This is a genomic window from Tenacibaculum ovolyticum DSM 18103 (assembly GCF_000430545.1).
GTDB classification, from domain to species: Bacteria; Bacteroidota; Bacteroidia; order Flavobacteriales; family Flavobacteriaceae; genus Polaribacter; species Polaribacter ovolyticus.
This window is the reverse complement of sequence record NZ_AUMF01000015.1, coordinates 1-115,343: the sequence shown is the minus strand read 5'-3', so window position 1 is coordinate 115,343 and position 115,343 is coordinate 1. Positions and strand designations below refer to the sequence as shown.

General features: G+C 28.4%; 104 protein-coding genes (1 of these 104 running past the window's edge). 52 read left to right on the top strand and 52 right to left on the bottom strand.

The window, feature by feature from the left end; genetic code table 11:
* Positions 1–441, bottom strand: the 5' end (the start) of a protein-coding gene (locus H518_RS0105670) for an HU domain-containing protein (protein ID WP_240472496.1). It extends 498 nt beyond the left edge of the window; the window shows 441 of its 939 coding nt (coding positions 1–441); its start codon is at positions 439–441; the stop codon falls past the left edge of the window.
* 56 nt (positions 442–497) lie between these two features.
* Here H518_RS0105670 and dprA point away from each other — a divergent pair, with 56 nt between their 5' ends.
* Entirely contained in the window at positions 498–1,601 is a 1,104-nt protein-coding gene (gene dprA / locus H518_RS0105665) for a DNA-processing protein DprA (protein ID WP_028888167.1), read from the top strand.
* Here the strand turns inward: dprA and H518_RS0105660 are convergent.
* Positions 1,598–2,590, bottom strand: a complete 993-nt coding sequence (locus tag H518_RS0105660) for a hypothetical protein (RefSeq protein WP_028888166.1) — start codon at positions 2,588–2,590, stop codon at positions 1,598–1,600. The two genes, dprA and H518_RS0105660, sit on opposite strands and share 4 nt — an antisense overlap.
* A 76-nt stretch (positions 2,591–2,666) precedes the next feature.
* Here H518_RS0105660 and H518_RS0105655 point away from each other — a divergent pair, with 76 nt between their 5' ends.
* The gene (locus H518_RS0105655) at positions 2,667–3,755 is read left to right on the top strand and encodes a hypothetical protein (protein WP_028888165.1); all 1,089 of its coding nucleotides are present in this window, start codon (positions 2,667–2,669) and stop codon (positions 3,753–3,755) included.
* On the opposite strand, the gene H518_RS0105650 is transcribed toward H518_RS0105655, so the two are convergent.
* The 9 genes from H518_RS0105650 to H518_RS20420 form a co-directional block, all read right to left on the bottom strand.
* A complete protein-coding gene (locus H518_RS0105650) occupies positions 3,752–4,612 on the bottom strand; it encodes a DMT family transporter (protein WP_028888164.1) in 861 nt (286 codons plus the stop codon). The two genes, H518_RS0105655 and H518_RS0105650, sit on opposite strands and share 4 nt — an antisense overlap.
* A gap of 3 nt (positions 4,613–4,615) precedes the next feature.
* Positions 4,616–5,152, bottom strand: a complete 537-nt coding sequence (locus H518_RS0105645) for a metal-dependent hydrolase (RefSeq protein ID WP_028888163.1) — start codon at positions 5,150–5,152, stop codon at positions 4,616–4,618.
* Between the two features lie 296 nt (positions 5,153–5,448).
* Complete coding sequence (locus H518_RS0105640; protein WP_155995168.1) at positions 5,449–5,922, bottom strand: hypothetical protein; 474 nt, start codon at positions 5,920–5,922, stop codon at positions 5,449–5,451.
* Positions 5,923–6,078: 156 nt separating this feature from the next.
* Positions 6,079–9,414, bottom strand: coding sequence for a transcription-repair coupling factor (gene mfd / locus H518_RS0105635; protein ID WP_028888161.1), 3,336 nt, complete (start codon positions 9,412–9,414; stop codon positions 6,079–6,081).
* Between the two features lie 154 nt (positions 9,415–9,568).
* Positions 9,569–10,057 carry a DinB family protein gene (locus tag H518_RS0105630; RefSeq protein WP_028888160.1) on the bottom strand — a complete coding sequence of 163 codons (489 nt, stop codon included), beginning with the start codon at positions 10,055–10,057 and terminating at the stop codon, positions 9,569–9,571.
* Between the two features lie 77 nt (positions 10,058–10,134).
* Positions 10,135–10,710 (bottom strand): hypothetical protein, encoded by a 576-nt coding sequence (locus H518_RS19310; RefSeq protein WP_043706558.1) that lies wholly within the window; start codon positions 10,708–10,710, stop codon positions 10,135–10,137.
* Between the two features lie 36 nt (positions 10,711–10,746).
* Positions 10,747–11,193, bottom strand: a complete 447-nt coding sequence (locus H518_RS0105620) for a hypothetical protein (protein ID WP_028888159.1) — start codon at positions 11,191–11,193, stop codon at positions 10,747–10,749.
* Position 11,194: 1 nt separating this feature from the next.
* Complete coding sequence (locus tag H518_RS0105615) at positions 11,195–11,839, bottom strand: hypothetical protein (protein ID WP_028888158.1); 645 nt, start codon at positions 11,837–11,839, stop codon at positions 11,195–11,197.
* 223 nt (positions 11,840–12,062) lie between these two features.
* The gene (locus H518_RS20420) at positions 12,063–12,485 is read right to left on the bottom strand and encodes a hypothetical protein (protein WP_028888157.1); all 423 of its coding nucleotides are present in this window, start codon (positions 12,483–12,485) and stop codon (positions 12,063–12,065) included.
* 225 nt (positions 12,486–12,710) lie between these two features.
* Between H518_RS20420 and H518_RS0105600 the strand changes: the two genes are divergently transcribed.
* Positions 12,711–14,507: a T9SS type A sorting domain-containing protein gene (locus H518_RS0105600; RefSeq protein WP_028888156.1), complete on the top strand. Its 1,797-nt coding sequence runs from the start codon at positions 12,711–12,713 to the stop codon at positions 14,505–14,507.
* 169 nt (positions 14,508–14,676) lie between these two features.
* Here H518_RS0105600 and H518_RS0105595 read toward each other — a convergent pair whose 3' ends face one another.
* A complete protein-coding gene (locus H518_RS0105595; RefSeq protein WP_081411155.1) occupies positions 14,677–15,567 on the bottom strand; it encodes a LysR family transcriptional regulator in 891 nt (296 codons plus the stop codon).
* A gap of 78 nt (positions 15,568–15,645) precedes the next feature.
* Between H518_RS0105595 and H518_RS0105590 the strand changes: the two genes are divergently transcribed.
* Positions 15,646–16,548, top strand: coding sequence for a haloalkane dehalogenase (locus H518_RS0105590; RefSeq protein WP_051263676.1), 903 nt, complete (start codon positions 15,646–15,648; stop codon positions 16,546–16,548).
* 95 nt (positions 16,549–16,643) lie between these two features.
* On the opposite strand, the gene H518_RS0105585 is transcribed toward H518_RS0105590, so the two are convergent.
* Positions 16,644–20,297, bottom strand: coding sequence for an AAA family ATPase (locus H518_RS0105585; protein WP_028888153.1), 3,654 nt, complete (start codon positions 20,295–20,297; stop codon positions 16,644–16,646).
* 10 nt (positions 20,298–20,307) lie between these two features.
* A complete protein-coding gene (gene sbcD, locus H518_RS0105580; RefSeq protein WP_028888152.1) occupies positions 20,308–21,510 on the bottom strand; it encodes an exonuclease subunit SbcD in 1,203 nt (400 codons plus the stop codon).
* Positions 21,511–22,001: 491 nt separating this feature from the next.
* Between sbcD and H518_RS0105575 the strand changes: the two genes are divergently transcribed.
* Both H518_RS0105575 and H518_RS0105570 read left to right on the top strand, forming a co-directional pair.
* Positions 22,002–22,436 carry a tellurite resistance TerB family protein gene (locus tag H518_RS0105575; protein WP_028888151.1) on the top strand — a complete coding sequence of 145 codons (435 nt, stop codon included), beginning with the start codon at positions 22,002–22,004 and terminating at the stop codon, positions 22,434–22,436.
* 55 nt (positions 22,437–22,491) lie between these two features.
* Positions 22,492–23,082: a transporter family protein gene (locus H518_RS0105570; RefSeq protein ID WP_155995167.1), complete on the top strand. Its 591-nt coding sequence runs from the start codon at positions 22,492–22,494 to the stop codon at positions 23,080–23,082.
* 56 nt (positions 23,083–23,138) lie between these two features.
* Here H518_RS0105570 and gltX read toward each other — a convergent pair whose 3' ends face one another.
* Both gltX and H518_RS0105560 read right to left on the bottom strand, forming a co-directional pair.
* The gene (gene gltX, locus H518_RS0105565) at positions 23,139–24,656 is read right to left on the bottom strand and encodes a glutamate--tRNA ligase (RefSeq protein ID WP_028888149.1); all 1,518 of its coding nucleotides are present in this window, start codon (positions 24,654–24,656) and stop codon (positions 23,139–23,141) included.
* A 106-nt stretch (positions 24,657–24,762) separates the two neighbouring features.
* Complete coding sequence (locus H518_RS0105560) at positions 24,763–25,572, bottom strand: hypothetical protein (protein WP_028888148.1); 810 nt, start codon at positions 25,570–25,572, stop codon at positions 24,763–24,765.
* Between the two features lie 125 nt (positions 25,573–25,697).
* On the opposite strand from H518_RS0105560, the gene H518_RS0105555 reads away from it, so the two are divergent.
* The 5 genes from H518_RS0105555 to H518_RS0105530 all read left to right on the top strand — a co-directional run bounded on the left by H518_RS0105555 (position 25,698) and on the right by H518_RS0105530 (position 33,775).
* Positions 25,698–28,988 carry a DUF4175 family protein gene (locus H518_RS0105555; RefSeq protein ID WP_028888147.1) on the top strand — a complete coding sequence of 1,097 codons (3,291 nt, stop codon included), beginning with the start codon at positions 25,698–25,700 and terminating at the stop codon, positions 28,986–28,988.
* Between the two features lie 32 nt (positions 28,989–29,020).
* Positions 29,021–30,475, top strand: coding sequence for a hypothetical protein (locus tag H518_RS0105550; protein WP_028888146.1), 1,455 nt, complete (start codon positions 29,021–29,023; stop codon positions 30,473–30,475).
* Positions 30,472–30,888 carry an rRNA maturation RNase YbeY gene (gene ybeY, locus H518_RS0105545; protein ID WP_028888145.1) on the top strand — a complete coding sequence of 139 codons (417 nt, stop codon included), beginning with the start codon at positions 30,472–30,474 and terminating at the stop codon, positions 30,886–30,888. The genes H518_RS0105550 and ybeY overlap by 4 nt, the downstream gene beginning before the upstream one ends.
* Positions 30,889–30,917: 29 nt before the next feature.
* On the top strand, positions 30,918–32,795 hold the full coding sequence (mnmG, locus tag H518_RS0105540) for a tRNA uridine-5-carboxymethylaminomethyl(34) synthesis enzyme MnmG (protein ID WP_028888144.1): 1,878 nt from the start codon (positions 30,918–30,920) through the stop codon (positions 32,793–32,795).
* A gap of 95 nt (positions 32,796–32,890) precedes the next feature.
* Positions 32,891–33,775, top strand: a complete 885-nt coding sequence (locus H518_RS0105530) for a class I SAM-dependent methyltransferase (RefSeq protein ID WP_051263675.1) — start codon at positions 32,891–32,893, stop codon at positions 33,773–33,775.
* A 142-nt stretch (positions 33,776–33,917) separates the two neighbouring features.
* Here the strand turns inward: H518_RS0105530 and H518_RS0105525 are convergent, their stop codons facing one another.
* On the bottom strand, positions 33,918–34,316 hold the full coding sequence (locus H518_RS0105525; protein WP_028888142.1) for a hypothetical protein: 399 nt from the start codon (positions 34,314–34,316) through the stop codon (positions 33,918–33,920).
* A gap of 129 nt (positions 34,317–34,445) precedes the next feature.
* Between H518_RS0105525 and H518_RS0105520 the strand changes: the two genes are divergently transcribed.
* Together H518_RS0105520 and H518_RS0105515 are read left to right on the top strand one after the other, a co-directional pair.
* The gene (locus tag H518_RS0105520) at positions 34,446–35,372 is read left to right on the top strand and encodes an SPFH domain-containing protein (protein ID WP_028888141.1); all 927 of its coding nucleotides are present in this window, start codon (positions 34,446–34,448) and stop codon (positions 35,370–35,372) included.
* Positions 35,373–35,375: 3 nt separating this feature from the next.
* On the top strand, positions 35,376–35,693 hold the full coding sequence (locus tag H518_RS0105515) for a heavy metal-binding domain-containing protein (RefSeq protein ID WP_028888140.1): 318 nt from the start codon (positions 35,376–35,378) through the stop codon (positions 35,691–35,693).
* A gap of 54 nt (positions 35,694–35,747) precedes the next feature.
* Here H518_RS0105515 and tatA read toward each other — a convergent pair whose 3' ends face one another.
* The 4 genes from tatA to rnr form a co-directional block, all read right to left on the bottom strand.
* Positions 35,748–35,930, bottom strand: coding sequence for a twin-arginine translocase TatA/TatE family subunit (gene tatA / locus H518_RS0105510; protein WP_028888139.1), 183 nt, complete (start codon positions 35,928–35,930; stop codon positions 35,748–35,750).
* 33 nt (positions 35,931–35,963) lie between these two features.
* Positions 35,964–36,641, bottom strand: a complete 678-nt coding sequence (locus H518_RS0105505) for a head GIN domain-containing protein (protein WP_028888138.1) — start codon at positions 36,639–36,641, stop codon at positions 35,964–35,966.
* A 77-nt stretch (positions 36,642–36,718) separates the two neighbouring features.
* Positions 36,719–37,066 (bottom strand): hypothetical protein, encoded by a 348-nt coding sequence (locus H518_RS0105500; RefSeq protein ID WP_028888137.1) that lies wholly within the window; start codon positions 37,064–37,066, stop codon positions 36,719–36,721.
* Positions 37,067–39,283 carry a ribonuclease R gene (rnr, locus tag H518_RS0105495; protein WP_028888136.1) on the bottom strand — a complete coding sequence of 739 codons (2,217 nt, stop codon included), beginning with the start codon at positions 39,281–39,283 and terminating at the stop codon, positions 37,067–37,069.
* A gap of 66 nt (positions 39,284–39,349) precedes the next feature.
* Here rnr and H518_RS0105490 point away from each other — a divergent pair, with 66 nt between their 5' ends.
* The 4 genes from H518_RS0105490 to H518_RS0105475 all read left to right on the top strand — a co-directional run bounded on the left by H518_RS0105490 (position 39,350) and on the right by H518_RS0105475 (position 42,245).
* Complete coding sequence (locus tag H518_RS0105490) at positions 39,350–40,309, top strand: diacylglycerol/lipid kinase family protein (protein WP_051263674.1); 960 nt, start codon at positions 39,350–39,352, stop codon at positions 40,307–40,309.
* Positions 40,310–40,381: 72 nt separating this feature from the next.
* Entirely contained in the window at positions 40,382–40,549 is a 168-nt protein-coding gene (locus H518_RS21275; RefSeq protein ID WP_169720514.1) for a hypothetical protein, read from the top strand.
* 783 nt (positions 40,550–41,332) lie between these two features.
* Positions 41,333–41,767, top strand: coding sequence for a ribose 5-phosphate isomerase B (gene rpiB / locus H518_RS0105480; protein WP_028888134.1), 435 nt, complete (start codon positions 41,333–41,335; stop codon positions 41,765–41,767).
* Positions 41,768–41,804: 37 nt separating this feature from the next.
* A complete protein-coding gene (locus H518_RS0105475; protein WP_028888133.1) occupies positions 41,805–42,245 on the top strand; it encodes a GNAT family N-acetyltransferase in 441 nt (146 codons plus the stop codon).
* Between the two features lie 152 nt (positions 42,246–42,397).
* Here H518_RS0105475 and H518_RS0105465 read toward each other — a convergent pair whose 3' ends face one another.
* The 5 genes from H518_RS0105465 to H518_RS0105445 form a co-directional block, all read right to left on the bottom strand.
* Positions 42,398–42,967: a pseudouridine synthase gene (locus H518_RS0105465; RefSeq protein ID WP_028888132.1), complete on the bottom strand. Its 570-nt coding sequence runs from the start codon at positions 42,965–42,967 to the stop codon at positions 42,398–42,400.
* A gap of 3 nt (positions 42,968–42,970) precedes the next feature.
* Positions 42,971–44,989, bottom strand: coding sequence for a TonB-copper family protein (locus tag H518_RS0105460; protein ID WP_028888131.1), 2,019 nt, complete (start codon positions 44,987–44,989; stop codon positions 42,971–42,973).
* 64 nt (positions 44,990–45,053) lie between these two features.
* Positions 45,054–45,896, bottom strand: coding sequence for a hypothetical protein (locus H518_RS0105455; RefSeq protein WP_028888130.1), 843 nt, complete (start codon positions 45,894–45,896; stop codon positions 45,054–45,056).
* A 111-nt stretch (positions 45,897–46,007) separates the two neighbouring features.
* A complete protein-coding gene (locus H518_RS19300; protein WP_043706555.1) occupies positions 46,008–46,406 on the bottom strand; it encodes a hypothetical protein in 399 nt (132 codons plus the stop codon).
* A 71-nt stretch (positions 46,407–46,477) separates the two neighbouring features.
* A complete protein-coding gene (locus H518_RS0105445; protein WP_028888129.1) occupies positions 46,478–47,269 on the bottom strand; it encodes an aldose epimerase family protein in 792 nt (263 codons plus the stop codon).
* A gap of 115 nt (positions 47,270–47,384) precedes the next feature.
* On the opposite strand from H518_RS0105445, the gene recA reads away from it, so the two are divergent.
* The 6 genes from recA (at position 47,385) to H518_RS0105415 (ending at position 58,378) form a co-directional block, all read left to right on the top strand.
* Positions 47,385–48,392: a recombinase RecA gene (recA, locus tag H518_RS0105440; protein WP_028888128.1), complete on the top strand. Its 1,008-nt coding sequence runs from the start codon at positions 47,385–47,387 to the stop codon at positions 48,390–48,392.
* 208 nt (positions 48,393–48,600) lie between these two features.
* Positions 48,601–53,877, top strand: coding sequence for a GEVED domain-containing protein (locus tag H518_RS20415; RefSeq protein ID WP_051263673.1), 5,277 nt, complete (start codon positions 48,601–48,603; stop codon positions 53,875–53,877).
* 198 nt (positions 53,878–54,075) lie between these two features.
* Positions 54,076–55,164, top strand: a complete 1,089-nt coding sequence (locus tag H518_RS0105430; RefSeq protein ID WP_028888127.1) for an acyltransferase family protein — start codon at positions 54,076–54,078, stop codon at positions 55,162–55,164.
* Positions 55,165–55,258: 94 nt separating this feature from the next.
* Positions 55,259–56,119, top strand: coding sequence for an AraC family transcriptional regulator (locus tag H518_RS0105425; RefSeq protein WP_043706554.1), 861 nt, complete (start codon positions 55,259–55,261; stop codon positions 56,117–56,119).
* Between the two features lie 29 nt (positions 56,120–56,148).
* Positions 56,149–57,828 carry an amidohydrolase gene (locus H518_RS0105420; RefSeq protein WP_028888125.1) on the top strand — a complete coding sequence of 560 codons (1,680 nt, stop codon included), beginning with the start codon at positions 56,149–56,151 and terminating at the stop codon, positions 57,826–57,828.
* Between the two features lie 10 nt (positions 57,829–57,838).
* Positions 57,839–58,378 carry a GNAT family N-acetyltransferase gene (locus H518_RS0105415; protein WP_028888124.1) on the top strand — a complete coding sequence of 180 codons (540 nt, stop codon included), beginning with the start codon at positions 57,839–57,841 and terminating at the stop codon, positions 58,376–58,378.
* Here the strand turns inward: H518_RS0105415 and dut are convergent.
* Positions 58,375–58,806, bottom strand: coding sequence for a dUTP diphosphatase (gene dut, locus H518_RS0105410; protein WP_028888123.1), 432 nt, complete (start codon positions 58,804–58,806; stop codon positions 58,375–58,377). The genes H518_RS0105415 and dut overlap by 4 nt on opposite strands.
* A 93-nt stretch (positions 58,807–58,899) precedes the next feature.
* Between dut and H518_RS0105405 the strand changes: the two genes are divergently transcribed.
* The 3 genes from H518_RS0105405 to H518_RS0105395 all read left to right on the top strand — a co-directional run bounded on the left by H518_RS0105405 (position 58,900) and on the right by H518_RS0105395 (position 62,059).
* Complete coding sequence (locus H518_RS0105405; RefSeq protein ID WP_028888122.1) at positions 58,900–59,895, top strand: NAD(P)H-dependent glycerol-3-phosphate dehydrogenase; 996 nt, start codon at positions 58,900–58,902, stop codon at positions 59,893–59,895.
* Positions 59,896–60,121: 226 nt separating this feature from the next.
* Positions 60,122–60,781: a hypothetical protein gene (locus H518_RS0105400; RefSeq protein ID WP_028888121.1), complete on the top strand. Its 660-nt coding sequence runs from the start codon at positions 60,122–60,124 to the stop codon at positions 60,779–60,781.
* Between the two features lie 9 nt (positions 60,782–60,790).
* Positions 60,791–62,059 (top strand): MFS transporter, encoded by a 1,269-nt coding sequence (locus tag H518_RS0105395; RefSeq protein ID WP_028888120.1) that lies wholly within the window; start codon positions 60,791–60,793, stop codon positions 62,057–62,059.
* A 79-nt stretch (positions 62,060–62,138) separates the two neighbouring features.
* Here the strand turns inward: H518_RS0105395 and H518_RS0105390 are convergent, their stop codons facing one another.
* From H518_RS0105390 to H518_RS0105355, 8 genes are all read right to left on the bottom strand, one after another.
* Positions 62,139–62,645 (bottom strand): hypothetical protein, encoded by a 507-nt coding sequence (locus H518_RS0105390; RefSeq protein WP_028888119.1) that lies wholly within the window; start codon positions 62,643–62,645, stop codon positions 62,139–62,141.
* A gap of 101 nt (positions 62,646–62,746) precedes the next feature.
* Complete coding sequence (locus tag H518_RS0105385; RefSeq protein ID WP_028888118.1) at positions 62,747–64,393, bottom strand: glycerol-3-phosphate dehydrogenase/oxidase; 1,647 nt, start codon at positions 64,391–64,393, stop codon at positions 62,747–62,749.
* A 101-nt stretch (positions 64,394–64,494) separates the two neighbouring features.
* Positions 64,495–64,929 carry a YHS domain-containing (seleno)protein gene (locus H518_RS0105380; RefSeq protein ID WP_028888117.1) on the bottom strand — a complete coding sequence of 145 codons (435 nt, stop codon included), beginning with the start codon at positions 64,927–64,929 and terminating at the stop codon, positions 64,495–64,497.
* A gap of 3 nt (positions 64,930–64,932) precedes the next feature.
* The gene (locus tag H518_RS0105375) at positions 64,933–65,388 is read right to left on the bottom strand and encodes a YHS domain-containing (seleno)protein (RefSeq protein WP_028888116.1); all 456 of its coding nucleotides are present in this window, start codon (positions 65,386–65,388) and stop codon (positions 64,933–64,935) included.
* A 47-nt stretch (positions 65,389–65,435) separates the two neighbouring features.
* Positions 65,436–66,647: an alanine racemase gene (locus tag H518_RS19290; RefSeq protein WP_051263672.1), complete on the bottom strand. Its 1,212-nt coding sequence runs from the start codon at positions 66,645–66,647 to the stop codon at positions 65,436–65,438.
* A gap of 9 nt (positions 66,648–66,656) precedes the next feature.
* The gene (locus H518_RS0105365; RefSeq protein WP_043706551.1) at positions 66,657–67,943 is read right to left on the bottom strand and encodes a D-arabinono-1,4-lactone oxidase; all 1,287 of its coding nucleotides are present in this window, start codon (positions 67,941–67,943) and stop codon (positions 66,657–66,659) included.
* Position 67,944: 1 nt separating this feature from the next.
* Complete coding sequence (locus tag H518_RS0105360) at positions 67,945–68,568, bottom strand: TetR/AcrR family transcriptional regulator (protein ID WP_155995165.1); 624 nt, start codon at positions 68,566–68,568, stop codon at positions 67,945–67,947.
* A gap of 60 nt (positions 68,569–68,628) precedes the next feature.
* A complete protein-coding gene (locus H518_RS0105355; protein WP_028888113.1) occupies positions 68,629–69,603 on the bottom strand; it encodes a LuxE/PaaK family acyltransferase in 975 nt (324 codons plus the stop codon).
* A 119-nt stretch (positions 69,604–69,722) separates the two neighbouring features.
* On the opposite strand from H518_RS0105355, the gene H518_RS20410 reads away from it, so the two are divergent.
* From H518_RS20410 to H518_RS0105335, 4 genes are read left to right on the top strand one after another with little or no spacing between them, the layout of a single operon-like run.
* Positions 69,723–70,406 (top strand): lipocalin family protein, encoded by a 684-nt coding sequence (locus tag H518_RS20410; RefSeq protein WP_051263671.1) that lies wholly within the window; start codon positions 69,723–69,725, stop codon positions 70,404–70,406.
* A gap of 4 nt (positions 70,407–70,410) precedes the next feature.
* Complete coding sequence (locus H518_RS0105345) at positions 70,411–70,815, top strand: hypothetical protein (RefSeq protein ID WP_043706570.1); 405 nt, start codon at positions 70,411–70,413, stop codon at positions 70,813–70,815.
* A gap of 46 nt (positions 70,816–70,861) precedes the next feature.
* Positions 70,862–71,362 carry an RNA polymerase sigma factor gene (locus H518_RS0105340; RefSeq protein WP_407635131.1) on the top strand — a complete coding sequence of 167 codons (501 nt, stop codon included), beginning with the start codon at positions 70,862–70,864 and terminating at the stop codon, positions 71,360–71,362.
* Between the two features lie 3 nt (positions 71,363–71,365).
* Positions 71,366–72,724: a porin family protein gene (locus H518_RS0105335; protein WP_028888110.1), complete on the top strand. Its 1,359-nt coding sequence runs from the start codon at positions 71,366–71,368 to the stop codon at positions 72,722–72,724.
* A gap of 37 nt (positions 72,725–72,761) precedes the next feature.
* Here the strand turns inward: H518_RS0105335 and H518_RS0105330 are convergent, their stop codons facing one another.
* Positions 72,762–73,814, bottom strand: a complete 1,053-nt coding sequence (locus tag H518_RS0105330; protein WP_028888109.1) for an isoaspartyl peptidase/L-asparaginase family protein — start codon at positions 73,812–73,814, stop codon at positions 72,762–72,764.
* A 112-nt stretch (positions 73,815–73,926) separates the two neighbouring features.
* Here H518_RS0105330 and amaB point away from each other — a divergent pair, with 112 nt between their 5' ends.
* Positions 73,927–75,468: an L-piperidine-6-carboxylate dehydrogenase gene (gene amaB / locus H518_RS0105325; RefSeq protein WP_028888108.1), complete on the top strand. Its 1,542-nt coding sequence runs from the start codon at positions 73,927–73,929 to the stop codon at positions 75,466–75,468.
* 84 nt (positions 75,469–75,552) lie between these two features.
* On the opposite strand, the gene H518_RS0105320 is transcribed toward amaB, so the two are convergent.
* Positions 75,553–75,933, bottom strand: a complete 381-nt coding sequence (locus H518_RS0105320) for an ankyrin repeat domain-containing protein (RefSeq protein ID WP_028888107.1) — start codon at positions 75,931–75,933, stop codon at positions 75,553–75,555.
* Positions 75,934–76,117: 184 nt separating this feature from the next.
* On the opposite strand from H518_RS0105320, the gene H518_RS0105315 reads away from it, so the two are divergent.
* The 4 genes from H518_RS0105315 (at position 76,118) to H518_RS0105300 (ending at position 80,467) form a co-directional block, all read left to right on the top strand.
* Positions 76,118–77,077, top strand: coding sequence for an OmpA family protein (locus H518_RS0105315; RefSeq protein WP_043706545.1), 960 nt, complete (start codon positions 76,118–76,120; stop codon positions 77,075–77,077).
* A 4-nt stretch (positions 77,078–77,081) separates the two neighbouring features.
* Entirely contained in the window at positions 77,082–77,804 is a 723-nt protein-coding gene (locus H518_RS0105310; RefSeq protein ID WP_028888105.1) for a hypothetical protein, read from the top strand.
* An 83-nt stretch (positions 77,805–77,887) separates the two neighbouring features.
* Positions 77,888–79,261 carry a DUF1800 domain-containing protein gene (locus H518_RS0105305; protein ID WP_043706542.1) on the top strand — a complete coding sequence of 458 codons (1,374 nt, stop codon included), beginning with the start codon at positions 77,888–77,890 and terminating at the stop codon, positions 79,259–79,261.
* A 12-nt stretch (positions 79,262–79,273) separates the two neighbouring features.
* Positions 79,274–80,467 (top strand): DUF1501 domain-containing protein, encoded by a 1,194-nt coding sequence (locus tag H518_RS0105300; protein ID WP_028888103.1) that lies wholly within the window; start codon positions 79,274–79,276, stop codon positions 80,465–80,467.
* Positions 80,468–80,486: 19 nt separating this feature from the next.
* On the opposite strand, the gene H518_RS19280 is transcribed toward H518_RS0105300, so the two are convergent.
* Positions 80,487–82,346: a B12-binding domain-containing radical SAM protein gene (locus H518_RS19280; protein WP_043706540.1), complete on the bottom strand. Its 1,860-nt coding sequence runs from the start codon at positions 82,344–82,346 to the stop codon at positions 80,487–80,489.
* Positions 82,347–82,867: 521 nt separating this feature from the next.
* Here H518_RS19280 and H518_RS0105290 point away from each other — a divergent pair.
* A complete protein-coding gene (locus H518_RS0105290; protein ID WP_028888102.1) occupies positions 82,868–83,977 on the top strand; it encodes a DNA alkylation repair protein in 1,110 nt (369 codons plus the stop codon).
* Between the two features lie 119 nt (positions 83,978–84,096).
* On the opposite strand, the gene H518_RS0105285 is transcribed toward H518_RS0105290, so the two are convergent.
* The 5 genes from H518_RS0105285 to H518_RS0105265 form a co-directional block, all read right to left on the bottom strand.
* Complete coding sequence (locus H518_RS0105285) at positions 84,097–84,279, bottom strand: hypothetical protein (RefSeq protein ID WP_028888101.1); 183 nt, start codon at positions 84,277–84,279, stop codon at positions 84,097–84,099.
* A 330-nt stretch (positions 84,280–84,609) separates the two neighbouring features.
* Positions 84,610–85,749, bottom strand: coding sequence for an ATP-binding protein (locus H518_RS0105280; protein ID WP_028888100.1), 1,140 nt, complete (start codon positions 85,747–85,749; stop codon positions 84,610–84,612).
* A 3-nt stretch (positions 85,750–85,752) separates the two neighbouring features.
* Positions 85,753–86,508: an SDR family NAD(P)-dependent oxidoreductase gene (locus H518_RS0105275; protein WP_028888099.1), complete on the bottom strand. Its 756-nt coding sequence runs from the start codon at positions 86,506–86,508 to the stop codon at positions 85,753–85,755.
* Between the two features lie 130 nt (positions 86,509–86,638).
* Positions 86,639–87,565, bottom strand: a complete 927-nt coding sequence (locus H518_RS0105270) for a hypothetical protein (RefSeq protein ID WP_028888098.1) — start codon at positions 87,563–87,565, stop codon at positions 86,639–86,641.
* Positions 87,566–87,649: 84 nt separating this feature from the next.
* On the bottom strand, positions 87,650–88,135 hold the full coding sequence (locus H518_RS0105265; protein WP_028888097.1) for a hypothetical protein: 486 nt from the start codon (positions 88,133–88,135) through the stop codon (positions 87,650–87,652).
* Positions 88,136–88,212: 77 nt separating this feature from the next.
* Here H518_RS0105265 and H518_RS0105260 point away from each other — a divergent pair, with 77 nt between their 5' ends.
* Together H518_RS0105260 and H518_RS0105255 are read left to right on the top strand one after the other, a co-directional pair.
* Positions 88,213–89,319: an NAD(P)/FAD-dependent oxidoreductase gene (locus H518_RS0105260; RefSeq protein WP_028888096.1), complete on the top strand. Its 1,107-nt coding sequence runs from the start codon at positions 88,213–88,215 to the stop codon at positions 89,317–89,319.
* Position 89,320: 1 nt separating this feature from the next.
* The gene (locus H518_RS0105255; RefSeq protein WP_028888095.1) at positions 89,321–89,770 is read left to right on the top strand and encodes a GreA/GreB family elongation factor; all 450 of its coding nucleotides are present in this window, start codon (positions 89,321–89,323) and stop codon (positions 89,768–89,770) included.
* 158 nt (positions 89,771–89,928) lie between these two features.
* On the opposite strand, the gene H518_RS0105250 is transcribed toward H518_RS0105255, so the two are convergent.
* On the bottom strand, positions 89,929–90,861 hold the full coding sequence (locus H518_RS0105250) for an ABC transporter ATP-binding protein (protein ID WP_028888094.1): 933 nt from the start codon (positions 90,859–90,861) through the stop codon (positions 89,929–89,931).
* A 176-nt stretch (positions 90,862–91,037) separates the two neighbouring features.
* Between H518_RS0105250 and H518_RS0105245 the strand changes: the two genes are divergently transcribed.
* Genes H518_RS0105245 through H518_RS0105235 form a run of 3 tightly spaced genes read left to right on the top strand, consistent with a single transcriptional unit; the run spans position 91,038 to position 92,205 of the window.
* The gene (locus H518_RS0105245) at positions 91,038–91,568 is read left to right on the top strand and encodes an RNA polymerase sigma factor (protein ID WP_028888093.1); all 531 of its coding nucleotides are present in this window, start codon (positions 91,038–91,040) and stop codon (positions 91,566–91,568) included.
* Between the two features lie 7 nt (positions 91,569–91,575).
* The gene (locus tag H518_RS19275; protein ID WP_043706538.1) at positions 91,576–91,980 is read left to right on the top strand and encodes a hypothetical protein; all 405 of its coding nucleotides are present in this window, start codon (positions 91,576–91,578) and stop codon (positions 91,978–91,980) included.
* Between the two features lie 6 nt (positions 91,981–91,986).
* A complete protein-coding gene (locus tag H518_RS0105235; protein ID WP_028888092.1) occupies positions 91,987–92,205 on the top strand; it encodes a hypothetical protein in 219 nt (72 codons plus the stop codon).
* A gap of 97 nt (positions 92,206–92,302) precedes the next feature.
* Here H518_RS0105235 and H518_RS0105230 read toward each other — a convergent pair whose 3' ends face one another.
* The gene (locus H518_RS0105230; protein ID WP_028888091.1) at positions 92,303–94,393 is read right to left on the bottom strand and encodes a M13 family metallopeptidase; all 2,091 of its coding nucleotides are present in this window, start codon (positions 94,391–94,393) and stop codon (positions 92,303–92,305) included.
* Between the two features lie 65 nt (positions 94,394–94,458).
* Positions 94,459–96,615, bottom strand: a complete 2,157-nt coding sequence (locus H518_RS0105225) for a prolyl oligopeptidase family serine peptidase (protein ID WP_028888090.1) — start codon at positions 96,613–96,615, stop codon at positions 94,459–94,461.
* A gap of 162 nt (positions 96,616–96,777) precedes the next feature.
* Here H518_RS0105225 and trxA point away from each other — a divergent pair, with 162 nt between their 5' ends.
* From trxA to H518_RS0105210, 3 genes are all read left to right on the top strand, one after another.
* Complete coding sequence (gene trxA, locus H518_RS0105220; protein ID WP_028888089.1) at positions 96,778–97,137, top strand: thioredoxin; 360 nt, start codon at positions 96,778–96,780, stop codon at positions 97,135–97,137.
* 294 nt (positions 97,138–97,431) lie between these two features.
* Positions 97,432–98,403 (top strand): ribonucleotide-diphosphate reductase subunit beta, encoded by a 972-nt coding sequence (locus H518_RS0105215; RefSeq protein WP_028888088.1) that lies wholly within the window; start codon positions 97,432–97,434, stop codon positions 98,401–98,403.
* A gap of 178 nt (positions 98,404–98,581) precedes the next feature.
* Entirely contained in the window at positions 98,582–100,981 is a 2,400-nt protein-coding gene (locus H518_RS0105210) for a ribonucleoside-diphosphate reductase subunit alpha (protein WP_028888087.1), read from the top strand.
* Between the two features lie 429 nt (positions 100,982–101,410).
* On the opposite strand, the gene H518_RS0105205 is transcribed toward H518_RS0105210, so the two are convergent.
* Positions 101,411–101,737, bottom strand: a complete 327-nt coding sequence (locus tag H518_RS0105205; RefSeq protein WP_028888086.1) for a hypothetical protein — start codon at positions 101,735–101,737, stop codon at positions 101,411–101,413.
* Positions 101,730–102,230, bottom strand: a complete 501-nt coding sequence (locus tag H518_RS19270) for a Panacea domain-containing protein (protein ID WP_051263670.1) — start codon at positions 102,228–102,230, stop codon at positions 101,730–101,732. The genes H518_RS0105205 and H518_RS19270 overlap by 8 nt, the downstream gene beginning before the upstream one ends.
* A 233-nt stretch (positions 102,231–102,463) precedes the next feature.
* Here H518_RS19270 and H518_RS0105195 point away from each other — a divergent pair, with 233 nt between their 5' ends.
* The 3 genes from H518_RS0105195 to H518_RS0105185 all read left to right on the top strand — a co-directional run bounded on the left by H518_RS0105195 (position 102,464) and on the right by H518_RS0105185 (position 108,813).
* On the top strand, positions 102,464–103,801 hold the full coding sequence (locus H518_RS0105195; RefSeq protein ID WP_028888085.1) for a deoxyguanosinetriphosphate triphosphohydrolase: 1,338 nt from the start codon (positions 102,464–102,466) through the stop codon (positions 103,799–103,801).
* 87 nt (positions 103,802–103,888) lie between these two features.
* On the top strand, positions 103,889–108,121 hold the full coding sequence (locus H518_RS20405; protein WP_051263669.1) for a thrombospondin type 3 repeat-containing protein: 4,233 nt from the start codon (positions 103,889–103,891) through the stop codon (positions 108,119–108,121).
* Positions 108,121–108,813 (top strand): fibronectin type III domain-containing protein, encoded by a 693-nt coding sequence (locus H518_RS0105185; protein ID WP_028888084.1) that lies wholly within the window; start codon positions 108,121–108,123, stop codon positions 108,811–108,813. Before H518_RS20405 ends, H518_RS0105185 begins: the two co-directional genes overlap by 1 nt.
* Positions 108,814–108,879: 66 nt before the next feature.
* Here H518_RS0105185 and H518_RS0105180 read toward each other — a convergent pair whose 3' ends face one another.
* Complete coding sequence (locus H518_RS0105180) at positions 108,880–109,449, bottom strand: DUF3109 family protein (RefSeq protein WP_028888083.1); 570 nt, start codon at positions 109,447–109,449, stop codon at positions 108,880–108,882.
* A 108-nt stretch (positions 109,450–109,557) separates the two neighbouring features.
* On the opposite strand from H518_RS0105180, the gene H518_RS0105175 reads away from it, so the two are divergent.
* Both H518_RS0105175 and H518_RS0105170 read left to right on the top strand, forming a co-directional pair.
* Positions 109,558–110,142, top strand: coding sequence for a MarC family protein (locus H518_RS0105175; protein WP_028888082.1), 585 nt, complete (start codon positions 109,558–109,560; stop codon positions 110,140–110,142).
* On the top strand, positions 110,143–110,760 hold the full coding sequence (locus H518_RS0105170; RefSeq protein WP_028888081.1) for a BaiN/RdsA family NAD(P)/FAD-dependent oxidoreductase: 618 nt from the start codon (positions 110,143–110,145) through the stop codon (positions 110,758–110,760).
* A gap of 2 nt (positions 110,761–110,762) precedes the next feature.
* On the opposite strand, the gene H518_RS0105165 is transcribed toward H518_RS0105170, so the two are convergent.
* A complete protein-coding gene (locus H518_RS0105165) occupies positions 110,763–111,449 on the bottom strand; it encodes a LytR/AlgR family response regulator transcription factor (RefSeq protein ID WP_028888080.1) in 687 nt (228 codons plus the stop codon).
* 6 nt (positions 111,450–111,455) lie between these two features.
* Positions 111,456–112,070: a sensor histidine kinase gene (locus H518_RS21400; RefSeq protein WP_240472494.1), complete on the bottom strand. Its 615-nt coding sequence runs from the start codon at positions 112,068–112,070 to the stop codon at positions 111,456–111,458.
* Between the two features lie 541 nt (positions 112,071–112,611).
* On the opposite strand from H518_RS21400, the gene H518_RS0105155 reads away from it, so the two are divergent.
* Both H518_RS0105155 and H518_RS0105150 read left to right on the top strand, forming a co-directional pair.
* On the top strand, positions 112,612–113,499 hold the full coding sequence (locus H518_RS0105155; protein ID WP_028888078.1) for a hypothetical protein: 888 nt from the start codon (positions 112,612–112,614) through the stop codon (positions 113,497–113,499).
* An 18-nt stretch (positions 113,500–113,517) separates the two neighbouring features.
* Positions 113,518–113,901 carry a DUF1573 domain-containing protein gene (locus H518_RS0105150; protein WP_028888077.1) on the top strand — a complete coding sequence of 128 codons (384 nt, stop codon included), beginning with the start codon at positions 113,518–113,520 and terminating at the stop codon, positions 113,899–113,901.
* Between the two features lie 138 nt (positions 113,902–114,039).
* Here H518_RS0105150 and H518_RS0105145 read toward each other — a convergent pair whose 3' ends face one another.
* On the bottom strand, positions 114,040–114,963 hold the full coding sequence (locus H518_RS0105145) for a M28 family peptidase (protein WP_028888076.1): 924 nt from the start codon (positions 114,961–114,963) through the stop codon (positions 114,040–114,042).
* A 95-nt stretch (positions 114,964–115,058) separates the two neighbouring features.
* Between H518_RS0105145 and H518_RS0105140 the strand changes: the two genes are divergently transcribed.
* Positions 115,059–115,343: transposase (locus H518_RS0105140; protein ID WP_028888075.1), on the top strand; the 285-nt coding region annotated here is incomplete at its 3' end.

The following is a 115,343-nucleotide window of genomic DNA, read 5'->3' as shown; positions in this document are numbered from 1 at the left end:
GCTTTCAACTTCCGCTAATCCAAAAGATGTTGTTAAGAAATTACTTGTACTATTTGGCTGAAAAACAACTTGTTTTGCTTCATTTAAAGATAAACTCCCTAAAGAAGCAACTTTAATAGATATCGTTTCTAAATCGCTTTTCCATTCTGTAACTTCATTTGCGATAAAAGCAGTTGCTTTTTCGAAAGAAATATTTCTACTCGAAGCAATATAATTCGCCAATAAACCATCGTTGTGATGCAAATATGAATTAAAAGTAATTTGTTTTTTTGGTGGGTAAAATGTGTGTGTTTCACTATTCATTTTAGCACCTATTTTGTTGGTCACAAAACCTCCAAAACCAGGAACAATTACGCATTCGTATCTGTACAATAAATCGTTTATATAATTGGCTAATGTCATAGTAACAAATATAGTTTTTTTATGAATTAATATGCTCATTACTTTGAAATCTTATCAACAGTTTTTTTGTATATTGATAATCAAATTATTGCCACATGAAAATCGAAAAAAAATTAGCTATTCTACGATTACAAGCTACCAAAAACATCGGTGATGTTTTAGCAAAAAAGTTAATTAACACCACTGGTAGCGTAGAACAAGTGTTTAAAGAAAAAGCTAGTACGCTGCAAAAAATAAATGGAATTGGTACTCATACACTAAAACATTTATTCGATACAAATAACATAAATAGAGCAGAGGAGGAGCTAAATTATATAAACAAAAACAATATAGAATTTTCTTATTTTTTAGATGCTGATTATCCGTATAACTTAAAGCATTGTATTGATGCTCCTATCCTATTTTTTAATGACGGAAATATAAACCTCAACAATCAAAAAATAATATCAATAGTTGGTACTAGAAAAATAACTTCTTACGGTCGTGATTTTTGTAATCAACTTATTGAAGACCTATCTAAGTACAATCCAATAATTGTAAGCGGCTTTGCATACGGAGTAGATATTTGTGCTCATAAAGCAGCTGTTAAAAATAATTTACAAACAATTGCTGTATTAGCCCACGGATTAGAACAAATGTATCCAAAAACACATAAAAAGTATTGTACTGAAATAACTAAAAATGGTGGTTTTATTACTGAGTTTTGGCATGAAGAACAACCTCTTCGTGAAAATTTTTTAAAACGAAATCGTATTGTTGCTGGTTTATCTAAAGCTACAATTATTATTGAATCTGCAGAAAAAGGAGGTTCGTTGGTTACTGCCGATATTGCAAATTCTTATAATCGAGATGTTTTTGCTGTTCCAGGAAGAACCAATGATGCATATAGCAAAGGTTGTAATGCTATTATTAAAAATAATCAGGCACATTTATTAACCTCATCTAACGATATTGTAAAAATGCTTAACTGGGACTTACAAGCTTCTAAAAAACCTACCGTAATACAAAAGGAATTGTTTATTACTCTAACTAATACAGAACAAAAAGTTTATGATTATTTAATCAAAAATGGAAAACAGTTGTTAGATGTTATCGCTTTTAAATGCGACATTCCAGTATATAAACTGTCTTCTTTATTACTTCAAATGGAACTTAAAGGTGTTATAAAACCTTTACCTGGTAAATTGTTTGAGGTTTAATCTAAAACTATAGAAAACACATGCATTACACTTACCTTTTTTCCATCTTTTATGGCTGGTAATAATTGTGGTAATTTTTTTAAAACATCTTTTACATGTGTTTTTATTTTTTCATGAGGTGCTCTTACTTCTACTTTTGAAATCATTCCTTCAGCATTTATAGTTATACGAACATATAACTTTTTAGCGCCTTTTAATAAACTTAAACTTTTATGAATCTTGCTATCATAATTATCTTTTAAAAATTGTTTTATTCTCTTATCAAAAACTTTTATTAAGTTTTCTTTTGGTAAATTTTCATCTTGTAAAAAGATTGGAGGGTAATTAACTTCTCTTGAATAAAAAAAAGTTTCTATACTTTCATATTCAAGATCAGAATTATCACGAATACCTCCTCTAATTACATCTTCAGGCTCAACAATTTCCAGTTCAGGAACTTCAATAATTGTATCAATGTTAAAGGGCTCTTCTAATACTACTTTCCCTGTTGTTTCTATTACCGTAATACCTCCTATAGAAGGTGGTGGTGGAGTTTTACATTCTTTTTTTTCAGAATCTTTCTTTAAAACTGGTATAACAAATCCATCTAATTCGTTATCTGTAATATCATCTGTTTTTATAATAGAATCAATAATTTCAACTTTATCAATTTTTTGAACTTTACCAGTATTTGTTGTACAACTAAACAATGTAGTTCCCATAGCAAAAATTAAAGCTAATAAAAATATTTTTTGAAATGATAATCGTTGATAAAAAGTAGTTTCTGGTAACTGAATTACAATACTATCTAACTGTTTTTTATAAAAATGCCCACAAACACGTTTTCCTTTATTTTCAATAAGATAATCTTTAATTTGACTAGTAGATTTTGTTGTAAAATCTACTACGGTTTTTGCGCATAGCTTACAAAATTTACCCTTTTCATTAGGTGTCATTTTATCCCAACTTTCATTACATGGTTTTGGAATTGTCAACTTAAAATTTTTCATAGTAGCAATTTTCTTAAATAATTAACAAAAATTATTCCAAATAAATTAAATTAGCTTTCATACAAAAAGTTTATACATGTCATCAGAAGAAAAATTAATGTCTCAAAAAAAACCTGCTTTTCCTGTAAATAAAAAGCTCTCTTTTTATTTAAAAAGGCACAGTAGAACGATTCAAATACCTATTTTTTATGATGATTTATTGCGTTTTCAAGGGTCTGTGTCAGTTTTTGACAAACATGATAATGATACCTTATGGGTACGTGTTTATTATAATGAATTTGAACAAGAAGAAATAGATTTAAGCTTAAAGAAAGTATATAATATTTTATATTCTAATGGTTCGGACGCTAGTATTAAACATTTAAATATTGACGCTATTGACTTTTGTACCTTCGGAAACTCACAACCTTTTAGAATAAAGGTTCGAAATATTTTAAATGACAATTACACCTATTTTTATGTTAAGAAAACGGATTCTTCTCGTATATATGGTTTGGAATTAGAAGACATTTTATCACCATATAACTTAAACTTTCTTGTATATAAAAACACTTTAATAGAAGAACATATTTCAGGTATTCCTGGCGATGTATTCATTAAAGATTATTTAGATGATTGTTTAGATGTTGAAAAAGCACAAATCGCTAAAGAGTTTGTAAAGTTTAATGAACGTTGTATGATTCGTTTACTAGGTGATATGCGTTCGTATAATTATGTGATTATACCTACACATGATTTTGAAAATGTAGTATATAAAATTAGGCCTATAGATTTTGATCAACAATGTTTTGAAGGAAAATTTAAAGTTTATTATCCGCAATTTTTTAAAGAAAATTTAAAAATGGTACAGCTTGTTAGTAATAAGCTTACTTCAGAGTCTATAGAACAGTATAAGTTAGAAGAACGATCAATAGTTTCTAAACGAATTTTAGGATCGCGTTCACGATTAAACCGTTTACTTACCGCAATGAAATCTGATAATATTTCAACTCCCGAAAAAATTAAACAATTAAAGGCTGAGATATTTGATTTTACAGGTGATATTAATTTTAGAGATAGTGACGGAATGGGGGAGATACTACATAGTGCATTATCTTTTATTTTAAGAAACTACGAAGATGTAAGCATGAAAAGTATTATACAGCAACAACAAAAATTATATTAATTTTTCTTACTTCTAACACTTTCTATAACCACGGTTGCTAAAATTAAACTTCCGCCTACGAAAGTATTCCATGTAGGTATCTCATTTAAAAAAATAAACGCTAAAATAATACCAAATATTGGCTGAACACTACTTATAATACTTGCTGTAGATACTGAGAAAAACTGTAATGAATGTACCATTAAACTATGTCCTATTGCTGTTGTCAACAATGCCAACAATAATAAGTACGGGAATTGACTTTCAAAGCCAGAAACATCCATAAAAAACAATACAGGTAGCAAACAAATTGTAATAATTAATGTTTGATAAAACATCAGCATTCCTCCATCATATTTTGCGACATATTGCTTTAAAATTAAAATTCTAATCGAATAGCATAGGGCAGAGAGTAAACCAAATAAAATTCCTTGTACATTCGAGCTTTCTAGATTAAACTCAGGAGCTAAAATATAAACGCCTAACAAAACCATACACCCTAAAACAATATACATTGGATTGAATTTTATTTTTAAAAACAAAGGTTCTAAGAAAGCAATCATTACCGGAAATGTATATAAAGACAACATTCCTATAGCAACATTAGAACGCTTGAGTGCATAAAAGTAGGTAACCCAATGAATTGCCATAAAAATTCCGCTAATAATAAACGGAACAATATGTTTATTAGATTTTATTTTTAAATCGACTTTTTTAAATCGACAAAAAACATATAAAAATACCATTGCAAATACAGATCGAAACCATATAATTACTTCTGATGGCATGGCTATATATTTACCTAAAACTCCCGAAGTACTAATAAAAAAAGTAGCTAATAGTAGACCTGATAAATTTTTAATATGATTGCTTTGCATTTGTTATTTTTTGCTTCTTTTAAAATACATTGTAATAAATATGTAAAATATACTCGGGATTCCAATCCAAATTAACTCACTTAATACTACTTTAATTCCTCTTTCACTAAAAAAACGTGCTACTCCAATAGGAGAAACTTTAATTGGTCGCCAAGGAAAAAAATAACGAGTGGTATCGAAAGGCGAGAAAAATGCAACTCCCAAACCTCCTGTTGTTAGTGCATCTAAAACAGCGTGAGATGCTGTACATACTGTAAAATATAATATAAGCACTATCCCTTTTTTACTAAATAAAATCCTGCTATAAAAAATAACAGTAATTAAAACACCTATAATTAAAGCAAAAAGTAGTGAATGTGAAAAACCACGATGTCCCCAAAAACTTTCATATTTAACACCAAAACTGAAACCAATTACATCTGCATCTGGTATTATGGCACAAATGATACCTAATAAAATAAATTTCCAGTTTACAATTGTTTTAGAAAAACCTTTTCCTAATGCAAAAGCTGCTAATGCATGCCCAAATATTGATGCCATTTTTATATTTTTCTAGTCATTACGATGCGTGAAATAATGAAGTAATCCAGTGAATAGCCATAAAATCCCACCAATAATAAACGGAACAATATGTTTGATTTTATTTTTAAATCTGCATAAATATATAAACCTTTTGCAAATACAGAGCTAGATCATATAATTACTTCCGATGACATTGCAATATATTTTTATAAGTACCTGAAATTCTTATAAAGAATATTGCTAAAACAAATTGAAATAACTGCCTCTTATAAAAAACTTGTCTATTCAAAATAGAAAAACCTAAAGTTTTTATTCTAATTGTTTTCATTTCTAACTTTCTCCATATTTAACGAATAAGCTTCGATTATTTTAGAAAAAAAACTTGAATAAATTTCGTTAGAATAAACTTTATTTGTTTTTCTATCTATTATTTGGTAAGAAAAAACACTGTAGTTTGGTCCAGAAATAGGATTCGCATTTACTGTATTCTGTTCAAAAATATATCTGTACTTATTCTTGTCATTATACTTACTTGAAAATAAATTATTTATTGAGACAAACTCATATTCTCCTTTGTAATTATTTTTAATATGTTTTTTCATATATCTATCAATACTATTTCGAGAAACTAATTTGCATATTAAAACTTCATTTTTTTTTCCAAAATTCGGAGGTATCGCTCCTTTTTCAATTGTAGTATTTTTTAACATACTATTTTTTATAATAGCTCCACAAGATATTAGTGAAAACAAAAAAATAAACGATAGTAATTTGATGAAATTTTTCATAATTTCTTAAAATTTAAGTGAGCGACAAAACTCATGAATTTTTATATTAAAACAAAAAAAATTAGTTTCTCATAATGTTATTTATATCAACTTTAATATATTTAAAACTGTCGTCTTAAATTAAAGATTACTTCGTACCTCGCAATGACAATCATTTTAAATTTTTTGCAATACTTTTAAAGCTGTATTTACACTATCAATTCTAATAAAAGTAATCAATAGACGTAATCCATTTTTAGTTTTCTTCTCTTTCATTACACAGCTTTTTGAATTATGCTGCACATACTTTAACATTTTTGTAAATCCTTCTGTTTGATAAAAACCGCTTTGTTGATCAGATACAAAGTATCCAATCATACGCTTCTGCTTTAAAATAATTTTTTCTAAACCTAATTCTTTTGCAAACCATTTAATACGAACACTATCTAATAAATCTTGAACTTGTGTTGGGTATTCTCCAAAGCGATCGGTAATCTGGTTTTCAAACTCAACTAACTCTTCTTCTTTGGTTAAACTACCTAATTTATTATACAAACTCAATCGTTCTGTTACCGAATTTACATAATCATCAGGAAATAAAATTTCAAAATCAGTATCAATTTGCACCTCTTTTACGTATTCCTTCGGTATGTTTTCATCAACTGGATACAGATCTTTAAACTCATTTTCTTTTAGTTCTATAATCGCTTCTTCAAGAATTTTTTGATAAGCATCAAATCCTATATCATTAATAAATCCGCTTTGTTCTCCTCCTAATAAATCTCCAGCACCACGAATTTCTAAATCTTTCATGGCTATATTTAATCCGCTTCCTAATTCAGAAAACAGCACTAATGCTTCAATACGTTTACGAGCATCATCAGTCATCATATGAAATGCTGGTGTAATAAAATAACAGAAAGCTTTTTTATTAGAACGTCCTACACGACCACGCATTTGGTGCAAGTCAGATAATCCGAAATTATTGGCATTGTTTATAAAAATAGTATTTGCATTTGGTACATCTAATCCACTTTCAATAATGGTTGTCGATACCAATACATCAAATTCACCATTCATAAAACCAAGCATTAATTCCTCTAGCTTTTTACCTTCCATTTGCCCATGACCAATACCAATTTTGGCACTTGGTACTAAACGTTGTAATAAGCCTGCTACTTCTTTAATGTTTTCTATTCTATTGTGAATAAAAAACACTTGGCCTCCTCGAGAAATTTCATACGAAATAGCATCGCGAATAATTTCTTCTCCAAAACGAATAACATTGGTTTCAATAGGATGACGGTTCGGCGGTGCTGTTTTTATAACAGATAAATCACGCGCTGCCATTAAACTAAATTGTAAGGTTCTTGGTATTGGCGTTGCTGTTAATGTTAGCGTATCAACATTTTCTTTAATCGTTTTTAGTTTATCTTTTACTGCAACTCCAAATTTTTGTTCTTCATCAATAACTAGCAATCCTAAATCTTTAAATTGTAGTTTTTTATTCGTTAATTGATGTGTTCCTATCACAATATCAACACTTCCGTTTGCTACTCCCTCTATAACTCCATTACGCTGTTTTGTAGTTCTAAAACGATTTAGGTAATCAATTGTAACAGGGAAGTCTTTTAAACGTTCTGTAAAGGTTTTAAAGTGCTGAAACGCTAAAATAGTTGTTGGTACTAAAACGGCTACTTGTTTTCCGTTATCAACTGCTTTAAAAGCTGCACGAATAGCAACTTCTGTTTTACCAAAACCAACATCTCCACATACCAAACGATCCATCGGTTGTGGTTTTTCCATATCGGCTTTTACATCTTGTGTTGATGAAAACTGATCTGGTGTATCTTCATATATAAAACTTGCTTCTAACTCGTGCTGCATGTGTGTATCGGGTCCGAAGGCATATCCTTTCTGTAATTTTCGTTTTGCGTAAAGTTGAATTAAATTAAAGGCAATATGCTTAACTCTTGCTTTGGTTTTTTGCTTTACTTTTTTCCAAGCATCTGAACCTAATTTATATATTTTAGGTGGTTTTCCGTCTTTACCATTAAACTTCGATATTTTATGTAATGAATGAATACTAACATATAAAATATCACGATCGCCGTAAATAAGTTTAATTGCTTCTTGTTTTTTTCCTTCTACATCAATCTTTTGTAAACCTGCAAATTTTCCGATTCCATGATCAATATGTGTTACATAATCACCAATTTCTAACTTTGTTAGCTCTTGTAATGTAATGGATTGTTTTTTCTCATATCCATTTTTTAAACGGAATTTATAATAGCGTTCAAATATTTGATGATCGGTATAACAAACAATTTTATTTTCTAAATCTACAAATCCTTGATACAACGGAAATACAATTGTTTCATAAGAAACATCTTGCTCATTATCATCAAAAATGTCATGAAATCGTTGTGCTTGTTTATCGTTAGAACAAAAAATGTAATTGGTAAATCCTTTTGCTGAAAATTCGTTAAAATTCTGAATTAATAGTTCGAATTTTTTATTAAAAGAGGGCTGCGGATGCGTATTAAAAATTATCTCTGAAAGACCTTTAGTCTCTGGTCTAGATGACATTTCTATTAATGTAAACTCTTGTAGTTCTTTTTCTATTAAAGCCCCATTACAAAATAATTCTGTAGGTTTAGCATGTTTTACATCTGTAGATAGTTCATTGAACGATAATTCAGCTTTTTTAAAAAACTTATCTAAATTCTCAGTAAGAATCTGTGTGTTTTTTACAAAAATTGCCGTTTTTGATGAAATATATTTTAAAAAGCTTTCTCTATTTTCTTGTAGCGTTTTGTTTTCTACATTCGGCATGATGCTTACTTTCTGTTGCTTTTCTTTAGAAAGTTGTGTTTCTACATCAAAGGTTCGAATACTATCTACCTCATCACCAAAAAACTCCATACGATAAGGCTCGTCATTCGAAAATGAAAACACATCTATAATTCCACCTCTAACAGAAAACTCACCTGGTTCGGTAACAAAGTCTACACGATTAAAATTGTATTCAAATAATACTTCGTTTATAAAATCGGGAGACACATTTTCGCCTACCGTAATTTTTAACGTATTTTTTTCTAATTCTTTTTTGGTAACTACTTTTTCAAATAGGGCAGTAGGGTAAGTAACTATTATAGCTGGTTTTCTTCGTGAATTGATACGATTTAAAACCTCAGACCTCAATAATACATTCGCATTATCGGTTTCATCTATCTGGTAAGGTCTTCGGTAAGAACCTGGATAGAATAACACGTTTTTATCTCCCAATAATTGTTCTAAATCGTTTAAATAATATGCAGCTTCTTCCTTATCATTAAAAATTAATAAAAAGGGTTTGTCTGCTTTTTTAAAACTTTCAGAAATAACAAAAGACAACGAAGAACCAACCAAATTCGCTATTTGAAAATGGTGTTGTTCTTGTTGAAGTTCACTTACAATCTGGTTTACGTTACCTGATTGTTGGTAATGATTTACAATAGTTTGCTTACTCAACCTAAAAAAATTTACGCAAATATACGAGTATTATTTTTTGGTTTTTAACCTTTATTATAAAGCTAATTTAATGTTAGTTTCTCTAATTTTTTTGTTCTTTTTATTCAAAATAACTGAATATTAAAAAGGCTTTAAATTTTATCTAGATGCTATTTTATTGATAAGTTGTAAGTACTCTTTTTAGCATTGCTATTTGTCCGTTATGCCAACTTTGGTGTTGCGATAACCATAATAATGCGTCATACTTTATTTTTACTGCAGGATTTGGCACTGCTGTTTCTTTTTGCAAGTCTTTTGCTCTTAAATTTTTAATACCTTTTAAAATTAAAACGAATGTTAAATCATAAATTTCTAATAATTCTTCACTTGATGGTTTTTCACTTTTAAAGTTATTTGGATTTGACTTTGGTCCATAAAACTTAATATAATCAGCTACATTTACTTTGTTTTTAAACTCTTCACTTGCTCCTGATATTGAAGCTATTCCGTGTAAATAATTGGCTAAAATAATATGACCTATTTGCCAATTTAAATTTGACTCTATAACATTAGGTGTTACGAACCATTTTTCAACAGGAATATCATTAATTAATTTCAATGTTTTTTCTTTCGCTAGAATAATTTGATTTTTTAACGTTTTCATTCTTTTTTTTGTTTAATTATATTAAGGTAAACGTTTTTAAGTTAAATACCAAAAACACATAACAATTGAAAGCTATTTTACTTCTTGTCTTTAAAGTTTTTTAAACGATATTTTAACTTTAAGATTCCTTCTATTTTTTTAGAAATTTCCTTTAATGTAGTTTCTGTATCTTCAATTATTTCATCTAACTCTTCATCAACTTGTATATGATGTTCATTTAATTCTGAATACACTCCTTTTAGTTTGGCTTCAGCAATCTGTAGTCGTTGCTTTATGTTTGCTGTTCTATCAATATCTTTCGGAGATACAACGCCTAGTGCGTATAAACTATAAAATAAGATTACTATAAAAATACAGCTAACTATTATTAATATGGCTAAAATTGATACTGCTATATCGCTAGTACCTTCATCAAACTCTTCACCAGCATCATTAAAATAGGCTTCTTTACAATGATTTTCACCATCTATTGGGTAAAAACTAAAGTTTATAATATTTCTGAATATTCGCCATCTTAAAGGAATTTTTGCTGATTCATAATACCTTTCAGTATAATACCCAACTCTTGATGATATTGTATTATCTGGATTACCACCAGCAATTACATTACCTAATTGATCTATAGCAATGAAAAAATTTGTAAGAAAATTCATCTTTTAATTACAATGTTATTAATAAATTAATTCACTTTAATCTAATTTTTTATAAACTTCAATGTTTTTATAAATGGTATCATTCCTCATATAGGTATTTACTTGCTTATACCATTTATTACCTCGCTCTATCGGTATAATATATTTATTAACAGTACTCTTCATTGTTTTAGACATAGAAGTGAGTATTTCTGTAATCGTATCATTTTTAAAAGTGTAGGTACCATACCCATGCCATTCAGAACCATCTTTTGCAGGATCGGTATTCCAAATTACCCGACCGTTTAAATAAAATTTATGCTGTACCTTAGTAGTATCAACTCTTAAAGTATCACCATTTGCAAGATGATAAAATTCACTTAATTCCCATACACCTTCCATTGGCTTTAACTTTTCATTTTTAGAATTACATGAAATACAAATTAGTAATATGAATACTAGACCTGCATAAGTGCATTTATTTAAGGGAACTCTATTTTTCATATTATTTCAATAATTCTTCTAATTCTTTTCGGTTTTGTAATTCTGGATAATACGTAGTTACAATTCCGTAGTTAAAAAATGAACTTGCCATTTTAATACTGTCAGAAGCCAACTCGTTATTGCTACTCAAAAACTTTTCTATACTTCCGTTTTCTGTATTCATTACAAAGGTTGAAGCAATGTCAATATACGCATCTTTTATGTATTTTTTAAGTTGTAATTTTTTGAATTTTACTTCAGAGGTGAATGTTGTAATATCATAATTTGCTATCTTTTCAGTAAATGAATTACAATCGAAGCAGACTAATAATTTCTCTCCTAGTTTTAGCTTATATTTTATAGATATATCCTTACCTACAAACTTTTCAAAGCCATTCATATCTAAAAAAACTAGAGTATCATTTTTAATAGTTTTAACCGTCATAGCCGTTGTTAAATAATCACTTGGCATAATAAGTTCTTCTCTTACCGATAATATTGTTGCTTTGGTTGAAATAGCAGTAGTTGTATTTTTTTTATGCTTCAATTTATCAATTAAAACGTTTTCTTTTACAACTTTTGTTATAACTGATTCCTTTTTACTACTTGGTTTACCGCATGAAACTAAAAGTATCGCAAATAGTAAATAGCTTATTAAATTCTTCATAGGTTGCTAATTTTTTTATAAACAATAATTTATTCAGCTTCTTTCTAGTTAATTTGCAATCGCTTTTCCTAACAATTCTCCTAATTCAAAAAAATAGCCAAAAGCCAACATAACTAGTACTAATACAATTAATATTGCCCAATAATTTACTTTCTTCTTTTTATTCATTTTAATTTTTATCTGTTTCTATTTAATACATTAATTACTAAAGGTTCTATAGTTTTTATTCTAACTCTTTAAAATAAATCTTATTAACTCTTATCACATTGGTTTCATACCAACAAGGCTCATATTCGGGTTCTTCAGATTCTTTTAATTTCACATATTTTTTTGCATCATTGCTATCTATAAATATTTTTTCTGTTATTCTAGTTTCTTGACCAAAACCCTCCATAAAATAACTGATTACGTACAAGTCATCAATTATTGTTTCCTTATCACCTTCTAATATTTCAGAAACATCTGAGATTATAACATCATCATTTAAACTTACAGTTCTGTAAGCTTGTTCAGACCATTTATCATTATCTTTACAATACTCAATGTATAATTTTTTTGCTTTATTAGCTTTTTCAGTATTCTCAAATATTCCGACAATTATTTTATGATGGGTATATTCCGATATTTCTCTTTCAACTATAATCATATTTTTTCAGCTAGACATAACATCATTTTTTTACAAAACGACCGTTTAATCTTTAATACTCCAAATTTAATAGAATAATATAAGTATTTTATGTTTGGATGGAAATATGTGTAAACCAATGTCCCTTTACTATAAAAAATCACAATCTAAAAAACATTAATTTATCAATAACATCTTTTTTTTGTTAATTTTTTACATATATTTAATTAATAAAACCCTTCTAAAATGAAATTAATTAAAACTTTATGTATTCTTTTTACATCTTTAACCCTTTTTTCACAAAATTTTGTTGAAAAAAAACTCCCAAAACCTGATAATCTTAGTTCCTTATTTATTGGACCACTACTAAAATCAACTATCCATTATGGAGCTAAGCCTGATAATTTTAATGGAAAAGTTATTTTATTTAACCATGGATATATTGACCTTAACCAGCTTTTTTTTACAAATAACACATTTTATCAAGAAGCTTATAATGAAGGCTATCAAGTTGTTTTTGTTGCTACAACAAGAGGAGAAGGTATGTGGGCTAATGGAAAATTATTAGCTGAATCTATTGATACTATAACCAATAAATATCATGTTAATGATGTATACATTATTGCGCATAGTAACGGAGGAAAAGCCTCTGAAGTTGCAATGTACACACATAAAAAATATAATAAAGTAAAAAAGGTTTTTGCTTTAGGAACCCCATATTGGGGTACGTATTTAGCTGACATATCACAACAATGGTGGCTAAATTGGTTGTGGAAAAAAACAGGTTTAAACGAAGGAGGTGCTACCTCAACAACATACTATTGTAGAGATGTTGTACGTCCATATTTTGACAACCATGTAAATAATGAGCCTTCAAAATTTATTATTCTTGGTGGATCGGGCTTTGCTAGGGGTCATACACTTTTAGCTCCATTAATGTTTGCCAGTGGTAGCGTTTTATATTTACATCAGGGTGTAAATGACGGGGTGTCTCCATATAAAAGTACGCTTAGACCTAATGGAATTTATACATTTAAAAAAAATGAAGCTTATTTAGATCATGTTGATATTGCATTAGGGCAATATGTATGGAAACATATAAAACCTTACTTAGATGAAAATGTATTAAAAAAGACTATGACAAAAAATGATTCTGAATTAATTAATTACACTAAAACTACAAGTGATTATCAAATTATTAATTCAGAAAATGATTATGACAAGATTATAGCAGATAAAGGCAATACAAATATTGATTTACAAATATTTCATGAAAACTCATATTCCGACTTCAATTTAAAGTCTACAAAAGGTAGTTTACTGCCACAGAGAGGAAAGTATAGCAAAACGAATTCTGTAGCTGACTATGTGAGTAATTACACACTTAAAGCATCAAATTCAAGTGTTTTAAAGGGTAACTCAAAATTTGTTGCTTATGCTCATCAATCCAATGGCCCAAAAATGGTTTATGAGGTTAAAAAAGATGAAAACATATTAAAAGTATCTTTTCTAGATTCTAATGCAAATACTGATGATATTGAAGTAACAGCTACTATTACCAAAACTTCTGATTTACTAGGTAATACTACTGAAGATGAAATTTATTTACAATCGTTTAACTACCATCAAAAAACAAAAAATTTTACACTTGATACATCCTTTTTTAAAGAGGGTGTTTATACTATATACATCAACAGTAAACATCTTGATTTCACTAGAAATATAATTTCAGGATTTACCGTTGGTACTATCACAAATACTAAAATTAAAGAATTAAATACTCCAAAAGAATTTCTTTTTGACATAAAGCTAAGTAATACTATAATTACGAACTCAATAAATATTAAAACTAAAGGAATTAGCCCTATTCATAAGCTTTCAATTAAAATTTATACCATAAACGGACAATTAATAACAGATGCTATTATGATTAGAAATAATGGAATATATAGTACTAATACTAACAATCTTTCTTCAGGTTTGTATATAGCTACTATAGCCTATAAAAACCATTCTAAAAGTTTTAAAATTATAAAAAAGTAATTTATTTTTAATCTGAATATTTAAAACTTAGGCTCTTCTTTTGCAACAGTCTCAATATAGGCACACTCTTAAATTTTCTCAGTAATAAAGAACATTATTCTTTTTACTGAGAAAATTAGCCTATAAAATGCACTAAAAAAATAGCCCCATCTGAAGATAAAGCTCCTTTCTATTTCTTAAAATCTTTTTTTATTTCGTTAATAAATGAATTTTCAATTTTAGAAATTTTATTTAAACTAGCAACATACCAATTTCTTTTTCCTAAACTTGAATCTAATGAAATCATCTTTAAATTTTTGTCTTTCAAAAAAGATTCAGCAGCCCATTTTGCCATTATCGAAATTCCCAAATTTGCACTTACCAATTCTATAATAGCCTCGGTTAATTGTACTTTCTGAATAGAATCTACAAGACCAATATTATTATGTAATATATTAGTAAGAACATAATTTTTACTTTCGGGAATATCATATAAAATTAAGTTTTGATTGATTAAGTCGTTTAAATTAATTTTTTTTATTCCACTCAATCTATTGTCTTTAGATAAAATGACTACCATTTCATCTGTTATTAAAGGTTCAAAATTTATTGAAGGATGGTTTGATGTATTACTTACAATTGCTAAATCAATTTTACCTTCTAAAAGAAATTGTAATGGTTCTTTTGTAGCTTCTATATTAATCTGAACATTTATAGCTGGATTATCTTTTCTAAACTCTTGAATAACTCTTGGCAACCAATGATAACATGTATAACACTCGGTTGTTAACCTAATTCTCTTTTTTTTTCCTTTTTTTATTTCTTCCAATTCAGAATTAAGAAGACTTATGGATACCAAAATCTTTTCTGAATTAGAATATAATATTTGACCAACATCTGTAAGTACTAGTTTTTTGTTTAATCGATTAAACACTTTTAAACCAATTTCTTCTTCTAGCTTTTTCAACTGATGACTTAATGCTGGTTGAGAGAGATACAATTTCTCAGAGGCTTTCGTTACCGAACCTTCTTTTACAATGACATTCACAAGTTTTAAATTACGCAAAGAAACATCCATCATTAAATAAATTTATGTAAATGATAAAATTAATTCATTTTCCTCATACATACAAGAATTTTATATTTGAACTATAAAATAATGATCTTTAACACAGAAACTATGGTACAGAATAATCAAGACATAATCTCAAACTATTATGAAGTATATGACAGTAAAATGCATGTACTTGAGTATGGTAAAGAAGAAAAAGGAGATCCAATACTTTTTCTACACGGAAATCCAGCAAACAGTTTTTTATGGCGAAACATTACACCTTATGTTCAGGGAATTGGACATCATATAATTGTTCCTGATTTAATAGGAATGGGAAAATCAGATAAGCCTGCTATTGATTATACATATATGGAACAATATACTTATGTAGAAAAATTAATTGAAAAAATGGGTCTTAAAAATATTACTTTGATTTTGCATGATTGGGGCTCAGGAATAGGCTTTAATTATTTTGCAAACCATCAAAATAATATCAAAGCAATTGTATTCATGGAAGGGATAATTCAAGATATTGGTACATTCTTTCCTAAAGAAAATATTGATTTTTTTAATAAATTACGTGGTTCCGAAGGTTATAAAATGGTAGTTGAAGATAACATATTTTTAAATGATGTTTTACCAACTTGGGTGTCAAGAGATTTAACAGAAGAAGAATTAGAAGGCTATAGAATTCCCTTTCAATCAGTAGAAAGTAGAAAGCCAATATGGAAATTTATTTCACAAGTACCTTTAAATGGGAAACCTGAATTAACAGCTTCAATAATAAAAAACTATAGAGAAGTTTTACAGAACTCGAAATTACCTAAATTATTTTTCTATGCTGAACCTGGTGCTTTTATGCCTGAACCTGTTAGAAATTGGATTATTGAAAATATACCAAATTTAGAACCTGTTAATATTGGTAAGGGTGTTCACTTTATTCAAGAGGACAACCCTGAATTAATTGGTAAAAAAATAAAAGAATTTATATTAAAACTCGAAGATTAAATTTTCATTAATTCCTAAATTATTGAAATATCCCGTAATTAGTTTTTTACGGGATTTATATCATACTTTCATGCCTGTTTCTCTGATACTGATATCTAAACAACATTAACAACACTAACTCCATTGCTTTTTTTAGTGATTTGAATTTGAGTAGGAATACGCTCTTTTAAATTTTCTACATGCGATATAATTCCTATCATTTTTCCTTGCGATTGTAAAGTTTCTAAAGTAGAAATAACCGTTTCTAAGGTATTACTATCTAAAGTACCGAACCCTTCATCAATAAACAAAGAATCAATTTTTACATTTTTACTTGCTAAGTCAGACAACCCTAGTGCCAAGGCTAAACTAATAATAAACTTTTCGCCACCACTTGACGTATCTACCAATCGTGCTTGATCGGTTTGGTAATGATCTATCAAATTAAAATTAAGTTCTTCTTTAGGTTTGTAAGCTTCTTCCATTTTTAGTGAATAGCGCTTGTTTAGCTTGTATAAATGCACATTTGCAAGATCTAGCAAGTGTTTTAAAGTTAAACGCTGTACATATACGTTAAACGCGTCTTTAGAGTTTCCTATAATTTTGAATAAATCTTTCCAAACAGCACAAATTTTTGCTTGTGCATCTATTTTTTTATAAACTTCTTTATTCCGGTCTCTTATTTCTTGGTCTTTTCTAAAAGCCTCAACAATTTTACCCTTTTCAGTTAAACAGGTTTTCTGCTGTGTTGTTATCTTTTCTAATGCAACCTTACTTTCCGCTTCAGTAATATCAAATTTTTTAGCCTCTTGTAAAACTTCTTTGGCTTTTAAATTAGCTTCTATTAAAGCTTTCAATTTTACTTGATTCTCAGTTATTCGTTCTTTATTTTTTGTGTACTTTACTTTAAGTTCTTTTGTTAACAGCGCCTTTTTAACAGCTTCTTTCGCGCTAAAACCAGTATTCTTTACCTGAGCCTCAAAAGTGGTATTTAAGTTGCTTATTTCACTTAATAAAACCTTTTGTTCTTCGTTGTTTTTCTGTTTTAACGTTTCTCTTTCAGTTTTAGCATCTAATAATTTTTGCAGTGCTACTTTGCTTGCTTCTACTTTTTCAAGCAATTGTTTACGTAACAACTGTAAACTTTCTCTTTTACTTTCTACTGTTTTATCAAGTGGTAAAATACCAACACGTTCCGTTTTTAATAGGGTAGTGGTTATTTTACTTGTTTCTATAGTTTTTAAATACTCATTTTTAATTTTAATCTGTGTTTCTAATTGCTTTTCTATACTAACTAAAGTTGTATTTAAAACTTTATGTTCTGTTTTTAATGCATCTAAATTTTTCTGTGCAGTATTGTATTGGTTTATAGCTTGTTCAATAGCTGTTAAAAACTGATTTGTATTAGCAACAGTAGGTAGTTGGTACTTAAATTTACCTAAGCTTGTTTGTAAATTTTCTTCTAAAGTTGTGCAAATAGCTGTTAAACTGTCAATCGATTTTTGAGTAGTATCAATTTCTGAATTCGTATTTTTAATTTTCTCACTAAGCGTAGCAATCGCTGTTTTTAAGGTGTTTATAGCTTCGTTTTGTGAATCAATACTTTTAGATAATATATCTTTAGTAGTTTGTAATTCTTGTGCTGTTTTTAAACTTTTTTCTACTACTTTTATTTTCTCAAGCACAGCAGTTAATTCAATCTCAACCTTAGCATCATTTGTTAATTCACAATTAATATTTAACGCCGTCGCTTTTAATCTAAGTGTTTTTAAAGCTTCAGTAATTGTATTTATTTGAGGAGTTAAACTAGTAATCGTAGTACTTAGCTTTATTTCATTTTTTTCTAACACTGATTTAGAATCCTCAAGTTTTTTTAAGTGCTCTTTTCTGTCAATAACCGTTTTTTCTGACTCTGAAATACCTACTGATACTAGATGTTCTGTAAAAGGATGTTCTTCTGAGCCACATAAACCACAGGGTTCTCCTTTTTTTAGGTTTTTACGATCGACTTCGTATTTAGCAATACTTTTTTCTAAATTCAATATTTTTTCAGCATCAGTAACTGAAATTTCTTGAGCAGCAATTTGTTTTTTAATACTTAGTAGCTGTTTCTTAAAAACTTCTAATTCCGTTAATACCGATTTTTTCTGAGTTTCTTTCTCGGTAAGTTCTTTCTGTAATTTTGCAACTTCTTCCCCGTAGTTTTTAAACTGTTTCCAGTCTAATTCTAATAAACAAAGTTTCTTTTGAGTTGCTAATAAATCAGCGATATTGTTTTTAGATAATTGTGCTGTTACAAGTGCTATTTCTTTCTCTATTTTTTCAATTTCAGCGCTTTTTTTAGCTAGTAACTCTTTCTTATCTTTTAAAAACAAGGTAGTTTCTGCTACTTCTTTGTTTTTCTGATTAAGCAGTACGTTATTTTTATCTAATGTTTCTTTATTTCCTTTTAAAGTAGTTAGGCTAGTAGTCCAATTGGAAAACTCAGCTTCAACATTCGTTAAAAATTTATTTTTTAATATAAATTCTTCATCAGTTTTAATCGTTGCTACAGTTGTTTTTAAATTTGTAACTATAGCGTTCTTATCTTTTAGCAACGCATCTAATTGAAGTGTTGCTGTATTTAATTTTTCAATTGATTTCTGATTATTTTCAGCTTCATTTTTTAACTGACCATCTAATCTTGTTATTAAATCGAATTTAGGCAGCCAAGCAGTAAACTCTTTATCTGCATTTTCTAATGCTATTGTTTGCTTTTGAAATAATTCTTTTGAATTTTCAATTTTAGGCGTGAGTTCTGTTAATTGTGTAGTTATTATTTTTAACTGAGCTGCTTTATCTAGGGTATTTTTCTCATTTCTATTAAAACTTAGCATTAGTTCTTCAAAAGGTGCTGCTTTATCATTTAAAGCAAGCAAGGCTAGTTCTGTTTTATGCTTTTCGATAAAGGCATCAATTCCTTTTGAATCTTGGGCTAATTTTTCTGATTCTTCTATTATTTTCTGATACTTAACATACCAATTAACAATAGCCGTATGAGTTGTAATTTCTTTTTCTATCTTAATGATATTTACATTAAGCGCTTCATCCTTTTGTGCTAATTCTGTTTTATTTTCTTCAGTTAAAATATCATCTGCGTTAATTTTAGCTTGAATTTCTTTTAACTTAGTATCTTCTTTAGATTTTCTTTCTAAAATTCCTTGGCCTATTTTTTTATAAATCTGTTCTCCGGTAATTTGCTCTAGTAATTTTCCTTTATCTGGCCCTTTTGCTGATAAAAATGATGCAAAATCACCCTGAGCTAATAATACAGATCGTAAAAACTGATTATAATCTAATTGAGTAACCTTGCTAACTTCAGTAATTAAATTTCGTTTTTGAGTAGCTAAAATAGCATCAGTACTTAAGTTTTTTAAACTTACTTCTTCCTTAGCATTTTTATATTTTTTTCCAGATTTATCAGCAATTCTAATTCCCCAGAAAACTTCATAAATAAAATTATTATTTTCGAAAGTAACCCTACTAAACGCATCGTTTGCATTATGACTTACCACATCTAACAGCGTAGCTTTTGTACCTTTAAAACGTGGAACATTATGATACAATGCAATGGTAATAGCATCTAAAATAGTTGTTTTTCCGGCACCAGTAGCTCCCGTAATAGCATATAAACCAACATCTTTAAATTGCTCGTTCTCAAAATCTATTACAATAGGTGTATCAGATTTTAAAGAGTTTATATTTTGTAATTCTATTTTTAATATTTTCATATTATATAGATTATTGTTTTTTAACAGATTGTAACACTTCATTAAAAGCATCCCAAACTTCGGGGCTATTCTCTAAATCAAATCCCATTTCTTTACATTTTAGCGTAAAAACTTCGGTAGGTAATAACTCTTTAATTGATTTTGTATTTTTTAATAACTCTTCAATTCCTACTGTTTTTCGTTGATTTTTTAAGGATATTTTTAAGACTTCGAACACTTGTTCATCAGCTGCTTTTTTTAAATCATCAGTATTTATCGTATTCTCTTCATGTAAAATAATTTCTACCCAAGGTGTTAATTCATACGAATTAGAAACAATGTTTGAAAATTCTTGAATACATGCTTCCATAGTTCCTGAAACACTATAAAACTCTCTAAAACGAGGAATTATAACGTCATTAACATCACTTATTTTATTATCTTCTATAGTTAAAACAAGTACTTTTTTATCGTAATTAATTTCGCTAAAACTTAAAATATTTGGTGACCCTGAATATCTTACCTTTTCATTTCCACCAATTATTTGTGGCCTGTGTAAATGACCCAAAGCGATATAATCAAAATAAGTAGGAAAATCTCCCGCTCCTATATGCCCTAAAGTACCTACATAAATATTTTGTTCACTGTCAGAAATAGAACCGCCTGTAACAAATAAATGTCCCATTGCAATAACTGGTGCATTGCTTGTATTTATTAATTTACTTTGCGTTTCAACCAATTTATAATGGTTTATTAATGCGGTTTTATATTTATCAGTAAGTTCCTCAAAAGATTCTCCAGCTACAGCTCGTCTAATATCTCCATCACGTAAATAGGGGACTGCTCCTATAATTACTTTTTCTCCGTTTATCTCAATTTCAAAAACTTCGTCTTCAATATTTTCTGTTGCTTTTCCAACAACTTTTATTGCCAATGCGTCTAATAAATATTTAGGCGCATTTAAAGTACCTGGTGAGTCATGATTTCCCCCTGTAATAATAATAGATTTACAAGTAGTTGTTTGCAACTTTACTAAAAAGCTATAATACATTTCTAAACTTTGATTCGATGGAGAACCAGAATCAAATACATCTCCTGAAATTAACAACACATCAATTTTTTGATCAATGATGTAATTTTCAATCCAACTTAAAAACAATGTTTGTTCTTCTAATTGTGATTGTTCATGTAATCTATGACCTAGATGCCAATCGGCAGTATGAAGTATTCTCATTTAATATTTGTTTTTACTTTGTAGAAGCTTACAAATTTAAGGAAGTAAAACTACGTTCTTTTAAGATGCAGCCGTAAAAGAATTATTAAACATCCTAAAAAAGAAGAAATAGGAAAATATTAATTTATCAACGCTAAACATAAACTATTCATAAAGGAGAAACAATTAAAAAAACTATTTATTTTTTGTGGTACTATAAATTTCATGCTCCTTTTCATTTTTTGAGTAAATACTAACTTTAAATACATTTTTACAACAATAAAATAGCACAGTAACGATTATATAACCTGTTTTTTTAAAACCTCTTAAATCAGCTTTTTTAAACCCTTTTTTAATTAGTAATTTTTATTAAACAAAACAAAACTATAAAAAAAAATTATGCTAAGTTTTTCAATAAATTTCTTAACTTTAGTAAAAGGTTTATCGTGACTTTTTTTTAATCTTTGTCTCTTAATATTGAATACGTAATTTTAATTATAAAAACATAAAAAATGTCGATATCAGATTTATATTCTACCGGAAAACACAAACAAGAAATAGGACACTTTGCTAGTGTTGTAAAAATTGCAAAAACTGATAATGTTATAGAAGCAGGTGAACAAAAATTATTAGATAGAGCTGCAAAAAGATTAAATATTGATGAAACTGAATATGTAGCGATTTTAAAGAATCCTGAAAAATATCCTGTAAATCCTCCTGTAAGTTATGATGAACGTATTGAACGTTTATACCTTTTAACAAAAATGGTTTTTGCTGATGAGCATGTAGATAAAGAACAAATAACACTTATGCAAAAAACAGCAGTTGCATTACAGTTTCCAACAGATAATGTTGAAAAAGTTTGTGATGAAGCAATTCACTTAGTTATGAATAATAACGATTTAGATGATTTTACAGCTGCTATTAAAAAAGTAAATGCCATTTAAATTTACACTAAATTAGCATTTAACAAGTTATATTATAATAAATCCCTCGAAATTTATGAAAAATAGAATCTTACTTATTACTGTACTTTGCTTTTCTGTGAACTTGTTTTCTCAAAATTTAAACGACTCATGGCAAATAGGTATTGGTATGGGAGTTACAAAATTTAGTGAAAGTGATGCTGCTTTTATTGGTGATGCGTATCTTTTTCAAACTCCAGTAGTTAATTTAACGATGCCTATTGGTGAACGTTTATCTATAAACGGAGCCATGTCATTTAACACAATTAATGATATTGGAATTATTAGTAATTCTGCTAATTATTTTTCGATGGATGGATCATTACGTTATAATTTTAACGCAGTCTTTGAAAAATTTGCTCCATATGTATTTGCAGGGGGTAGTATTGTAGATTCTGAACGAAAAATGACACCTACTATAAACATTGGTGCTGGTGGTATTTACTGGTTAAATGATAAAATTGGTATTAATCCTCAGGTATACTACAAGCATTCTTTTGAGAGTTATGAAAGTATGCGCTCACATATTCAAGGAACTTTAAGTGTTGTATTTAAACTAGATTGGAATAATTCTAGTGGAGGTATTAAAGGAAAAACATCTTCTTCTTGTTACTATAATCAATTTTAATAAGAAAATTCTAAAAACTAAAAACGCCGCTTTTATAAAGCGGCGTTTTTTATTATTTATGATAATTTTTCTATTGCGTTTTTAATACGCGTTATGGTATTTTCTTTACCTATCATTGTCATAATATCAAACAAATCTGGCCCTGCTAATTTACCTACTAAACTTAAACGTAGTGGTTGCATAACTTTACCAAAGCCTATTTCTTTAGCCGTAATCCAACCTTTAATATCAGTTTGAGCATTTTCTATTGTAAAATCTTCAATATTAGCAATTACTGTTGTTAATTCTGTCATTAACGTACCAGTAGTTTCTTTCCATTGCTTTTTAGCTGCTTTTGCATCATAATCAACTGGGTTTTCAAAGAAAAAACTAGATAATTCCCAAAAATCTGCAACAAATGTAGCACGCTCTTTTATTAATGAAACTACTTTTGTTGTATACACTACATCTGTAGTAATTCCTTTCTCTGAAAGAATAGGGGTATACAATGTTGTTAACTCTTCATTTGTTTTTTGCTGTAAATACTGTTGATTAAACCAGTTTGTTTTATCTGGGCTAAATTTAGCACCCGACTTACTAACTCTACTTAAATCGAAAGCTTCAACCAATCCTTCTAATGAAAACATTTCTTGTTCTGTACCAGGATTCCACCCTAATAAAGCTAACATATTTATAAATGCATCGTTAAAGTAACCATCTTCTTTATAACCTCTTGATACATCACCAGATTTCTCGTTTGTATATTCTAAAGGAAATACAGGAAACCCTAATTTATCACCATCACGCTTACTTAATTTTCCTTTTCCAACTGGCTTTAAAATTAAAGGTAAATGTGCAAATTTTGGTGCTTGCCAATCAAAAGCACGGTAAAGTAATACATGAAGTGGGAGAGAAGGCAACCATTCTTCACCACGAATAACATGTGAAATCTCCATTAAATGATCATCAACAATATTTGCTAAGTGATATGTTGGCATTCCGTCAGACTTAAACAATACTTTATCATCTAATACATTCGTATCAATTTTAATTTTACCACGAATTTCATCTTCAAGTATTAAAGTTTCGTCTTGTGGTGTTTTAAAACGAACAACATATTTATCACCTGCTGCCAATTTAGCTTTAACTTCTTCAGCTGAAAGTGCCAATGAACTATTTAATTTCTCACGATTATGCCAGTTATAAGTAAATGTTTTACCATTTTCTTCGTGTTTTTTTCTGTGCGCATCTAATTCTTCAGCAGTATCAAATGCATAATATGCCCAACCTTTATCAATTAATTCAGTAGCATATTTGTTATATAATTCTTTTCGTTCTGACTGACGGTAAGGTCCGAATTTTTCATTATTCCCTGGTCCTTCATCAAAAGGGATATTACACCATTTTAAAGCATCAATTATATATTGCTCTGCATTGGCAACATAACGCGTTTGATCTGTATCTTCAATACGTAATACAAAAGTTCCGTTATGTTTTTTAGCAAATAAGTAGTTGAATAAAGCAGTTCTAACACCTCCAATATGTAAAGGTCCTGTTGGGCTAGGAGCAAAGCGTACTCTTACGTTCTCAGTCATTTTTTATTTATTTAAAAACGCAAAGATACTTTTAATCTCTCCATAAAAAAAGCGAGCCGTAGCTCGCTTTACAAATAAATTAAGAATATAAATTCTTAATATTTTTTTAAAGTTTATAATACAATCCAAAACTAATTGCTGGCGCTTTTGCTACATTATTTCCTGTAAAAGCACCTCCTAAAGCTATATTTGCTCCAAAATTATTATTAATTTCTCCTATAAATTTTAACCCGAAACCTGCATAACCTTGGTTATTTACATACAATCCTGTAGCTAAGTTTTCGGTAGGTAATGTAATGTCTCCGTTATTTAAAGATGCTACACCATCTAAAAAACCAGCAATCCATAACCAATCTAATGTTTTATAACCTACTTCTCCTCCTAACTTATAATTACTACTATACTTATTTGTACGAATATCAAAACCTGTAAATGCTTGTATGTACCATCTATCAAAACCTCTACCTGCAATAAATAAAGGAGTAAAACTCCAAGCATCGTAACCAGTTCTTAATCCTGAAGCTGCTTTATAACTACTAGTATTAGCTTCAATATTTAATTGACCTGTTAGTAACCATTTTTTATTAGAAAAGTTATGTTTTACACCTATCTGAATATTTCCTAATGAATTATTATTTACCGAGCCACTAATAGCCGTATTTAAAGTTGTCATTTTAAATGGAAGGTTTACTAATAAAGTAGTTTTATCTGTTAAACCATATTCTCCATAAAATTGTATCGTATTATCAGATACTTTGTTTGGTAATTCTTTTTCTGTTTTAGCAAATAATTTATCATAATTAGCAATACTTGTGTATGATAACTGAAGGTATGATTTTCCTTTTTCTTTTACCCAAGGGCTTTGTGCAAAAAGATTAAAAGAAAACAACAATAATAAAATGGATATTTTTTTCATTTGAATAATATTGAATAATTGAGGTTTGTATGAAAATTCATACATTTAGTAGTCTAAAGTAATAAATACTTACAAAAATCTTTAACAAAAACTTCATTATAAAAATAGTACTTTTATAGATTGATATGACGATTTTGAACACTATAGAACAAAAATTACAGCAGTTTAGTAGAAAATACTATACAAGTGAGTTAATAAAAGGAAGTATTTTATTTATTTCCTTAGGTTTAATATACCTATTCTTTACCTTATTTATAGAGCATTTTTTATGGCTTAAACCCACAGCTAGAACCTTATTATTTTGGTTATTTATTATTGTTGAAGCATTTTTATTTTTACGCTTTATTTGTTTTCCTATTTTTAAAATTATAGGATTACAAAAAGGTATTTCTTTTGAAGAAGCTTCTAAAATTATAGGAAATCATTTTCCGGAGGTACAAGATAAGCTTTTAAACATACTTCAATTAAAGAAAAATAGCGAGCAATCAGAATTACTTTTAGCTAGTATTAAGCAAAAATCAAACGAAATTCAGCCCATTTCTTTTACCAAGGCTATTGATTTTACCAGCAACACAAAGTATCTTAAATATACTATAATTCCTCTTTTTATTTGGGGATTATCTTTTTTAACGGGTACAAGTCATAAATTATCTGATAGCTTTAATCGTGTTGTAAATCATTCTATCGCTTATAAAGCACCTGCTCCTTTTTATTTTAATTTAACTTCAAACGATTTAAAGGTTATTAAAGGAAAAGATATTACTGTTTACATTCAAACAACAGGTGAGGTTATACCTAACGAAGCAAAAGTTCATTTTAATAACCAACAGTATTTTTTAGAAAACGAAGGAAATGGTTTGTTTTCTTATACTTTTATTGACGTACAGAAAGCTCTTAATTTTTATGTAAGTGCAAACACTATAGAATCTCAAGTATTTAAAATTTCTACAATTAACACACCTACAATTCAAAATATTTCATTAAAATTAAAATACCCCTGGTATATTAAAAAGAAAAATGAAGTAATTGAAAACACAGGTAATCTAAATGTTCCACAAGGAACAATTGTACAATGGCTTGTAAAAACTTCTGAAACTGATACTGTTAGTTACATTGAAAACAAAAAAAGAACAAATTTTACACAAGAAGAAACAGGCAATTTTATATTTAAAAAACAAATTAAACAAGCTGTTAATTATAAAATTACCACAACTAACAAAAACCTTAAAGATTACGAACAATTACAGTTTACTATTGATGTTATTAAAGACGAATATCCTTTAATAATAGTAAAATCTAATATTGACAGTATTTCTCGTGGTAATGCACAATTCGTAGGTCAAATTTCTGATGATTATGGTTTCAAAAAAATGGAATTAGTTTATTACGATAAAAAAAACACTCAAAAAACTTCTTTTAAAAGTATCAATATTAATAAAAATACAATTCAGAATTTCTTTTATGAATTTCCTGAAGGCTTAAGTTTAGAGAAAGGAATTAACTATGAAATGTATTTTCAAGTGTTCGATAACGATGCCGTAAACGGCAACAAGAGAGCATTAAGTCAAAAATTTTCTTACCGACAAAAAACAACAAATGAAATTGATAAAGAGCTTTTACAAGAACAGCGTAATCATATTCAAAATTTAGAAAACTCTTTAACTAAACAACAACAAAGTAAAAAAGAATTAGAAAAAATTCAGTTTGAACTTCAGAATAAAAAGAAGGTTAACTGGAATGATCAGAAAAAAATTAAAAACTTAATAAAGCGTCAGGATCAATATAAACAAATGATGCAGCGTCAAACAGAAAATTTACAGAAGAATTTTTCTGAGAAAAAAGAAGAGAACCAAAGTTTACAAGAAAAAAAAGAACATTTAAAAGAGCGAATTGAAGAGCTTAAAAAACTAGAAAAACAGCAAAAACTATTAAATGAACTTAAAAAACTTACAGACAAATTAAACAGAGAGGATTTAATTAAGAAAACTAAAGAATTAGCTGAACAAAATAAACAACAAGAAAAGAGTTTAGAACGCATATTAGAAATGACTAAACGTTTTTATATAGAACAAAAAGTACAAAAATTAGCTGATAATTTAAATGAGTTAAGTAAAAAACAGGAAGAGTTAAGTAAAAAAGAAACAAAGAAAGGGGAGCAGGAGAAGATAAAAAAAGAGTTTAATAAAGCTAAAGAAGAGTTGAATGAAGTTAAAAAAGATAACAAAGAATTAAAAAGTCCTATGGATTTACCTTCTTTAGATGATTTAGCTAAAGAAGCTCAGAAGCAACTTAATAAAGCTGAAGAGAACTTAAACAATAAAAAACAATCACCAGCTAAAGAGAACCAAAAGAAGGCTGCTAAGAAAATGCAAGAGATGAGCCAGAAAATGAAAAAATCTATGCAAGAAATGAGCGCTAATATGGAAGAAGAAAACATAGAAGGTATGCGTCAAATATTAGATAACCTACTTGTATTTTCTTTTGACCAAGAAGCGCTAATGCATAAATTTTCGGCAGGGAATTCATCGCATCCTAATTTCGGTAAAGACCTACAAAAACAACATCTGCTTAAAACTTATTTTGAACATATTGATGATAGTTTATTTGTACTATCAATGAAAGTACCTAAAATATCATCTAAAATTCAAGATCAACTATCATTAGCTCATTATAATTTAGATCAATCTTTAGAGAATTTTGCAGATAATAGATTTCAAAGTGGTGTATCTAATCAACGTTATATAATGACCGCTGCTAATACTTTAGCCGACATGCTTAGTAATACATTAGATGCTATGCAAAATCCAAAACCTGGCAATGGAAAAGGAAAGGGGAAAGGGAAATCATTTAGCTTACCAGACATCATAAAAAAGCAAAATGAGCTTATGAAAAAAATGAAAGAAGGTATGCAAAAGAATAATAAAGGTAAACCTAAAGAAGGAAAAGACGGAAAAAAGAAAGGAGAAAAAGAAGGTAAGTCTGGAAAACAAGGCGGTGATATTAATGGTGAATTATATGAAATATACAAGCAACAATCAGAATTAAGACAGCAATTAGAAGATACTATTAAAGCAGGTGGTAATAAAAATGGTAAAGCTAAACAAGCATTAAAGAAGATGGAACAGCTAGAAAATGAAATTTTAGAAAATGGTTTTAATCAAAAGAACATTAATAAAATGCAACAATTAAACTATGAATTACTAAAATTAGATAAAGCTGCCTTAGAACAAAATCGTGATAAACAACGAAAATCTAATACCAATTTACAAGAGTTTAATAGCGAATCTGTAAAAGCTTTAAAATTTAAAAAGTTGTTCTATAACCAAACTGAGATATTAAACAGGCAATCATTACCTTTGCGCCAAAATTTTAAAAAGAAGGTGCAAGAGTATTTTAACCTTCAAAGTAAAAATTAATCTTATTTATTTAAACACTTTAAACCACCTAAATGAAGTTATTTATTAATTTTTCATTCGTATTACTATTTATTGCAACTAGTTTTGCCAATACTATTACTAACAACATAATTAAACTTCCTAAGCACTTTAAAACAGAAAAAACTTTTTCTGGTGATTTAAATGATAACGAATCGTTTCATTTAATTTTTTCTAAAAACAAACAAAACAAGATGTATACTATTCATCCTTTTTTGTTCAATGGAAAGGAAATTACTGAAATTAATCCATTTGAAAATAATAAAGAATTTAGCACTATTTCTTTTCATAAAAAGAACAATATATTAACACTTCTTCTTTCATATAAAGAAAAAAAAAAACATCTTTTAAAGAAAGTAAGCATCAATCTTCTCACCAAAAAAGTAACTGAAAACACTCCAATAGATCACGAAGATTTCTCAACAGTTATAACAAATAAGAGTAATTCTATTTTACTTTATAAAACAGATGACAAAATTTCAATTAAAAAATATGATGGAAATGATAAAGAAAAATCTTTTTCTTTTGAATTAAAAAAAGATAGTTCTTATAAAGACTTTTTTAAAGATCAAAATATAAGCACTATTAAAACTGATGAGTTTGTAGCTAATGGTTCTACACAACAAGTTAAATTATATTACAAAGACAATATTCTTTATTTTACTAAAGAAGGGGATAAACCTTTAAATGTAAATGTTGCAGGTTTTTCACTAAATAATAAAAAGAAAAGTGTTACTCAGTTTTTAAAATTTGATTTAAATACTAACACTGAGCCAGAATATTTTTCTTTCAAAAATTATTCTGACAAAAAATTTAACAAAGCTACTTCATATTTTTCTGACAGAAAGCTTTTTCAAATTGCCATGACTAAGAAAAAAGGATACATAAAAATATACGGCATTAACACTAAAAAAGCAATTAAAGAAATCTCAATAGATAATAATTTAAATGCTTTTATTAAAGGAAATGAAGATTTTAATGGAGTAGAAATTTTCTTAAAGAAAGCAAGTAGAGTAAAACACAATGCAACTATAACAGTAAACAAAACGAAGAATAATAATCTAAAAATTAGAGTCGATTATGTAGATAAAACTTACTCTTATAACTATAATTGGTGGTTGCATCATCATCAATTTATGATGCAACAACAAATGATAATGAATCAAGTCAATTTCAGTAGGCCTAGAGGTTTTGGTCCTGCTCAACCAAATGACTTTCATTTTGAAAACTATTTAATTAAAAAAGGTAAGAGGTATTTCGAATTGGTTTTAAATCAAAATTATGACTTATTAGATAGTAATGAAGATACTATTTATAAAGAAGTAGATAAACAAAAATACATTGATCAATTAGAAAAGATCACAGATCTTAAAAAAGAATCAAGCTGCTTTTTAAAAGATAGCTTTAGATATATAGGTTACTCTCGTAACTTAAATGCTTTTACAATAATGACAAATAAGTTAAAATGATTATATTTAATTACGAAACCGAGTTTAAATTAGAAGATGAAGAAGGTACAAATAAATGGATTCAAAACTGTATTGAAAGAGATGGTTTTGAACTAGGGGAGATCAACTATATATTTTGTGATGATGCTTATTTACACAAAATGAATGTTGAATTTTTACAGCATGATACATTTACAGATATCATTAGTTTTGATTACACTTTAGGAAAACTGATTGGGGGAGATATATTCATATCAATAGAAAGAGTAAAAGAAAACGCTAAGGAGTTTAATGTATTATTTGAAAATGAATTACATCGAGTTATTATTCATGGTGTTTTACATTACATGAAGTACAAAGATAAAACTGATAAAGAAAAAGAAATTATGCGTTCTAAAGAAAACGATTCTTTAAAACTTTTAAATAAAAACTAAAACAGTTCCACGTGGAACAGAATAAAAATATGAGTTTATTTAACACAACATACGATGTAATTGTAGTAGGAGGTGGGCACGCTGGTAGCGAAGCTGCAGCAGCAAGTGCAAACATGGGTGCACATACATTGCTTATAACAATGAATCTTCAAAACATTGCTCAAATGAGTTGTAATCCTGCAATGGGTGGTATAGCAAAAGGGCAAATAGTTCGCGAAATTGACGCATTAGGTGGTTATAGTGCCATTGTAACTGATAAGACAGCTATTCAGTTTAAAATGCTAAATAAATCAAAAGGACCTGCTATGTGGAGTCCAAGAGCACAATCAGATAGAATGCAGTTTGCAGAATGCTGGAGAACAATGCTTGAAAAAACAGATAATCTTGATTTCTACCAAGACTCTGTTAATGGGTTAATGTTTGAAGGTGATAAAATTACTGGCGTTAAAACAGCATTAGGTTTAAAAATAAAAGCTAAAACTGTGATCATTACTGCCGGTACTTTTTTAAATGGATTAATCCATATTGGTGAAAAAACATTTGGTGGTGGTAGAGCAGGTGAAGGTGCTTCTACAGGAATAACAGAAGATCTAGTTAGTAAAGGTTTTGAATCTGGAAGAATGAAAACTGGAACTCCTCCAAGAGTAGATGCAAGGTCATTAGATTTCTCTAAAATGACCGAACAACCAGGTGATGAAAACCCTGAAAAATTTTCTTATTTACCTACCTCAAAAAAACTAACAGAACAACGTTCGTGTTATTTAACTTATACAAATACTGATGTACACAATATACTACGTGAAGGTTTTGATAGATCTCCAATGTTTAATGGTAGAATTAAATCTACAGGACCTCGTTACTGTCCTTCAGTAGAAGATAAGATTAATCGTTTTGCAGATAAAGATCGTCACCAAATATTTGTAGAGCCAGAAGGATGGAATACTGTTGAAATATATGTGAATGGTTTCTCTACATCTTTACCAGAAGATATTCAAGACAAAGCAATTCGATTAATACCAGGTTTTGAAAATGTAAAACTCTTGCGTTTTGGCTATGCAATAGAGTATGATTTTTTTCAACCAACACAATTAAAACATAATCTAGAAACCAAACTTATTAAAAATTTATTCTTCGCAGGACAAATTAACGGAACAACTGGTTATGAAGAAGCTGCTGCACAAGGTTTAATGGCAGGTGTAAATGCTGCTTTAAAAACCCAAAATAAAGAACCATTTATTTTAAAAAGGAGTGAGGCTTACATTGGTGTATTAATAGATGATTTAATAACCAAAGGAACAGAAGAACCATATAGAATGTTTACTTCTCGTGCAGAGTACAGAACATTATTAAGACAAGATAATGCAGATTTAAGATTAACTCCGTTAGGTTACAAATTAGGTTTAGCATCTAAAGAAAGATTAGATAGAGTAGTTGAGAAGAAAGAAAAAACTGATAAGTTAATTCACTTTATAACAAACTTAAGTGTAAAGAAGGAAGATATTAATCCTATTCTAGAATCAAAAGGATTATCTATTGTTAACCAAACAATGAAGCTAATAAAAATAGCTACGCGACCTCAATTAAACTTAAGTGACTTTAACAGTATTGAGAAACTAAGCAATTATATAAAAGAAAACGAAATGAATCCTGATGTTTTAGAACAAACTGAAATTCATTTAAAATATTCTGGATATATTGATAAAGAGAAAAACAATGCTGATAAATTAAACAGGTTAGAGAAAGTAGTTATACCTACTAATTTTGATTACAGTAAAGTACATTCGTTATCTATTGAAGCAAGAGAGAAGTTAATAAACATACAACCTACTTCAATATCACAAGCAAGTAGAATAAGTGGAGTATCACCAAGTGATATCTCAGTGCTTTTAGTTTATATGGGAAGGTAATATAATGACTGAGTTTATAAAAAGAAAAAAACGTTCTATACCGAACGTTTTTTTCTTTTTACGTAATATTGCATTGAACATAAATAATGTTCCACATGGAACATTATAAAAAAGTAAACAAATTGGATAGAGAAAAAGACCTTTATGTAAATCTTGCTCCGCATTTAAATTGCATAGATCATACAGTTTCTAATGAAAGTTATGAAATAATGCATAACAAAGAGTATGACATGCTTGTTACTTCACCAGTACCTATAAATTTAGAAAACTACTACTTAAGCGAATCTTACATTTCTCATACAGATAGTAAAAAAACAATTTTTGATAGAATATATCAATTAGTGAAAAATCACACACTTAACCAAAAATTAAAATTAATTAATTCTTTTAACACAGAAGAAAAAACAATTTTAGATGTTGGTGCTGGTACTGGTGATTTTTTAAAAGTTTGTAAAAATAATAATTGGGACATTAGTGGAGTAGAGCCTTCAGAAAAAGCTAGGAATTTTTCAATTGAAAAAAATGTTAATTTAAAAAGTGATATTAAAGAATACGAAGGTAATCAGTTTGATGTAATATCACTTTGGCATGTACTAGAACATATTCCTAATTTAATTGAATATATAAATCAATTAAAAAAATTATTAAAACCTAATGGTGTTTTAATTATAGCTGTTCCTAATTTTAAAAGTTATGATGCAAAACACTATAAGGAATTTTGGGCTGCTTATGATGTACCAAGACACTTATGGCATTTTTCAAAAAATTCAATAAAAAAGTTGTTCTCTTCTATTGAAATGAAAGTTGAAAAAATATTACCTATGAAATTTGATTCTTATTATGTATCTCTTTTATCTGAAAAATATAAATCAAAAAAATCAAGACCTATTCATGCTTTTTTAACAGGTTTTAAGTCAAATATGAAAGCCATAAAAAACAAGGAGTATTCTTCATTAATATATATTATAAAAAACAGCTAAAATCTATTTTAAGATACATTTAAAGGTCTTTAATAATAATAAACATATACTTTATTTAAAAAAATATAAAACCCTCTTAAATCTAAGATTTGAGAGGGTTTTATATAGTTAATTATTATATAAAATATTTTATTAATAAATTTTACTTATGTAATAAATACATACCAAAAATGGTAATTAAAAAGTAAACTGCTAAAGTCATTGCACCAGCATAATCTTTAGCCAAACGTTGTCCTATTAAAAGAAATATTAAAGATAAAGCAGCAATTTGAATTCCTAATAAAGCTAATGCTCCATTACCTACAGTAATCAAATTAAAAATACCAATAAACATAAAAGCACCTGAAAGTAACTCCATCACTAAAATTACAACTAGTAAAAGAGGTACCATGTTTTTAAAAGGTGAATTTTTAAAATGTTCTTTAATAAAAGATACATTACCATTCCAATCTGTAACCTTATCTATACCTGATTGTAAAAAAGTAACAATTAAAAAAAGTAGAATTAAAAGTTCTGTTGCATGTTTTTGAATAAGTTCCATATAGTTAATTTTTAGCAAATATAACTTTTAAAGTAAAAAAATGTAACATTTTATAAAATATGCGTCAAATAAATAGATACATAGAAATATGTATCTTTACAATCATACTAATTAAAAAAAAATAAAACTATGCCTATTTATTATTATCCAATTATATTTATTGGATTAATCATTGTGTTAACATCATTTTTTACAGTTAAACAACAGACTGCTGCTATTATAGAAAGATTTGGAAAATTTCAAAGTATTCGTCAATCAGGATTACATTTTAAGATTCCTATAGTTGATAAAATTGCAGGGAAATTAAGTTTAAAAATTCAACAATTAGATGTAATTATTGAAACGAAAACGTTAGATGATGTTTTTGTTAAAATTAAAGTATCTGTACAATATAAAGTTGTTAAAGATAAAGTGTATGATTCTTTTTATAAATTAGATTATCCTCACGATCAAATTACTTCTTATGTATTTGATGTAGTACGTGCAGAAGTACCTAAGATGAAGTTAGATGATGTTTTTGTTAAGAAAGATGATGTAGCTATTGCTGTAAAATCTGAATTAAACGAAGCAATGATGACTTATGGTTATGATATCATAAAAACTTTAGTAACAGATATTGATCCTGATGCGCAAGTAAAAGAAGCAATGAATAGAATTAATGCTGCAGATAGAGAAAAAACTGCTGCACAATATGAAGGAGATGCACAACGTATTTTAATAGTTGAAAGAGCAAAAGCTGAAGCAGAGAGTAAACGATTACAAGGACAAGGTATTGCAGATCAACGTAGAGAAATTGCTCGTGGTTTAGAAGAATCAGTAGAAGTTTTAAATAGAGCAGGAATTAACTCACAAGAAGCATCTGCATTAATTGTGATTACACAACATTACGATACATTACAATCTATTGGAGCAGATACTAATAGTAACTTAATTTTACTTCCTAATAACCCAAATGCGGCAAGTTCTATGTTAAATGATATGGTTGCAAGCTTTGCTGCAACAAATCAAATAGGAGAGAGTATGAAAGAAGTTAATGCAAATAAAAAAGAATCATAAACTATGATAATATCAACAACCCCTACTATTGAGAATAAACCAGCAACAGCTTATTTAGGTATTGTTACTGGTGAAACAATAATTGGAGCAAATTTTATTAAAGATTTCTTTGCCGGAATTAGAGATATTGTTGGTGGGCGTTCATCTTCGTACGAAAAAGTTTTACGTGAAGCAAAAGATACATCTTTAAAAGAAATGCAAGAAAGAGCAGTTTCTTTAGGTGCTGATGCTATAGTTGGTGTTGATTTAGATTATGAAACTGTTGGTCCTAATGGAGGAATGTTAATGGTAACAGCCTCCGGAACAGCAATTAAATTTTAAACATAAAAAAAACCGAAACTAATTAGTTTCGGTTTTTTTAATATTATAGGTTATTTATTTTTCCTCAGAAATTTCTTCACCTTCCTTAGTAGCATCTTTAAATTCTTTAATTCCAGATCCAAGTCCTTTCATTAGTTCTGGTATTTTTTTACCTCCAAAAAGTAATAAAACTACTACTAATACTATTACTATTTGATATCCTCCAGGTATTCCTAAAAATATAGTGTTTGCAACCATTTTAATTAAATTTTACAAAGCAAATATACAAAATTAACTTCTTTGTTCTATTACACCTCCAATTACTTTTTTATCTTTAAAAACTTCAGGAGTTCCTTTATAAAAAATAGATCCTCCAAAAGAAACTTTAGCATCTAATGTTTCGCCTGATTGCACTTCTACTTTAGATCCTGAACCAGCACGTACATAATTTAGGTCACTAACCATTAATTTGTACCCATGATACATTCCGCCTAAATTAGCTTCAACAGTTTGGTTCTTAGTAACACCAGAAAGCTTAATAACAGCTCCTGAGGTACTTTTAACCTTTAAATGCTTAACATTAACCACCATGTTAATAAAAGCGCCTTCTTGGGCTTTTATTTCAACTTGTGGCTGTGTTATTCCTTTACCTGTTACAGTAGCTCCTTCATTTGCATCAATTACTTGTAATATTGATTCATAATAAACCGTTATTCTTACTTTACCATCTGCTGTTGTTTCAGGAAATTTTAAAGCGACTTTTAAAGTGTTATTTTTATTTTTTACAGTTACTTTTTCTGCTTTTTGTCCTGTAATAATAATTTTATTCTCAGTCGATTTAACTAATTCTAAATTAATACCATTAAATACTTTAATAGTGGTAAATTCTCCTAATTTCTTTGTAATTGTTGTTTGTGCTGATGCTAACATTGTCATCAGAAACAAACTTAAAAATACTATTTTTTTCATCATAAAATTTGTTAGTTACTTAATATAACCAATAATTATACCAGTACTATAAAGACAAATATTAAAATTTATTGTTATTAATAGTGGAATTCTTTAAATAATAATGTATTATTCAAAGTATCTATGCTAAATATGCAAGGATAGAAATTATAATCATTACTTTCTACCTTTAAGCTATAACCATTTTTAATATTTTTTAAAGTGTACTCTTTTTCTAATTTATTAATTAATTGTTTACTATCTCTTTTATTTTTTAGTTTAACTTCTATACTAACTATATAATCAATATTACCTTCAATTGTATCTTTTAAAATAATATAATTTTTGGGAAGAATAAATCCTAAAGTATTCTCCATACTATTAATACTAGAATTTTTACATCCAAAATATAAAATGAGTATCAATCCAAAATAATATTTTTTCATTTAATGCGAAATTAAATGAAAATCTAAATGTTTACGCTCTAAATCTGTATTTTTTACCTTTACAACAACTTTATCACCTAACTGTATTATATTATTTGATGATTGTCCTACAATAGCATATTGTTTTTCATCAAAAATATAATAATCATCTTTTATATCTCTAATTCTAACCATTCCTTCACATTTATTTGCAGAAATTTCAACATAGATACCCCATTCAGTAACACCTGAAATTACACCTTCAAATTCTTCATCTTGATGGTCTTTCATATATTTAATTTGCATATACTTTATGCTAGATCGCTCAGCTTTAGCAGCCATTTCTTCCATTTGAGATGAGTGTTTACACTTCACTTCATACTCATCTGATTTTGGAGAAGTTCCACCATCTAAATAATGTTGTAATAAACGATGTGTCATTACATCTGGATACCTTCGAATTGGTGAAGTAAAATGTGAGTAATAATCAAAAGCTAAACCATAATGCCCAATATTTTGAGTAGTATAAGCGGCTTTACTCATAGAACGTATAGCTAAGGTTTCAACCATATTAGCTTCACCTTTACCTTGAACATCTGCTAATAATTTATTTAAAGATTCTGATGTTTTTTCTTTCGTTTCAGTATTTATTTTATAACCGAACTTGTTAATAATGTTTTGCAATGAAGCTAACTTATCAATATTTGGTTCATCATGTGTACGGTATATAAATGTATTCTTAGTTTCTTTTCCTTTAGAAAAACCAATAAATTTAGCTACTTTCCTGTTTGCTAGTAACATAAACTCTTCAATAAGTTTATTAGCATCTTTAGATTCTTTAAAGAAAACTCCTACAGGATTTGCCTTTTCATCTAAATCGAACTTCACTTCAACTCTATCAAATGATATTGCACCAGCTTTCATACGCTTTTTACGTAATTTTTTAGCCAATTCATCTAATTTTAAAGTTGCTTCTACAATTTCTGGAGCTACTTGATATTCTGTATCTATAATCGAAATATCAGCTGGCATTGTATATGGTTCTATACTGTCAGATAATTTACAATTTTCAATAACTGATTGTGCTTCTTCATAAGCAAATCGTTGATCTGAATATGTTACCGTTCTACCAAACCATTGGTTAACAATTTGTGTTTTTTCGTTTATTTCAAATACTGCAGAGAATGTTAATTTTTCTTCATGTGGTCGTAAAGAACAAACTCCGTTACTTAGCATTTCAGGTAACATAGGTACAACTCTATCAACTAAATAAACTGATGTTGCTCTATCATAGGCTTCATCATCTAAAATAGTTTTTGGTTGTAAATAATGTGATACATCTGCAATGTGAATTCCTATTTCATAATTACCATTTTCTAATTTGGTAAATGACAATGCATCATCAAAATCTTTTGCATCTTTAGGATCTATCGTAAAAGTTAAATCTTTACGCATATCACGACGCTTTCCTATTTCTGTTTCGGTAATTTCAATAGGTAAATTTTCGGCTTCTTTTTCAACCTCTTCTGCAAATTCATATGGTAATCCATATTCTAATAAAATAGAATGAATTTCGGTTTCATGTTCTCCTGGTTTACCTAAAACTTGAGTAATTTTACCAAACGGATTTTTAGAATTTTCAGGCCAATCAGTCATTTTAACGACTACTTTTTCACCATCTTTTGCACCGTTTAATTTATTTTGAGATACAAATAAATCAGCAGGCATTTTTTGACTATCTGGTATTACAAAACCAAATGTTTTATTCATTTGTAAAACACCAACAAACTCAGTTTTTTTACGTTCAATAATTTCAACAACTTCAGCTTCTAATTTATTAGATCTTCGTTTCTTATAAACAAATGCTTTAACAGTATCTTGATGTAACCCTTTACCTAAGTTTATTGAAGGTATAAATATATCATTCTCAAAATCATCAGACATAAAATATCCATTCCCATTAGATGTTAAATCTAACGTACCAATATGGTATTTACGATCTTGATTTATTTGATATTTACCTCTATCAACTTCTTTAATTTTTTTTGTTGCAGTTAATTCAACTAATTTTTTTAAGACTTGAGTTTTTCCGTCTGTATCAGAAATTCCGATTTTAGCTGAAATTTGTTTATGATTATAAGTTTTTGAACTGTCTTCTTTTAATATTTTGAAAATCTTTAAAGTTAAGTCTCTAATTACTTTTCCTTTTTTTTTGTAGATTTTTTTCTTTCTTGTCATTAATCTTTCTTCTTATTTTAATGTTACCAATTTACAAATAAATTTAAGCTGTTGCTTATTAAATAAATGTTATCAATCTATTTTGTATTTTGGCAATATTATACTTTAATATTTATGATACATTCTTGGTTTATAATTGCTAATCCTGTTTCAGGAAATAAAAAACTTTCTAAAAAATGGAAAGAAATTGAGCAGTTATTAAACGAAAAAAATATCGATTTTTCTTATGCTTTTACAGCGTATTCTAAACACGAAATTGAATTGGTACACACTGCTATTCAACAAGGTTATAGAAATATAATTTCCGTTGGTGGAGACGGTACACTACATCATGTAGTTAACGGAATTATGACGCAAAGATATGTAAAATCTTCTAATATTACGGTTGGAGTGATTCCTTTAGGTACAGGAAACGATTGGATTAAGACTTATAACATACCAAATAACATAAATAATGCAGTAAATTTAATTAAGCAAAAGAAGACTATTTTTCAAGATATAGGGCATTTACAATTAAGTAATACTGCTACTTTTTTTAATAATGTAGCTGGTATAGGTTATGATGGATATGTTGTTAATAAGTTAAATAAACTAAAAAAATTTGGTGCAATAGCCTACCTTTTAAGTGGAATTGCTGGTTTATTTTTATATAAAAAAACAAAATTTACTATTGAAGTAGATAATAAATCAATTAAAACAAAATGTTTAATGACTCTTTTTGGTATTTGTAAATACTCAGCAGGTGGAATGCAACTAACTGACTACAAATACTCTAATGATGGTTTTTTTGATATTACAATAGCTAAAAATTTAACTCTTTTAAATTTAGTGATAAATATTAAAAAATTATATAACGGGTTAATTACACAACATAAGAAAGTAGAAACCTTTACTACAAACACTTTGTTAGTAACTCCTATGTGTACTAAAAATGAACCATTTATACAGGCTGACGGTGAATTAATAGGAAAAGGAAAGGTAACAGCCTCAATTATTCATAAGGCACTACAATTTGTAATTTCATAAAATTAAAATTATTTTAACAAAACTGTAACATTTATAAATAAGTATCGTCTTTATAATAAGAAGTCGTAACTTATGAAAAACTTACGTAAAATAATTGCTTTATTTATATTCATATTTATTACAGGTATTATTGTAACTGTAGTAAGTATTAATACTACTTTAAATAAAAAAGCACCTACAGAGCTTGTAAAAGCTAAAGACACCTTAAATCTTATTAAAACAAGTAATAAGACAGTTTAATAGTACCAATTCGTAGGTATTATAATAAGTAAAATACATTTCCTTTTCTATTATTTCTTCTTTATAAAGTTTAAATATAACTAAAACTATGCTTAAATTTTATGTTTTAAACTAGCAGAAGTTAAAGCGTAATTACGTTTTATTCTTATTTATCAACATCATTAGTTTTATATACTTAAAATTAAGAATTTTATTCTTTTAAGTTGTTTCTATAGTAGATTCTTAATTTCTAAAATTTTTCTATTTTTTTAAATTAGATGTTATTAACATATATAATATATATATAAAAGATTTTTAAAATTTAAAAAAGGAAATGATTGTTATTATAGTGTGTTAATATGTAGCATAAATAAATGATTTAATTTTTGGTGATATCACTTATTAAATAAAATAAACATGTTATTATATAAATAACATGTTTAAAATCAACTATAAAATAGAGTTATTAACAATAGTTATAAACAGATGTAAACTAAAAAATATTAATAGTTAATTTTATTTTCACTGTAAAGAAGAGGTTAATTTTATGTTGATAAATGTTTATTAGAAACTCATAAAAAAAGTTGCGTATGTCATAATGTTCGCTGTATTGTTAAAAAAAATGAAATAATCAAATAAACTTTTTAAAATATATTATTACTTCTTAACAATTAACTAATACTACTTAAGTACTTTATATTTAGTAGTTTATTAAGAATACTAAAAAAAGCATTGTTAATTACTGTTGATAACCATGAATAACTGTATTTTTGTAGTAGACAACTAAATTAAAATCAACAAATTATGACAATTGCCATCGGAAACGACCATGCAGGTACCGAATATAAATTTGAAATTATAAAGTTATTAGAAGAATTAGGTCATAAAGTAATTAATTTTGGAACTAATGATTCGAATAGTATGGATTACCCTGATGCTATTCATCCAACTGCAGAAGCAGTAGAAACTGAACAAGCAGAAATGGGTATTATTTTATGTGGTAGTGGTAACGGTGCACAAATGACTGCTAATAAACATCAAGGTGTACGTGCAGCTTTATGTTGGAATAATGAGTTAGTAGCATTAACACGTCAACACAATAATGCTAATATTTTAACGATTCCTGCTCGCTTTGTATCATTACAACAGGCTTTAGGTTTTGTAGAAGTATTTTTAAGTACAGAGTTTGAAGGTGGAAGACACGCTGATAGAGTAAATAAAATAGCATGTAATTGCTAATAAGCTTTTATAAAGTATTTTTAATAAAATTATTTAAATGAAATTTTTAATAAAAAATTTTAAAGAGTTAACAACTTCAGAACTGTATGAGATTCTTCAATTACGTTCTGAAGTTTTTGTTGTAGAACAAGACTGTGTATATCAAGATATTGATGGAAAAGATCAAAAAGCATTACATGTTATAGGTATTAAAGAAGATAAAATTATAGCTTATACACGTTTATTTAATAGTGGACAATATTTTGATACGCCTAGTATTGGTAGGGTTGTAGTTAAAGATACAGAGCGTAAGTATGGCTATGGCCATGATTTAATAAAAGCATCTATACAAGCAATTGTTGATAACTATAACGAAAATAAAATAACGATTTCTGCACAAACTTATTTACAAAAATTTTATGAATCTCATGGTTTTGTAAAAGTTGGAGAAGAGTATTTAGAAGATGGTATTCCACATATTAAAATGATTAAGAATTAATCTTTTTTCTTAGTCATTTTATATAGTAAATATCCAAAACCTACTAAAAAATGTAAAATTATTATAGTTGCTACTATATATAATGTTGTATTAGAATTGTCTCTCATAGATGTAAAATTATACTATAATAGTTATGTACAAAGTAACTTAAGTTACATTAGTTTTTTTACTTCTATAAAGTCTCCAGATTTCATATTATTTAAAAGAATATCACCAATACGAACTCTAACTAAGCGAAGTGTAGGAAAACCAACAGCAGCAGTCATTTTACGAACCTGTCTAAATTTTCCTTCTCTAATAATTATTGAAACCCAACTTGTTGGGCCATGACGATCATCACGAATTTTTTGGTTTTGTAAAGGAAATTTAGGATCTTTTATTAAAAAAGCTTTACCTGGTAAAGTCATATATTTTTTACCATCAAAACCAATCTCTACACCTTCTTTTAATTTATTTACCGCTTCTTGGGTAATAACACCATCTACCTGTACGTAGTATTCTTTTTCTACTTTTTTACTACGTACTTGTGCGCTTACTTTACCATCAGTTGTTAATAACAATAATCCTTCAGAAGTAACATCTAAACGGCCTATAGCCATTGTTTTTTCTGGGAAATTATATAATTCACCTAATAATTTTTTCTTCCTCTTAGTTTGATTGTTAATAAACTGAGATAAAAAACCATAAGGTTTATGAATTATAAAATGTCTGTGATTTTCCATGTGCTATTTTAAAATGTACGACAAATTAACAAAAATATTTCGTCCCATTCTAGGGATATTTTTCCAATCAGAATAGGTTGAATAATAGGTATTAAAAACATTTTCTACGCCAGTTTTTAAAATAATATTATCATTGTTTATATAAAACTTATATCCAGCATCTAGGTTTATAATTGTGTATTCCTTCGTTTTATCTTCACCATAAATTTTAGAAAAATTATTTTGCGTACCTGCACCAACTACTTCAATTTTAGAATTAAAGAAGCCTTTTGTGTAAACGAGGTTTGCTTTGTACGAAATAGGAGAAATTAATGGTAAATTTTCACCTTTAATTTCTTTACCATAATTATATCCAACAGTACTATTTAAAGTAAAATTAGAATTAAACTTATAACTAGCACTTAAAGCACTATTAAATTGTAATACATTGTTTAAAGCACTATAAACTTTAACACCATCTGCACCAATAACCATTGGTGAATAATCAGTATTTATTTTACCTATAATATAATCTGAAATATAAAATAGAGAGTTATCAAAACTAACCTTAAATTTATTGTTGTCATATGCTATTTTAGCGTTGAATTCTAATGATTTTTCATTCTTTAAATTCGGATTTCCTATGTAATCAAAATTATCGAAACTATTAAATAAAAAATTGCCATAACCTTCACTAACTGAAGGAGCTCTTTCACCATAACCAATAGAAGATGTATAAGTAAATGACTTCTTTTTATGTGTTATTTGTGCAGAAATACTAGGTAAAAATCTATTTTTAGAAGCTTTTAAATTAGGATAAAAAATTTGTAAACTACTTAAACCAAAATTACTTGCTATATTATTATTCTGAAAACCAATTCTTGCACTAAATTGAGCTGAAGTAGTTTTATTTATAAAAAGTTTGTCTTCTAAATAGATACCAGAATATAAGGTTCTTACGTCTGGCCAAGTAAGCATAAACATTAATTTTTCTGTACTGTTAGCAGGATACATTGTCATTTCTGCTAACGACTTATTATAATAACCATTAAAGTTAGCTAAAAAAGAATGGTTATTTTTTTTAGCTTTAATTTTAGTATAAAACCCATAAGTATCACTCCAACCTGGCATATCCATATGAATAGCAACATTTGGTCTTTTAGTATCATCCATTACATGAGTAATAGAATTTGCATAAATTTTAGCTTCTAAATTATGAATAAACTTTTTTTCATTAGTATATTCATAATTTATAGAACCAATAATAGCTTTGGCTAAAGAAACATCCATTGGTAAAGCAGGATAACCAACATCGATAGCTTTATCATAAATAAGTGTTGCTCCAATTTTTTTAGTTGATGATAGTTTATAACCAGTTATTGCCGAAAAATTATACTTATTGTATTGAGAAAATAGTACTTCATTATTGTTTCCATCAAAATAATTAGCAGCAGTTCTTTTTATAAAATCGGTATTTAAAAAGAATTTTTTATCGTTGTAGTTTGCTTCTACACCAATAATTTTTGTATTCGAATTACTTTCATAACCTAAATCAAAACCAGTAATTAATTTGCTACCAACGTGTGAAAAATTATTTTTATCTAATTTTAAATCAATGGCACCACCAATGGTTTGCCCGTTTTCATTTCCATGTTGTCCAGAAAAAACAGCAACTTTTTCTAAATTCGAAACATCTACATAAGAAGTAATAGGATCCATTTTATCAGTACAAGCCCCAAAAATTTGCATTCCATCTATAGTAACACTAATTCTATCAGAAATCATGTTATTAATTGTAGGTTCCCATGCATAATTACCTCTTTTAATCATATTAATTTTAGAAGACTCTTCTAAGAATTGATCTAAAGAAGATAAAGGTTTTATGTATTTTTTATTATCAACATCTTTTCTTTTATTACTTATAATAATAATTTCTTTTAAAAAATTATGAGTTTCTAAAGTATCTTGTTTAGTACTTTCTTCTTGAGAATAAATCGTTTGAAATATAGTTAAGAAAGCTATAAGGAATTTAATTTTTTTCATAAAAAAATAGTTTATAAAAAATATAAAGCCTTTAATAAATATTTATTAAAGGCTTTAATTATACTTAAAATTCAATCTCTAAAAATAAGCTACTACTATCATTAGTATCTGTAACCTCTTCTCCTTTAATTAAGCTGTTTGTATTATTATATAACATTAAGTTTAATTTCCAATAACCTGTCATTGTAAAAGATAAATCACCTTCATACATTTTAGATGTAGTATTGTATGCTAAATCAGTATTATTTGGCGAACTATGATTTCCCATACTTGGCATTCTTGGATCTTGTTTAATCATATAATTTTCTACAATAGGAAAAGACATCATAGTTTCCATTTTATATACTCCAATTTTAAAATCATTTAAACCGATTTTTGGTGTATCAGGATTTATTAAAACTAATACGTATTTTGTATTATCACTATCCATAAAAACAGTAACTCTTTTCTTTGATGAAGCAGGAACAGTAATTTTATCATTAACAGAATATGAAATAGTATTAACCGTATAGTTAATTGTTAAATCCCATTTTTCGGTTGCATTTTCTGCCATTTGAAAAATAATGTAGCCATTATATAAAGTTTCCTTTCCTTCTGTTTTTTCTATAGAAGACTTAGGACAAGAATGCATTTTATTTGTCATATGCATCATTGGTTTCCATGTTAAATTTGCATTTTTTATATAATCACCAGTTGCTTTATCTTTTATTCTTAAGTATATATTATTATACCCTTGTTCTAATTTACTTTCAGTAGAAAAAATTTCTACATCATGATCGGTATTAGAAAGTGTTTGTATTTGGTTTAATGCCGTTGTTTCATCTAAAATTAAATTATCATCATTACTAGAACAAGATGAAATAAATAGGGTAATTATTATTGGTAATATATATTTTAAAGTTTTCATTTTTATTTTATTAAATATTAGGTACATCACGAAGTATTGGTATAATTTTAACCAATAAAACGTATAAAAAAGCTGTAATAATTTTATTTATTACTTAAATATTTGATATAATTAAATGAAGTATTTTGGCGGTGGTGTTTCTTTTTCTATAAATAAAGAATCTTTAAAAACTTGTTGATACGTTATTTTTTTAATGTCTAAATCAGAAACGCATTTAAAATTAACAAGTGTATTTTTAGCTAATAAGAAAACAAAATTTTCTATTAATTTTTTATCATTTTTAGGAGGAGTGTTAGCGTTATTATCTGAAGCTTCATTAGTAAGCTTTTTCATTAAATAACATTTTCCATTACAACCCTGTTGATTTTCTTTTTGAACACATAATTCTTTTATTATATAATCTTGATATGAAATATAATATGCTACAACAGATATTTGGTAAATAGTATACGATACTAATACCATTGCTAAAATAAAAGCAGATATCTTATATGTAAGTCGAAACTTCACTTAGCAAAAATACGACACAAATCATTGTTAAAAAGATGATTTTAGTCATATTCTACAAGAAAAAATAAAAATTAAAGTAGTTCAATTTTACAAGAAAATAATTCTTTACCAGAACTTATTCTCATGTTTTTTTCAGAATAATTTTGAGTTTTTAATAAAGGATATTGAGTTATAGGTTCTAAACAAACCATATTATTAACTTCTGTCCACAACATAAAATTATTAAAATTTGTAGTCGTAATTTTTATATTTGGTGAATCATTTTTCACCAAAATAATTTCATCAGAATTTAAAATTTTATAAGCAGCTGATCCTACATTTAAAATATCATTTAAAGTAATTTCTTTTTCTTTAGTTTTTATAATTTCGGTTCCAGAACCTAAAAGTTTAAAACTAGGATGATATCCTAACATATAAGGCATTCCTTTTTCGCTATTAATTTCAAAATCAATTTTTAAAGATGAATTTTTAAGAGAAATAATTTTTCTAAAAACAAAATCATAAGGCCAATATAAATTTTCTTGGGTTGATTTTTTAGGAAATTTAGAATTTTTTATAAGGGTGTTTTTTACATATTTTTTTTCAAAAATAGCAGTAGTAGCATCACTAGAAATAAGTTTATAAGTAAGTTCTCGTAATAAGCCATGTTGGTCTTGTTTAGCAATACCATTTTTGGTATCAATATTATAATTATTAAACTTCGTAGGCCCAATAATAGGAAACATTTCTATATCTGAAGCGTTCCAACCAGGTGCATTTTTAGAATGCATAATTTCTTCATTATTAGAAATAAAACTAATAACCTCTCCTTTATTAATAGTTGCTGAACTATGTATTGTTTTTAAAAGAATAGTAGCACTCATATATTTAAAATTTTAAACCAAACAATAATACAAAATGTAGCTTAAAAATATAGTAAAATAAGCGTAGTTTTTTATAACTTAGCGACTCTTATTTTTAATATAATTAGCACGATTTATGGCAGCAGATAAAGAAAAAGAAGCGAAATTAAAAGCGCTTCAACTTACTCTAGATAAGTTAGATAAAACTTACGGAAAAGGAGCAGTAATGAAGTTAGGAGATAGTAAAGTTGAAGATATTGAAGCTATTTCATCAGGATCTTTAGGGTTAGATTTAGCTTTAGGAGTTGGTGGATATCCTCGTGGAAGAGTTATTGAAATTTATGGACCAGAATCATCAGGTAAGACGACCTTAACATTACACGCTATTGCTGAAGCTCAAAAAGCAGGTGGTATTGCAGCTTTTATTGATGCAGAACACGCTTTTGATCGTTTTTATGCAGAAAGTTTAGGAATAGATACAGATAATTTAATTATTTCTCAACCAGATCATGGTGAGCAAGCATTAGAAATTGCAGATAATTTAATTCGTTCTGGTGCGGTAGATATTGTTGTAATTGATTCGGTTGCAGCATTAACACCAAAATCTGAGATTGAAGGTGAAATGGGAGATTCTAAAATGGGATTACATGCCCGTTTAATGTCGCAAGCATTACGTAAATTAACAGGTACTATTAGTAAAACAAAATGTACAGTTATTTTTATTAACCAGTTACGTGAAAAAATTGGAGTTATGTTTGGTAACCCAGAAACTACAACTGGTGGTAACGCATTAAAATTTTATGCATCTGTTCGTTTAGATATTCGTCGTAGAACACAAATTAAAGATGGCGATAGAGTTATTGGTAACAGTACTAAAGTTAAAGTAGTAAAGAATAAAGTTGCACCTCCTTTTCAAATTGCAGAATTTGATATTATGTATGGAAAAGGAATATCTAAAGTTGGTGAAGTTTTAGATATTGGTGTAGAATACGGAATTATAAAGAAAAGTGGTTCATGGTTTAGTTATGGAGACACTAAATTAGGTCAGGGTAGAGATGCTGTTAAAAGCTTAATTAAAGATAATCCAGAATTAGCAGAAGAACTTGAAGGTAAAATTAAAAAAGCTATTGAAGAGCAAGAGTAAGTAAATGTATACTTATTAAAAGTTTTAAATATATTTTTATTAAAGCTGTAGAATAATTTCTACAGCTTTTTTTTGGTTTTTTTTAATGATTTGATACTATTTTTATTAATTTATTATCATATAGTAATATTATATTATCTATACTTATTATTTATGTAAAGTTAATGTTAAATTACTGAAAATTAACTATTAACAAAACCCTTCGAAGATGAAAAAACTAACAAAAACTATTTTATTATTTCTAGGACTATTATCACTTCCTATGTATTGCCAGGAGAGTAATGACATACCTATTCGTTGTGAAACACCATCAAGACAAAATTATTTTTTACAAAATAATAAAGCAAAAATAGAAGCTGATAAACTTGAGGAATTAACTAAAAAATTTATAAAAAAAAGAAAAGAACAATTTAAAAAGGGAACAGTAAGTAAAGCATCAAAATATGTAATACCAATTGTATTTCATGTTTTTGGAACTGACTTTGTAGGTAAAAAAGTTGATGATGCCTTGGTTAAAGAAGCATTAAAGAAAACAAATGAAGATTTTAATGGACTTAATAATGATTTTCATGATGTTTCTAATCGGTTTAAAAACCTTAGATCTACTTTAGATGTAGAGTTTCGTTTAGCTGAACTAGATCCAAATGGAAATCCAACAACAGGAATAAATTATTATACTAATAGAGCTGGTTTTGGAGCAGATAATATTTATGACGATGAAATTGCCAAATTTGCTTGGGATAATTATAAATATTTTAATGTTTACATTCTTTTAGATTTAAAAAAAGATGGTAAACTTAATAGATCAGGAGTAGCTTGGTATCCTAATAAAGATCAGTCAGATAGAAATGTAGCAAGAGCTGTTTTTAATGGTAGATATTTAGGAACAAATAGTAATGAAAACTTCAGAAGAATATTAACTCATGAATTTGGTCACTATTTAAATTTAGCTCATACTTTTGAAGGAGGATGTTCTGGTACAGGTGATAATGTAGATGATACTCCTGCTACTACAGTTAGTTTAGATTGTGTAGTTACACAAGAAAAATGTACTGGAGCAGGTATTCCAAATTCAGAAAATTTTATGGATTATTCTGATTGTTATAGAATGTTTACAAGGGGACAAGTACAGCGTATGCAAGCTGCTTTAGAATTTTCTTCAAGAAAACCTTTATGGCAAACAAATAATCATGCGCAAGTATTTTCTCAAAACCCTAATGGGCCAGAGTTATATTATGATTTTACCACATTTACTGAAAGTTTTGAAAATAACGGAGCTATAGGTGGAGGGAGAGACGTAAAAATTAGATTAGTTAATGGGCCAAAATTTTCAAACGTTGGTACATTACCTAGTAATAGTTATACTGTTGAAAATGTACCTTTAGGCTTAAGTGTACAAGTAGTAAGTAACAGTAATACAGAGGCGGTTATACGTTTATCAGGAAATGCTACTAATCATACAAAGGTTAATAATATAAGAAACTTAAAAATAACATTTAATAACGCAGCTTTTTCAGGTTTTAATGCTACAAACATTAAAGGATATAGCCGACCAGATTTACGTGTAGAGTATAATAATGCTTATGAAAGTACATATTTAACTTTTAACGAATTAAGACAAGTTGCTATAGATGGAAATAATTTTGTTGGTTTTGGAATAAATCCAGATCAACAAAGACCTAGATATGAACTTTCTGTTGATGATAATAAATTAATGATTGGGTTCGATGCTGGTGCAAAACATGTAGCTGTAAATGCTAGTAAACAAGTTTTACTAATTGAAGAAGGTGCTACAATTGGTCCTAATTTAGATTGGAATCATGATGATAGAGATAGGCTTTTGTCAGATAACATTTATCAAGCTTGGAGAGGTAAAAGAGGTTTTGTAGGTATGAGAATTGAAAGAGAATCCTTTCCCGGTAAATATTTTTATGGATGGGTAAGAATTGAAGTGTCTTCAGATGGTAAAATAGCTCGGTTTATAGATTTTTATTCACATAAAAGTCCTGAAGCATCAGTAAAAGCAGGTATAACAGATAAACCATCTGTAGCATTATCTAAACCAGTATTTTTTGAAGATGAAATTAATAACGGTACATTTTCTGAAGAAATAGATATTATTTTAGAAGGAACAGCAAGCTTCACATCTCAAAATTTAGCAAGCGGAATACATTTTACGGTAGATAATTTACCACTTGGTTTAACGGCAACTATTCAGAAAATAAATAATAAATTAGGTAAATTAAAATTGCAAGGTACTGCTAGTAGCCATGTTACTGGTGATGGTACATTAGCAAAATTAAAATTTAAAGATGCTGCATTTAGTGTTGTACCTAGTAATAAAACAAACTTTGATTTACAAGTTCGATTTTTTGATCCCTATGATATCACTTATATAAGTACTGAAAATTTAACTCCGTGGATAAATAGTAGTAATAATAATAGGTGGATATATATTGATACAGATTTTGATTTTGGTGATAATTCAAGATATTCTATAAGTCATTATACTGATAATTCTGGTAGTGGAGAATTTGTAGTATTAAATGGTAGAGGAAAAGGATTTACAATGGATGCTACTACGCTACATCCTATTTCACTAAGTGTTGGAACACAAGTAAATGCATCAAGTAGTTTTGTATCTACAGGATACGGAGTTAATAATGCCCCAAGATTATCAGGAACTAATGTTCCTCATAACGGAAAAGTAACTTATACAGGATTACGTTTTAGGGATAGAGCTGGAAGATTACATTATGGTTGGATGAAGTTTGAGTCTAAACCAAATGGATTTGAAGCAAGGTTATTAGCTATAGCATATAATAAAAAACCTAATGAAACTATTACTGTAGGTCAAATACCTAACGATTATTGTTATGCAGCTGCAAATATTAATGAGAAGTATGATGATTATTCAAGTGCTATAGGAACTTTTAATTTTGAACAGTTTACTCAAAAGTCTGATTTTCCGCTTAACTATACTGATTTTACAAGTAAAACAATAAAAGTTCGTCCTGGAGCAAATAGTTTTTCTATAAAAGATGATGGAATAAAAACATCTGGTACAAACATTCTTGGAATATGGATTGATTTAAATGGAGATAAAGATTTTGAAGATAATGGAGAACAAATTCATATGTCAAATCCTTACCCTGCTGGTACTGATTATGGAGGTGAAGTAACGTTGCCAAATGTAAATGGAACATATGCATTACGAATAACAATGAAAAATGAAACAGAATCAGATAACCCTAAACCATCTCCTTGTGATTTCTTTTTACATGGTGAAGTTGAAGATTATACAATTAATATTTCAAATTCAAATCCAATATATCCAGTAGCTAAATTTGAAATGCCAACAAGTATTTCTGCAAAAGAATTACTGGTAGTAACAGATACTTCTACTAGAGAACCAGATTCATGGAACTGGGAATTTGAAGGAGGAGTTCCAGCTACATTTAATGGTAAAACACCGCCAAGTATCTACTATGAAAATGTAGGAACTTTTAAAGTGAAATTAACAGTTAAAAAAGGAAGTGTTTCACAAAGTATAGAAAAATCATTAAAGGTTAACCCACATCCAACAGCATATTGTGAAGTTTCAAGAAGAGGTACTTATCCAGGAAGAAATGATGTAACTAAAGTTGTGTTTGGTGATATTAATAATGTAACAGAAAAAGGAGGAACTGGATATGGTGATTTCACTAGTTTATCTACAAGCCTTATACAAGGACAAACATACCCTATAGAATTAACAACATATCAGCAAATTACAAATGCAACTAGTGAGGCAGGAACTAATTTAGTTGTTTGGATTGATTGGAATAGAAATAATGAATTTTCTGATAATGAAATTGCTTATGAAAGAAGAGCAGTAGCTTCAGATACTCCTGATATGGTATTAAATGGAAATATAACAGTTCCTAAAATTTATTCAAACGGAATATCTTTAATGAGAGTTATCCGTTATTATTCATACGATAATAAAGATAGACCAAGATGTGGTGAAATAGTTGAAGCAGATATTGAAGATTATACCGTTAACCTTACAGGAACAACTGTACAAGCTCCAATAGCCAATTTTGAAGCAAATTCGACTACAATAACAGAAGGAGCAACAATTATTTTTACTGATAGTTCTACGAATAGTCCTACAGGATGGTCATGGTCTTTTGAAGGAGGTACACCAGCTACATCAACAGAGCAAAACCCTTCAATTACATATAATTCAGAAGGTATATTTAAAGTAACATTAACAGCTAGTAATTTAGGTGGTACTAATGCAATTACAAAAGAAGGTTATATTACAGTAAATAAAGGATCAAGTATTACCTATTGTGAATCAGCAGGAACACGAGTACAATACGAATGGATTTCAGGAGTAAAAGTGGGTAGTTTTATAAATAATTCAGGAGGTCAAAAATATTCAGATTTTACATCAAAAACAATAACATTACCAGGAGGTTCAACAACAGATATAACATTAACACCAGGGCATTCAGGAACTGCTTATAAAGAGTATTTTAAAGTTTGGATAGATTATAATCAAGATGGAACTTTCGGAACAGATGAGGTAGCTTTTGATGCAGGAGCAGCTTCAACAACCGCAGCAACAGGAATAATAGAAGTACCAATAACTGCAAAACCAGGAAATACAAGAATGCGAGTATCAATGAAGTATAATACAGCTCCGAATTCATGTGGAAGTGTTGGAGATGGTGAAGTAGAAGATTATACTGTAAATATTTCAGGAGCTACAAATCCAAATCCTATTACCTATTGTGAATCAGCAGGAACACGAGTACAATACGAATGGATTTCAGGAGTAAAAGTAGGTAGTTTTATAAATAACTCAGATGCTCAAAAATATTCAGATTTTACATCAAAAACAATACCATTAGGAACTGGGTCTTCAACAGAAATAATGTTAACACCAGGGCATTCAGGGACTGCTTATAAAGAATATTTTAAAGTATGGATTGATTACAATCAAGATGGTACTTTTGGAACTGATGAGGTAGCTTTTGATGCAGGAACCTCTTCAACAACAGCAGTAACAGGATTAATAGTAGTACCAACAACTTCAAAATTAGGAAATACAAGAATGCGAGTATCTATGAAATATGATATAGCTCCAAATTCATGTGGTAGTGTTGGAGATGGTGAAGTAGAAGATTATACTGTAAGTATAAACTCTAGTACTCAGGCAAAATTTAATACTTCTAATGTAAAGTTAGATGAAACTACAATATATCCAAACCCGGTTAGTAGTGAATTGATGGTTACTTTCAGTAAAAATACTGTAATTAAAAATTCGAATATTATCATTCAAATAGTAGATATTACAGGTAAGAAGATTAAAGAAAAAACAAATATTAATAATCAAAAAATTAAATTTAACCTAGAAGATATACAAAATGGTACTTACATTTTACAGATATTAAATGGAAATAAAATTGAGTACAAAATGTTTATAAAAAAATAAAGTATAAATATATTTTATAAAAAAGCGGTTGAAATTTCAATCGCTTTTTTTTAAAATAATTTTTTAAAAAAGTGTTGTGATAGCATATTTTAATTACTGAACTTCAATTATATAAAAGAATAATTTTTTTTGATACTTTTACTAAACCTTCTAAATTATATATGCTTAACAAATAGAAAGGTTTAATTAAAGTTAATTATGATTAAAAAAAAAAGAATTGAATCTGTAGATTTATTAAGAGGGTTTACCATTGTTGCTATGATTTTGGTAAATACTCCTGGTACATGGAACTCTGTTTATACACCTTTGTTACATGCCGAATGGCATGGATTAACACCTACAGATTTAGTATTTCCTTTCTTTTTATTTATAGTAGGTATCTCAATATATTTTGCATATAAAAATAAGGAAAAGGGAATAATTATTTATAAAAAAATAGCAGTACGAAGTTTAAAATTAATAGGATTAGGTTTGTTTTTAAATACTTTCTTACCATATTTTCCTTTTATAAGAGAATTTGAAACTCTTAGAATTACAGGAGTTTTACAAAGAATAGGAATTGTATTTTTTATAGCATCAATTTTATATCTTAATTATAATTGGAAAACTATTTTAGCAATTAGTGCTACAATATTAATTAGTTATGCATTAATTTTAGGTTTTCTTCCATTCTCAGACGGTACATTGCCAACTTTTAATAGAGCACCAAATAACTGGTCAAATTATATAGATTTAAATATTTTAGGAAAACATATGTGGAAACCAGATTATGATCCAGAAGGTTTATTTAGCACATTACCATCTTTAGTTACTTGTTTGTCTGGTATATTAATTGGTAAATTATTAGATGAACTTAAAACAATTAAGCAACTTTTTTTAGCAGCAATTATATTATTAGCTTTAGGTTATACTTTAAATGTTTGGTTTCCTATAAATAAAGCTATTTGGAGTAGTAGTTTTGTATTAGCAACAAGTGGTTGGGCAACTTTAATATTAGCAATAATCTATTATTTAAAGGATATTAAAAAATTTCAATTTGGAAATATTTTTAAATACGTTGGTATGAATGCAATTACTATTTATTTTTTATCTAGTCTTACATCAATAATAATGTATTTAACAAAAATAGGAGACACTAACTTACATAATTATGTGTACAAAAATATTTTTGTACATTCCTTTTTATCTGACAAATTTTCTTCTTTATTATATGGTTTAACAGTAGTTATATTTTACGTAAGTTTAGGATATTTAATGTTTAAAAAGAAAATTTTTATTAAAGTTTAAAATAAAAACCTGTTGAAAAATGATAGGTTTTTTTTAATCTATTTTGTCAATTTGAGACAAATACTACTTACAAACTTCATTTTATATTTGTTGTATGGAAACAAAAGAACATTATATAAACCGTTTACAACAAGTAGTTTCCTATTTAAGAACCAAATACAATCAAAAAATTTTAATAGAAGATTTAGAAGAGCTATCTAATTTTTCATACAGAAATTTACAACGTGTTTTTAAAGCAAACTATGCAGAAACTATAGGTGCTTATGTAACAAGAGTAAAAGTAGAAAATAGTGCAAAAATGTTATTATTTACTAAAGATGAAATTAAACAGATTGCCGATAAAGTAGGCTATTCTGATGTACAATCTTTTAGTAAAGCATTTAAAAAACATTATGGTATTTCACCTGCTATTTACAGAAATAAAAAAGAAGAAACATTGCAAAAAAAGAATAGTAAACAACATACAATTATACCTTTTTTTGAAAATAGAATTACTGAACTAAAACCTCAAAAAGTATTATATAAAACTTATAAAGGAGATTATTATAATAATCAAATTAATGAAATATGGAACCGTTTATTAGTTGAATCTGAGGCTGTAAATATTAACATAGATGAAGCGACTTCTTTTGGTATAATTTGGGATGAACCTATTATTTCTGAAAAAATAAGCTATAATTATGATGCTTGTATTATAATAGACGAAGTTATTAAAATACCAAGTAAAAAGTTTAAAACAAAAATAATCCCAAGTCAAAAATACGCTGTTTTTACACACATAGGTAATTATAAATCTATTAGTAAAACTTATGATAAAATATTTAGTAATTGGATTTTTACTTCAGGAAAAGAGGTTTCTGAAAAACCTTTTTTAGAGTTTTATATAAAACATGAAAGTCATACAAATGACGAAAATGAATACGAAACAGAAATTTATGTACCTTTAAAAGGTTGATTTAAAAAATTGACACTAAAATGAAGAAAATGAAAATATTAGCACTAATATTTAGCTTGATTTTAACCACAAAATCTTGTACAAAAAAAGAAGATATTAACTCTATTATTCCTATAGTTACAAAGAGTACTCAAAAAATGTACTTCAATGGTAAAATTTTTACAGTTAATGATAAACAGCCTTGGGCTGAAGCAATAATTGTTGATAAAAATAAAATTGTTTTTGTAGGCTCAAATATTGAAGCTGATAAAAGAGTAGAAGCTGCTGCAGATAAAATAGATTTAAAAGGAAAAGTGGTACTGCCTGGTTTTCATGATGTTCATATGCATCCAATGGAAGTAGGTTCTACAACAACAACTTTTGTTTTAAAAGAAAATGAAACGAACGCAGAAAATTATATAACAACCATAAAAAAAGCAGCAAATGATAACCCAAATGTAGCATGGATTATTGGTTTTGGTCACTCAATAAATACACTTTTAGAAGCACAAAGAAATCCTTTAGAAATTATTGATGAAGCCGTTTCAAACCGTCCAGTAATTATTATGGAGCAAACATCACACTCTATGTGGTTAAATTCTAAAGCATTAGAATTAGCAGGGATTAGTATAACCACACCAAATCCTCAAGGAGGAATTATCATGAAAAATAACGGTAAATTAAATGGTATTTTAATTGATAATGCGGGCGATGTAGTTTTTCAACAAGCAATAAGTGCTTTAAATGATAGTAATGGAGAATATAATGGAATGGTTGAATATGTATTACCAGAGTTAGCAAAACATGGAATTACATCGGTTTCTGATGCAAGAACTTATTGGAAAAGAGATCAACATAAAACTTGGAAAAATTTAGCAGATAATAATAAATTAACAGCGCGGTTTAATCTAGGTTTATGGGCGTATCCTACAGCAGATGATGTATCACAAATTTCAGCTTTAAAAGCATTGTTTTCTAACGATGAAAATAGCTTATTAAAGATTAATCAAATTAAATTGTATTCAGATGGAATTACACATAACACAACAGCGGCATTACATTCTGATTATCATGAAAATTATTTTAATGAGCCAACGAATAATGGATTAAACTATTTTACAGAAGTAAGAATAGCAACTTATATTAAAGAATTAGAATCAGTTGGATTTGATTTTCATATTCACGCAATTGGTAATAGAGGTGTTACAGAATCTTTAAATGCAATTGAACAAAGCGGAACATCAAAAGGAAGACATCGTTTAACACATGTTGAAATGGTTACATCAACAGATATGAATCGTTTTAAACAATTAAATGTAACTGCAGATGCTCAAGTAACAGGTGAATTTACGCAACCTCAATATTGGCATGATAACGACCATTTATTAGGTAGCGATTTAGCAGAGAATCAAGTTCCAATAAAATCATTAAAAGATGCAGGTGCAAGATTAACTTTAAGTAGCGATTGGAATGTGAGTACACTAAATCCGTTTGTAGGAATTCAAAATGCAATAACAAGAATACCCCAAAATATTTTATTAGAAGAAGCAATTAAAGCATATACAATTAATGGTGCATATGTTATGAGGCAAGAAGATAAAGTAGGTTCATTAGAAGTTGGTAAATTAGCAGATTTTATAGTGCTAGATAATGATATTTTTACAATTCCATCAAATCAAATTAATAAGACTAAAGTTATTTTGACTATTTTTAACGGGAAAGAAATTTAAAAAAATAACATTGATAGATATATCAGAAAACATACAGTTAAAAGAAATTCTTAGTACTGATTATAACGTTCTTTTTAAATTAATGGAAGACGTTTATCCAGCTGCTTATAGTCATTTTTGGAAAGATGATGGAAATTGGTATGTAAACACTCAATATTCAAAAAAAAATATAGTTAAAGAGCTTTTAGAAGAAAATGCAAAATATTATTTTGTCGTGTTTAAAAATGAAATAATAGGTAATTTCAGAATTCTTTGGGATAAAAAATTAAGTGGTTTTAGTGAAAAAAAATGTATAAAATTACATAGAGTTTACTTGCATTCAAAAACACAAGGAAACGGAATAGGTAAAGAATTAATAAATTGGCTAGAAATAGAAGCCTTAAAAAAACAATATGAACTTATTTGGTTAGATGCGATGGATGAGCAGCCACAAGCTTTCGAATTTTATAAAAAATTAGGCTTTAAATATTATTCACATTGTTTTTTAGACTTTGAATTATTACATGATAAAGTTAGAAAAATGAGTCAACTTTATAAAAAGTTGATTTAAACGCCAGTACTACCAAAACCGCCTGCACCACGTTCAGTTTCATCAAGAATAGTTACTTCTTGCCAGTTTACGCGTTCATGTTTTGCAATGACTAATTGTGCAATACGTTCACCATCATTAACTACAAAATTTTCATTTGATAAATTTACCAAAATAACACCAATTTCACCACGATAATCAGCATCTACAGTACCAGGAGCATTTAATACGGTAACTCCTTTTTTAGCAGCCAACCCACTTCTTGGTCTTACTTGTGCTTCAAAACCAATAGGTAAGGCTATGAATAAACCAGTTTTTATAATAGCTCTTTCTAAAGGTTTTAAAGTAATTGCTTCTTCAATATTAGCACGTAAATCCATTCCTGCAGAACCTTGTGTTTCATATGCAGGAGTTTGATGTTTTGATTTGTTTATTATTTGTACGTTCATATTATTCAGTTTTTCAAAATTCAAATATAATACGCTTAACTTTTAGAAGAAGGGTATAGATTTATTAATTTAGCATATTAAACAAACAACAATATGAGTAAGCAAACTAAAATAGCTGTTTTAGGAGGAGGAAGCTGGGCTACAGCCATTATAAAGATGTTATCTGAAAATCTTGAAAACATTGGTTGGTATATGCGAAGTGTATATGCTATAGAACATATAAAACGTAATAAGCATAACCCTAGTTATTTAAGCTCAGCAGAGTTACATCCAGATCAATTAGATTTGTCTGACGATATGAATTATATTGTTGAAAATTATGATGTACTTATTTTTGCAATACCTTCAGCTTTTGTAAATACCGAATTAGAAAAATTAACAGCTTCATTAAAAGATAAAATTATTTTTTCGGCAATTAAAGGAATTGTACCTGAAACAGGGTTAATTGTTGGCGAGCATTTTCATGAAAAATTTAACATACCGTATGAAAATATAGGTGTAATTACAGGTCCATGTCATGCTGAGGAAGTAGCAATGGAACGCTTGTCATATTTAACATTAGCTTGTCAGGATGAAGAAAAAGCAAAAAAATTAAGCGAATATATTGCAGGACGTTATATTAAAACCAAAATTTCTGATGATATTATAGGTACTGAATATGCAGCTATGTTAAAAAATATTTATGCAATTGCAGCAGGTATCGCTCATGGTTTAGGATATGGAGATAATTTTCAAGCAGTATTAATGAGTAATGGTATTCGTGAAATGAAACGTTTTATTAAAAAGGTGCATAAAATGAAGCGTAATATTAACAATTCAGCTTATTTAGGAGATTTATTAGTAACCGGATATTCAACTTTTAGTAGAAATAGAATGTTTGGAAACATGATAGGTAAAGGATATACTGTAAAATCTGCGCAAATGGAAATGAGTATGGTTGCCGAAGGATATTATGCTACTAAGAGTGCTTATGAAATTAATCAAAAGAACGGTGCAAAAACTCCTATTATTGAAGCTGTATACAACGTATTATACGGCAAAAAAGAAGCAAAAGATGAGTTTTTAAAGTTAACAAATAGATTAGATTAGTTGTCTGCATTTGTACAAATAACCCTTCTTAATAAAAAGAAGTCCGCTCACCAATTGCTTCTAAAAATTGTGTTGTGTAGGTTTTGTATTTGTAATACAATAGTAGCAAATTTAATTTAATTTTTTGATTAACAATAGTTTTTGTGAAATATATACTTATTTAAAAAAGTAGAAAAATTTTACTACTAGTTATATTTTTATTAAATTTGTTTAAAATCAAACAAAAATGAAAACAATTCAAGAAGCTGTTGAAATTACCATTAGAAAAACACCTTTCATTGAAGAAGCTTTAAATGAAAAATTAATAAACGTATCTTCTTTAGCAAGAATTGTATTGCCAGAAGTATCTAAATTACTTAAAAAAGAAGTAAAAGTAGGTGCAGTTATGATGGCAATTAATAGATTGTCTCCTGCAAATGAGTTAAGAATACGTAAAAATATTAAAAAATTAGCGCTCGATTTAGGAGATGTAATTGTACGTTCAGATTTATGTGATTTTACATTTAAAAATACCTCTTCTTTATTAAAAGAAATTGCCAAAATTTTAAGTAAATCTGCAGATAGTAATGATTATTTTTTAACAGTTTCTCAAGGTATTTTTGAAACAAATATTGTTACTAGTAAAAATTTACAACCGTTTGTTGAAGAAATTTTTAAGAAAGAAACATTAATAAATAATGTAAGTGACTTAGCATCAATAACAATTAAGCTTCCTAAAGACAACTTAGAGCAATCAGGTGTGTATTATTTTATTTTAAAGCAATTTGCTTGGGCAAACATTGCTGTACAAGAAGTAATATCTACTACACATGAAATGACAATTGTTGTTAAAGAAGAAGATGTAAACGAAACCTTTGCCATTTTAATGGATTTAAAATTGAATTAGCAGTAAATAATGGAAAAGAAAGATCCGTATGCTTCACTAAGAATTAAAGAATTTAATATTTTTCTTCTAGTACGATTTGCTTTGGTATTTGGTTGGTCTATGCAATTTATTATCATAGAATGGCAAGTATATAGTATTACTAAAAATCCACTTTCACTTGGTATTATTGGTTTAATGGAAGTAATACCAGCAGTTTCTATGGCACTTTTTGCAGGTCATATTGTAGATCAAAAAGAAAAACGAAATTTATTAATACTATGTACTGGAGCGTTTTCATTAATAAGTTTAGGGCTGTTTTTTTTAACATTACCTAGTTTTATTGAAGGTTGGGAAATAAATACAGTTTTATATGCTATTTACGGACTTGTATTTTTTGGAGGTTTTTTGCGTTCTTTCTTTGGACCAACTATATTTTCATTAATAGCGTTAATAGTTCCAAAAAAATTATATCCAAATGCAGCAACCTGGAGTAGTTCTACTTGGCAAATGGCTTCAGTTTTAGGGCCTGCTTTTGCAGGGTTTACTATTTCTTGGATAGGAGTTCATTGGTCACTTTGTATTGTTTTTGGCTTGGTTCTATTTTCATTTTTAATGATATTTTTTATAAAGAAAAAACCTATTTTAAATCCAAAAATTGGTGAACCAGTAATGAAGAGTTTAAAAGAAGGGGTTCGTTTTGTATTTAAAACAAAAGCTATTTTAGGAGCGATTACTTTAGATATGATTTCAGTCCTTTTTGGAGGAGCTGTAGCTCTATTACCTATATATGCACAAGATATTTTAAAAGTAGGACCAGAAGGGTTTGGTGCTTTGCGCGCTGCACCTGCTATAGGAGCTTTTTTAACTATGTTAATTACAGCATACATACCAATTAGTAGAAACGCAGGAATGAAGCTTCTAATGGCTATTTTTGGCTTTGGAACTTGTATTATCGTGTTTGGTTTGTCTTCTATATTTTGGATATCAATTGTAGCTTTATTTTTTAGTGGTGTAACCGATGGTGTTTCAATGGTAATACGTCAAACAATTTTACAATTAAAAACTCCTGATCATATGCGAGGTAGAGTAGCTTCAGTAAACTCTATGTTTGTAGGTTCTTCTAACGAATTGGGTGCTTTTGAAAGTGGAATAACCGCAAAATTAATGGGAACAGTAACTGCCGTTGTTTTTGGTGGTACGATGACTTTGTTAACAGTTATAAGCACAGGAATAATTAACCCAACACTACGAAAGTTAGATTTAACGAAAGATTTAGAAGAGCATGAAAAGATGGAATAATTATTTTAATAAATTCAAAAAATAGAAAAGCCGGTAAAACTATAGTTTTACCGGCTTTTCTATTTTTTGAATACTTTTTTTAAGACATATCCATATAACTAATCTTAGTAATAATGTTAGTTGTTTGATTAAATTCAATATTTACAAAGCTATCACAATCTTCACAAACGGTGAATAAAATACTTTTAGAACCATTTCTTCCAACACTAAAAACAACAGTTCCTAATTTACTAATGTCATCACCAACAGTAACTGTAGTATCTTTTATAGAAAAAGTAGATTCATTAGTATTTACCTCAAAAGATTCTATATATGGTTTGCTTTTACCTAACGTAGAAAAATCTATTTTAAGACCTTTAAAAGTAAAATAATAATAGCTCTCATTTTCATCAACAGTATATGAAGTAACAGCACCTAATAAAGCTTCAACAGCAGGCTGTTTTCCCTTCGTTTTTTTAAGATCTTTTAACGAAGTAGTATTTATTTTAATAGCATCAAATTCTGAAGAAGTTACAATGTTACTTATTTGACTGTTAGCTATAAAGCTAGATAACATAAGGAATGCAATGATAATTTTTTGTTTCATTTAAGTACTTTTTAAAACCAGTATTGTTGGTTAAGGGGATTTTTAACTTGAGATCAAAGATATAATTCTTTTTTCATATTCAATTACTATGCCAAAAGCAGCTACATAAAAGTAGTTGCTAAATTCATTTTAACATTTAATTCTTCTTCATGTTTTAAAGCAATTTCTTTGCTCCAATTAAAGTAATTTATAAACTCTTTTAAAACTTCATTTTTATAAGTATCTACACTCGGTTTATCAAAAAATAAACGACCTGTACGCCTCATAAAAAAATCTGTTGGTGTACATGTCATCTCATGTTGAATAGTAAACCAAATTTCAGCTTTTAATAAACGTAGTTCTATATCTTTTTCTTTAAGCTCATCAAACTTATCTAATATAATATCAGTTTGTTTTCCGTAATTGTGTACTAAATAAGCAGCATCTATTTTTGTTAATCCTTGATTTTTTAAGTTTTTATAAACTTGATTTATATACAAATCAACAGATTTATAATTTTGAAAAGGACCACCAGCTAATATAATATCTTCAGTTTGTATAGGGTCAAATTCAACATCAAATCGACGAATCATTTTCTTTGCAACCAAATCAACAATACGTTCGGCCATTTTACGATATCCTGTTAATTTACCACCTGCAATTGATATTAATTTTGTGTCAGAAACAAATATTTCGTCTTTACGTGATAATTCTGAAGCAGATTTTCCTTCTTCATGAATTAACGGACGCAAACCAGCCCAAGAAGATTGAATATCAGCTATTGTTAAGTTAATTTCTGGAAACATATTATTAACTGCTTCAACCAAATAAGCAACATCTACAATACTAGTTTCTACGGTGTTTTTGTCTTTCTGAAAATTTGTGTCTGTAGTACCAAAATATGTTACTTTTCCACGAGGAATAGCAAACATCATACGTCCGTCAGGAACATCAAAATAAACAGATTGTTTTACTGGTAATTTTTCATGAGCTACAACCAAGTGTACACCTTTAGTTAAATGAAGTCTTTTACCAATTTTAGAGTTATTTATTTGGCGTAATTCATCTACCCAAGGTCCAGCAGCGTTTACTACATATTTTGCCTTAATATTATAGTTTTCATTAGTAAAGCCATCAGTAACTTTTGCTCCTACAACTCGCTTATTTTTATAAATAAACTCGTTAGCTTTTGTATAATTAAGTATTTGTGCATTGTATTGACTTGCTGTTTTTAATACTTCAATAGTTAAACGAGCATCATCGGTACGATATTCAGCATAATAACCAGCACCTCTTAAAATGTTTTCTGGTAAAAGAGGTTCTTTTTCAAGTGCTTCTTCTTTATCTAGCATTTTTCGTTTATCATCACCCTCAACAGAAGCTAAAACATCATATATTTTTAATCCAATAGAAGTTAGCCAAGAGCCATAAGTTCCTCCATCAATTAAAGGTAAAATCATTTTTTCAGGAATTACTAAATGCGGCGCTATTTTATGAACAATAGCACGTTCGGTACCTACTTCTTTTACTAACCAAAAATCAAATTGCTTTAAATAACGCAAACCACCATGAATTAATTTTGTTGATTTACTTGAAGTACCTGAAGCAAAATCATTCTTTTCAATTAAGGCAACTTTCATTCCTCTAGAAGCTGCATCTAATGCAATACCTGCTCCGGTAATTCCACCTCCAATAATTAGAATATCAAATTCTGTTTCATGTAATTCTTTTTGAATGTTTTTTCTATTGAAAAATGAAAAGTTGTTCATAGTTTACTTTTTTGTCTAACAAAAATAAGTAAATAAAGCATAAAAAAAGAGTTGAATAATTTCAACTCTTTTTTAGTTAGGTCTAAAAGAAATAAAATCAACTATTGATTTATTTCTTTCCAATTTTTATTAGCTTTCTTTTGTAGCTCTTTAGCACCTTCTTGCTGCCAAAGTTGTAATGTATTGTTTCCCCAAGAATTGTAAAACAAGTATAATTCACCATTATTTATTTGAAAAGTTTTTGGGTTAATAGATACTCTTTCACTAGTTTTACCAATAGCGTATGCACAAAACCCGCCATATTTAGGAATGTATTTTTTAGGATCTTTTTTAAATAAACTTAAATTCTCTTGTGAAGAGAATAAAAAAGAAACTCCATCATGGGTTGCTTTAATTTTCTTATTTCCTTTTACAGCTTTGTTAGAAAAATAAGCAACTACATCGTAGCCGTTAGCTATTGCTCCTTTTTTAACATTATATTTCTGAGAAAAAATGTTTGTTGAAAACAACAATAATAATATTAAAAACCTTTTCATAGATTACTGTTTTTTATTTTTTAATACTTCCCAATTATTATCTCCTTGAGTTTGTAATTTTTTAGTGTCTCCTTCTTTCCAAACATCTAAAGCACTCGAAAACCAAGAGTTATAAAACAAATATAATTTGCCATCTCTTATTTCATAAGCTTCAGCATCTATATACATTTTAGTTTTTTTAGCGGCAATTGCATAGGCACAATATCCACCATATTGAGGAATATATTTTATTGGGTTTGTTTTAAATAGTTGTAAGTTTTTTTCAGAAGAAAATTTAAATTTTGCTCCATCATGCATAATTTGAAGTTTCTTTTTTCCTTCTAAAGGTTTTTTATCTACAAAATATGAAACAACATCATAGCCTTCAGCAACGTATCCATTTTTGGTATTATAATCTGTTTTTTGAGCAAGGAGAACAGTAGAAAGTATTAATAAAATATAGGTTAGTCTTTGTTTCATTGTTTTTAATTTTAAAGGTAGTCGATGAAAATATAAAATAATTACAATTAGTTGTTTTTTAATAATTGCCAAGGCTGTTGAATATTATTTTTTCTAATAGGTAATAATTCACCGAATTGAAGAAAAACAAATTCACTTTGTTGAGGTTGTAAAAATACAAAATCATCTATTTCTAATATATTTTTTTTACTAGTATTAACCATTGTTTGATTGGTTGATATGCCAAATAAACCATTCTCTTTTATGTTAATGGGATAGCAATAATCTGCTTTCCAATATCCACCATAAATAAAATAAGAAATTTTATTTTTAGAATTTATAAGATTTAATAAGTTTTTAAACCTTTCTAAAGCAGGAAGTGTTGTTCCTTTAAACTTTTTTAAAACAGGTGTTGCTATATAACATGCTGCTTGATATTCTTTTAAAGAAGGAATATTAAAAGTAGTTGGTTTTACTAAACATGATCCCACAGAAATATCATTTAAAGGAGAATTATTGGATGTATGTAGGTTTAATGTAGGGCTTCCTGATCCGTTAAAAGTTAATCTATTTGACCATAATGAAGAAAATTCTTTTTTAATAAGATCTTTACATTTTTGATAAAAAGTATTTGCCAACAGTAAAGCTTTCTCTTTTGAACGAATAATACTAGGTAATTTTACCACATGTGGATCATAGCCCATTAATCCACTAAATTCAATGTATTTACTATTCAATGCCATAATTGATAACGCGTTTCTTAGTGCGTTAAGAGTCATAAATCCTCCCCGGTGTAAGCCAACGTCAATTTCAATATTTAAATGCAATTTTTGATTTAGTTTTTTAGCTAAATCAATATATTCTTGTATCCGTTGTTCAGAATCTACTAACCATTGTATTTGTTGATAAGGATTAAAACTAGTGCTGTTTTTGGGTAAATTATTATAGTAATATTCAGCAGTTTTAATTGGCATCGGTTTTCCTATTAAAACATCATGTTTTTCATTTAGTTTTGATGTTAAATCTGTTAAAAAAGGCTGATGAAACACCATTAATTTATGTGTGTTTGTCTTTTTTAAAATATAATCTATCAAGTTATATGAAGGCAATGATTTTACAACTAATCTAAAATTAATAGCAGTAGACAGTGTTGCTTTTAAAGTCTTAATATTAGTATCTAATCTATCTAAATCTATTAATAAGCATGGTATGGCTCTCTTATAGTTTTTTAAACTTAAGTTGAGTGCTTTAAAATATGTTTCGTCTGTTATTTTTTTCATTACCAACCTTTAAATACTAAATAACTTTTTAAGATATGGATTGATAAAAACTCCATTAGGGTCATTTTCTTTTCTTAGTTGCATAAATGTAGTAAACTCAGGATACATTGTAGATATATCATTAGTTTTAAGAGTATTCATTTTTCCCCAATGTGGTCTTCCATCATAAGCTCTAAAAATTTCTTCTAAAGCAGTAAAATAAGGTTCGCATTCTTTTTTATTATATACGTGACAGGCAATGTAGGTTGAGTCTCTTTTATATGCAGGACTTAATAAAAGATCATCACCTTTTACCCATCTATTTTCAATAGGAAAATGAATATTAAACTTTTTTTTGTTTATTAAATTCTGAACATCTTTAAATACATCTTTATATGTTTCAGATGGTATGTTGTATTCCATTTCACGAAACTTTACAATGCGAGGTGTCGCAAATATTTTATGACTATAGTATACTTTTTTAATAGTACTAATGTTTGCAGCTGTTATTTTAGCTACGGTTTTATTTTGTGAAGGGAAATATCTAGCAAATTCACAGACGAGTTTAAATATGTGGTTCTCTAAGAAAAATTCAGTCCAATAATTAAAAAAATTATCTTTATCTGGCGCTGTATTTTCTACAATATTGGTTGTTTTTGTCCAGGCAGTGTCTGTATAGGGAATCCAGAAAAATTCAAAATTTCTGTTTTCTTTATTACGCTGATCTAAAGTAGCCAATACATCATGTATGTTTTCTCTGTTATTTTGTAAAGTTAACTTATATGAAGGCACACATTGTATGGTTATTTCAGTAATAATACCTAAACAACCTAAAGAAAGACTAGCAGCTTTAAATAATTGTTCATTTTTAGTAGTTGAACATTCAATAATATCACCTTTACCATTAATAAATTTCAATTCAATAACTTGTGTACTTATAGATCCAAACCCAATACCTGTACCATGTGTACCTGTACTAATGGCACCAGCGATGGATTGAGAATCAATATCTCCTAAATTCTCCATAGCTAAGCCTTCATTGAATAGCAATTCTCCCAATAATTTTAATTTTGTGCCTCCTTTAACTGTTGCCTGACATTTCTCTTTATTTATTGATAACAGTCCTTGATATTTATCTAAACTAACTAAAATATGACTTGTTTGGCTTAATGCTGTAAAAGAATGACCAGTACCGATTGTTCGTATTTTCTTATTAGAATTTGCAGCTTTTAAAACCACTTGTTGAATTTCTATTTCTGTAGATGGATACGCAATTTCTGAAGGATTCCATTGTACATTTTCTGCCCAGTTTTTCATATTATATATTCGTATGATTTTGGTTTGTTAATAAGGTTATATACGGATGAATAACTTCATCATATTTTTGAAGCAAAAAAAGTTTACAATCTTTTTTTAAAGTAGAATGATGAATAGCAATACCTTCAATCATACTAATTAATTGTTGAGCAATTACAGATGCAGAAAGAGATATTTTAATTTCTTTGCTTTTTATAGAAGTATGAATAATATTTTCTATTTCTATATGGTATTCATATAAAGTTTCAAGAACCTTTGTTCTAATAATATCATCACTTTCACTTTCTAGTTGAAATAAAAAATAACGTCGAATAGGGAATAAAAGATCTCCTCCAGATTTTTCAACAAAATCAATTAAATCAACGAAAAATGTATACCTATTTTTTATTCTTTTTTGCAATGATAATGTTGAATCATCAATAAGAATATTTTCGTAAAGTTTAAAAAAGTACTCGTCTAAAGCAGCTAAATAAATAGCGTGTTTATTTTTAAAATGATGGTAAATAGCACCTTTTGATGAGTTGGTAGCTAGAATAATATCATTTAAACTGGTTTTTTGATACCCTTTATTTAAAAATAAAGTAAAAGCAGTTGTAATAATTTTTTCTCTACCCTGTTTAGCCATTTCGTTTTGTAATTTTTTTAAAGATAAGTAAAAAAACAAAACAGACCAATCGGTTTGTTTCTATAAAACCATTAAATTACATCCACGGATATCAGAATTATCAAAACGACCAATAACCTCAAAGCTATTATCAGTGTATACTTTTCCTAAATCTTGAGTTGCAATAAAAGAACAAGAATTATAATTAGCTAAGTCGATAACATTAATTCCGCCTGATTTTTCTTTTGGTAAAATAGTTAAAGCATCTTCAGTATCTCTAATTAAAATACTCATCCAAGGCGGGCAATTAAAAACACCGTTTCCTTTAGAGTAAGCTTGACTTAACAATTCGGTCATTCCATATTCTGAATGAATTTTTTGAACCCCAAATCCTTCTCCTAAAATTTGATGTAATTCGTTTCTTATAAGCTCTTTTCTTCTCCCTTTCATTCCACCAGTTTCCATAATAATGGTATTTTTAAGGTTAAATTTTTGCTGTTCAATTAAATCTAATAAAGCAAAAGAAACGCCAATAAGTAATATTTTTTGACCTTTTTTATCTAATTCAATGAGTTTTTTTGCTAATTCCTCTAAATTATTGAGGTAAAAACCACTTTCAGCTTGTTCAGATTTTTTAATTAAATCATCAACCATATACACCAATGAAGATCCTTTTCTTTCTAAATAATTAGGTAATAATGCTAAAACAACATATTCTTTTATATCTCCATAAAAATAATTAAAACCTTTTAAATAACTAGTTTCATACCACGATAAATCTGTAACATGATGTTTACTAGTTATACTTCCAGTAGTTCCAGAACTAGAAAATGTTTCTTTAATTTTATCAGTAGATGAAAGTATTTCTTTTGTTTTAAAAAATTGAATTGGCAAAAAAGGAATTTGTTCAATAGTCTTTACATCTGATGAATGAATATATAACAAATCACAAAAAGAACGGTACACTTTATTGTTTGTAAACTGATGTTTAAAAACATCTAAAGCAACTTGTTCAATTTCTTCTGAATTTTTAATATTAAAAATCTTGTCTTCCATATATTTTACAAAAATAAGATTAATAGACGCAACCTTTTATATCTTTTTACATCTTGTAATAAAAGAACCACAAATTGTGGATTAAAATTATTTAAAACATAAAATAAACAACCTTAACTATGAGAAAAATTATCACCTTAATTTTTATAATAACATTAGTTTCTTGTGAAAAAAATAATCAAATTATTCAAGATCAAGATAATTTATTAATTGGTAACTGGACCGATGTAAATTATACAGAAGGTAAAACATCCTTTTCAAAAAGTAATTCTTTACCTGAAAATAATTATGGAATTTCATTTAAAACAAATGGAAATTATAAAGAAAAAACTTCTGGTTGGTGCGGTACACCTCCATTATCATACTTTAATATTGAAGGGAGTTATAAGTTAGAAAATAGTGTTATTACTATTTATAAGGAAAATAGTAGTCAAAAATGGAGAATTATTTCTCTAACAGAAACAACTTTAGTTATTAAAAGAGAATTAACAGCACAAGAAATTGCACATGAAAAACTAATGAACCTTTTTAATGAAATCCAAGACATGTCTAATAAAGAAACTTGCTCGAATTCAAGTAATTGGAGTTTTGTTGGATATGGCGCAAAAGCATGTGGAGGTTTTAAAGGTTACATAACTTATTCAAAAAATATAGATACTATATTATTTTTAAAAAAAATAGCTGCTTATACAAAAGCAGAAAATGAGTTTAACAAAGAATTTGGTATTGTTTCAGATTGTAGCATTATTAAAAAACCAACTTCAGTAGTATGTGAAAATAATTATCCAACTCTTAAATATTAAAATTATGAAAAATCTAGCAGTATTATTAATTAGTATAATTTTATTATCATCATGTTTAAATAATGATGATTTACCAAATTACAAGTATGAATTTATTAAAATAGATGAAGTATCAGCGCCTAATAGTTTTACATACAGTGAAAAAGATACTATTTTTATAAAATATACATTAGCTAATAGTTGTTATCGTTTTAATGACGTTTTATACGAGTATAAAGATACAACAAGAACTGTTGCAGTTAGAGCAATTGTAAGTTTAGATAATACTTGTTCAGAAGTTATAACTCAAAAAGAATATAAATTAGTTGTTAATGCATTACAGAAAGAAGATTATCTTTTTAAATTTTACAAAGGAAAAGATACTGATGGTAAAAACATTTTTGAAGAAATTGTAATTCCAGTAAATTAACACTATCAAATTAGAAAAACTCATAAAAGGGTGCTGCCAACAAAAGTTGGCAGCACAATCTGAAGTTTATCAGCTATTTGCTGATAAACTTTTTCCGATTTGTCTTAAGTATTCTAGAAATTATCAAGATGCAGAAGATACTTTACAAGATAGTTTTTTAACGATTTTTAGTAAAATAAAACAATATAAAAACAAAGGTTCTTTTGAGGGGTGGTTAAAACGTATTACTATTAATACAGCACTTCAAAAATATAGAGAAAAAGCACCTTTAGAAATTGTAAAAGAAGTACCTGAAAACGATGAAATTGAAGAAGTTTATTTAGAAAATGAAATATTTAGTATTGATGTTTTATTATCTTTTATTCAACAATTGCCAGATAGATACCGTTTAATTTTTAATCTATATGTGTTAGATAATTATTCTCATAAAGAAATTGCAGATCTTTTAAAAATTTCTGAAAACACTTCTAAATCTAATTTATCTAGAGGCAGAAAAATTTTAAAAAACAAATTAGAAATTCATCAACAAAAAGAACAAAAAGCATAACTGATGGAAAATAGAGATATAGATAGATTATTTACTGAAAAATTAAAAAATTTAGAGGTAACTCCACCAAAAAGAGTTTGGAATAATATTGAGTCTGACTTAAAAAAAAGAAAACGTAGAGTATTACCAATGTGGTGGTTTTCTGGAGGAATAGCAGTTGTTTTAGTTTTAGGGTTTTTATTGTTTTCTTTTCCTAATGATTCTGTAAATAAGAATAATGATGCACCAATAATTATTGCAACCCCAGAGATGAATATTCCAGATTTAAGACCCACAAAAACTAAAGATTCTTTTAATAAAAAGCAACCAGAAATAATAGTAACAAAAACAATAAAGACTTCTAAAGAAAAGAAAAAATTACGAAAAGAAAAGACGAAAGAAACTTTATTTTTAATAGCAAATAAGCCTCAACAGAATGTATTAAATAAAGCTAAAAAGGAAATAGTAAAAGGTATCGATGAAAATAAATATGCAATAAATGCGAATGAAAAAGAAAATATAGATGCTATTAAGCCTAAAATAGAAACTGCTAAAAAAGATGTTTTAATAAAAGCAGAAGTGCCTTCTAATTTAGCTGAAAACCAAGCTTTAACTAATAAGAATAAAACTAAAAAGAAATATATTAAAAAAGATATTTTAGTTGTTCTGAATAATAGTAATAAAGAAGAAAAAAAGAATACTAAAAAACTATGGAAAATTTCACCTGTTGTTGCAGTTTTAAATTCTAATTCTTTTTCTAATGCTTCTCCAATTAATAAAAATTTAGGAAATTCAACACGAGGAAATAATTCTTATTCTTATGGTATACAAGTTGGTTATCAGTTGAATAATAAATGGACAATTCAATCAGGCGTTCATTTACAAGAAATGCAGTTTTCTAACAGTCAAATTACTATAAATAAAACAAGTTCTAGTAGTTCTACTATTGCACTTAATTCAGGAGATATTTATTCTTTAGAAGATTCTTCTTTAGGTAGTTTTTCATTAAATACAGTAAAACAAAATGCAAATTTATCTCAAGTATATGGTTATATAGAAATTCCGGTAGAAATAAAATATAACGTATTAGAAAATAGAAAGTTTAAAACAGAATTAGTTGCAGGTTTTAGCTCACTTTTTTTAAATAAAAACGCAATAGATTTAAAAGCAAATAACTTTACTAAATCAGGAAAAGCAAATAATTTAAATAATATTAATTTTAGTGGAAATGTAGGTGTTAATTTTAATTATCAGTTTGATAAAAAATGGTCTTTAAATTTAAACCCAATGTTTAAAAGTCAATTTAATACATTTAATAAAAACGAGAATGGATTTAAACCATATTTTATAGGTGTTTATACAGGTATTAATTATAAATTTTAAATGAGTAATAAGCCTTTTTAATAGGTTTATAAAAAACTTATTCTTTATAAATTTTCACTACTAAATTACCTTTGTCGTTCATTGAAGCTCTATACATCCCCGCGGTATTAAATTCAAAAGACATGTTTCCATTTTTATCTAAAGCCACAACACCACCAGTACCACCAAGCGCAGTAAGTTTATTTTGAATAACATCTTTTGTTGCGTTTTTTAATGTTTTTTGTTGATACTCCATTTGTGCAGAAATATCATAAGCTACTTGCCCTCTAATAAAATATTCACCCCAACCAGTTGAAGAAACACCACAAGTTTTATTGTTAGCATAGGTACCAGAACCAATAACAGGTGAATCACCAATTCTACCCCAACGTTTATTAGTCATTCCACCAGTAGAAGTTCCAGCAGAAATATTTCCACTTTTATCTAAAGCTACACAACCCACAGTTCCGAACTTTGCATTTTTAATATCAGCATCATAAAAAGCAGCCTTTTTATCGTCGTGATCTAAAGCTGTTTTATTTTTGTTTTTTATTCTTTGAAGAGATTTAAAACGTTTTTCTGTATAAAAGTAACTAGGATCAACAGTTTCTAACCCTTTTTCTTTAGCAAAAATTGCTGCACCTTTTCCTGAAAGCATCACATGATCTGAATCTGTCATAACTTTTATAGCTAGTTCTATTGGACTTTTTACACTTGTTACACCCGCAACAGCACCAGCATTTAATGTTCTTCCATCCATAAAAGAAGCATCTAATTCATTCGTTTCTTCGTGGGTAAAAACAGCTCCTTTACCAGCATTAAATAATGGAGATTCTTCCATAATTTGAATGCTTTTCATAACTGCTTCTTGACTTGTACCTCCATTTTTAAGGATAGTATGACCAATTTTTATAGCTTCTTCTAATTTAGCCTTATAAGCAGCTTCATTTTCATCAGACATATTTTTCTTTAAAATAGTTCCTGCACCACCATGAATTATAATAGCAAAATCATTTACTTTTTCAGAAACTTCTTTTGTTGATGGTGTTTTTTCTGTTTTACAACCAAATGAGATTAAAAAAATTGAAGCAATGAAAAGAAGTTTCCTCATAATTAAATGTTTAAAATTAAACAATAAGTATTGTTTTTGTTGAATTTAGATATATGTAAATTTATTTGTAATTTCGTTCTTCGAATGTAAACAACAAAAACGGAACAACAAAATGGCAGATTTTGGAATTAAAGAAGCTTTAGCTCAATTAGGAGTAAAGGATATAAATGATGGAACTTCTACAGGTTCTAACAATTTTTCTAATGGAGAAATTATTGAAAGTTACTCTCCAGTTGATGGAAAGTTAATAGGAAAAGTAAAAGCGACTACAAGAGAAGATTACGATAAGGTAATGGATACGGCAACTAAAGCTTTTTTAAGTTTTAGAGATATGCCAGCTCCACAGAGAGGAGAAATTGTTCGTCAGTTTGGTAATAAATTAAGAGATTTAAAAGAGCCTTTAGGTAAATTAGTTTCTTACGAAATGGGTAAATCTTTACAAGAAGGTTACGGTGAAGTTCAAGAAATGATTGACATCTGTGATTTTGCTGTAGGATTATCAAGACAATTAAATGGTCAAACAATTCCATCTGAACGTCCAGGACACGTAATGAGAGAGCAATGGCACCCAATTGGTGTTGTTGGTATTATATCTGCATTTAATTTTCCTGTTGCAGTTTGGGCTTGGAATACAGCTTTAGCTTGGATTTGTGGTGACGTATGTGTTTGGAAAGGTTCTGAAAAAGCACCTTTATGTGCTGTAGCATGTCAGAATATTATTGCTGATGTTTTAAAACAAAATAATTTACCAGAAGGAATTTCTTGTATTATTAATGGAGATTACAAGGTTGGTGAAATGATGACTACCGATACTCGTATTCCTTTAGTATCTGCTACAGGTTCTACAAGAATGGGAAGAATTGTTGGAGCAACAGTTGCAGGACGTTTCGGAAAATCTTTATTAGAATTAGGAGGAAACAATGCAATTATTATTACACCAACTGCTGATTTAAAAGTGGTTGTTCCTGGTGCTGTATTTGGTGCTGTTGGAACTTGTGGACAACGTTGTACTTCTACAAGAAGATTAATTATTCACGAATCTGTATACGATAAAGTAAGAGATGCAATTGTTGGTGCTTATGGGCAATTAACTATTGGTAACCCTTTAGATGAAAAGAATCATATTGGGCCGTTAATTGATCATGATGCTGTAAATACTTATTTAGCTGCAATTGAAAAAGCAAAAGCTGAAGGAGGTAACGTATTAGTTGAAGGTGGAGTTTTAGAAGGAGAAGGTTACGAAAGCGGATGCTACGTAAAACCAGCTATTATTGAAGCAGAAAACCATTTTGAAATTGTTCAACATGAAACTTTTGCTCCAATTTTATATTTAATGAAGTATTCTGGAGAAGTTGAAAATGCAATAGCAAAACAAAATGGTGTTGCTCAAGGATTATCTTCTGCAATTATGACAAACGAAATGAAAGAAGCTGAAAAGTTCTTATCATACGCTGGTTCTGATTGTGGTATTGCAAATGTAAACATCGGAACATCTGGTGCTGAAATTGGTGGTGCTTTTGGAGGTGAAAAAGAAACAGGTGGTGGACGTGAGTCTGGATCTGATGCTTGGAAAGTTTACATGAGAAGACAAACAAATACTGTAAATTATTCTGATGAATTGCCTTTAGCGCAAGGAATAAAGTTCGATTTATAAATTGATAATCAACATTTAATTATATTGAAAAGGCTTCACAATTTGTGAAGCCTTTTTTAATTCAAATAACTATATTTTCTAAGACTATTTATCTAAAGCACTTAATAAAACGTTATAAGCTTCATTTGCTTTAGACATTTTTGCATAATTAAGAGCAGTATAACCTTTTCCAGATTTAACTTTTAATTTAGCACCTTTTTTAATTAATAATTTAACAATTTCTACTTTATTATATCTTGCAGCAAACATTAACGGGGTTAAGCCTGTTGATTTTCTATTAATATTAGTTCCGTTTTCAATTAACATTTTAACAGCATCGTAATTACCAGCAACAATTAACTTACAAAAAGTACTAATATTTGGGTATTCAATAGAAGTTTTAGTATTTGATTTGTTCAATTCTGAAGCAGTAATGGTTCCGAAGGATAATGTGATCGCTAATATGGTAAATACAATTGTTTTCATGGTGTATGTTTTTTTAAAGATTAGGTTTATACTTAAGAGACGCCTATTAAAAAAAAATGTTTCAATAAAATTAAAGAGTTAACATAAATTTAATAGTATTTCTTAAAATGTTCTTAACGTATTAAATTATTATATTTAATAAATTTTTAATAAATTCACAATCAGTAACTTAAATAACTATAAAATGAGTAAAAAATCAACTTATTTATTAGGTATCTTGTTAACGATTGTTGTTGGTAGCCTTTTGTATTGGTATTTATGTTGTAGTGTTTGTTGTGAAAAACAAAGCTGTGATGTAAATAAAACAAGTAAAGAAGCATCCCAAGATAATGTTGCAAAACCTAAAGTAAAAAAACCAACTTTTATTCCATTCAGCATTAACGATGCTAATGGAGATTTTAAATTTTCAATTGATGAGGGCTTTAATTTTAACGAATCTAACTTTGTTATTAATAATACTGTTTCAGAAAATTTAAATAAAGGTATTTTAAATCTTAAAGAGTATTTAGATGCAAATGGAAACAAACGTTTTAATATTACAGGGTATTATACCAGTAATGAAACAAATAATTCAGCATTTTCAAATTTAGGTTTAGCAAGAGCTAACTCTGTAAAAAACTACATGACAACTAAAGGAATATCATCTAAAGTAATTAACACATTTGGTGGATTAAAAGATGATATTGTTTCTGATAAAAATAAGGACTTCTTAGGACCTTTATCGTTCGATATTTTTACAAGAACAGATGAGGCTACTTTAAAAGATAAAGAGTTTAAAGAAATTTGTGAAACAATTAAAGAAAATCCTTTAAAACTTTATTTTGATTCTGGTAAAGCTCATATTAATTTATCAAAAGAACAACGTGAAAAATTTACAAGTATTTCTAGTTGTATTGATAAACTAGGAATGATTGTTCAAGTAATAGGACATACAGACAATACTGGTAATTCTGAAAACAATATGAATCTTGGTCAAAAACGAGCAGATTTTGTGAAAGACTATTTGGTACAAAATGGTATTTTAAAAGAGAATATAGAAACTTCTTCAAAAGGTCAAAATGAACCAATTGCTAATAATGCAACCAAAGAAGGAAGAGTAAAAAATAGAAGAATTGTAGTAACAATAACTAAATCAAAAAAATAAAATTATGAATTTATTAGCAATGCATATACCATGTTGGTTAATTCCATTATTAGTTGGAGTTATTTGTGCAATATTAGGGTATTTATTAGGAAGGCTTTTCGGAAGAGAGAAAAATAAAGAAGAGCTAGATATATGGAAAAACAAAGTAACGAGCTTAGAAGAAGCTTTAGAAGAATGTGGTAAGAAAAGATCTGCTTTAGAGACCGACCTAAATACATGTAATAAGAGTAAATTAAATTTGGAAGCAGATTTAGGAGCTTGTAATAAGACAAGATTAGCTCTAGAAGCTGATTTAAATACATGTAACAAGAGTAAATTAAACTTAGAGTCTGATTTATTATTAGCAAAATCAAGTTTTACAAGTAAGGCGGCTGATGTTTCAAGTATCAAAAATGTAGCATCATCTTTTACAGAGTCACCAATCCTAATTCCTTTTGAAGCTACATTAGCAAAAGCGGTATTTGGTAAAAAAATTAAAGAGAATGACTTGAAGATTGTGGAAGGAATCGGACCAAAAATTGAAGGCTTATTTCACACTTTTGATATTAAAACATGGAAAGATTTAGGTGAGGCTTCAATAGAAAAATGCCAAGAAGTATTAAATAGCGGAGGAGATCGTTATCGAATTCATAAACCAAATACATGGCCAAAACAGGCTAAATTAGCTTACGAAGGTAAATGGGAAGAATTATTAAAATGGCAAGATGAATTAGACGGAGGAAAATAGTAATTTATTTTTTTTAATATAAGCCCTCGCAATTGCGAGGGTTCTTTTTTTAAACCTTTTATTATTTTTTAAGTCCAATTAATATGAATACAAAACACATTCAACATTTATATAACCGTATTGGTTTTGGAATTACTCCTTTTCAACTTAAAAAACTTAAAGGAAAATCTAAAAAACAAATTATTGATTCTCTTTTTCAAGAGTCAAAAAAAGTAATGCCTATTTCCATTGATATCTCTTTTGCTTTAAATTTAACAAAAGAAGATTTTAAAAATAAAAAGAGACGAAGAGAGCTGACGAAAATAAGTAAAGGAAAAATATTAGAATTAAATAAGGCTTGGTTAGAAAGACTGTATAACCCTTCAGAATTATTACGTGAAAAAATGACTCTTTTTTGGGCAAACGTTTTTGTTTGTAAAGATAAAGATATTCGTTTTTTTCAACGATATAATAACTTATTGCGATCACATTCATTAGGTAGTTTTAAAACATTCACAAAAGCTATTGCTAAAGAACCAGCAATGTTAAAGTATTTAAATAATAAGCAAAATAGAAAGAAAAGTCCGAATGAAAATTTTGCACGGGAATTGATGGAGTTGTTTACCCTTGGACAAGGAAATTATACCGAAAAAGATATTAAAGAAAGTGCGAGAGCATTTACAGGATACAATCATAATTTTTATGGGGAGTTTAAATTTAGAAAAAAACAACATGACAATGGAGAGAAAACATTTTTAGGTAAAACAGGATATTTTGATGGAGATGATATTATTGATATTATTTTAAAACAAAAACAATGTGCTCGTTTTATATGTGAAAAAATATATCGTTATTTTGTAAATAACACAATTAATTCTAATCATATAGATGAAATGGTTTCGAAGTTTTATTCAAATTATAACATTGAAGAATTAATGCATTTTGTATTGAGTTCAGATTGGTTTTATGCTGAAGAAAATATAGGTGTGAAAATAAAATCGCCAATTGAATTTCTAGTAGGAATGCATACTATAGTTCCGTTTTCAATAGAAAAAAACAAACAAAGTTTGTTTATTCAAAAATTATTAGGACAAGTATTATTAAATCCACCAAATGTTGCTGGGTGGAAAGGAGGGAGGACATGGATTGATAGTAATACCATTGTTACTCGATTGCGACTAGCATCTGTATTGTTAAATAATGCAGAAATTACTTATTCCGACAAAGGAGAATTAGAAGAAGATGTAAAAGATTTTAGTGAGAAAAAATTAAGAAGAAGAACTTTTATAAAAGTAGCAGCAGATTGGAAGGTTTTTGAAAATAATTATCCAACAAAAACTAATAAAGAATTAATTGATCAGGTTATTAAGAGTCCTATAAATAAAGGAACTTTAGAATTACTAGAGAATAGCGAGTTTGTTTCAAAAAGAGATTTTTGTGTGCAGTTACTATCGTTACCAGAATATCAATTATGTTAAAAAGTAAAAGAAATGGATAGAAGAAATTTTATAAAAAGAACATCATTAGCGTCTGGAGGATTATTTTTTGTTCCTCAGTTTGTAAAGGCCTTTGAACAAAATGCTCAACAATTATTTAGTAATAAAAAAATTGTAATCATTCAATTAAAAGGAGGTAATGATGGTTTAAATACGGTTGTTCCTTTTAGAAATGATATTTATTATCGAAAAAGAAGTGGAATTGCAATTCCGAAGAATAAATTATTACAATTAAATGATGAGGTTGGTTTACATGCAAGTTTGGCCCCGTTACAAAAATTGTATGATAAAGGTTATGTAAGTATTATTAACAATGTAGGATACCCAAATCCGAATCGTTCACATTTTCGTTCGACAGATATTTGGCAAACAGCAAGTGATAGTAATGAGTATTTACAAAGTGGTTGGGTAGGTCGTTTTTTAGATGAAACAAAATCAAAGCCTTATAAAGCAATAGAGGTAGACGAAAGCTTGTCTTTAATGCTAAAAGGAGCGCTTCAAAACGGATTAGCAGTAACGAATCCTAAATTGTTTTACGAGTCGTTAAAACAACCATTTTTTAATGATGTTTTAAATCATTACAATGATACTCATTTAAGCGAACACAACTTAGGTTATTTATATAATACAATGATTGATGCAAAATCATCTGCAAAACATATTTATGAGAAAAGAAAAACAACAACCTCTAAAGCAAAGTATCCTAAAAACGTGTTTGGAAAACAATTAAAAACGATTGGAGAGTTTATAAATTCAGGATTAGAAACTCAAGTGTATTATGCAGCTTTAAGCGGATTTGACACCCATGTAAATCAAAAAAATAAGCAAGCACGCTTATTAGAGTTATATGCTGATAGCATGGAGGTTTTTGTAAATGATTTAGAGAAAAACAATACTCTTAAAGATACATTGATTATTACTTTTTCTGAATTTGGCCGTAGGGTGCAACAAAATGCTGCAAATGGTACCGATCATGGTACAGCGAACAATGTTTTTGTAATAAGTAAAAATCTAAAAAAACAAGGAATGTATAATGATTTAGCCGACTTACAAAATTTAGATGCCAATGGTGATTTAAAGCACGAAATTGATTTTAGAGAAATCTATGCAACATTATTAGGTAAATGGCTTAAGGTTGATGATGCTAAAATATTAAACAAACAATTTTCTAAGTTGAATTTTGTGTAAATAAGAGTTAAACAAAAAACTACACAGTCAAAAAACCTTCTATTAAATTAGTTTGTTGGGTTGTTTTAGGTATTTTAAAATCGAAGTATTTATGTAAAGGAATTTCAAATCCTTTGTAATTTAAGTAATTGTTTAAAGCGGTATTTAATCCTTCGCTATATAAATGATGTTCAGCACCTGTAGGATCTTCGTGATACAAATCATTCTCTGCAAAACCTTTAAATTCGGGACCTGTAATGTTAATTGAAAATTCATCAGGGTTTTTACCAACGGGGCTATGACTAGTACAAGCAAACATATGCCAAAAAGCAGATTGAATACAATTGTTTTGAAATAACTGACGAACAACCTCTAAAGAATCAATAGTCTCTTGCGCTGTTTCTGTAGGGAAACCAAACATTAAATAAGCATGTACCATAATGTTTTCATCAGCAAAAGCTCTGGTAACTCTAGCAACTTGACCAATATCTACTCCTTTTTTCATTTTCGCTAATAACCTATCAGAAGCAACTTCCAAACCACCAGTAACAGCAATACAGCCAGATTTTGATAATAAAGAACAAAGTTCAGGTGTAAATGTTTTTTCGAATCGAATGTTGGTCCACCAAGTAATATAAACCTTTCTTTCTAGTAGCTTATTTGCTAGAGCTCTCAACATTTTCGGCGGCGCAGCTTCATCAACAAAATGAAAACCTGTAATACCAGTTTCTGATATTATTTTTTCAATTTTATTTACTAAATCATCTGCTGTCGTATTTTGATAATTTCCTATATAATCTAAAGTAACATCACAAAAAGAACACTGTTTCCAATAGCACCCATGAGAAATGGTTAGTTTATTCCATTTACCATCAGACCACATTCTGTGCATCGGATTCATTACATCTAAAAAAGATAAATATTTATTTGTTGGAAGCCCTAAATAACTAGGAGCAGGTAAGTTTTTATGATGGAATATAGTGTTTGGTATTTTATTGGTATAAACGACCTTGTTATTTTTACAAATGAAAGTTCTTTCTAAAGAATCTTCATTTATTTTACCGTCTAAAAATTTAGTAATTTTTAATAAAGGTCCCTCACCATCATCTAAGGTAATAAAATCTATAAAATCGAAAATTCGAGGATCAGACAAGCGTCTTAATTCTGTATTACAATAGCCACCACCCATAGCAGTTTTTATATTAGGATATTGCTTTTTTATAAACTGAGCACATCGTAATGCAGAAAATAAATTACCAGGAAAAGGAACTGTAAAACAGATTAAATCATACGTATCTTGTTGTAATTTTTCATCTAACAAATACAACATTTCATCTTCTATTAATGTAGTTTCATATTGTAAAAACTCATCAATAGTATCGAAACTAGAGGCAGATCTTCCTAGTTGTTCAGCATAGCGTGTAAAAGAGAAAAATTCATCAACATTGGCATTTATAAAATCACCTAACTCCTCAACAAATAATGTAGCAATGTGTTTGGCTTTGTCTAAAATCCCTAATTTTCCGAATTCGGTAGTTAAATCTTTATTTAGTTTATTACGCCTATGGCCATGTGGTAAATAATCTTTATGTACCATCTGATACGCAGCAGTAACTTCTTGCACACGTAAATAATTCATTACAGAATCTACTTTATTTATATATTCTTGCTTTTGTTTATAAACCAATGGAAAATCGCTATTACCAAGCATTTCAGCTTGCTTAAAAATAGCATCTATAAATTCTTTGGTAAACACTGCGGTAAACAACTCAATACTTAAATCCATTTGTGTTGCTTTTACATTTTTAGATTCTAAAAAACCTTTAATGTATGCCGTTGCAGGATACGCTGTATTTAATTGTGTAAAAGGAGGTGTTATTAAAAGCGTGTTTATAGCCATATAAAAAATAAATAAAGCACAAAGATACTTTTTAAGATAGTACTATTTAGCTGATTTATTAAAACTGTTTTAACGTTTATAAAATATATCATTTTAAATATTTTTTATACTCTTAATTAAATGCGCATATTTTTTTTTGCGTTATTTTTAATATAACCCTGTTTTAAGTAGTAAAATGAAAAAAGATTTATGATTTTTGACTTGTGTTTATTTTTGGTAAGTTATAAACAATAGTTAAAAGAAAGTGTGGTGGCACAAGAGAATGATTGAAATGAGACTAACAACAATTCCGGTTTTATTGAGTGGTGTTCTTCTTTACTTTCTAAGCTTTTAAACGAATTAAAATTTGAACTGATTAGAACAAAAATTTATTTGAATCAAGTAATACAAAATCATTACAAACGAAAGAAACAAAACATGAAATTGTCAAAGCTTGTGTTAAAATAAAAACTAATTTTACTCGTAACTAACGGTTGTGCGAGACTGTTGTGTATAATACAAAGAAACTACTATAGAAAATAATGGCAGAACTATTTAAAAATATTTACAATCAAAAATTCTTTGATTCTTTTGTTAACACATTAATACAAGTAAAATCTGACTTTGATAAAAAGTCATTTTTAAAATGTATTTATGATAATAAATGGGAGAATCGAGAATTAAAACAACGAATGAGACATATCTCAATTGTGTTAAAAAATCATTTGTCTGAAAATTTTGATGAAAACATAGATACAATTTTAAGGTTAATCCATCAATTAGAAAAAAATGGAATTAAGGAAAATAGTATTGAATTTATGTTTCTTCCAGATTTTATTGAGTTATATGGTTTAGAAAATTATACTAAATCTATAGAAACATTTGAACAAATAACGCAATTTACAAGTTGTGAATTTGCTGTTAGACCATTTATCATAAAATATGAAGTTGAAATGATAAAACAAATGTATATATGGTCAAAGCATAAACACACAATGGTTAGGAGGCTTGCTACAGAAGGTTGTAGGCCAAGGTTACCTTGGGCGATGGCTATTCCTTCGTTAAAAAACAACCCTGCTCCAATTATTCCTATTCTTGAACGGTTAAAAGATGATAAATCAGAAAGTGTAAGAAGAAGTGTAGCAAATAATTTAAACGATATTTCAAAAGATAACCCAAATATGGTTATTAGACTTGTTAAAAGTTGGCAAGGAAAAACAGCAGAAGTAGATTGGGTAATTAAACACGCTTGTAGAACACTTTTAAAACAAGGAGATTTAGATGTTCTGAAATTATTTGGATTTGGTTCTGTTGAAAAATTCAAAATTAATAATCTAGAAATTATTACACCTAAAGTTAAAATAGGAACATTTTTAGAATTTACATTTGAACTTAAAAACACAAATAGCTCACCTTCAAAAGTAAGGTTAGAATATGGACTTTATTACCAAAAAGCAAATGGGAGTTTATCAAAGAAAGTGTTTAAAATAAGTGAAAAGGAGTATCTAAAAAATTCATCAACAATAATTAATCGTAAACAATCTTTTAAGGTAATTACAACCCGAAAATTTCACCTAGGGAAACATCAATTATCAATAATTATTAATGGGAAAGAGTTTGAAAAAAATGATTTTGAACTGATTAAAGCATAGTATTTCTGTATTTAATAATACGTATACAAGCAAGAATATAAATTATGTTTTAATATGAAAAAAATGATAGTCAATATTTAAAAAATACTGACCATCATTAACGTATTATGTTCTAAAGATTAACAAGAACAATGAGACCAATCTATACCATACTCCTCTAATTGATGTTGTATGTAATAATTTCTATTGCTCCAACTACTTCTGCAAAAGTCGGTACAATCAAAAAATATTCTTCCTCCTTTAATTTCTTGTTGATCTTTTTTGTTTAACTTTTTTCCAAGGTTTAAAATTTGTTTTTTCATAATAATAATAATTTCAATTGATTAAACCCTTGAACAATTTAAAGACATTCAAGGTTTATGTCTATCTTCTCGCGAAAGAACTCTTTCAAATATAATTAATAATATATTATTAATCAATTTGTTATGTTTTTTTGAGAGTAAAAATTTATAGAGAATAAAAATTGAACCTAGCAGTATTTTATGTAATGTTCACATAAGTATTGCTCTTAAATGGAATTGAAAAAAGAGTTATTTAATTATGAGGAAAACTAATTTTGATGCGCATATAAGATTTTCAAAGATTTAATAAAAACCATTCGCTCAAGGTCTTAATTAGATTTCATAGTTATTTTAACTATACCTAACTTTACGTATAACACGTATTGCTTCTTTGTATTTTATATAAGTAGTTTTGTTTTCTAAACTTTTAATGTAGTTTTTTGCTTTTTTTAATTGTTGTGGAGCTTCTAAAAACCCGTTTAAATAACATATTAAATAGGAGGTAGGTAACTTGTAAACATTTTCACTCTCTGTTACCGAAAGCACTTTGTTACTCAATATTTTGGTAATAATACGATTGTTATTATCGTAAATGTGATTTAAAATAGTAGGGTTGTATATAGGTGCTTTAAACAAAAATTCGGTAACAATATCGTGTTTTCCATTACCTTTAAAATGAATAATTGTTTTTTCTAGCGGATAATGTTTTTTGCTTTCATCAATACCTAAAACAATGTATTCGGTAATTATAAACGATTGTTCGTTGTAGGTAATTTGCACATCATCTAAAGCAGAAAAAAACAAACGAACTTGTTCATTTATCAATTCAATATCTACTCTAGTATAAAATACCTCATTGTTAATTAGTTTTTTTTTACCTGCCCAACACAATACAAACTGTTCGTTAAATACTTTGTATTGTGGATTGTACTCAGGTTTGTGATTATTTATAAAATCAAAAACGCCATCGAGGGTTAATTTTATATTATTGCTAGCATTTTTTTCAATTGCAGCTACAATAGCAGTATTTACATCATTTAATTTAAAATTACCTTCAGAAGGCATTGAATTACTTCCTCTGCGAAAAAAAATAGTGTTTTTACGGTATTTCCAATTGTTTTTTAAAAGTGATGTAATTTGACTATTAGGATAAATAGTAACCAAACCTATTACTTTATGACGAGGTAAACGCGGAAAAGGAACATTTTCATATTCAATTTTTGGAGGATTGTTTAAGTAAGCGTTTATTAAGTTCTGAATTTTACTATCATCATAAAAATCGACTCCTAAAATCTTATTTTCTTCATCTTCAACCCCAATAATAATGTATGAGTTGTTATTGGGGTTTGAGTTAGATAGAGCACAAACGTGTTTTATAAACTTAGCCTTTCCTTCTTTTGAATTTAAGGAAAGCTTTTGTTTTTTATCATAAAAACTATTCTCATTGTTATGAGAAAGTAGGTTTTTAATTAAAAGACGTTTGTTTATCACTAATTATATATTTTTATTCAGAATAGTTGCTGTAGCTTGTGCGGTAGGGTAAACAACTAAATCTTCAATATTTACATGATAAGGTCTGCTAATAACAAAGTAAATAATATCAGCAATATCTTCAGGTTGCAATGCTTTATATCCTTGGTACACAGTTTTTGCTTTATCTGTATCTCCTTTAAAACGAACATCTGAAAATTCAGTTTCTACTAATCCTGGATGAATAGCAGAAACTCTAATATTATGTTTGTTTAAATCAATACGCATTCCTTTATTTAAAGCGTTTACAGCAAACTTTGAAGCGCAATATACATTTCCGTTAGGATACACGTCTTTACCTGCAATAGATCCAATATTAAGAATAAATCCGTTGTTTCTATCAACCATTTGAGGTATGATTGCTTTTGAAACATATAATAAACCTTTTACGTTTCCATCAATCATTGCATCCCAATCATCAATACTTCCTTCTTGAATACTACTTAAGCCATGTGCATTACCAGCATTATTAATAAGAATATCAATATGTTTAAATGCATCAGGTAAGTTGCCAATGGCTTCTTGTACTTGTTCTTTATAACGAACATCAAATTGTAATGTATGTACTTTTGTTAAGGCTGATAGCTCTTGTTTGAGTTCTTGTAGTTTTTCGGTGCGCCTTCCACAAATAATAAGGTTAATGTTGTTTTTAGCAAAAATACGAGCGGTTTCTTTACCAATACCCGAAGTTGCTCCTGTAATTAAAGCGGTTTGTTGCATTTTTATTTTTTTCTATAAAGGTAAAATATTTTACGTTAAGCAAATATTATAAAAAAGAAAAACCGCTCTACTTCTAGAGCGGTATCTTTTAGTTGGTAACTACTCCAACCAAAAATCAACTAACCAAACTTTATTTTAAATATTTTCTATCAACGGTTTTACGTTGTATTTTAGTACGTTTTCTACCGTTATTCCTTACAGTAGTTTTTGTAATACTTTTATTTTTAGCTTTTAAATATTGTACAAATCCTCTACCAGAAAAAGTGTACGTTGTTTCAGAACTTATATGAAAGAGTTTAATCTTTCCATCATTTATAACGCTCAATTCAAACTCTTCAGTATCTCCACCATCATAATTAAGTGTTAAAAATTTTAAGTCGTTATAACCTGAAATATTTGCTACTTCATAACCCCCTATATATTCCCAATTCAGGTAATCAATATTCGTGCCAAAAGCGTCATGAGATGAACGAAATGTTACATCATTCTCAGGTGTAAACTGTAAAAAATGTTCTTCATCAAAAGGATTTGGAGTACCATCTACTTCATTGGTTTTTTCCCAAGCAACGTATTCTTGTAAAAAGTATTCTATATTTTCATAAAATAATTTATCGTAATCAAAATTATTTGTTTGATACCCTATTAAATAATAACTTACATTTTGAGAGAGATCATCTATTCTAATTTCATTATTACTTAATTGAATCACTTCAAAATTATAATTACCATTAAGATCATGATCAGTTTCTAAAACTGTCTGATTTGTGTCATAATAACCAACAGCAATTCCTAAACCATTTCCTGTTTTTCCTATATCAGTAATATTGTTATTAGCATACATGGTTCCATTTAAAAAAGAAACGGTAAATGCTTTAGATAAAAAAGGAACTTCACCTGAACCTTCTGTTCTATGATAATCAATATACCATAAATCATAACTCGATACATATTCGTTTAATGAAAAATCGTTGCCGTCAATTATTTCATTCTGAACTACACACGATGTTAACGTTATACTTGCAGTAATAAATAAGAATAGTAATTTTAGACGTTTCATAAGCTGTTATATTATGGTTATACTTATGTAGTTTTCAAAATACGTGCCAAAAACAAAAAACACCTTTTTAAAAGGTGTTTTTTGTTAGTTTTGAGGTTTTGAAGAGGGCATAAAAATCTTTCTTTCTTTTTTTATATTTTCTATTTTATAGTAAAGAGTTTTAGTATCTATTTTATAAGAAACGATAGCTTCATTTTCTTTTAATTCAAAAGGGAATTTTTCTTGTTTCTTAGCTGTATTTCCGTATTCTTTTTTAGGGTCTGCATTTAAAACTAAATCAGCTTTATTGTTGTTAGTTGAGGTTTTATAACGAGCAGCAATGTAGTTTTTACTTTGTTTTTCTTCAATAACAGCTGTAACTATTCTGTTTTGGAAATAAACATTTTTAAAATCGATACTTTTGTTTGCAGAAAATTCAATCATTAAATTAAGACTACTATTACCAGGTAAACCACCTGTAATATGAGAGTAAGAGGCAGACTTTATAGTAAAAGGAGGAGTTGTTTCTAGTTTAATGCTTGCACACTGAGTAAAGCTAAGGGCAAAAATTAAGATTCCGAATAGTTTCATAAGTTTACTTTATATTGTTTAATTTTAGATATTCAAGCAATGTGCCAGTTTACAAATATAGTTAGTTTTTTATGATGTTGAATTACAGTTATTGGGAGTTAAAAGAATGGTTTACGAATGTTGATTTTACTATTGTTGGTAGTGGAATTGTAGGTTTAAATTGTGCTTTAGCATTAAAACACACACATCCAAAAGCAAAAATAGTAGTTTTAGAGAAAGGAATATTACCACAGGGAGCTAGTACTAAAAACGCAGGATTTGCGTGTTTTGGTAGCTTGTCTGAATTAATTGATGACTTAAAAACACATACTGAAGAAGAGGTTTATAACTTAGTAGAAAAGCGATGGAAAGGTTTAGAATTGCTAAGAAAAACATTAGGAGATGAAAATATTGATTTTCAACAAAACAAAGGGTATGAATTATTTAATGATTCAAGCCTTTATGAAGCTTGTTTGTCTCAAAAAACAGCGGTTAATAAACTTTTAAAACCGTTATTTAAAGCAGCTGTTTTTAAAGATGATACTAATTTTTTTAAATTTAATAATATACATCAAAATTATATTACTAATCAATTTGAAGGTCAGATAAATACGGGTAAAATGGCTGCAAAGTTACTAGAGTTAACGCAATCGTTAGGTATAAAAATTATTAATAACATTCTGGTAGATGAGTATTTAGATAGTAACGAAAAGGTTATTATTAAAACGAATCAAATAACATTTTCTACAAAAAAATTATGTATTGCAACAAATGGATTTGCAAATGAATTACTTAACGAAAATGTAAAACCAGCAAGAGCACAGGTATTAATTACAAAACCAATTAAAAACTTAGCTATAAAAGGTACTTTTCATTTAGATAAAGGATATTATTACTTTAGAAATATTGATAATAGAATTTTGTTTGGTGGTGGTAGAAATTTAGATTTTAAAACCGAGGAGACATCAGAATTCGGAGAAACTGCTTTAATTCAAAATAAATTAGAAGAAATTTTAAAAAACACGATTTTACCTAATACGGATTTTGAAATTGACCATAGATGGAGTGGTATTATGGGGGTTGGAAGCCAGAAAAAAGCAATTGTAAAACAATTGTCAAACAATGTGTTTTGTGGAGTTCGTTTAGGCGGTATGGGAGTTGCAATTGGTAGTTTAGTAGGCAAAGAATTAGCAGAATTAATTTAAGATGATGGTAAAAGAAGAGTTGTATAAACAATGTGTTACTTATGTAAACAATCGTTTACAAACGATTGAAGAAATAATTTCATCAAATCAAAAAGCGTTACAGTCTGAAACAAAAAGTTCGGCAGGAGATAAGCATGAAACAGGGCGTGCAATGTTACAATTGGAAATGGAGAAAGCAGGGCAACAGCTTAATGGAGTTGTAAAAATGAAAGAAACTCTTTCTAAAATTAATTTAAAAAGAAGTTCTGAGATTGCACACATAGGATGTGTTATAAAAACAACAAAAGCCTCATTTTTTTTAAGTATCAGTGCAGGGCAACTAATTGTTAATAATGAAAATTACTTTGCTATTTCAGTTTCTTCACCAATAGGAAGAGTATTGTTAGGTAAAAAAGAAGGAGATACTTTTGTTTTTAATATGATAAAACAAACAATAAAGGAAATTTTTTAATTAAAAAGGTAGGGTATAGTTTAAGGTAACTGTTTAATACTTGTGAAGATTGTTATGCCCTTCATGAAGAGGAAGACATATAATGCACTTTTATCATTCCAGATAGAAGTGCTTTTTTTATATAGAATTAGTTTGTGAGTAAAAAAAGGGCGTATGTTTTAAATTGTTTTATTAAATTTTAATGAAACAATTTCTTTTGTATTAATAATGAATGGGTGCTTTAAAAAAATTACTTGATTATTATATTCAGCTTCAATCAACCAATAATCACCTCTAAAATAGCTGTTTTTAACAAGTGCTTTTTCATTAGAATTTTGAATAATTTTTATTTGATGTGGATATAATAATACTTGCGTTCTATTTATTATAATTTCATTTACATCATCAAACAAAGAAGCAATGTATTTTTCTTTAGGGTTTTTATATAAGTTTTCTGGTGTGTCTTCAGAAATTACCTGATTATTCTTAATAACAATCATTTTATTTGCAAATGAAAGTGCATCACCACCATCATGAGTAGCTACAATACAAGCAATATTTTTCTTTTTTAAATAGGTGAATAAGTTTCTACGTAATGAGTTTTTTTTAAAATTATCTATCTGGCTAAAAGGTTCGTCTAATAATAACAATTCAGGTTCTTTTGCCAAAGCACGAGCAATGGCAACACGTTGTTTTTGTCCACCACTTAAATTTTTAACTTTTTCATTCGCAAAATTGGTCATTTCAATAACCTCTAATAATTCGGTTGTTCTTTTTTGTGCTTCTTCAGGATAAAATCGAGATAAGAATTTTTTAATATTTTCACTTACAGAAGTAAAAGGCATTAAATCGAAATCTTGAGCAACATATTTAAAAAAATCCATTCCAGGTACTAAGTAATGTGCAGGACCTAAAATTTGAAAGTCATTCCAAAATAACGTTCCTTCATTTAAATCTAATAGCCCATAAATGGCTTTTAATAATGTAGATTTCCCACAACCACTTTCTCCCATAATACATAAATTCTCGCCTTTTTGTAAGGTGAAATTTATATTTTTTAATACTGATTTGTTAGTATTGTAAGAAAAAGAAACGTTGTTAACTTTTAGCATGCAGCAAAAATAAGTAAAGTCGTAAAATAATGCATCTTAATATTGAAGGATGATTTTTAATATTTTAGAGGCTTATATGTTCATTTTTAAATTTATTTTATAAAAAACAGAAAAAAATGCAATAGGATTATAAATACTACGTCTTTATAATTGAAGAGCGATTAAAAAGCTTGTAAATGAACCATAAATCAGAAAATAATAAAAAATTAAAAGCTTTTTTTGATAAAGAATATCATGTTCTTAAATCTTATGTTGGATCAAAAATAAAACAAAGTATTAATCAAGATGCAGAAGATATTATTCAAGATGTTGCACTTAAATTGTTTTCAGGAGTAAATGGATATTCTCCTATAAATAATGTAGCAGGTTTCGTATACCGATCATTAAGAAACAAAATTATTGATAGGATGAGGAAAAATAAATATAGTGAATCTAATAAAGATGTTGATGAACTAAAGTTAGGAGAGCTTACAGAGGTTTTGTATGAAACTTCGGGTGAAATTTATTCTGATTCAATGAAGGAAGAGATTAAATTAAGGATGATGAATTTAAAACCTATTTATAAAGAAATAATTTTAGCAATAGATTTTGGAGGGTACACTTATAATGAATTATCAGAAGAATCTGGAGTACCGATAGGAACATTAATGTCGAGAAGGCATAGAGCATTAGGAATTTTACTAAAAAAAATAGAATATAAAAAATAGAAATAAAATGGAAAATTTATTTAAAGAAAGAGTTAAAGGTGAGTCTTTAGGGGTGTTTGTTGGAAGAATAGTTTTTGGGGTTATAGCTGTAATTGGATTAGCTGTACTGTTTGGGTATGTAATTATGTGGTTATGGAATACTTTAATGCCAGAAATTTTTTGTTTACCAACTATTAGTTATTGGCAAGCGGTAGGATTGTTTATTTTATCTAAAATTTTACTTAGCTCTAGTGGATGTGGAGGGAAGCAAAAATCAGATTGTTCCTCAAAAAAGTATGATAAGAAGAAGTTTAAAAACAAATTTTCTGATTGGCAACATTATGAAAAATTTTGGAAAGAAGAAGGTAGTGAAGCGTATGAGAAGTTTGTAGAACAAATAAATGAAAATACTAGTACAGATATTAAAGAGTAATAAATTATGAAATTATTTATTTACGGTACAAATATAGATACAGAAGATAAAGTAAGGTCTATTTATAGGTTATTTAACCAAGATAATAACATTATAAACGTGTCAATAGATCTTGAAGATATTGATAATGTTTTACGAATTGAGACTACAGATTTTATTAATGAATATGATATTATTACCAAAGTTGAAAAAGATGGCTTTAATTGTATAGCACTGAATGATTAAAAAGAAAGAGTATAAAAAAAACCGACACATTTGTGTCGGTTTTTGTTTTTTAAAATAATTTTCTAAAAAGAGAATCATGCTAAAAACTATTATAATTTTACCAGATTCGTACTCTTTCTTCTGGTTTTAAGTACATTTTATCACCTTCTTTAACACTAAATGCATCATAAAATGCATCTACGTTTTTAAGAGGCATATATGCTCTGTATTGACCAGGAGCATGAGTATTTGTCATGATTAAGTTTTTTAAAGCCTCATCACGCATTTTAGTTCTCCAAATAGTTCCCCAAGAAAGGAAAAAACGTTGGTTAGCAGTATAGCCATCAATTTCACCAGGGTTTCCATTCTTGTTTAAGTAAATCTGTAAACCTTCGTAAGCAGCTTGCACACCACCTAAATCTCCAATATTTTCACCTAAAGTATATTCACCGTTTAAATGCATACTATCAATAGCAATAATATCACTGTATTGTTTTACTAATTTATCACCAATAGTTTTAAACTTTTTAGAATCATCTTCAGTCCACCAGTTTTTTAAATTTCCATCACCATCAAAACGAGCACCTGAATCATCAAAACTATGAGAAATTTCATGACCAATAACAGCACCAATACCACCATAATTTACAGCTTCATCAGCTTTATAATTATAAAAAGGAGGTTGTAAAATTGCTGCAGGAAAAACAATTTCGTTATTTACTGGGTTAAAGTATGCATTTACAGTTTGTGGAGACATTCCCCATTCAGTTCTGTCAACTTTCTTACCTAATTTAGCCATATTTTTATTATAGTTCCATTTGGTAACGTTTATTGCGTTTTCAAAATAAGTTCCCCCATTTTTTAAACCTTTTACTTGTAATTCAGAATAATCTTTCCATTTATCTGGATACGCGATTTTAACTGTTAACTTATGTAATTTAGCTAACGCTTTTTCCTTAGTTTCTTCACTCATCCAAGGTAATTGTGCAATACGCTTTTCGAAACCTAACATTACATTATCAATCATTTCTTCAGCTTTTGCTTTCGCTTCTGGCGGAAACTTAGCATCAACATATAATTTACCTAAAGCTTCACCAATGGCACCGTTTAAGTTTCCTAAAGCACGTTCATCTCTTGCACGTTGTTGTTTAGCTCCACGCATTGTTTTGCTATAAAACTCCCAATTTGCAGTTTCTAAATCGGTACTTAAATAACCTAATGAGTTATTAATCGTATTCCAACGTAATACTAGTTTTATATCATCAACAGAACTAGCTTTAAAAATTTTACTCATTGCTTCGAAATAACCAGGGTCGGTAACAATTATTTTTTCAACATTGTTAACACCAATACCTTTTAAATGTGCGTCCCAGTTAATTGCTGGAGCTAATTTTTGAAGTTCAGCAACTGTCATTGGGTTGTACATTTTACGAGTATCTCTTCGCTCTTCTTTGGTCATCATTGGTTTTGCTAAACTTGTTTCAAAAGCGACAATAGTTGCAGCATTTTTCTTAGCTGTAGCTTCGTCATCACCAAATTTCATTAACATTTTAGCAATAAACTCTTGGTACTTTTCAAGTTTATCTTTTACTTTCTCGTCAACATAATAATCTCTAGATAAACCAAGACTACCACCACCTAAATAACCAGCATTCATACTACTGTTTTTTAAGTCGTTGTAAACACCAAAGCCATAAAAACCACCACCACCATAAGGTGCCATGTTCGTTAAATATGTTTCAATATCTTCTTTTGTTTTTATATCATTAACTTTAGCTAAGTAAGGTTTAATTGGTGCAATACCTTGCTTATTACGAGAAACAGTATCCATAATACTTTCGTAATAATTTACTGCCTTTTCTTGATCTGAATCTATTTCATTTCCTTTAGCGTCTTTTACTTTAGGGAAATTACCTTCTTCAATAGCTTTATTTAAGATTATTAAAACATCATCATCTGTTTTTTTACGAAGTTCACCAAAACCACCCCAAGAAGTTCTGTCTGCAGGAATCTCGGTTTTATCCATCCAAGTTCCGTTTACATGTCTAAAAAAATCATCTGTAGGTTTTACAGAAGTATCCATGTTTTCTAAAATAATTCCCTGAACTTTTTCTTCAGGTTTTGGCGCTGTTTTTTTCTCTGTTTTACACGAAGCAATTGCTAAAGAAGCAACAGCAGTGGTAAACAACATTTTTTGAAAGGTTTTCATTTTTAATGGGTTTATTTAATGACTAGTAATATAATAAGAGTGTTTTTTATGTAAAATGTTACACTTTAACTCTTAATTTTCGATTTTGGTGGATTTGGTAATTGCTCGAAACCCATATTATATAATGTAAATCCAAATATATCAGCATATTGCTCTATAGTTTTAGCTACAGGTGTTCCTGCTCCGTGACCTGCATTTGTTTCGATACGAATCAATACTGGGTTTTCTCCTTGTTGTTTGTCTTGTAATTCAGCAGCAAATTTAAAACTATGCGCTGGTACCACACGATCATCATGATCACCAGTAGTAACCATTGTTGCTGGGTATGCTACATTTTTAACATTATGTACAGGAGAATATCCTTTTAAATAATTAAACATTTCTTTGCTTTGTTCAGCGGTTCCGTAATCATACGCCCAACCAGCTCCAGCAGTAAAGGTATGATAACGTAACATATCTAAAACACCTACGGCAGGTAATGCAACTTTCATTAAATCTGGTCGTTGTGTCATTGTTGCACCTACTAATAAACCACCGTTAGAGCCACCACGAACAGCTAAATAATTAGATGTAGTGTAGTTTTCTTTGATTAAATATTCAGCAGCAGCAATAAAATCGTCAAATACATTTTGTTTTTTTAATTGAGTTCCTGCATCATGCCATTTTTTACCGTATTCACCACCACCACGTAAATTAGGTACAGCATATACACCACCTTGTTCCATCCAAACAGCGTTTGCAATGCTAAATGACGGAGTTAGTGAAACATTAAATCCTCCATAACCATATAAAATTGTTGGGTTTTTACCATTTAGTTCTAATCCCTTTTTATAGGTGATAATCATTGGTACTTTTGTTCCGTCTTTAGAAGCGTAAAAAACTTGTTTACTTTCGTAATCGTCAGAATTAAAAGAAATAGCAGGTTTCCAGTAAGTGGCATACGTTCCGTCTTCTGGATTGAATTTATAAGAAGAACTAGGTGTATTGTAATTGGTAAAAGAAAAGTAAAGTTCTTTAGCTGTTGTTTTTCCACCAAAACCACCAGAAGCACCTACGCCAGGTAATTTTACTTCACGAACTAATTTTCCATTAAAATCATATTGTAAAACCTTAGAAACAGCATCTACCATGTATTCTGTAAAGAAATATCCTGCACCAGTTGATGGTGATAAAACATTTTCAGTTTCAGCAATAAAATCTTTCCAGTTTTCTGAAGTTGGATTTTTAGCATCTACAGTAACAATTTTTTTGTTAGGAGCGTTTAGGTTAGTGACTAAGTATAATTTATCATCACGATTATCAATTACGTAAGTATCACTGTCGTAGTTATCTATAACAGTAACTAATTTACTGTTAGGTTTTGTTAAGTCTTTTAAAAATAACTTGTTTCCTGAGGTTGAAGTAGAAGCAGAGATAACTAAATATTTATCATCTTCAGTTAAAGAACCACCAACATATCTGTTTTTTTCTTCAGCTGTTGCACCAAAAATAATAGCATCATCACTTTGCTTTGTTCCTAGTTTATGATAATATAATTTGTGTTGATCTGTTTTTGCAGAAAGTTCACTTCCTTCGGGTTTATCATAACTAGAATAGTAAAATCCTTCGTTTCCTTTCCAAGAAATTCCAGAAAATTTTACATCAATTAAAGTATCGCCAATAATTTCTTTATCTTGGGTATTCATAACAATAATCTTTCTCCAGTCACTTCCACCTTCAGAAATAGAGTATGCTACAATTTTACCATCTTTTGTAAAATTAATACCACCAAGAGATGTAGTTGCATCTTCAGAAAAAGTATTAGGATCTAAGAAAACTTCTTCTTTACCTCCTTTGTCTTTTCTATATAAAACATATTGATTTTGCAATCCGTTATTTTTATAAAAATAAGTATAATCACCTTCTTTAAAAGGAGTACCTATTTTTTCATAGTTCCATAATTCTGATAAGCGACTTTTTAACTGTTCACGGTAAGGAATTTTACTTAAATAATCGAAAGTAACTCCATTTTCAGCTTTTACCCAGTTTTCAGTTTCTGTGCTTTTATCATCTTCTAACCAACGATAGTTGTCGGTTATTTTTGTTCCAAAATAGTCATCTACAACAGGTTTTTTAGATGTTTCAGGGTATTTCACGGTTGTGTTTTTTTTAATTTGCGTTTCTTTTTTACAAGAGACTAAAATGGTACTTGTAAAAAGAATAGAAAAAAGGATTTTTTTCATAATGTAAGAATTAGTTAATTCTTTCAAAGTTATAAGAAAAATGAATGACAACACTCTTTTTAAGATGAATTTAACACTAAGCAATGATTAGTGTAATCTTTAACAAAGAAAAACGACTACCTTTATACTTGAAAAATTTTCAAGTAAATAATAAAAAATAGAATGACAGAAAATTTAACTAAAGCAACTTTTTTAGAAAAAGTATTTAATTTTGAAGTAAATAAAGAATGGAAATTTGAAGGAGATAAACCTGCGTTGATTGACTTTTATGCAGATTGGTGTGGCCCTTGTAAAGCATTGGCTCCGGTTTTAGAAAAGTTAAGTGAGGAGTATGAGGGTAAAATAGATATTTATAAAGTAGATACTGAAGCAGAACAAGAATTATCAGCTGCTTTCGGAATTCGTAGCATTCCTTCAATGTTATTTTGTAAAGCAGGCGAGCAACCTCAAATGGCAAATGGTGCATTACCACAAAAACAAATTGAGGAAATTATTAAAGATGTTTTAAAGGTTGAAAAATAGCCTTTAAAACAGTTTATAAAAGTGATGCGAAAGTGTCACTTTTTTTATGTGAAAAAAGTAAAATAAGAAACTCAGTGATTATCACTACTCAAGCTTATTTTTAGTTTTTAAGGTGTTGTTTTTTAGTGAATTACTATTTTGTTAAAAAGACGCTATTTTATTTTTTTTTTCAATTTGTTGAAAACTTCAAGGGATTTGTGAATAAGTAAGGCTTTCAGTTTTTAGCAATTTTTTGAATCTTTGTTAACCCCTAAGAAAACAAAATAATAAACAAAATTTAGCACAAAAATAATAATGGCTGCCATCGAACCGATTTTACAAGAAAACAAAGATAGATTTGTAATTTTTCCAATTCAACATGATGATTTATGGGAATGGTATAAAAAACAGCAAGCATGTATCTGGACTGCTGAAGAAATTGATTTATCGGTAGATATTACAGATTGGAATACTAAATTAACTGATGATGAGCGTTATTTTATTAAGCATATTTTAGCTTTTTTTGCGGCTTCTGATGGTATTGTTAATGAAAATTTAGCTGAAAATTTTGTAAATGAAGTTCAATATTCTGAAGCAAAATTCTTTTATGGTTTTCAAATAATGATGGAGAATATTCATTCAGAAACTTATTCTTTATTAATAGATACCTATGTAAAAGATGATGTAGAAAAAGATAGGTTGTTTAAAGCTATTGAAGTTTTTCCTGCAATTAAAAAGAAAGCTGATTGGGCATTAAAGTGGATCGAATCTGATTCGTTTGCTGAACGATTAATTGCTTTTGCAGCAGTAGAAGGTATTTTCTTCTCTGGTTCATTTTGTTCTATTTTTTGGTTAAAGAAAAGAGGTTTATTACCTGGATTAGCGTTTTCTAACGAGTTAATTTCTCGTGATGAAGGAATGCACTGTGATTTTGCTGTGCATTTACATAACCATCACATTGTAAATAAAGTACCAAAAGACCGTATTCGTGAAATTATTATTGATGCACTTACCATTGAAAGAGAATTTATTACAGAATCTTTACCTGTAAGTTTAATTGGTATGAATGCTAAATTAATGACACAGTATTTAGAATACGTAACCGATAGATTATTATTAGAATTTAGTTGTGAAAAAGAATATAATTCTACGAATCCATTTGATTTTATGGAAATGATTTCACTTGAAGGAAAAACAAATTTCTTCGAAAAAAGAGTTTCTGAGTATCAAAAAGCAGGAGTGTCATCTGGAGGTACAGGAGACATTAGCTTTGATGCTGACTTTTAAATAATAAAGAAAAAATACTGCTTTCCCCTACATGCGGTAAAATTAGCTAAAGCATATTTGTGCTTTAGTGTCAATAATCGTTTCAAAAAGAAACAAAATTAATTAAATATGTATGAATCACTATAAGTGTAATGCTTCAGTGACTCTATGAACCAAATTAAAAACCAATAGTAATAATATGTATGTAGCAAAAAGAGATGGTAGAAAAGAGCCTGTGATGTTTGATAAAATCACAGCAAGAATTAAAAAGATGTGCTATGGTTTAAACCAAATTGTTGATCCTGTAAAGGTAGCAATGCGTGTTATTGAAGGTTTATATGATGGAGTAACAACTTCAGAGTTAGATAATTTAGCAGCAGAAGTAGCTGCAACTATGACTACAGCACACCCTGATTATGCTAAATTAGCAGCAAGAATAGCCGTATCTAACTTACATAAAAACACCAAAAAATCGTTTTCTGAAACGATGGTTGATTTATATAAATATGTAAATCCACGTACAGAAAAAAAATCACCTTTATTAGCAGATGATGTATATGATATTATCATGAAAAATGCTGATAAATTAGATTCTACTATTATTTATAATCGTGATTTTAACTATGATTATTTTGGTTTTAAAACATTAGAACGTTCTTACCTATTGAAGTTAAACGGTAATATTGTAGAACGTCCACAACACATGTTAATGCGTGTGTCTATAGGTATTCACAAAGAAGATATTGACGAAGCAATCGCTACATACGAGTTAATGAGTAAAAAATATTTTACCCATGCAACGCCAACGTTATTTAATGCAGGTACCCCAAAACCACAAATGTCGTCTTGTTTCTTATTACAAATGCAAGATGATAGTATTGAAGGTATTTACGATACATTAAAACAAACTGCTAAGATTTCACAATCTGCAGGAGGTATTGGTTTGTCTTTACATAATATTCGTGCAACAGGAAGTTATATTGCCGGTACAAACGGAACATCAAATGGTATTGTACCAATGTTAAAGGTGTTTAATGATACAGCACGTTATGTAGATCAAGGAGGAGGAAAACGTAAAGGTTCTTTTGCAATGTATTTAGAGCCTTGGCATGCTGATATTTTTGATTTTCTTGATTTAAAGAAAAATCATGGTAAAGAAGAAATGAGAGCGCGTGATTTATTTTACGCAATGTGGATGTCTGATTTATTTATGGAACGTGTACAAAATGATGCTGATTGGACGTTGATGTGTCCACATGAATGTCCGCACTTATTTGACACTTATGGTGAAGAGTTTGAGCGTTTGTACACAAGTTATGAGGTTGCAGGAAAAGGTAGAAAAACGATTAAAGCGCGTGATTTATGGGAAAAAATCTTAGAATCACAAATTGAAACAGGTACACCGTACATGTTATATAAAGATGCTGCTAACCGTAAATCAAATCAGAAAAATTTAGGAACTATTCGTTCTTCAAATTTATGTACTGAGATTATGGAATATACAGCTAAAGATGAAGTAGCTGTATGTAATTTAGCATCAATAGCAATACCAATGTTTGTTGGTGAAGATGAAAATGGAAATAAGTTTTTTGACCACGATAAGTTATTTAAGGTAACCAAAAAGGTAATTAGAAATTTAGATACGGTAATTGATAGAAATTTTTATCCAGTTGTTGAAGCAGAAAACTCTAATGTACGTCACCGTCCTGTAGGGTTAGGAATTCAAGGATTGGCAGATGCATTTATTATGTTACGTATGCCTTTTACATCTGAAGAAGCTAAGAAGTTGAATCAAGAAATTTTTGAAACTTTATACTTTGCATCAGTAACCTCATCAATGGAAATGGCAAAAGCAAAAGAGCCATATTCAACATTTAAAGGTTCTCCAATGTCTCAAGGAGAATTTCAACACAATATGTGGGGAGTAAAAGAAGAAGAGTTAAGTGGTCGTTGGGATTGGAATTCTTTACGTACAGAAGTAATGGAACATGGTGTTCGTAACTCTTTATTAGTTGCACCAATGCCTACAGCATCAACGTCTCAAATTTTAGGAAACAATGAAGCTTTTGAGCCATATACCTCTAATATTTATACGCGTAGAGTATTATCTGGTGAGTTTATTGTTGTAAACAAACACTTATTAGAAGACTTAGTAGAGCTTAATTTGTGGGATAACAATATGAAAGAAGATATTATGCGTGCAAACGGATCTATTCAGCATATTGAAACAATTCCACAAGAATTAAAAGATTTATATAAAACAGTTTGGGAAATGAGTATGAAAGATATTATCGATATGGCACGCCATAGAGGATACTTTATCGATCAATCTCAATCATTAAACTTATTTATGAAAGATCCTGATTATGCAAAGTTAACATCTATGCATTTTTACGCTTGGAAATCTGGTTTAAAAACAGGAATGTACTATTTACGTACAAAATCTGCTGTAAACGCAAAACAGTTTACGTTAAATATTGAAAAGAAAGCTGAGGTTATCGAAGAAGATGAGCCAATGAGTGCTACAGAGTTTAAGGCAATGGTTGATGCTTCTAAAAATGGAGCTCCAGATGACGATTGTTTAATGTGTGGTTCTTAAAAGATAATATGTTATTGCAAGCAAAGTGAAGCAATCTGTTAATTAGATTTTCTTATTTGTAATTACATCAATTAAATTAAAAAGTGAAAAAGAGAAGCTGAAAAGCTTCTCTTTTTTGTTAAGTAAATGTTAATAGAAATAGGGGTATATCTATTTTATTAGGAGTACTCCTATTAAATAGTTAGGGGTATTGGGTATTGTAAAAATATTTTTTTCGTATTAATATTGCAGATATTATTATATGATAATTTACAACCAATAAAAATATTCCTTTTAGTGCGAACTCTTTATTAAAGGAAAGGCTATAAAAATTTAGAAAAACACTACTCATCAAACTTGTTGAAAAGAGATGTTCGTGTGCATGCGACGAGTGATATATGAATCTTATGCTTTTCTTTTAAAGAGTTTTAAAAATAGAAATGGGCAATTTTATTTAAATAAATAGCGCATAACGAGTATGAAAATACCAACAATAGTTGCTAATGATGAGGTAATTAAAGCAATTAAAACACTATCATTTAGGTTAAAACTAGTTATTTTAGAAAAGCCAGACAGTATAATTATTAATAAGATAATACTTGTAAATCCACACAAAAAAAGGTAGGTTCTAAAAGCATACTTTTTTCGTTCATATCGATCTTGTACTCTGTCGTAAACCTCTTGTTCGGTTAAGGCAGTGTTTTTATCTATTTTTTTAGTAGTATCAACATGAAGATTCTTAGATTCTTCTAATAATTCGTCTAATTTATTACGCACTCTTTAGTTGTTTATCTAAGTTCATAATAAATCTATCATAATACCTTTTTATAAGATTGTTGTTAATAACAATATTATGACCTGGCCTGTAGGTTAAACTCCATGGAGTTCCTGCCATATGGGTTAAATCTACTAAATCTTTTGCCGTAATATCTCGGTATAGTTGCCATGTTAATAGTACAATTTTCTGATCTTCTTCATTCTTTAAGGTAGGTTCAGAAAGTTGTTGCCAATTGTCATCATCTAACATTACCGAATTCGTTGTAATAGGACTCGATTTAAAATGTTTAAATTCATGATATACACTTGGTATTACTGGGCCAAATTTCCATGCCTCAATAGCATCATTTTCAAATAATGGGCGCTCTAAAAGAGACAAAGAAAGCCCTTGCGATATATACATTAACTTTATCAACTTCATGTTGGTAAGTTCGTAATCCGTTTTTTTTGCAAGTTTTATAAACTCATTAACAACTGAACTGGTTGTTCCCATAATTACTTAATTTGTAATAAAAATAAATACGTATTCTTCTAGAAAGAATTAATATACACAAAAATACATAATAATACAATAATTAAACGGTTCTTTTATACAATATTGTATAAAAACAACTATTTAAAATTCAGTGCCTTATGAATTTACCCTTAGAAACAAAGAATTAATAAAACAAGATTGGTTATAAACTTTTCTTTTTTAGTATTTTCGACGAAACTTATAGTAATAGAATGAACTGGGAGCAATTATTATCGTTAAAACGATTTGGAGATACACAAAAACGAGAACGCATAAAACAAGATGAAACTCGTTTAGGGTTTGAGGTAGATTTTGATAGGATTATATTTTCTTCGGCTTTTCGTAGTCTTCAAGACAAAACACAGGTAATTCCACTTTCTAAAACGGATTTTGTACATACCAGATTAACACATAGCTTAGAGGTATCGGTTGTAGGTAGAACGTTGGGAAGAAGAGTTGGTAAAGAATTGTTAGAACGTCATCCAAACCTTAAAGCATTAGGATATACCTTTAATGATTTTGGAGCTATTGTGGCAACAGCAGCGGTGACACATGATATAGGAAACCCTCCTTTTGGGCATTCAGGAGAAAAAGCAATAGGGGAGTATTTTAAAACTGGTAAGGGGCTTCAATATAAAGAGCAACTTACCGAAAAGGAATACCAAGACTTAATAGATTTTGAAGGAAATGCAAATGGTTTTAAAATTTTAACTGAGAGTAATCAAGGGGCTGATGGAGGTTTACGTTTATCGTATGCAACTTTAGGAGCATTTATGAAGTATCCTAAAGAATCATTACCAAAGAAACCAACCAAGCATATTGCTGATAAAAAATATGGTTTTTTTCAATCAGAAAAAGCATCTTTCTTAGATGTAGCAAATGATTTAGGTTTAAAGAATAAAGTAAGTGATGGAATCTCATATTATCGTCATCCATTAGCATATTTAGTAGAAGCTGCTGATGATATTTGTTATACAATTATCGATTTTGAAGATGGAATTAATCTTGGTTTAATAGATGAAGATTATGCTTTAGAATACATGATTAAGTTAGTTAAAAATACAATTGATAGTCAAAAATACCATTCGCTTAAATATAAAAAAGATCGTATAAGCTACTTAAGAGCTTTAGCAATAGGCGTACTAATTAACGAGGCAGTTGCTATTTTTTTAGAAAATGAAGAAAGCATTTTGAACGGAAGTTTTGAAAATTCGTTATTAGATAAATGTAAGTATGAAGCGCAGATAAACGATATAATTAAAATTAGTATAGAAAAAATATATCGTAGTAAAGATGTTGTTGAAAAAGAAGTAGCGGGCTATAAAATTATTGCCGATCTATTAGATGTTTTTGTTACTGCGCTAAATAATAAATTTAAAGGAACACAATCTAATTACGATACTTTAGTATTGAACTTACTTCCTAAAGAATATCAACAAGAAAAAGAAGAATTGTATGATAGAGTAATGCAAATTTGTAGTTATGTATCAGGTTTGTCAGATGGTTTTGCAATAAGACTTCACAAAAAATTAACAGGGAATATTATTTAATTGAAATAGTATAATTTTTGCTTTTTGTTTTTAAATGAGTTAGGGTCATTTTAAAACAAACTGTTTAATAATATATATAACTTTACTATGAATAAAAAAACACTTTTTTTTGGTTTACTTATACCATTAGCCATAGTTGGCGGTATCTTTAAAATAATAGATACTAAAAATGCTGATGTTAATAAACTAAGAAATCAACATGCTGAATTTTTAAAAAATCACCCATTTCAAGAAATAGGAAAACTTCCTAAAAAAGAAAGAAAAGCACAAGGTTTACCACCTAATGCGTTTTTTGAACAAAAATATTTGAGTGAAATAAATCCAATTACAGGAAGAACTCACCAAGAAAATATTTTAAAACTTCGAGAAAAGTTAAATAAAAGTAAAGGAAATAAAAGGGCGCCAGGAGAAGTAGACAATAATTGGATAGAAAGAGGGCCCGATAATGTAGGAGGAAGAACAAGAGCATTAATTTTTGATCCTAATGATACTACTAACGAAACTGTATTCGCAGGAGGTGTAAGTGGAGGTTTATGGAAAAATACAAAAATATCTGATCCGTCAAATAAATGGGTTCGTGTAGGAATTCCAGAAAACTTAGCCGTTTCTTGTATTGCTGTTGACCCAAATAATTCTAAAATATTTTATGTAGGTACTGGTGAGTCGTATGTAAATGGTGATGCAAATGGAGACGGACTTTGGAAAACTGTTGACGGAGGAAATACATGGTCAAAAATTTTTGGAGGTGCCACCCAAGCTTCTTTTTTAGATACAAATTCTAAATTAACAATTAGCTCACCTGCAAGTATTTCTGGTGACTATGTAACTGTGTTAACAAATACTTTTGGAGGAGATTTAACAGCTCCAATAACAAAAGATTTAATTTTGGTTAATGATGGCACAAGTCCAAATGAAGATGGTTGTGAAGCAGTTACGAACGGAGCAAGTTTAGCCGGTAAAATTGCAGTAATCGTTAGAGGAACATGTAATTTTTCAGCAAAAGCTAAAAACGCACAAGACGCAGGTGCAGTAGCAGTAATAGTTGTTAATAATCAAAATACGAATCCATTTAATATGGCAGCAGGAGATGGGTCTGGAAGTGTAACTATTCCTTCTGTAATGATTAGTAAAAAAGATGGAGATGCTATAATAAGCGAATTAGGTTTAGGAACTGTTAGTGCTACGTTAAGTAAAACAAATAGTAGTGCAACAAACAGTACTATTGTGTCAGGAATACAACATATTAATGATTTAATAGTTAGAAATAATTCAGGTAAATCAGAAGTATATATTGCAGCAGGAGAATCAGGATATACAGGAGGTGTTTCTTTAGGGGGTGATAGTTTTGGTGTTTATAAATCAGTTGACGGAATTAATTTTTCTCAACTAAATATACCTAAAACAGCGGCAGGAAATGAACACGAACCTAATAATTTGGAAATAGCTTCTGATAATTCTATTTACTTGAGTACAACAAGAAGTAGTACATTTTATGATGGAGGTGGCGTTATCTTTAAATCCACAAATGGAACTACATTTAATAAAGTTCATACAATAACAGATGGTGTTAGAACTGAAATAGCAGTATCACCAACAAACCCTAATACGGTATATGTTTTGGCACAGACAAGTACACCAGGAGCGCCAGTAAAAATATTTAAAACAGTAGATAATTTTACAAATATTACTGCTTTACCATTACCAAATGATGCTGATACCGGTATTGATACTACTGATTTTACAAGAGGGCAAGCATTTTATGACTTATTACTAAGAATAGACCCGAATGATGAAAATACTTTATATGTTGGTGGAATTGATTTATTTAAAACTACTGATGGAGGTACAAACTGGAATCAATTATCACATTGGTACGGAGGATTTGGTTATCAAAATGTGCATGCAGATCAACACGGATTAGCATTTGCATCATCTAACAGAATGGTTTTTAGTAATGATGGAGGTGTTTATTTTTCAAATAATTCAGGAACAAACATTTCTGCAAGAAATAAAAATTATAATACATTACAATTCTATACAGTAGGTGTTGCACCAACAACAGCATTTAATGGTGCCGAATATTTTATAGCAGGTGCACAAGATAACGGTACTCAATTAATAAGAGAAGCTACAGCTGGTATTAATAGTTCGATCAGCGCTAGTGGTGGTGATGGTGCTGCAAGTTTTTTTGATACAGATGGAACAGATAAATATTATATAACTAATTATGTATATAATCAATCTATAAGTCTTTATAATTATGCTACTAATAGCAGAATTGATGTTAATGAGGAAGAAAGCTCTAATGGAGATTTTATTAACCAAGAGGAGTTAGATTCTAATTTAAATATTTTATATTCAAATTATTCTAGCGGAGACAATCATATAGTAAAAAGATATTCAAGTTTGTTAGGTGTAATTACTAAAAAAGATTTAACAAATGGGTTAATGAATAGTGCACCATCTGCATTAAAAATTTCATCATATACTACAACATCTAGTAAGCTTTATTTAGGTTTAAAAAATGGGAAGTTATTAAAAGTAGAAAACGCTAATGTTGATGCTGGAGTTTGGTCTGAAATTACAGGATCTAGCTTTATTGGTTCTATTTCTGATATAGAATTTGGGAAAAATGAAAATCAAATTTTCGTTACAATGCATAATTATGGCGTTGTAAGTGTTTGGTATTCTAATGACGGAGGTGTTACTTGGGAGAATAAAGAAGGAGATTTACCAGATATCCCTGTTAAATCAATTATACAAAACCCTTATGATGAAAATGAAATAATCATTGGTACCGATTTAGGTGTTTGGAAAACAAGTAATTTTAATGTTAGTTCACCAACATGGAAACGATCAGATAATGGAATGAGTAATGTACCTGTTTTAGATTTAGATTTAAGAAATGATAATGTAGTGTTTGCAGCAACTTATGGTAGAGGAATATTTTCAGGTAGTTTTTTAAACCCATCAGAAGATGCAGATGGTGATGGTGTTAATAATGATACCGATAACTGCCCTACAACAGCCAATGCAGATCAAGCAGATGTTGATGGTAATGGAATAGGTGATGTTTGTCAAGATACCGATGGTGATGGTGTTTTAGATATTAATGATAATTGTGTAAATAAAATAAACCCAGATCAGAAAGATAGTGATGGTGATGGTATAGGAGATGCTTGCCAAGATGCCGATGGCGATGGCGTTATGGATAATATAGATAATTGTTTAACAGTAGCTAATCCAGATCAGAAAGATAGAGACGGTAATGGAGTTGGAGATGTTTGTCAAGATGGTGATAACGATGGTATCATGGATGATAAAGACAATTGTCCTACAATATCAAATCCAGATCAAAAAGATACTGATGGTAATGGAGTTGGAGATGTTTGTCAAGATGGCGATAATGATGGTGTTATAGATTCTATTGACAACTGTTTAACAACACCAAATGCAGATCAAAAAGATAGTGACGGTAACGGTATAGGAGATGCTTGTCAGGATACCGATAGCGATGGTGTTATGGATAATGTAGATAATTGTATTAATGTTAAAAATTCAGACCAGAAAGATACTAACGGAAACGGAATAGGAGATGTATGCGATACTAGTTATTTAACAGCAAACAATATTTCTATTCAAACTATATCAGAAACTTGTGTAGGTGAGAATGATGGGAAGATAACAGTAAACATAAAAGAAACGTTCGTAAGTTATACTGTAACCTTAAAAGGTGATGGAAAAGATGAAACAAAACAACTAACGACAACATCATTAACTTTTGAAAATTTAAAACCAGCTTCTTACGAGATTTGTGTTAAGGTTGATGATAAGAATTATACACAATGCTTTGAAATAAATATTAAAAAAGCAAATACTGTATCATTAAAAGTAGCCAAGAATCAACAATCTAAAGATTATACAATTAATGTAAATTCAGGAACAGCACCATATAATGTTTATTTAAATGGAAGTTTAATAAACACATTTAATCAATCTACATTTAATGTTAAGATTGCTAAAAGTGGAGTTTTAGAAGTTAAAACAGCCAAAAGTTGTGAAGGAGTGTTTAAGACAATGATAGATAATGTTTTCTTAAAAAGAAATCCAGTAGGTAATACTATTGATTTATTAGTGCCATCAGATATGAGTTCTAATATAGGTATAAAAGTTTTTGATGTTAGCGGAAAACTTGTTTTACAAAAAACAATTCAAAAGCAAGGAAATGAGTTGTCTATTCCATTTAGAGGTTTTAACTCTGGAATTTATATCCTAAAAATAGGAACTGATAATACAAATACTTTTAAAATATTAAAATAATGAGAAAAGTTATAAAAACAATAGCAATATTTTCACTTACGTTATTTATTTCTTGTGGAGGTACTAGCAGTAAAGAACCTGTTAATGATGCGCCAACAAAAGTAGATTTAATATACCCTACTCAAAATTTATTATGCATTGATAATACGATCTCTTTTGATTGGAGTGATGCTACAGATGAGAATAATGATGATATTAGTTATAAAATTGAATTTTCTGATACCAGAGAAATGGCTAATGTTACAAAAACAGAAACGGCTAACACCTCAACAAAATCTATTACTTTAGATAAAGGAATTGCTTATTATTGGAGAGTAACAGCTATTGATGGTAAGGGTAAGTCTGGGGAAGTATCTTTAGTAAATGCTTTTTATACAAAAGGAGTTGGAGAAACAAATACGGTTCCATTTACAGCAGAAATAGTAAGTCCCGTAAATGAAGCTTCATTAGGTGCAGGAACTGTATCTGTAGATTTAAAATGGAAAGGTGCAGACTCTAATACAAATGATACATTAAAGTATGAAGTATATTTTGGTGAAACAACAGATTTGACTTTGTTAGAAGGTGATGTAACTGTTTTAATAAAAAATGTTACCATAGAAAGTGGAAAAACATATTATTGGAAAATTAATACAATTGATAATTCAGGAGCAAAATCTATAGGACAAGTTTGGAGTTTTAGTGTTAATTAAAACACTATAATTATAAGTAAAATAAAAAACGACGCTATTTAGCGTCGTTTTTTATTTTACTTATAATTATTTCTTTCTTTTTTCAACAAGTATTTCTAATTCATCATACCAATTCTGTCCAAATTTTCTAATAAGCGCCTGTTTTACAAATTTATAAACTGGCACTTGTAATTCTTTTCCTAAAGAACAAGCATCATCACAAATTTCCCATTTATCATAATTAACAGCAGAAAACTCACTGTATTCTTTAACCCTAACAGGGTATAAATGACAGGAAACAGGTTTTTTCCAATCAACTATTCCTTGATTATATGCCTCCTCAATAGCGCATAAAGCAGTTTGTTTTTCATCAAAAATAACATAAGCACAATCAGCATCATCAATTAAAGGAGTTTCTAGCTCTCCAAAATCACTCGTAATCCATGTACCTTGTTTTTCGATAGCAGCAATACCTTCTTTGCGAAGAAATGGTTTAATTTTAGGATATATATCTTCTAAAATTTTTGTTTCTTCTTTCTCTAATGGAGCACCAGCATCACCATCAATACAACAAGCACCTTTACAAGCGGCTATATTACAAACAAAGTCTTTGTCAATAATATCTTCTGAAACAATAGTTTTTCCTAATTGGAACATAAAAATAGTTTAAGTTGGAAGTTTACAAAAACTTCACGTAAATTTAGATGCAAAAATACTAGATTGTAACATTACTTATATAATTTAGCACATGAAAAACAAAATATTATGGATTTTAACTTCAAAGAAATTTTAACAGCCTTTATGGTATTGTTTGCGGTAATTGATATTATTGGAAATATTCCTATTATTATTGACCTCCGTAAAAAAGTAGGACACATACAATCAGAAAAAGCATCAGTTATTGCTGGTTTTATAATGATTTTATTTTTATTTGTTGGTAAACAACTATTGGGTTTAATAGGTGTTGATGTACATTCTTTTGCAGTAGCAGGTGCATTTATTTTATTTTTTATTGCCTTAGAAATGATTTTAGGAATTACCTTATATAAAGATGACGATGACGAAGAAACGTTAACGGCAACAGTTTTTCCGCTTGCATTTCCATTAATTGCAGGACCAGGGAGTTTAACAACACTTTTATCTTTGCGTGCAGAATTTCATATATCAAATATAATTATTGCAGTTTTATTAAACGTATTAGTTATCTACATCGTATTAAAAACATCTCCAAAAATTGAAAAATTTATTGGTAATAATGGAATTAAAATAATTAGAAAAATATTTGGTGTTATTTTATTAGCTATTGCAGTACGATTATTTGCAGAAAATATTAAAGTATTATTAGCATAAATGATTTTTGACGTTTTAATTATCGGTGGCGGTGTTTCGGGTATGCAATGTGCATTAGTTATAGGTTCTGCGCATAAAAAAGAATACGCTAAAAATAAAAAAGTGGGTATTTTAATTCATCAACGAACTTCTCATCTAGAGAGCGCTTTGTTTAATAATGTTTTAGGATTAGCTGAAGGAACATTAGGTAAGGATATTTTAATTGCTGGAAAAGAACAATTAAGAAGTCAGTACCCTAGTGTATCTCAAATAGAGAATGAAAAGGTTGTAGCCGTTTTAGAGAATGAGAATGGCTATAAAATAATTACAAATAAACAAGAGTACTATAGTAAAACAGTTGTTATAGCATTAAATTACGCTAAGCCATTTGAAATTGCTGGATTAGAACAATATATAGAACCACATATGAGGGCGAATGCTATGAAAGATAGAATTCAGCTACGTAATTTTAATCATTTAATTAAAAAAGATTTATATGTTTGTGGAACTTTAGCAGGTTGGCGTAGCCAGTTTGCAATAGCAGCTGGTAGTGGAGCAAGTGTAGCTACTGATATATTAACAGAATGGAATGCTAATATTCCAACAAAAGTACATGATAAAATTATAGAGAATAAATAACACTATTGGCTAGTTTTCAAATTAGCCAATAGTGTTTTCTTATAAGTTCTACCAATAGGTAGTTTTTCATTGTTAATAAACAGACTTGTACCTGTAAACTTCCTTATCTGTTTTATATTTATAATATATGATTTGTGTATTTGTACAAATTTATGCGCATTTAAAGTGTCTTTCCATTTTTTTAAAGAATCAATAACTGTTAGTTTTTTATCAATGGTAAAAAATGTAACATAATTTCTATCAGATTCTAAATACAAAATATCTTCTACATAGAGTTTATGTATAGTTTTATCTACACTTATATAAATAATTTCTTTTTCTATAGAAGTTTCAGTATTTAATTGTTTTTCAACTTTTGACGTAGCTTTTAAAAAGCGGTCAAAAGAAAAAGGTTTAACAAGATAATCAACAATAGTATCTAATTCAAAACTACTTACAGCATAATCAGGATAGGCAGTTGTAACAATTATTTTAGGTGGATTTTTAATTGTTTTTATAAAATCTAACCCAGAAATATCAGGTAAATTAATGTCTAAAAAAATAGTATCTACAGTGTTGTCTTTCAAAAAAGTATTCGCACTAATAGCAGTTTGAAAAGTATTTACCAACTCAAGATCAGGAATTTTTCGAATGTAGTTTTTTATAATATTTTGTGCTGGAAGTTCATCCTCTATAATAATACAAGTCATAAGCATTTATAGTAAATTTAAGGATAGTGATATTTTAAAAACAGTAGTTTTATCAATAATTAATTCATATTTATTTTTATATAATAAATCCAATCGTTTTTTAAGGTTTTTTAAACCAATAGCATTCTCGCTTTTTACTGGTTTTTCATTAAAATTATTTTCACAAACACAAGTTAGTATATTTTCTTTTACGGTAATATTAATCGTAACAATACTATTAATGGTACTATGTTTAAAAGCATTTTCAATTACGGTAACTAATAACAATGGAGCTATTTTGTAATTCTCTTTATCTGTAGAAATCTTATAATTTATTTTTTTAAGACCTTCAGTTCTAATTTTATGAAAAACAATATAGTTGTTTATAAATTGAATTTCTTTAGATATACTTACTTTTTCAGAATTACTTTCATATAAAACATGTTTCAGATTATCTGATAGTTTTAAAATTAAATCTGGTGCTTTTGCTGGTTTTTCAATTGAATATGAATAAATAGTGTTTAAGTTGTTAAATAAAACATGTGGATTTATCTGTGATTTCAAAAATTTCAATTCCATTTCTGTTCTTTCTTGCTGTATTCTTTCTACCTCCTCTGCTGTATCAATATATCTAAAAAGCATCCATATAAATGAAAAAAATAAGAGCGGAGTTAATGTTTGCCAGAGATAATCACTTAAACATTTCATGATTGAACACCCGCAGCGAGCAAAAACATTGCAATACAATTGTGTTGCTAAAAATGAAATTAACAAAAAAATTAAGCTATAAAGAATATACCATCTTTTTTTTACAAAAAAAGGTAATAGAATTTGATTGTTGGTGTAAACAAGAACAATAAGTATGAAAAAATACTGTAAAAATGGATTTTCAGCCCAATAATAGCGCGTAAAAACAAATAGTGATATAAATGTGAATAACACCCAAAAAAGGACGTGAATAAGCACCTGAGAGCTATATTTTCTATTAAGTTTTATCATAGTTATTGTAAGTAACTAAAATTTGGTGGTTTAGCAAAATATTAAGTACCAAAGGTCATTTAGAAAGTATGTATTACTGTTTTTAACAATTAATTGTAGTTGATATAGCTTTTTTTGGAGTATATCCGTTTGTTTTTTTTATAGAACATAAAGGACATACATTTGAATAAAACCATAAAAACACATGAAAATATCAATAACAGTTCTACTTATTTTAATTAGTAATATTGTTGTAGGACAGCATATTAATAAAACAACGAAAGACAGTAAAGGTAAACTTATGTTATTAGGGAAAACAGATAAAAATGCTTTTAAAAAGCGAGATTTTTCTTGGTTTCAAAATAATTATGAAGCATACATTACAAATGACAAAATAATAAACAAACTAAAAGACTCGCTAAAAAATTATTCGATTAAAGCTTTTTATGGCACATGGTGTGGAGATAGTAAAAGAGAAGTTCCTAAATTCTATAAAGTAATTGATGAAATAGGTTTTGATGAAAATCGATTAGAAATGATTGGTGTTGATAGAAAGGCTGAAGCATATAAAGCATCACCAAATGGAGAAGAAATAGGGTTAAATATTCATAGAGTTCCGACTTTTATTTTTTATAAAAATAATATTGAAGTAGCAAGAATTGTTGAATATCCAAAGCAAGATTTTGAACGCGATATACTTACAATTACTAGTGGTAAAAAATATACTCCACAATATGTGATTGCAGAACATTTAAATAAATTAATGATTGATAAGACGCTAGATGAATTAAAGAAAAACGAAAAAGAACTTATTGCTTCGTTAGTTGAATTTACAAAGGGTAGTAGAGAACTTAATACTTTTGGGTATAAATTACTTAGATCTAAAAACATTAGTAAAGCCTTTTTTGTTTTTGAATTGAACACTAAAATGTACCCGTATAAATACAATGTTTTTGATAGTTTAGGAGAAGCCTATTATTTAATTAGAGCCTATGATAAAGCATTAAATAATTATGATAAAGTTTTACAGTTAAAGCCGAATGATAAAAACGCTTTAGAAATGATAGAAAAAATAAAAAAAGAAATTAATTAATACTAAAAACCAGAATACATGAAAACAATTTTAACATTAGCCACTATATTTTTTATGGCAGTTGCGGTAAATGCTCAAGAATTCAAATTCGAAACAGCATCTATTGATTACGGAAAAATAGAGAAAGGTTCAGAAAAGAAAAGAGTATTTGAATTCACTAATATTGGTGATGCCCCTATAATTATTACACAAGTTGTATCTACTTGTGGATGTGCTGTACCTAAAAAACCAGAAAAACCAATTATGCCTGGACAAAAAGGATTAATTGAAGTTTCTTATGATACAAATCGAGTAGGGGGATTTTCAAAAATGTTTACTGTAGTTTCAAATGCTAAAGCAAAAAGAAAGACATTAAAAATAAAAGGGTTTGTAACAGGTAAAAATGTAATCGCTTCTAAATAAAAAAAATCCCAAGTGAAAACTTGGGATTTTAATTATATATAAGAAACCTTTATTTAATTCAGTATTACTATATATTCACAATATTTATCTGTGTGGAGTTTATTATGATTGATGACAACGCATTAAGATGTTTTAATATTACAGTTTCTTAGCATCTAGTTGTGTAAAAACGTTTAATAATGTTTGAATAGCGTTTATTGTAAATTGTTGATCTATGCTTTCATAAACATCAGTTGATTTATGATAATCCTTGTGATCAGGTACACCAAAATATATAAAAGGAATATTTTTTTTGTGAAATGCAGCGTGATCGCTAGAATTTGTCCAATCATCTAAGTTATCCAAACCTTCATGACCTATAAGTAATTCAACTCCGTCTATGTTATCAAAAGAAGATATCGTTTCTTTAAGAGGTTGAGAATATCTAGTTCCTACTGCATATAATTCTTTACTATCACTTCTAGAAATCATATCAAAATTTAAATTCAATACAATCTTATTTAAATCAATTATCGAATTATCTGCAAAATGGTAAGCTCCTTTTAAACCTAACTCTTCAGCATCAAAAGATGCCAATATAACATTGTGTTTTGGAGGGTGAGTTTTAAAGTATTCAGCAAATGCAAATAAGGCAGCAACACCTGAAGCATTATCATCAGCACCATTAAATATTTTATCATTTATGATACCTAGATGATCGTAATGAGCAGATAATATAATATATTTATCTGTATGCTCTGTACCTTTAATAAGGCCTAAAACATTAACTGCACTATAGTCTTTTTCTCCATGGGTGAAAGAGAAAGATTGTTCGAAATTTTCAAGAAGTGGTATTACATTTAGTTTTTTAAAACGTTCTTTTATGTAATCTTTAGCTTTTGTTGCTCCTAAAGTAGATGTCTTTCTACCTTCAAATTCATCAGATGATAATTTTTTAATATCATCTAATATTAAATTTGTTGTAAACTCATATACAAGGGGTGTAGTTTTCTCTGTTTCTGATTTACAAGAAATTACAAACGCACTTAAAATAACTATAACTAAAAAATGTAATGTCTTCATAGGGAACTAAATAAATTTAAGGCTAAATTAAATAAAAAAAACCTAAGCATTTTACACTGCCCCCAAAAAGTTAGACACTATTTGGGGGTATTTTTATGGGCAGAAAAGTCAAGTATGATTATGCATTTAAACTTGAATGTGTAAAATTAGTTTTAGAATCACACTATTCAGCAGCAGCTGTTTCTAAACAAAAAGGTCTAAATGAATCTAACATTCGTAAATGGGTTGGTTTTTACAAAGCCCAAGGGGAAAAAGGGTTATTACCTAGGAATAACAGGAGCTATTCAGCAACTTTCAAGTTAGAAGTCTTACAGACAATTGATAAAGAGTTTTTATCGTTAAGAGATGCTTGTTTTAGATTCAATATTCCAGACCCTGGT

Excerpts from the sequence above, each read along its gene's own strand:
- dprA (WP_028888167.1), top strand. The coding sequence starts at position 498 with ATGAAAATCGAAAAAAAATTAGCTATTCTACGATTACAAGCTACCAAA.
- H518_RS0105660 (WP_028888166.1), bottom strand. The coding sequence starts at position 2,590 with ATGAAAAATTTTAAGTTGACAATTCCAAAACCATGTAATGAAAGTTGG.
- H518_RS0105655 (WP_028888165.1), top strand. The coding sequence starts at position 2,667 with ATGTCATCAGAAGAAAAATTAATGTCTCAAAAAAAACCTGCTTTTCCT.
- H518_RS0105650 (WP_028888164.1), bottom strand. The coding sequence starts at position 4,612 with ATGCAAAGCAATCATATTAAAAATTTATCAGGTCTACTATTAGCTACT.
- H518_RS0105645 (WP_028888163.1), bottom strand. The coding sequence starts at position 5,152 with ATGGCATCAATATTTGGGCATGCATTAGCAGCTTTTGCATTAGGAAAA.
- H518_RS0105640 (WP_155995168.1), bottom strand. The coding sequence starts at position 5,922 with ATGAAAAATTTCATCAAATTACTATCGTTTATTTTTTTGTTTTCACTA.
- H518_RS0105630 (WP_028888160.1), bottom strand. The coding sequence starts at position 10,057 with ATGAAAACGTTAAAAAATCAAATTATTCTAGCGAAAGAAAAAACATTG.
- H518_RS19310 (WP_043706558.1), bottom strand. The coding sequence starts at position 10,710 with ATGAATTTTCTTACAAATTTTTTCATTGCTATAGATCAATTAGGTAAT.
- H518_RS0105620 (WP_028888159.1), bottom strand. The coding sequence starts at position 11,193 with ATGAAAAATAGAGTTCCCTTAAATAAATGCACTTATGCAGGTCTAGTA.
- H518_RS0105615 (WP_028888158.1), bottom strand. The coding sequence starts at position 11,839 with ATGAAGAATTTAATAAGCTATTTACTATTTGCGATACTTTTAGTTTCA.
- H518_RS20420 (WP_028888157.1), bottom strand. The coding sequence starts at position 12,485 with ATGATTATAGTTGAAAGAGAAATATCGGAATATACCCATCATAAAATA.
- H518_RS0105600 (WP_028888156.1), top strand. The coding sequence starts at position 12,711 with ATGAAATTAATTAAAACTTTATGTATTCTTTTTACATCTTTAACCCTT.
- H518_RS0105595 (WP_081411155.1), bottom strand. The coding sequence starts at position 15,567 with ATGATGGATGTTTCTTTGCGTAATTTAAAACTTGTGAATGTCATTGTA.
- H518_RS0105590 (WP_051263676.1), top strand. The coding sequence starts at position 15,646 with ATGATCTTTAACACAGAAACTATGGTACAGAATAATCAAGACATAATC.
- H518_RS0105585 (WP_028888153.1), bottom strand. The coding sequence starts at position 20,297 with ATGAAAATATTAAAAATAGAATTACAAAATATAAACTCTTTAAAATCT.
- sbcD (WP_028888152.1), bottom strand. The coding sequence starts at position 21,510 with ATGAGAATACTTCATACTGCCGATTGGCATCTAGGTCATAGATTACAT.
- H518_RS0105575 (WP_028888151.1), top strand. The coding sequence starts at position 22,002 with ATGTCGATATCAGATTTATATTCTACCGGAAAACACAAACAAGAAATA.
- H518_RS0105570 (WP_155995167.1), top strand. The coding sequence starts at position 22,492 with ATGAAAAATAGAATCTTACTTATTACTGTACTTTGCTTTTCTGTGAAC.
- gltX (WP_028888149.1), bottom strand. The coding sequence starts at position 24,656 with ATGACTGAGAACGTAAGAGTACGCTTTGCTCCTAGCCCAACAGGACCT.
- H518_RS0105560 (WP_028888148.1), bottom strand. The coding sequence starts at position 25,572 with ATGAAAAAAATATCCATTTTATTATTGTTGTTTTCTTTTAATCTTTTT.
- H518_RS0105555 (WP_028888147.1), top strand. The coding sequence starts at position 25,698 with ATGACGATTTTGAACACTATAGAACAAAAATTACAGCAGTTTAGTAGA.
- H518_RS0105550 (WP_028888146.1), top strand. The coding sequence starts at position 29,021 with ATGAAGTTATTTATTAATTTTTCATTCGTATTACTATTTATTGCAACT.
- ybeY (WP_028888145.1), top strand. The coding sequence starts at position 30,472 with ATGATTATATTTAATTACGAAACCGAGTTTAAATTAGAAGATGAAGAA.
- mnmG (WP_028888144.1), top strand. The coding sequence starts at position 30,918 with ATGAGTTTATTTAACACAACATACGATGTAATTGTAGTAGGAGGTGGG.
- H518_RS0105530 (WP_051263675.1), top strand. The coding sequence starts at position 32,891 with ATGGAACATTATAAAAAAGTAAACAAATTGGATAGAGAAAAAGACCTT.
- H518_RS0105525 (WP_028888142.1), bottom strand. The coding sequence starts at position 34,316 with ATGGAACTTATTCAAAAACATGCAACAGAACTTTTAATTCTACTTTTT.
- H518_RS0105520 (WP_028888141.1), top strand. The coding sequence starts at position 34,446 with ATGCCTATTTATTATTATCCAATTATATTTATTGGATTAATCATTGTG.
- H518_RS0105515 (WP_028888140.1), top strand. The coding sequence starts at position 35,376 with ATGATAATATCAACAACCCCTACTATTGAGAATAAACCAGCAACAGCT.
- tatA (WP_028888139.1), bottom strand. The coding sequence starts at position 35,930 with ATGGTTGCAAACACTATATTTTTAGGAATACCTGGAGGATATCAAATA.
- H518_RS0105505 (WP_028888138.1), bottom strand. The coding sequence starts at position 36,641 with ATGAAAAAAATAGTATTTTTAAGTTTGTTTCTGATGACAATGTTAGCA.
- H518_RS0105500 (WP_028888137.1), bottom strand. The coding sequence starts at position 37,066 with ATGAAAAAATATTATTTTGGATTGATACTCATTTTATATTTTGGATGT.
- rnr (WP_028888136.1), bottom strand. The coding sequence starts at position 39,283 with ATGACAAGAAAGAAAAAAATCTACAAAAAAAAAGGAAAAGTAATTAGA.
- H518_RS0105490 (WP_051263674.1), top strand. The coding sequence starts at position 39,350 with ATGTTATCAATCTATTTTGTATTTTGGCAATATTATACTTTAATATTT.
- H518_RS21275 (WP_169720514.1), top strand. The coding sequence starts at position 40,382 with ATGAAAAACTTACGTAAAATAATTGCTTTATTTATATTCATATTTATT.
- rpiB (WP_028888134.1), top strand. The coding sequence starts at position 41,333 with ATGACAATTGCCATCGGAAACGACCATGCAGGTACCGAATATAAATTT.
- H518_RS0105475 (WP_028888133.1), top strand. The coding sequence starts at position 41,805 with ATGAAATTTTTAATAAAAAATTTTAAAGAGTTAACAACTTCAGAACTG.
- H518_RS0105465 (WP_028888132.1), bottom strand. The coding sequence starts at position 42,967 with ATGGAAAATCACAGACATTTTATAATTCATAAACCTTATGGTTTTTTA.
- H518_RS0105460 (WP_028888131.1), bottom strand. The coding sequence starts at position 44,989 with ATGAAAAAAATTAAATTCCTTATAGCTTTCTTAACTATATTTCAAACG.
- H518_RS0105455 (WP_028888130.1), bottom strand. The coding sequence starts at position 45,896 with ATGAAAACTTTAAAATATATATTACCAATAATAATTACCCTATTTATT.
- H518_RS0105445 (WP_028888129.1), bottom strand. The coding sequence starts at position 47,269 with ATGAGTGCTACTATTCTTTTAAAAACAATACATAGTTCAGCAACTATT.
- recA (WP_028888128.1), top strand. The coding sequence starts at position 47,385 with ATGGCAGCAGATAAAGAAAAAGAAGCGAAATTAAAAGCGCTTCAACTT.
- H518_RS20415 (WP_051263673.1), top strand. The coding sequence starts at position 48,601 with ATGAAAAAACTAACAAAAACTATTTTATTATTTCTAGGACTATTATCA.
- H518_RS0105430 (WP_028888127.1), top strand. The coding sequence starts at position 54,076 with ATGATTAAAAAAAAAAGAATTGAATCTGTAGATTTATTAAGAGGGTTT.
- H518_RS0105425 (WP_043706554.1), top strand. The coding sequence starts at position 55,259 with ATGGAAACAAAAGAACATTATATAAACCGTTTACAACAAGTAGTTTCC.
- H518_RS0105420 (WP_028888125.1), top strand. The coding sequence starts at position 56,149 with ATGAAAATATTAGCACTAATATTTAGCTTGATTTTAACCACAAAATCT.
- dut (WP_028888123.1), bottom strand. The coding sequence starts at position 58,806 with ATGAACGTACAAATAATAAACAAATCAAAACATCAAACTCCTGCATAT.
- H518_RS0105405 (WP_028888122.1), top strand. The coding sequence starts at position 58,900 with ATGAGTAAGCAAACTAAAATAGCTGTTTTAGGAGGAGGAAGCTGGGCT.
- H518_RS0105400 (WP_028888121.1), top strand. The coding sequence starts at position 60,122 with ATGAAAACAATTCAAGAAGCTGTTGAAATTACCATTAGAAAAACACCT.
- H518_RS0105395 (WP_028888120.1), top strand. The coding sequence starts at position 60,791 with ATGGAAAAGAAAGATCCGTATGCTTCACTAAGAATTAAAGAATTTAAT.
- H518_RS0105390 (WP_028888119.1), bottom strand. The coding sequence starts at position 62,645 with ATGAAACAAAAAATTATCATTGCATTCCTTATGTTATCTAGCTTTATA.
- H518_RS0105385 (WP_028888118.1), bottom strand. The coding sequence starts at position 64,393 with ATGAACAACTTTTCATTTTTCAATAGAAAAAACATTCAAAAAGAATTA.
- H518_RS0105380 (WP_028888117.1), bottom strand. The coding sequence starts at position 64,929 with ATGAAAAGGTTTTTAATATTATTATTGTTGTTTTCAACAAACATTTTT.
- H518_RS0105375 (WP_028888116.1), bottom strand. The coding sequence starts at position 65,388 with ATGAAACAAAGACTAACCTATATTTTATTAATACTTTCTACTGTTCTC.
- H518_RS19290 (WP_051263672.1), bottom strand. The coding sequence starts at position 66,647 with ATGAAAAAAATAACAGACGAAACATATTTTAAAGCACTCAACTTAAGT.
- H518_RS0105365 (WP_043706551.1), bottom strand. The coding sequence starts at position 67,943 with ATGAAAAACTGGGCAGAAAATGTACAATGGAATCCTTCAGAAATTGCG.
- H518_RS0105360 (WP_155995165.1), bottom strand. The coding sequence starts at position 68,568 with ATGGCTAAACAGGGTAGAGAAAAAATTATTACAACTGCTTTTACTTTA.
- H518_RS0105355 (WP_028888113.1), bottom strand. The coding sequence starts at position 69,603 with ATGGAAGACAAGATTTTTAATATTAAAAATTCAGAAGAAATTGAACAA.
- H518_RS20410 (WP_051263671.1), top strand. The coding sequence starts at position 69,723 with ATGAGAAAAATTATCACCTTAATTTTTATAATAACATTAGTTTCTTGT.
- H518_RS0105345 (WP_043706570.1), top strand. The coding sequence starts at position 70,411 with ATGAAAAATCTAGCAGTATTATTAATTAGTATAATTTTATTATCATCA.
- H518_RS0105335 (WP_028888110.1), top strand. The coding sequence starts at position 71,366 with ATGGAAAATAGAGATATAGATAGATTATTTACTGAAAAATTAAAAAAT.
- H518_RS0105330 (WP_028888109.1), bottom strand. The coding sequence starts at position 73,814 with ATGAGGAAACTTCTTTTCATTGCTTCAATTTTTTTAATCTCATTTGGT.
- amaB (WP_028888108.1), top strand. The coding sequence starts at position 73,927 with ATGGCAGATTTTGGAATTAAAGAAGCTTTAGCTCAATTAGGAGTAAAG.
- H518_RS0105320 (WP_028888107.1), bottom strand. The coding sequence starts at position 75,933 with ATGAAAACAATTGTATTTACCATATTAGCGATCACATTATCCTTCGGA.
- H518_RS0105315 (WP_043706545.1), top strand. The coding sequence starts at position 76,118 with ATGAGTAAAAAATCAACTTATTTATTAGGTATCTTGTTAACGATTGTT.
- H518_RS0105310 (WP_028888105.1), top strand. The coding sequence starts at position 77,082 with ATGAATTTATTAGCAATGCATATACCATGTTGGTTAATTCCATTATTA.
- H518_RS0105305 (WP_043706542.1), top strand. The coding sequence starts at position 77,888 with ATGAATACAAAACACATTCAACATTTATATAACCGTATTGGTTTTGGA.
- H518_RS0105300 (WP_028888103.1), top strand. The coding sequence starts at position 79,274 with ATGGATAGAAGAAATTTTATAAAAAGAACATCATTAGCGTCTGGAGGA.
- H518_RS19280 (WP_043706540.1), bottom strand. The coding sequence starts at position 82,346 with ATGGCTATAAACACGCTTTTAATAACACCTCCTTTTACACAATTAAAT.
- H518_RS0105290 (WP_028888102.1), top strand. The coding sequence starts at position 82,868 with ATGGCAGAACTATTTAAAAATATTTACAATCAAAAATTCTTTGATTCT.
- H518_RS0105285 (WP_028888101.1), bottom strand. The coding sequence starts at position 84,279 with ATGAAAAAACAAATTTTAAACCTTGGAAAAAAGTTAAACAAAAAAGAT.
- H518_RS0105275 (WP_028888099.1), bottom strand. The coding sequence starts at position 86,508 with ATGCAACAAACCGCTTTAATTACAGGAGCAACTTCGGGTATTGGTAAA.
- H518_RS0105270 (WP_028888098.1), bottom strand. The coding sequence starts at position 87,565 with ATGAAACGTCTAAAATTACTATTCTTATTTATTACTGCAAGTATAACG.
- H518_RS0105265 (WP_028888097.1), bottom strand. The coding sequence starts at position 88,135 with ATGAAACTATTCGGAATCTTAATTTTTGCCCTTAGCTTTACTCAGTGT.
- H518_RS0105255 (WP_028888095.1), top strand. The coding sequence starts at position 89,321 with ATGATGGTAAAAGAAGAGTTGTATAAACAATGTGTTACTTATGTAAAC.
- H518_RS0105250 (WP_028888094.1), bottom strand. The coding sequence starts at position 90,861 with ATGCTAAAAGTTAACAACGTTTCTTTTTCTTACAATACTAACAAATCA.
- H518_RS0105245 (WP_028888093.1), top strand. The coding sequence starts at position 91,038 with ATGAACCATAAATCAGAAAATAATAAAAAATTAAAAGCTTTTTTTGAT.
- H518_RS19275 (WP_043706538.1), top strand. The coding sequence starts at position 91,576 with ATGGAAAATTTATTTAAAGAAAGAGTTAAAGGTGAGTCTTTAGGGGTG.
- H518_RS0105235 (WP_028888092.1), top strand. The coding sequence starts at position 91,987 with ATGAAATTATTTATTTACGGTACAAATATAGATACAGAAGATAAAGTA.
- H518_RS0105230 (WP_028888091.1), bottom strand. The coding sequence starts at position 94,393 with ATGAAAACCTTTCAAAAAATGTTGTTTACCACTGCTGTTGCTTCTTTA.
- H518_RS0105225 (WP_028888090.1), bottom strand. The coding sequence starts at position 96,615 with ATGAAAAAAATCCTTTTTTCTATTCTTTTTACAAGTACCATTTTAGTC.
- trxA (WP_028888089.1), top strand. The coding sequence starts at position 96,778 with ATGACAGAAAATTTAACTAAAGCAACTTTTTTAGAAAAAGTATTTAAT.
- H518_RS0105215 (WP_028888088.1), top strand. The coding sequence starts at position 97,432 with ATGGCTGCCATCGAACCGATTTTACAAGAAAACAAAGATAGATTTGTA.
- H518_RS0105210 (WP_028888087.1), top strand. The coding sequence starts at position 98,582 with ATGTATGTAGCAAAAAGAGATGGTAGAAAAGAGCCTGTGATGTTTGAT.
- H518_RS19270 (WP_051263670.1), bottom strand. The coding sequence starts at position 102,230 with ATGGGAACAACCAGTTCAGTTGTTAATGAGTTTATAAAACTTGCAAAA.
- H518_RS0105195 (WP_028888085.1), top strand. The coding sequence starts at position 102,464 with ATGAACTGGGAGCAATTATTATCGTTAAAACGATTTGGAGATACACAA.
- H518_RS20405 (WP_051263669.1), top strand. The coding sequence starts at position 103,889 with ATGAATAAAAAAACACTTTTTTTTGGTTTACTTATACCATTAGCCATA.
- H518_RS0105185 (WP_028888084.1), top strand. The coding sequence starts at position 108,121 with ATGAGAAAAGTTATAAAAACAATAGCAATATTTTCACTTACGTTATTT.
- H518_RS0105180 (WP_028888083.1), bottom strand. The coding sequence starts at position 109,449 with ATGTTCCAATTAGGAAAAACTATTGTTTCAGAAGATATTATTGACAAA.
- H518_RS0105175 (WP_028888082.1), top strand. The coding sequence starts at position 109,558 with ATGGATTTTAACTTCAAAGAAATTTTAACAGCCTTTATGGTATTGTTT.
- H518_RS0105170 (WP_028888081.1), top strand. The coding sequence starts at position 110,143 with ATGATTTTTGACGTTTTAATTATCGGTGGCGGTGTTTCGGGTATGCAA.
- H518_RS0105165 (WP_028888080.1), bottom strand. The coding sequence starts at position 111,449 with ATGACTTGTATTATTATAGAGGATGAACTTCCAGCACAAAATATTATA.
- H518_RS21400 (WP_240472494.1), bottom strand. The coding sequence starts at position 112,070 with ATGCTTTTTAGATATATTGATACAGCAGAGGAGGTAGAAAGAATACAG.
- H518_RS0105155 (WP_028888078.1), top strand. The coding sequence starts at position 112,612 with ATGAAAATATCAATAACAGTTCTACTTATTTTAATTAGTAATATTGTT.
- H518_RS0105150 (WP_028888077.1), top strand. The coding sequence starts at position 113,518 with ATGAAAACAATTTTAACATTAGCCACTATATTTTTTATGGCAGTTGCG.
- H518_RS0105145 (WP_028888076.1), bottom strand. The coding sequence starts at position 114,963 with ATGAAGACATTACATTTTTTAGTTATAGTTATTTTAAGTGCGTTTGTA.